This is a genomic window from Flavobacterium sp. (assembly GCF_031537875.1).
Taxonomy (GTDB): domain Bacteria; phylum Bacteroidota; class Bacteroidia; order Flavobacteriales; family Flavobacteriaceae; genus Flavobacterium.
Genome location: NZ_JAVKNB010000010.1, coordinates 57,672 through 173,014 on the forward strand (window position 1 = coordinate 57,672; position 115,343 = coordinate 173,014).

Below are 115,343 nucleotides of genomic sequence, written 5' to 3' on the forward strand. Positions count from 1 at the left end.
ATTCGTTTGTCTATAGCGTCCATTTCAAAATATTTTTATTGTTTTTATTATTTACCAATTCGGTTTTAATAGTATTATTCTGCTAATGTAGTATTATTTAGAATTAAAATATCAATTTTTGTTATTATTTAGAATATTTTTAAAATAAATATAAATTTACCAAAAAAACATAATGGAATCAAATTCAGTTTTCTTGACCGATACAGATGCACAACGTTTAGTAGATTTAGAGCAAATTATTGCTATTTCTAATCACAACTCCATAGGATATCCTATTTCAAAAGATTTTGATTTTTCAGAAGTGATGCCATTTTTAAAATACCCAATTAACAATGTAGGTGATCCATTTGAAAATTCGATAAATAAAGTAAAAACTCATGAACTCGAAAGAGAAGTAGTAGGTTTTTTTGCTAAATTGTTTAGAGCTGATCCGAATGATTATTGGGGGTACGTTACTAATGGTGGTTCCGAAAGTAATTTGTATGGTTTATATCTGGCCAGAGAATTGTATCCTAAAGGAATGGTGTATTATTCTGAATCGACACATTATAGTATTCGAAAAAATATTCATTTGTTAAATATTCCTAGTATTGTCATTCGTTCTCAAGAAAATGGTGAAATTGATTATACTGATTTAGAAAACACCTTGCGAATTAATCGCGATAAGCCCGCTATTATTTTAGCTAATTTTGGTACCACCATGAAAGAAGCTAAAGACGATGTTTCTAAAATCAAAACCATTTTAAGAAGTCTAGCAATTCAAGATAGTTATATTCATTGTGACGGAGCGTTATCGGGTAGTTATGGCCCTTTTATTGAGCCGCGAGTGCCGTTTGACTTTATGGATGGTGCAGATAGTATTTCTATTAGCGGACACAAGTTTATTGGTTCGCCAATTCCTTCAGGAGTTATTATTACCAAGCGTTCGAATAGAGATCGAATTGCCAAAGGAATATCGTATATAGGTTCTTTAGATACTACAATTACAGGTTCTAGAAACGGACACTGTCCTCTTTTTTTATGGTATGCCTTAAAAAAAATGGGAGTAGAAGGATTGAGACAACGATTCCAAAACAGTCTTGAAGTGGCTGCTTATTGCGAAACGAGATTAAATGAAATTGGGATTCCTGCGTGGAGAAATCCCAATGCTATTACAGTAGTGTTTCCAAAAGTTGCTGACACGATTATTGCCAAATGGCAACTAGCTACTCAAGAAACAATTTCACATATCATTTGTATGCCAAGTGTGACTAAAAATCAAATCGATGAATTGATTTCAGATATTCAAAATTGTGTTGAAGTGGTCAAAAATGACTTTGAATTTGCGTTTTAATTATTCGAATTCTGAAGTAAAAAACAACTTCACGTTCGGATATTTACTTTGGGTCATTTGAATGGTAAAATCGGAATCGGCTAAGAAAACCAATTGTCCGTATTTATCATGAGCCAAAAACTTTTGCTTAATACGTTTGAATTCTTTGAATTCCTCACTTTTAGCATCGTCTGGTTTTACCCAACATGCTTTGTGAACAGGAAAATTCTCGTACGTACATTTCGCACCGTATTCGTGTTCCAATCGGTATTGAATTACTTCGTATTGTAAGGCTCCGACGGTTCCAATGATTTTTCTATTGTTCATTTCTAAGGTGAACAACTGCGCTACTCCTTCGTCCATCAATTGATCCACACCTTTGTCCAATTGTTTGGCTTTTAGTGGGTCGGCATTATTGATGTAACGGAAATGTTCTGGCGAAAAACTCGGAATCCCCTTAAAGCTCATTACTTCGCCTTCGGTTAAAGTGTCTCCAATTTTGAAGTTCCCCGTATCGTGCAATCCTACAATGTCACCAGGGTAGGAGATGTCTACAATTTCTTTTTTCTCAGCAAAAAAGGCGTTCGGACTTGAGAATTTTAAATTCTTCTTTTGGCGAACGTGAAAATAAGGTTTATTTCTTTCAAAAGTTCCCGAAACGATTTTGATAAATGCCAAACGATCTCGGTGTTTGGGGTCCATATTCGCATGAATCTTGAAAACAAAACCTGACATTTTTTCTTCTTTTGGATCAACCAAACGCGTTTCAGAATCTTTAGGTCGAGGCGAAGGTGCAATCGCTACAAAGCAATCCAACAATTCTCTAACTCCAAAATTATTCAAAGCCGAACCAAAAAACACGGGTTGTAATTTTCCGTCCAAGTAGTCTTGACGGTCAAATTTTGGATAGACTTCGTCAATCAATTCCAATTCTTCACGGAGTTTATCCGCAGGTTTTTGACCGATAATTTTTTCTAATTCAGGACTTTGAACGTCCGAGAAAGCAATCGTTTCTTCAATATTCTTGCGACTATCGCCACTAAATAAGTTGATGTTTTGTTCCCATAAATTATAAATCCCTTGGAAGTCGTAACCCATCCCAATTGGGAAACTCAACGGAGTCACGGTCAAGCCCAGTTTTTGCTCCACTTCATCCATCAAGTCAAAGGCATCTTTTCCTTCGCGGTCTAATTTATTGATGAAAACAATAATCGGAATGTTTCGCATTCTACATACCGAAACTAATTTTTCAGTTTGTTCCTCGACTCCTTTGGCAACGTCAATCACTACAATTACGCTGTCCACAGCAGTCAAAGTTCGAAACGTATCCTCGGCAAAATCCTTATGCCCAGGCGTATCCAGAATGTTGATTTTTTTCTCTTTGTAATTGAATGCCAAAACCGAAGTCGAAACCGAAATTCCTCTTTGACGCTCAATTTCCATAAAGTCAGACGTAGCGCCTTTCTTGATTTTGTTATTTTTTACCGCACCCGCTTCCTGAATTGCCCCTCCAAAAAGGAGTAATTTCTCGGTTAGTGTCGTCTTTCCTGCATCGGGATGCGAGATAATTCCAAAGGTTCTCCTACGTTGTATTTCTTCTAAAAAACTCATAATTGCTATAATGGATTGCAAAAATACTATTTACTTCATTAATTAACTAATTCCATATGCTTTTCTGGATATGTCTTTAAAGCTTCCAGCCTTTTTAATTATTTGTACAAATTTTTTTATATTTTTGATAAACATATAAAGCTTTATTATTTGAGTAGATTGATAAAATTGTAGAGCAAGTTTCGTTGATAGACTCAATACAAAAAATTATATGAAAATGAAAAGATGAGCAAAGAGGAATATATAAACAGATAATTAACAAAATGTTTGAAGAGATTAAAATAAAAATTTTCGGAATTCAGCCTGCAGCTAAAGTCACAACTAATAAACTTGAGGTTCTTATTGCAAGAGAATTTCCTGAACATATTGAAGAAGTGACCTTAGCTTTATATAAACTTAACGGATATAGTTCAGATGGTATAAATAGGATTTCAGCCGCAATCTTGAAACTCGCAGATAAAGACCTTTCATTATTGAATTTTTATATCGATAAAGCTAATAGTGATAATAGAGATGTTTTATCTCAAGCAGAATATCCTAGGTGTTCACAACTTGGATTTGAAGATTTTAATATAACCAATATAAAAAGTATTTATTTAGATGACTGGAGAGAATACTCAAAATGGTTAAACTACTAAATTATTAGAGTAAAAGAATATCGTTATCACAAAGTTTCCTTTCCTCGAAGTAAAAGTTATTTCAAGAATTCTCAACTCTATTTTCAAAACGTTTCCTTTGTATTTCCTAATAATTTTTTGTTAATAGTACGCATAGTACTTGCTTTCTCTAATTGAATTGTTATTTTTGTTGGCAATAATACATTTTGGCTTCTGTAGTTAGTAATAGAAGTACTAAAAAATAAAAATTAAACAATGATATTTCAATTACCATCCATTACCATTTTTATGAATAAGAAGGTACTTTCTTTTTTCTTGCTTCTTTTTTCTGTAGTGACTTTAACCGCTCAAGAAGTGATTAAAGAGCAACCGGCAAAAGAAACTCCTAAAACCAACTCGACTAAAAAAATGAAAGTTGATGGTGTAATTGCTACCGTTGGAGATTATATTATTTTAGATTCAGATATTGATAAAGCCTATTTGGAAATTTCTAGTCAAGGTGGTTCGGTTAAGGATATTTCAAGATGTCAGATGTTAGGAAAACTAATGGAAGACAAATTGTATGCGCACCAGGCAGTTCAGGATAGTGTTAAAGTAACCGATTCAGAGGTAAAAACCTTAATGGACGAGCGTTTGAACTACATGACTGAACAATTAGGTTCTATGGATAAGGTAGTGAGTTACTACAAAAAAAATAACGAAGAAGAATTCAGAACCTATTTCTTTGACATTCTTAAAGAAAATAAGTTGACATCAGAAATGCAAAAGAAAATTGTGGATGATGTACAAATTACACCCGAAGAGGTTCGTAATTTCTTTAAGAAAATACCAAAAGAGGAATTGCCTGTTTTTGGTGCCGAAATGGAAGTGGCTCAAATTGTAGTCAAACCTAAAATTTCAGATGCTGACAAACAAAAAGTAATTGATCGTTTGAATGGATTTAAAAAAGAAATTCAAGAAGGGTCTAGTTTCGCAACCAAAGCCGTTTTGTATTCACAAGACCCAGGTTCAAGAGCAAGTGGCGGGTATTACAAGATGAATCGTAAAACGCCTTTTGTAAAAGAATTTAAAGACGTTGCCTTCAGTTTAGCCGAAGGAGAAATTTCAGCGCCTTTCGAAACAGATTTTGGGTATCATATTATTTACGTTGAGAAAATAAAAGGACAAGAGATAGAATTGCGTCATATTTTATTGGCTCCTAAAGTTACTGATGAGTCGTTGCAAGAAGCAAAAGAAAAAATTGCCTTGATTCGTAAACGAATTATGGACAAAGAAATCACTTTTGCGGAAGCAGCAAGAACCTTGTCTGATGAGAAAGAAACGAGAACGAATGGAGGGACTTTAATTAATCCTAAAACACAAGATACGCGTTTTGAATTGACTAAAATGGATCCAAGTTTGTATGCTCAAGTTTCTAATCTAAAAGAGAATGAGATTTCGTCACCGGTTTTAGATGAATTACAAGAAGGTAAAAAGCAATACAAATTAATTACGGTTACGAATAGAATCAACGAGCATACGGCAGATTATGCCAAAGATTATACTAAAATTAAAGATTTAGCGTTAAAAGAAAAACAAATCAAAGCGATAGCAAAATGGTTTGACGAAAAAATAAAATCTACTTATATTAAAATTGTAGGTGAATACAGAGATTGTGTGTTTACCAACAATTGGTTGAAAAAATAAATTTTTTAAAAAATCAAAAAAGGGTTAGCTTTATGAAATCAAAATCATATTGCTAACTCTTTTCAATTTAAAATATACCTCAAATGTCTGATGTTGCTGCTATACAAAGTTTAGTTCAAAAAAGAACAGCGCTAAAAAATGAAATTGCCAAAATTATTGTGGGTCAAGATGCTGTGATTGACCAAATTGTATTGGCTATTTTTTCTGGCGGACATGCTTTGTTAGTAGGGGTTCCAGGTTTAGCCAAAACCTTAATGGTAAATACGTTGGCACAGGCTTTGGGATTGGATTTCAAGCGCATTCAGTTTACGCCAGATTTAATGCCTTCGGATATTTTGGGAAGTGAGATTTTAGATGAAAACAGACAGTTTAAATTCATCAAAGGACCAGTTTTTACCAATATAGTTTTAGCGGATGAAATCAATAGGACGCCTCCTAAAACACAAGCGGCTTTGCTTGAAGCGATGCAGGAACGTTCGGTTACTATTGCGGGTAATCAATATCAGTTGAATTTGCCTTATTTTGTTTTAGCAACTCAAAACCCTATTGAGCAAGAAGGAACTTATCCTTTGCCAGAAGCGCAATTAGACCGATTCATGTTTGCTATTAAATTGGAATACCCCACGTTTCAAGAAGAAGTACAAGTGGTAAAACAAACCACTTCGGATACAAAAAGTGACATATACCCCTTATTTACGGCTCAAGAAATTATCGATTTTCAGCATTTAATTCGCCGCATCCCAGTAGCAGATAATGTCATTGAATATGCAGTAACTTTAGTAAGTAAAACACGTCCAGACAGTCCATTGTCAACTGATTTTGTGAAAAATTATTTGGATTGGGGGGCAGGGCCAAGAGCTTCTCAGAATTTAATTTTGGCTGCCAAAGCACATGCTGCGTTCAATGGGAAATTCTCTCCAGATATCGAAGATGTAAAAGCAGTTGCCATTGGGATTCTGCGCCATCGAATCATTAAAAACTACAAAGCTGACGCCGAAGGAATTACGGAAGAAATCATTATTGATACACTATTATAAACACGATAGATAGTCAGGATGAAATTCAGGATTATTTTTTTATCAAAATGACCTGTTTGACTTTGTAAATACACAGTTATTTTGTTAATTATTTAGTATTTATTAGGTTAAATTGTTCTTTTAATAATTAAATTAAATCTCATTTGTTATTTTGTAATAATAATAAGCGATAGAGCTAGTTTTATTAAATTATTTTTAAATCTCGGCTTTAATTTCTAAATTTGCTAAACATATAAAAACAAAAAATACCCAATATATTATGGCTATTGATAATGCAATGAATCTTTATAACGAATACATTAAAGAAATCGAAGAAAGAAAAGGTCAAGGATTGCATCCAAAACCAATTGATAGTGCTGATTTACTAAGTGAAATCATAGCGCAAATCAAAGACGTTAACAACCCAAATAGAGAAGAATGTCTTTCGTTTTTTATTTATAATACATTGCCTGGAACAACCAGTGCAGCGGGTAAAAAGGCTTATTTCTTAAAAGATATTATTCTTGGAAAAGAAGTGGTAAGTGAAATTACCCCAGCTTTTGCATTTGAATTGTTGTCTCACATGAAAGGTGGAACTTCTATTGAAGTGTTACTAGATTTGGCTTTAGGAAATGATGCAGCAATTGCAAAACAAGCTTCAAATGTTCTTAAAACACAAGTATATCTTTACGATGCCGATACTGATCGTTTGAAAGAAGCGTATGTCAATGGCAACACTGTAGCAAAAGATATTTTGGAAAGCTATGCAAAAGCGGAATTTTTTACAAAATTACCGGAGTTGCCAGAAGAAATTAAAGTAGTTACATTCATTGCTGGTGAAGGTGATATTTCAACCGATTTATTATCTCCAGGAAATCAAGCGCACTCACGTTCAGATCGTGAATTGCATGGTAAATGTATGATTACTCCTCAGGCACAACAAGAGATTCAAGCACTTCAAGCACAACACCCAGATAAAAGTGTGATGTTAATCGCTGAAAAAGGAACAATGGGTGTAGGTTCTTCTAGAATGTCAGGAGTGAACAATGTGGCACTTTGGACAGGGAAAAAAGCAAGTCCATACATTCCGTTTGTAAATATTGCACCAATTGTTGGTGGAACTAATGGAATTTCTCCAATTTTCCTTACTACTGTTGACGTAACAGGTGGTATTGGAATTGATTTGAAAAACTGGGTTAAAAAAGTAGATGGAAACGGTACATTGGTTCGTGATGAAAATGGAGATCCGATTTTAGAACAAGTGTATTCAGTTGCTACAGGAACGGTTTTAACAATCAATACTAAAGCTAAGAAATTATATAATGGTGATAAAGAGTTAATAGATTTATCAAAATCTTTTACACCACAAAAAATTGAATTTATTAAAGCAGGTGGATCGTATGCCATTGTTTTTGGTAAAAAAATTCAAACCTTCGCTTGCAAAGTGTTAGGAATTGATATTCCAACCGTTTTTGCTCCTTCTAAAGAAGTTTCACATGAAGGACAAGGTTTAACTGCAGTTGAGAAAATTTTTAACAAAAATGCGGTTGGAACAACACCTGGAAAAGTATTACATGCAGGTTCAGATGTTCGTGTAGAAGTAAATATTGTTGGTTCGCAAGATACAACTGGATTGATGACTGCCCAAGAATTAGAATCGATGGCAGCTAAAGTGATTTCTCCAATTGTTGACGGAGCATACCAATCAGGATGTCATACTGCTTCGGTTTGGGATAAAAAAGCGCAAGCTAATATTCCGAAATTGATGCAATTTATGAATGATTTTGGATTAATCACTGCACGTGATCCGAAAGGAGTGTATCATCCAATGACAGACGTTATTCACAAAGTATTGAATGATATTACTATTGATGAATGGGCTATCATTATTGGTGGAGACTCGCATACTAGAATGTCTAAGGGAGTTGCTTTTGGGGCTGACTCAGGTACGGTTGCATTGGCTTTAGCTACAGGTGAGGCTTCTATGCCAATTCCGGAATCGGTTAAAGTGACTTTCAAAGGAACAATGAAAGAATACATGGATTTCCGTGATGTAGTTCATGCTACCCAAGCACAAATGTTGCATAAATTTGGAGGAGAAAATGTTTTCCAAGGTAGAATTATCGAAGTGCATATTGGGACATTAACGGCTGATCAAGCATTTACTTTTACGGACTGGTCTGCTGAAATGAAAGCAAAAGCATCTATCTGTATTTCTGAAGACGACACGTTGATTAACTCTTTAGAAATTGCTAAAGGAAGAATCCAAATCATGATTGACAAGGGTATGGATAATTCTAAAAAAGTACTTCAAGGCCTTATCAATAAAGCAAACAAGAGAATTGAGGAAATTAAAACAGGTGATAAACCAGCATTACGTCCTGATTCAAATGCTAAATATTACGCAGAGTTAGAAGTTGATTTAGATGTAATCAACGAACCAATGATTGCGGATCCAGATGTAAATAATAAAGACGTTTCTAAACGTTATACCCACGATACTATCCGACCATTGTCTTTCTACGGAGGAACTAAAAAGGTTGATTTAGGTTTCATTGGTTCTTGTATGGTGCATAAAGGTGATATGAAAATATTAGCTCAAATGCTTAAAAATATCGAGAAACATGAAGGGAAAGTAGAGTTTAAAGCGCCTTTAGTGGTTGCTCCTCCTACTTATAATATCGTTGACGAATTGAAAGCAGAAGGAGACTGGGAAGTGTTGAGAAAATATTCTGGTTTTGAATTTGATGATAACGCACCTAAAGGAACAGCTCGTACTGAGTACGAAAACATGTTGTATTTAGAGCGTCCAGGGTGTAACCTATGTATGGGTAATCAAGAAAAAGCATCTAAAGGAGATACAGTTATGGCAACTTCTACTCGTTTATTCCAAGGAAGAGTTGTAGAGGACACTGCAGAGAAAAAAGGAGAATCATTACTTTCTTCGACTCCAGTAGTGGTTTTATCTACTATTCTAGGAAGAACACCTTCAATAGAAGAATACAAAAAAGCAGTGGAAGGAATTAACTTAACCAAGTTTGCACCGCCACACAAATTGTTAGTTAGGTAACAAATAAGTTATATAAATAATTAAAAAGTCTAAGTAATTTTACTTAGACTTTTTTGTTTTTTACCCATTGAAAAGGTTAATTTCAATTGGTTTTCCCAACTTAAGTGGTCAATTTTATAAATGCTTTAACTTTTTTAGAGATAAAAAGGGCTATCTTTGTAATTCTTGAAATATTCCCGTTTTTCAGTAAAGAAATGATAATTATAAGTCATTTTTTAAGTTTCAAAATCATCGTGATGTTTAAATCGGGTTGAAAATTAAAAACAGAATGAAGTATTACAAACTAATTTTAATTTTATCGTTCCTAACTAGTCTATCAGCTTTCTCTCAAGAAAAATTGATTAAGCATACGGTACAAAAAGGGGAAACTATAACTGCAATAGCCCAAAAATATAAAGTAGATCCAAGTGCGATTTACGAACTCAATCCAGATTGTAGCCGAGTACTAAAATTGGAATCTATTATTTTGATTCCGCGTCAGACTTCAAAAGGAGTAAAAGTAAAAACGGAATCGAAGGTTACTTTAGTTGAAAATACTCATGAGGTACAACCGAAAGAAACATTATTTGGTATCGCAAAGCAATATGAAATTTCTCTGGATGAATTGAATAATGCCAATCCTGAGTTAGCAGAAACAGGTTTGAAAGCGGGACAAAAAATCAAGATTCCTACTAAAGTCAATTCAAATGGTAGCTCAATAACTAAGAAAGAAGCTCCTAAATTTGAACCAAAAAGAGAAGTCGTTCAAAAAGAAAAACAAGAAAAGAGTATTCCTGAACCAGTTGTTACACAAACGGAAACAACAACTCACGAGGTATTGCCATCAGAAACCAAATTTGGGATTGCTAGACAATATGGTATTTCCGTGGCTGATTTGGACAAAGCTAATCCAATATTAGAAAAAGAACCTTTGAAGGCAGGTCAAAAAATTGTAATTCCAGTAAAAGAAGGAAGTGTTACAGTTCCTCCGGTAGTCAAACCAGTTGAGGTGATTGTTTCTAATAAGACAGAAACGAAAGAAAAAACTAAGGAAGTAATTACTGTTGTCAATAAAGAAGTTGCTGTTGAGCAAAATCAAAAAACGATAGTACATGAGGTGCTTCCTAAAGAAACCAAATACGGAATTGCAAAAAAATATGGTATCTCGGTAGCAGAATTAGAAATACAAAATCCATCGATACTTAAAAATTTGTATGTAGGTGCTAAATTGACTATTTCTGGTGCAAAAGAAATTCAAGAAGATGTTGCTGATACAAAAGTTGCAACTTCAGAAAGTAGTAATAGCGTTTCAAATCAAGAGAATCTTACTATTGCGAGTAGTGTTGCTCAATGGAATACGAACGAGGAATTAGCCGATGAATTAATTCGTATGGCATCTGATAATTTAGGATCACGATACCGTGCTGGAGGAACCTCAAAAAATGGGTTTGATTGTTCGGGATTGATGTATTCTACTTTTAGTTCTTTGGATATCAAATTGCCAAGATCTTCTATTGAAATGGCAGCAATTGGGACAAAAGTAGATACAAAAGAGGCTAAAAAAGGCGATTTAATTTTCTTTAAGACAAGAGGAGGAAATCAAATTAATCACGTTGGAATGGTTGTGGAGGTTTGTGATGGTGAAATCCGATTTATTCATTCCTCAACACAAAGTGGTGTTATTATTTCTTCTACCAAAGAAAAATATTACGAGAAAAATTTTACCCAGATTAATAGGGTGTTACAACAATAAACTTCTAATTTTCAACTCCTCAATTTGAGGAGTTTTTTGTTTTAAATAGGTATTGAGCTAATTCTTTGATTTGAAAAACTCAATTTTTGAAAAAAAGTATATCTTTAACCAACCAAAAACTAAAACCAAATAGTATGGAAGAAAATCAATCAGGAGATTTTAAGAGAGAATTAGGATTATTAGACGGAACTATGTTAGTAGTTGGTTCTATGATTGGGTCTGGAATATTCATTGTAAGTGCTGATATTGCAAGACAGGTAGGTTCAGCAGGTTGGTTAACTTTAATTTGGTTAATCTCAGGAATAATTACGATGATTGCTGCAGTAAGTTATGGCGAGTTGAGTGCTATGTTTCCTAAAGCAGGTGGGCAATATGTGTATTTAAAAGAGGCTTATAATAAATTGATCGCCTTTTTGTACGGATGGAGTTTCTTTGCGGTTATTCAGACAGGAACTATTGCAGCTGTAGGGGTAGGTTTTTCAAAATTTGCGGCTTATTTGATTCCGTCTCTAAGTGACGAAAATATCCTATACGAATTAGGTTCTTTTAAATTGAATGTAGCACAAATAGTCTCAATTATTACGATTGCCCTACTTACGTATGTGAATAGTAGAGGAGTAAAAAACAGTAAAATTCTGCAAACCGTTTTAACGGTAATTAAGATTCTATCCTTATTTGGGTTGATTATTTTCGGATTCTTACTAGCCGCTAAAGCTGAAATCTGGAATGCCAATTGGTCAGATGCTTGGAATACACGTTCATTTAATACAGATACGGGGTCGTGGTTGCCAATTGGAGGTACTGCTTTGCTAACAGGGATTTCTGCTGCAATGGTAGGGTCGTTGTTTTCTAGTGATGCTTGGGTAGGAGTAACTTTTATTGCAGGGGAGATAAAAAATCCAAAACGCAATGTAGGTTTGAGTTTGTTTCTAGGGACTTTTATTGTCACAGTGATTTATGTGTTGACTAATTTGATGTATTTAGCCGTAATTCCACTAGACGAAATCGCTACTGCCAAATCAGATAGAGTGGCGGTAGTAGCTTCTCAATATACTTTTGGAGATATGGGAACTATCATCATTGCCTTAATGATTATGATTTCTACTTTTGCTTGTAATAACGGATTGATTATGGCGGGAGCAAGAGTCTATTATACCATGGCTAAAGATGGGTTGTTCTTGAAAAAAGCAGCTAATTTGAATTCGGCAAGTGTGCCAGAATGGGCGCTTTGGGTACAGTGCATTTGGGCTTCTCTTTTATGTTTAACTGGTAAATACGGTGATTTATTAGATTTTGTAATTATCATTGTTTTGATATTTTATATTCTTACCATTTACGGCATTTTTATTCTTCGTAAAAAAATGCCTGAAGTAGAAAGACCTTACAAGGCTTTTGGTTATCCAGTTCTTCCATTAGTTTATATTGTAATAGCTTCTGCGGTATGTGTATCGTTATTAATTACAAAATTCTCCACTTGTGGTTGGGGTGTATTAATTATGCTAACAGGAATCCCGATTTATTACGCTACTAAGCCTAAAGAATAATCTAAAATAGAAAAGCCGTCTCGTTTTACACAAGACGGCTTTTTGAATAATGTGGGGGAGTATGTATTATAAAATAGTATTAACTTCTTCAAAAGGTAACCCCCAAGCTTCGGCAACACCTTGGTAAACAACTTTGCCATTGGCAATGTTTAAACCTTTTTTCAATTCTTCATTTTCATTACAGGCTTTTTTCCATCCTTTATTGGCTAATTGTAACGCATAAGGCAAAGTAGCATTTGTTAATGCCAAAGTAGAAGTATAAGGCACAGCTCCAGGCATATTGGCTACACAATAATGAACAATTCCGTCAATAATGAAAGTCGGATTTTCATGAGTGGTTGGTGTACAAGTTTCAATACAACCTCCTTGATCCACAGCTACGTCTACTACAACAGTACCAGGACTCATCAATTTCAACATATCTTTTGTGATTAAGTGAGGTGCTTTGGCTCCTGGGATTAAAACCGCTCCAATTACTAAATCGGCATCAGCGATAGCCTCGCATATATTGTAATGATTTGACATTAGTGTAGTCACATTAGCAGGCATAACATCATCTAAATAACGTAAACGTGCCAAACTCACATCCATAATAGTCACTTTAGCGCCAAATCCAGCTGCCATTTTTGCTGCTTGAGTTCCAACAATTCCTCCACCTAAAACAACTACTTTAGCAGGATTTACCCCCGGAACTCCTCCTAAAAGAATTCCTTTTCCTTGCATTGGTTTTTCTAAATATTTGGCACCTTCTTGAATAGACATTCTTCCTGCTACTTCAGACATTGGCACCAAAAGAGGCAAACTGCGATCTGATTTTTCTACAGTTTCGTAAGCCAAACAAATTGCATCACGTTCTATCATCGCTTTGGTTAATGGTTCAGATGAAGCAAAGTGAAAATAGGTAAAAACCAATTGGTCTTTTTTAATCAAAGGATATTCAGATGCTATAGGTTCTTTTACTTTAATAATCATTTCGGCAATTTCGTAGACCGCTTCAATAGTTGGTAAAATTTGAGCTCCAGCATTGGTGTAAGCGCTATCGCTAAATCCGCTATTTTCTCCTGCCGTTGACTGTATGTAAACGATATGTCCGTATTTTTTGAATTCAGCTACACCTGCGGGTGTTAAGGCTACACGATTTTCGTTGTTTTTGATTTCTTTAGGAACACCTATTATCATGGTTTATAGTTTTAAAAGTTGGATTTTAAATTCATAACAAATGTATTGATATAGAAAAAATTATTGATATTAAGCATTTAAATAGGTAATTATTTCTTTTAAATTGTATTTTTGTATCATTTATTTCTTTTTGTTATTTGTTTGACGCTTGCAAAAAGAAAAATAATCGCTAAATTGAATTTCTAATTTATTTCATTTTGAACGGTATGATGAATATTGATGCTACTGATAAAAAAATTCTTCGTTTACTACAAGAAGATGCTCATTTAACGTTGAAAGACATTTCAAATAAGATTAATTTGTCATTAACTCCAGTTCACGACAGAGTCAAGCGTTTGGAGCGTGAAGGGGTAATAGAAAAATATGTTTCTATTGTGAATAAAAAGAAACTAGGAATGCACCTTACAGTCTATTGTCAGGTGACTTTAGTAAAGCAAACCCATGATGTATCTGAAGGATTTAATAGTTCTATTTTAAATATGCCTGAAGTAGTAGAGTGTAATTTTGTTTCAGGAAATTTTGACTACCTACTGAAAGTAGTATTGCCAGATATGGATAGTTACCATCATTTTCACCAACAAAAATTATCGGTTTTACCTGAGGTTTCGTTGATTAATAGTTTCTTTATTATTTCGGAAGTGAAGATGACTACAGTTGTGCCAATTTAATAAAAAAGCCATCTAGATTTCTAAGATGGCTTTTTCAACTAAAAGTGGTGTGAATTAAATAATTATTCTAAAAATTTCTCCATTTTGGTTGATCATTTCAATTCGAATGCTCTGATTCTCTTCTTTATTATTTAGTAACTTAGAAATGGTTTCAATATCTGTTGCTTTTATATTGTCAATACTTAAAATGATATTGCCTAAAAGTTCAGTTTCGTATTGTTTCAAATTCTCGTTTGTAATTGATTTGATTTTTACGCCATAATTGAGTCGGAAACGTTTCTTATCCGTAGCGTCAATATTTTCCAACTCTAAACCTTTAAATTCAGTGCTAAAGAATTCATTTTTACTTAAAATTACCGGAACAAGTTTTCTATTTCCATCTCTAATAATGGTAACCGCTACTTTATCATTCGGACGTTTGGTATTAATATAACCCGATAAGTCAGCAAAAGTAGCCACCGATTGATTGTCTAATTTTACGATGATATCTCCTTTTTGAAGTCCAGCTTTTTCTGCACCTGAACGTTTAGTTACTTTGCTAACATAAAAACCTTCGGTTTGTGAAACCCCTAATTCTTTAGAAGATTTAGCATTTAATTCCCCTCCTTCAACACCTAGAATTCCTCTTTGTACGTTGCCATACTCCATAATATCTTCGATTATTTTTCGGGTAATATTGGAAGGTACTGCAAAAGAATACCCTGTATAACTTCCTGTAGGGGAGCTAATCATGGTATTAATACCAATTAATTCTCCACGGGTGTTGACTAAAGCACCTCCACTGTTACCAGGATTGACTGCAGCATCTGTTTGAATAAAAGATTGGATTCCGCTAGTGTCTAGATTTCTTGCTTTGGCAGAAACTATTCCAGCTGTTACAGTAGAAGTTAAATTGTACGGATTTCCAACAGCTAATACCCATTCGCCCACTTTTACCGAATCAGAATTGGCAAACGCCGTATACGGTAATTTTTCGTCAGCATTAATTTTTAACAAAGCAATATCCATTTTGGAGTCGGTTCCAATGAGTTTTGCCTTATATGATTTTTTGTTGTTTAATGTAATTTCGATTTCAGTTGCATCTTTTATCACGTGATTATTGGTAACAATATAACCGTCTTCGGAGATGATTACTCCTGATCCGGTACCAATTTGTTCTTGTTGCTGACTGCCTCCATAACCATAAAAGAATTCCATAATAGGATTAGAAACGGTTCTTCTAGAAACGTTTTTCACATGAACTACAGTATGGATGGTTTTCTCGGCAGACTCAGTAAAATCTACATTTTCAGGAGAAAAACCTACGCGTTTTCCATAATAATCGTTTGCAACGGTAACTAATCCATCTTTGTTTTTTGAAAAATAACCATCTTGGTCAAAGAGTAATTTATAAGCACTTAAGGTTACAGCTCCACTTAATAGGGAAACTAAAAATAGATTTGAAAAGCGATTCATAATAGTATTCGTTTTTAAATTATTGAGGTAAATTTAAAAGAGAAATTGTTTTATAAAAAACAGTTTAACGCTCTTTAACAATGATTAACATTTCATTAATAGTTCGTACTTTTGTGTTTTAGAACCAAAGAAAATGCAATTAGATTTTTATAAATACCAAGGTACCGGAAATGATTTTGTAATGATTGATAATCGTTTCAATACTTTTCCTAAAGAGAATACGCAATTAGTAGCGCATTTATGTGATCGCCGTTTTGGGATAGGTGCTGACGGACTTATTTTACTCGATAACGATACGGATACCGATTTTAGAATGGTGTATTACAATTCAGATGGCAATTTGAGTTCAATGTGTGGTAATGGTGGGCGTTGTTTAGTAGCTTTTGCCAAAAAATTAAATGTTATTCAAAACGAAACTACTTTTATTGCAACTGATGGATTGCATTATGCTACAGTGGGAAATGATGGGATTGTTTCATTACAAATGATTGATGTTGAAGCGATAAACAACACTTCGGAATATTCTTTTTTAAATACAGGATCTCCACATCATGTACAACTAGTTGATGATTTGGAACACTTTAATGTGAAAGATAATGGAGCTGCAATTCGTTATGGTGAACTATATGGAAAAGAAGGTAGTAATATCAATTTTGTAAAGAAAATTGACGAGGCTACTTTCTCTTTGAGAACCTATGAAAGAGGGGTTGAAGACGAAACGTTGGCTTGTGGTACTGGAGCTACTGCAGTTGCTATTGCTATGAATGCTACAGGACAAACAGATTTGAATGTCATCAATTTAAATGTTGAAGGAGGAAAATTAGCGGTTTCTTTTGAAAAAATAGATGGGAAATATACCAACGTGTTTTTGAAAGGTCCTGCCGAATTTGTTTTCAAAGGAACAATCGAAATATAATCAGGCTATGATAACCCTAACAGGCGAAAATATTTACCTCAGAGCGCTTGAACCGAATGATTTGGAGTTTGTCTATGCCATGGAGAACGACCAAAGTATTTGGGAAGTGAGCAACACACAAACGCCTTATAGTCGGTTTTTAGTGAAACAATACTTGGAAAATGCGCATCAAGATATTTATGAAGCCAAACAATTGCGATTGGCGATTTGCCAAGACCAAGATTTTCCAGCTTTAGGGTTGATTGATTTATTTGATTTTGATCCTCAAAATAGAAGAGCTGGAATAGGTATTGTAATTCAAGCTGTAGAAAACAGGAAGCAAAATATTGGGTCAGAAGCATTAGAGTTGTTAATCAAATATGCCTTTCATCATTTGAATTTACATCAATTGTTTGCAAATATTGCAACAGAAAATACGGCTAGTCTAGCACTTTTTACTAAATTTGGATTTGAAAAAATAGGCGTTAAAAAAGATTGGACTTTAGTTAATGGCCGTTTTAAAGACGAAGCTCTTTTTCAATTAGTTAATCATTCATTTTAAAAATACAATTTTGAATATAAAAAAAATCATCACTACAGTTAGTATCGTTTTAATTTCAGTCTTAATGATTTACGGACTGATATTAGTACGTCAAATATTTTCAGACAATACTAAATTCGAAGAGAATGAAGTCTATGTTTACGTGCCAACGGGTTCTGATTATGAAGCAGTTAAAAAGATAGTGGAACCATATGTTGTGGATATGGATCGATTTGATGCAGTAGCGAATAAAAAGAAATACCCAAACAATGTAAAGCCAGGAAAATTTTTATTCAAAAAAGGGATGAATAGTAACGAATTGATTAATGCGCTACGTATTAATAATGAGGTGAAACTATCTTTCAATAATCAAGAACGTTTAGAGGATTTTGCAGGGCGAATAGGTTCTGAAATCGAAGCAGATAGTGTCTCGTTATTGGCTGCTATTAAAGATTCTACTTTCTTAAAAGAAAATGGGTTTAACGAAGAAAATGTGTTGACCATGTTCATCCCGAATACGTATGAATTGTATTGGAATACAACAGCTACAAAGTTTCGCGATAAAATGATTAAGGAATACCGTAATTATTGGAATGAAGAACGTGTTGCAAAAGCGAAAGCGCAAGGTTTAACACCAATTGAAGCTACTATTTTGGCTTCAATAGTACATAAGGAATCAGTTAAAAAAGATGAAAGACCTAGAATTGCAGGGGTATATTTGAATCGTTTGCATAAGGGTATTTTGTTGCAGGCAGATCCAACGGTGATATATGCAGTTAAAAAGAAATCAAACGATTTTAATCAGGTAATTAAAAGAGTTTTGAATAAAGATTTACAAGTTGCCTCTCCATATAATACCTATTATAGTGCGGGATTACCTCCAGGGCCAATTGCGATGCCAGATATTACTGCGATTGAGGCAGTATTGAATCCAGAAAAACACAATTATATCTATTTTTGTGCTAGTGTAGAACGTTTTGGATACCATGATTTTGCGGTAACTCAAGCAGAACACGAACAAAATGCTAAAAAATATTACAATTGGATTAATAGTCAAGGAGTGAAAAGATAATTTTTAGGCGAAAAACAGAATGTTTTTCGCCTTTTTTAAAACTATTAACGGCAATAAAATAATTAAAAAGGGCTTTTTAGAGCTCTTTTTTTATGTGTTTTTATGAAATGAAAAATTGTGGCGCTAACGTTTGAGTACTAGGGTTGCCAATGTTTCTAAAAGGGTAAAAAATTGTTTTTAGAAAACTTTAACAGCCTGATTTTAAGCATTGTATTTTTTGTTGTATATTTGCACCGTAGAAATTTCTGAATGGGACAGCGTTTAGAAGAAAAACAATTTATGATAAAGAAATGGCATTTTTATTCCACTTTACTACTAATTATCGCTTTTTTAAGCTCAGGTTTTAAACCTTTTAACTTAGATTCCAACACTTGGTTTCTAACCGATGGAACAGACAAATCCGACTACTTATTTCCATCTCAAAAACAAGAAGATTACGCTAAATTGAATATTCCTTTTACAGCCAATTTCTTTATTGGTTACAAAGAAGCTATTGCTTACAAAGAATCTCAAGGTAAATACAAAAAAATAAACACTTTAGGTTATTTAGGTAAGTATCAATTTGGTCCAGAAACACTACGCACCATTGGTGTTTACAATAATTCCGCTTTTTTGAATAACCCTGATTTGCAAGAAAAGGCTTTTTTGACTCTTTTAGCAAAAAACAAATGGTTGTTGCGTAATGAAATTGAAAAATATGAAGGGAGTGTGATTAATGGTATTCATATTACGGAGTCTGGAATTTTAGCAGCGGCACATCTAGGAGGTGTTCGTTCAGTAAAAAGATATTTCAGAACTAATGGGAAACGTTATTTTAGAGATGCTTATGGAACGTCTATTATTAGTTATATGAAAGCTTTTGGAGGGTATGATACTTCTTTTATAGAGCCAGATAGCAATGCTAATGTTGATGACATATAAGTACAAGCAATCTTATAAAAAAAGCCACTAATTAATTAGTGGCTTTTTTTTGAATAATTTGATTACCTGATTTTGATAATTTCACCATCCGATTTTATTACGATTCGTTTGACTTCTTTGTCTTTTTTGATCTTAATATTGTACTGTTTATTCATAACATCTCCTGATTCTTGAGTGTACAAAAATTTGTCATTTACAATAGTCCATTTAGGATATGTTCTGTAAATAGAATAAATTACTTGGGTTGGAAGTATGACATTTTTGTAATTTTCAACAACACGAGTTAATTTTCCTTTTTCATCATAAGTTGCGGCCAACTGACCGTTTTTTCCTTTCATTACTAAAAGGTATTCTTCATATCCTTCATTTTCTTTTCCAAGATCGTAGGCTATGAATTTTTCTTCGATAGCTCTTACTCTTTGGTCGGGATTATTATCCGGAAGGTAAATAGAAAAGTCTTTGCCTACTCGTTTGATTACTACTCCTGGTAATTCGATTGCTTTGATCTGACCTTTTTCTTGAGCATAAGATGTAGCAGTTAATGCTAAGAACAGTAAAATAATACTACTTGATTTCATAATTTTCATGTTTAAATTAATATTGATTGTGTTTAAATGAATTAAAATAATGGTGTAAGGTTTTTAGTTTTCTTCCCCTTTTGGTTAATTATTTAATGACACATCAATAGGTAATTGAAAATAGTATGATTTGGAGCAGTACATTCTCATTTTAGAGAGAGAATACAAGTAAAAATAAATCTAATAATTGAATTATTGCGTTAATAAAATATTAATATTTTGATATTCAGTGGTTTGAAAATAAAAAAACAGCCTACTGGCTGTTTTTTTATTTTGAATAGTTAGAAGGTTTAATCTATTAAAATTTCTAATATTTTGATCGCGGCTTCACTAATTTTAGTTCCTGGGCCAAATACAGCTACTGCACCTGCATCAAATAAGAATTGGTAATCTTGTGCTGGAATTACGCCTCCTACTACTACCATAATATCTTCTCGTCCGTATTTTTTTAGTTCTTCAATAACTTGTGGGACTAATGTTTTATGACCGGCTGCTAATGAAGATACGCCTAGAATATGAACATCATTTTCAACGGCTTGTTTAGCGGCTTCCGCAGGAGTTTGGAATAATGGACCGATGTCCACATCAAAACCTACATCGGCATAACCTGTTGCTACCACCTTAGCACCACGGTCGTGTCCATCTTGTCCCATTTTTGCAATCATAATTCGAGGTCTTCTACCTTCTTTTTCTGCAAAAATATTGGCTAATTGTTTTGCTTTTTCAAAACTTTCGTCGTTTTTTATTTCTTTACTATACACGCCACTAAAAGATTTAATTTGTGCTTTATATCTTCCGAAAATTGTTTCTAATGCATCGCTAATTTCTCCTAAAGTTGCTCTGTTTCTAGCTGCTTCTACGGCAATTTCTAATAAATTTCCCTTACCAGTTTTGGCACACAGAATTAATTTATCCAATGCAACTTTTACTTTTTCAGAATCTCGAGTTGATTTGATGCGTTCCAATTGTTCTAATTGTTGTCTACGCACCATTTGGTTGTCTACGTCTAAAATTTGAAGCGGATCTTCTTTCTCTAAACGGTATTGATTGACACCAACTATTATGTCTTGTCCACTATCAATTCGGGCTTGTTTTCTTGCTGCAGCTTCTTCAATTCTTAGTTTTGGAATTCCAGATTCAATAGCTTTAGTCATACCGCCTAATTCTTCTACTTCCTCGATTAACTTCCAAGCACTTTGAGCGATTTCATGGGTCAAATTTTCTACATAGTAGCTTCCTGCCCATGGATCCACTGTTTTAGTGATTTTAGTTTCGTCTTGTAGATACAATTGGGTGTTTCTAGCAATTCTAGCTGAGAAATCCGTTGGTAGAGCAATGGCTTCGTCTAGCGCGTTGGTGTGTAGCGATTGGGTTCCTCCAAAAGCCGCCGCTGCTGCCTCAATACAAGTTCGAGCTACATTATTAAAAGGATCTTGTTCGGTTAAACTCCAACCCGATGTTTGGCAATGGGTGCGCAATGCTAATGATTTATCATCTTTAGGTTCAAATTGTTTGACCAATTTTGCCCAAATCATTCGTCCCGCACGCATCTTAGCAATTTCCATGAAATGATTCATTCCAATTGCCCAAAAGAACGAAAGTCTCGGAGCAAATTCGTCAATCTTCATTCCTGCTGCTAAACCAGTTCGGATGTATTCTAAACCATCAGCTAGCGTGTATGCCAACTCAATATCGGCTGTAGCTCCTGCTTCTTGCATGTGATAGCCTGAAATTGAAATCGAATTAAATTTAGGCATGTTTTTGCTGGTGTATTCAAATATATCAGCGATTATTTTCATAGAAGGAGTAGGTGGGTAGATGTACGTATTTCTAACCATGAACTCTTTTAAAATGTCATTTTGTATTGTTCCAGAAAGTTTGTCTGGAGTTACACCTTGTTCTTCGGCTGCTACGATATAAAAAGCCATAATAGGAAGTACGGCTCCATTCATAGTCATCGAAACTGACATTTCGTCTAGTGGTATCTGGTCAAACAAAACCTTCATGTCTTCCACCGAATCGATAGCAACACCAGCTTTTCCAACGTCTCCTACAACACGTTCGTGATCCGAATCGTAGCCACGATGAGTAGGTAAATCAAAAGCAATAGAAAGACCTTTTTGACCAGCGGCTAAATTACGTCGGTAGAAGGCATTACTTTCTTCGGCGGTTGAAAAACCTGCGTATTGGCGTACTGTCCAAGGGCGACGTACATACATTGTAGCATAAGGACCTCTTAAATTAGGGGCAAATCCTGCTCCAAAATCCAAATGCTCTAATGGTTGAAGGTCTTCTGGAGTATAGTTTTGTTTCAAATCAATACCTTCTGCAGTTTGAAAATTAGCGCTTGCTGTATTTTTAACTGGCGAGTTTTTTTCGGATTGAATTTGAATATGTTGAAGGTCTTTTCTTTTCATTTTGGTGACAAATTTCTATTTGACAATGTGTTTTAGGATACTAAACAATTACTCTTTTTCTAATCGTTCTTGTTCTAGTTTTTCAGCTAATCGTCTTTCAATGATCGGGGTGATAAGTGTTTTTCTAGGTTTGATTTTAACGAATGGAAAAAGTTCTAAATCGTGTTTCATACGATCGTCTTTGTTAGCGTGTTTATTGGTTCCCAATAAAATTTCTTTTCCGTTGTCAAATAAGTCTTGTTCTTTATCAGCGCTTTCTTGAATTTTTCTTTTGATGATTCCTTCATTAAGTTGTTTTAAGAATCCGCCATTAGCTTCAATATCCTTGAACAACGTTAAGGCTTTGTCTGTCAATTGCTGGGTCAGGCTTTCGATATAATAACTTCCATCCGAGGGATTGTTAACTTTATCAAAATGACTTTCGTTTTTCAGAATTAACAATTGGTTTCGAGCAATTCGATCTCCAAATTCATTGTCTTTATGATACAAAGCATCATAAGGTAAATTAGCAATTGTGTCAGCACCCCCGATAATTGCACTCATACATTCGGTTGTGGTGCGGAGCATATTGACATTGTAATCGTACAATGTTTTGTTTCTTTTTGTTGGGGTAACCAATAAGTGACACGACCAGTTCGGATTGTAGGCTGCCGCAATTGTATTAAAAAGCAATCGAATAGCTTTTAGTTTAGCAATTTCAAAAAAGTAATTAGTTCCTACAGCGACTTCAATTACGATGGGTTGAGGTATCGCATCCAATCGGTTAAAATATTCATTAGTGTGCGCCAATGTGTACGCAATTTGTTGTACAATGGTAGCTCCTGCATTTTGATATAAAGTACCATTAACACTAATAAGTGAAAGAGATTCAGCTTGTTTTGTAAGTATATTTAAGGTGTCGAAATTGCTTTTTTCAGTAGTGGTGAACCAATTTCCATCTTTGGCTAATTGACCGATTGGGTCAATATTACAAAAAATAGTAGCTTTCTTTGCTTTAGCAATAGCTTCTAATTTTTGAACGAAATCGATTGAAATAAAATTCAAATGAAAGAAAATAGGAGTATTTTCTAAAGGCAACTTTTCTAATAGTTGAGCCACATCAACAGATTCGTCTTCGATAGTAAAACGAATACTTTCTGCACCACGATTCAAACTATCTAAAGCGCGTTCAATAGATTTGTTTAAGTCGTGTACAAAGATATTTTGACAAATTTTAAATTCAGAAGCTTTGGTAGCAACAGAAAGCACTTCTTTAACATCTTCTTGATCATAAAATGGCTTGACCTTAATGTCTTCTGGAGAATTCCAAATCAAGGTGTCATTATAATCAGCTCCTTTGAGTTCGAACTGAATTTTTTGTTTCCATTCTTTGGCAGAAACAGGGGCGAAATCATTAAAAAGATGTTTCATTTGTTTTATTTTTTGTTCTGATTCAAAAAAATCGCAGAATTATTTGCTTTTGATGGCACTATCTCCTTCAAACTCGATGATGTAAATATCTTCGCTGTCTTTTTTCATATAGTACTTTTCACGAGCGTATTTCTCTACGTGTTCAATATTCTTGAGTTCTTTGATATGTCGTTTATCTTTCTTTATTTCTTCTTGATAATAGGTTTTATTATCTTCTAATTCATCTATTTGTTTGTCTAAGAAGCGATGATCGAAATACGAATAATTATCTAAAAATAGCATCCAAGTAGTAAAGAACACTAATACTAAAATGTATTTGTTACTCAATAATTTAAACCAAGATTTGTCTTTAAATGGGTTTGTCATTTTACTTTTTTTTAGCCCCGATTGCAGTGAAAATCCCATTCTTTTTAGAATGGATTGAAACGAAAAGCGGGAAATAGCTCCTAAAAAAATTGTATACCTACAATTGAATCAGGGATTTGTATATTATTTTACAGTATAAATTTATAACTTAATTATTGAATTTTTTGATGTATTACGGCACGTACTACATCAATTGCTACGGTGTTGTACTTGTCATTTGGGATGATAATATCCGCAAATGCTTTTGTGGGTTCAATAAACTGCAAATGCATCGGCTTTAATGTCGTTTGATAGCGATTCAATACTTCATCCATGTCTCTTCCACGATCAGCAATATCTCTTTTTAAACGTCGAATTAGGCGCTCATCGGGATCAGCTTGAACGTATATTTTCACATCAAATAAATCTCTTAATTCAGGATTTGTTAGGATCAAAATACCTTCTACAATCATTACTTTTCTCGGATGTGTAAAAACAGTATCGCTTGTTCTATTGTGCGTCACAAAAGAATACACCGGTTGATTGATATTATTTCCTGCTTTTAATTCTTTGAGATGCTGCACTAATAAATCAAAATCAATGGATCTTGGGTGGTCAAAGTTGATGGCAGCCCTTTCCTCATAAGTCATTCCGATATTTTCTTTATAATAAGAATCTTGCGAAATGATACCAACTTCAGTTTCTGGTAATTCGTTTACAATTTGATTTACTACAGTAGTTTTGCCACTTCCTGTTCCGCCTGCGATTCCAATAATGAGCATATGATTATGTTGTGTTTTTATCTAACAAAAATAGGAATTTAATTCAGAGTGAATTCGTTTTTTGCTAAATGTTTGCTAATTTGGTATATATTTATTAGGTTCATTGACAAAAGAAAGGGAGTTCTTTTTTGAACTCCCTTTCTTACTGGTATTATTTATTTTTCTTGGCTTTAATCATCATTTCTAACATATCCCACATTTCCGCAGGAATATCTTCTAATAGATTAAATTGTCCAGCGCCTTTTAACCATTCGCCTCCGTCAATTACTACTATTTCACCGTTAATGTAAGCTGAAAAATCTGATACTAAATAGGCAGCTAAATTGGCTAATTCTTGGTGATCTCCCACCCGTTTTAGTGGCACTTTTTTAGCCATATCAAATTTTTCGGCTAAATCACCAGGTAATAATCGATCCCAAGCTCCTTTGGTTGGAAAAGGTCCTGGAGCGATGGCATTGGTACGAATCCCATATTTTGCCCATTCTACTGCTAAACTCTTGGTCATAGCTAAAACCCCCGCTTTTGCAGTGGCGCTAGGAACTACATAAGCTGAACCTGTCCAAGCATAAGTAGTCACAATATTTAAAACGGTAGAGGATGTTTGTTTGGTGTCAATCCAATGTTTTCCAAAAGCAAGCGTACAATTTTTGGTTCCTTTTAATACAATGTCTATAATGGTATCAAAAGCATTGGACGACAAACGCTCTGTTGGCGAAATGAAGTTTCCAGCTGCATTGTTTAATAAAATATCTACTTTGCCAAATGCTTTTAGGGTTTCTTGAAGCATGTTTTCCACTTCTTCATAGTGACGAACGTCGCATTGGATAGGCAAACAAGTTCCGCCAGTTTGGGTTTCTAATTCGGCTGCAGTATTTTTTAGTTTGTCTAAATCACGTGAAGTAATGGCTACTTTAGCGCCTAATTCTAGGAAATATTTAGTCATTGCTTTGCCTAAACCGCTTCCACCTCCAGTAACCACAATTACTTTTCCTTTCAACGCGTCGTCGCGTAGCATTTTATCTGTATAACTCATAGTTCATCAATTTTAGAAGTAAATATAACAAATAAATAATATGCATGCATATTATTTATGCAGCTAATAGAAAATGTAAACTTAGAAGAATTACATTTTATGTATGATAAAAATTGTAGGACGGTTGTGTAAGTCTACTTTGGTTTTTTTCCAATCAGCAACTCGTAGTGTTTTGATATACTCGGTTGGTAAGGTGATATCGGTTGCAATACACAAATGCGTTGAGGGTTGAAGTGCTTGCAGAATATCTTCTACTAATTTATTGTTGCGATAAGGTGTTTCAATAAAAATTTGCGATTGATTTTTGTCAAAAGACAATTTTTCAAAATTTTTCAAAGCTGATTTTTTTTCTCCTTTATCAATAGGTAAATAACCGTTAAAAGTGAAACTTTGTCCGTTCATTCCAGAAGCCATCATCGCTAAAAGAATAGAAGAAGGGCCAACGAGAGGAATAACTTGTATTCCTTTTTCATGAGCCAATTTTACAATAACAGCACCTGGATCAGCCACTCCTGGGCAACCTGCTTCGCTCATTAAACCTACATTTTTTCCTTCAAGTAAAGGTTGGATAAAACTAAGGTGTTCTTTTACATCGGTATGTTTATTCAGTGCAAAAAGAACTAATTCGGATTGTTTTTTTTCAGGAAGTACCGCTTTGATAGACTTACGTGCTGTTTTTTCGTTTTCAACAATATAATAGTCAATGAATTCAATGGTTCTTTTTACTGTTTGAGGTAAGACATCCATAGGGTCACATTCTCCCATGGTCACCGGAATTAAATACAGTTTTCCTAAAGAGTTAGTGTTGTTCATATAGATGTTTTTTAGAGTTGAGAAATGTATTTATTGATGTTTTGCTATCAATTTTTGAGCAATTACATCGCAAGCTTCGTCTAGCATGGCGTACACAATGTCAAATCCGTTGTGCATTCCAAAGTAGGGATCAGGGACGTCTTTGTTTTGTGATGGATATAACTCGTTCATTATAAGAATTACCTTTTCTTTTTGTTCTTTGGTCTCTGCCAAAGCGATAACATTGTCATAATTAGAATTATCCATTACATAAATGTAGTCAAAAGTATCAAAGTCGGTACGGCTGAATTGTCTTCCTCTTTGATAGGAAATGTCTAGTCCATTTTTTTGAGCAACTGCCACAGAACGATCATCAGGAGATTGACCAATATGCCAAGAACCAGTACCTGCAGAATCTACAGTAAATTTATCTTTGGGTAATTTAGAGGCTAATATTCCTTCGGCTAAGGGTGACCGACAGATATTTCCCAAACAAACCATTACGATTTTTACGGACATTTGCTGTCTATAAGGTTAATTTTTTGTTGATGTCTTCGACAAACTTTTTGAATTGTTTGTCAGTAGAAACTAAATTGTCAACGGTTTTACAAGCGTGCAATACAGTAGCGTGGTCGCGGTCTCCAATTTGAGATCCGATATTTGCCAAAGAAGCTTTAGTGAATTTTTTGGCAAAAAACATCGCTAATTGTCTTGCTTGTACAACGTGTCTTTTTCTAGTTTTAGATTGTAGTGTTTCTAAATCCAATTGGAAATAGTCGGAAACAATTTTTTGAATGTAGTCGATAGAAATTTCGCGTTTGACATTCTTTACGAATTTCTCTACGATACTTTTTGCTAATTCAATTGTCACTTCTTTTTTATTGAAAGAAGATTGAGCAATCAAAGAAATTATAGCGCCTTCTAATTCTCTAACATTAGTTTTAATGTTGCGAGCTACGTATTCAATAATTTCTTCTGGCATTTCAACACCGTCACGATACAAGATATTCTTTAAGATTGAAACTCTAGTCTCATAATCTGGTTGGTGCAATTCAGCAGATAATCCCCATTTGAAACGAGACAACAAACGTTGTTCAATGTCTTGCATGTCAACAGGTGCCTTGTCAGAAGTCAAGATAACTTGTTTTCCGTTATGGTGTAAATAATTGAAAATATGGAAGAATACATCTTGTGTTCCTGATTTTCCAGAAAGGAATTGAACATCATCAATGATTAATACATCTATCAATTGGTAGAAATGAATAAAATCATTTCGAGTATTTTTCTTAACTGAATCAATATATTGTTGCGTGAAAATTTCAGCAGAAATATATAAAACAGTTTTTTCGGGATATTTGTCTTTAATCTCTACACCAATAGCGTGAGCCAAGTGAGTTTTTCCTAAACCAACTCCACCAAAAATCAATAATGGGTTAAAAGAAGTTCCTCCTGGTTTATTAGCAACAGCCATACCCGCAGAACGTGCTAAACGGTTAGAGTCTCCTTCTAAGAAGTTGTCAAAACTGTAATTAGCATTCAACTGCGATTCGATTTTTAAATTACGAATACCAGGAATTACAAAAGGGTTTTTAAGTTCAGGGTTTAAATTTTTTAATGGGGCATCAACATCTTGCGGTTTCATTTGCGTTCTGTTGGCACTCGGTAATTGCTCTGTATAGGGTTGTTTATTACCGTAAGTGTTCTCCATTTTAATTTTATAGAGTAACTTTGCGTTTTTTCCAAGTTCTTTGGTAAGCGCTACTTTTAATAATTTAACGTAATGTTCTTCTAGCCATTCGTAGAAAAATTTACTTGGTACTTGAATATATAACGCATTATCTGTAAGCTCAACTGACTTGATTGGTTCAAACCAAGTTTTGTAGGCTTGGTCTTGAATATTATCTTTTATGAAAGATAAACAGTTTTCCCATACTGATTGAGCAGTTTTGTTCATATATTCGGTTAAATTATTTAAGTTTGGTTACTTTATTTTTACAAAAAAAGGTGGGGCTATTCTTGTATTTTTCTGGGACAACAAATATGTGAACAAATTTCTTTAAAAAAAAATTATTCGATAGTTTTTTTAGTAAAAATATTGTTGTATAGGACATTTTAGAATCAATAAAAATTAAATAATAAATAATGAAAGATCATCAAATTCAAGTTCGTGTACGTTACTCTGAAACCGATCAGATGGGAGTAGTGTATCACGGGAATTACATCCCTTATTTTGAAATGGGTCGTGTTGAATGGCTTAGAAACAAAGGGGTTTCGTATAAAAGCATGGAAGAGGAAGGAATTGCGCTTCCGATTGTTTCAATGAATATTAATTACAAAAAGTCAGCGCGATATGATGAGTTGTTGACGGTTCATACCGCTTTCAAAAGTCAGTCTTCGGTTAAGATAGAATTCGATTGTAAGATTTATAATGAGCTAAATGAGTTATTAACAACTGCCGAATTTATTTTAGTTTTTGTATCTTTAAAAACAGGTCGTCCAATTGCTCCTCCAGATTATATTTTGGAACTTTTAAAGGATATGGAATAAATCAGTAAATAAATGCTTTTTTAGTTTTTTTAAAGGCGTTTAATTTCGATTTCAAATAAGGTGTCAAAAATGTCGAAAATTATTTCGGCATTTTTTTTTCGGGTTTTGATTTCAATTTTACCTAAAGCGATTCCGGAATCTTCTTCTAATTCCATAGTCTGAGTGACAATGTCTAATTTTTTCTCTTTGATAACTCGCATCACTTTATTCATGTTTTTGTAGTCAAACGAAATCAAAAAATGAATATCAATTGTTTTTTCAATAATTTCAGCTTCTTCTAATACCATTTGTGCGGTAGTTTTGTAAGCTGTAATCAATCCACCTACTCCTAATTTGATACCTCCAAAGATTCGAACAACTACTAAAAGTACATTGGTTAACCCAAAAGATTGAATTTGACCATAAATTGGAGCACCAGCCGTATTGCTAGGTTCGCCATCGTCATTAGCTCTATAACTTATTTTTTCAGTTCCAATTTGATAGGCATAACAATAATGTACTGCATGCGGGTGTTGTTTCCGTAAAATATCAATTATGGGTTTTACTTCATCTTCTGATTGGATAGGATAGGCATAGCCAAAGAATTTACTGCTCTTTTCTTTGAATATAATTTCATCAGTAGCTTGCGCAATTGTAGTATAGGTATCTTTGATTTCCAAAAGGCTAATGGTATTCTAAATTATTTTTTTGTCAAAGAGTTCAACCACATCTTCTTGACCTACTTGAAGATTCCAAACCTGTAATCCTAAAGTTTTAGCCGCATCAGTGTTGTCTTTTTTGTCATCTACAAATAAAGTGCGTTTTGGCGATAGTTCGTGTAAACGAATCAATGCATTATAAATTTCGGCATCTGGTTTTCGCATACCCATTTCATAAGAAAAATACACCTTTTCAAAACATTGGTAAAAGTCACCATAAAATGAGGCGCCTTCTCTTTGTTCAAAATGATCAATATGGATGGCATCGGTGTTACTCAATAAAAAGAGTCGGTACTTTTGAGATAATAGTTGTAAAAATTCCAAGCGGCGCAATGGAAAATCTAGCAAAACGGCATTCCAAGCAGCTAAAATTTCGTCTATTGTCGCATTAGGGATGTGTTTTTGAATCCCTAAAAGAAAATTATCTCTAGAAATTTGACCTTTTTCAAACGAAATATTCAATTGGTCTAAGTCTTCATTCCATGAAGATAAACCTAAACGTTGCAAGCCATCAATTGTGGCTTGTTTGTCCAAATTGATGAAAATATCTCCAAAATCAAAAATAATAGTATCAATCATAATTTCTAATTATTAGTAATTCATCAGTAGCTATTTCTTCCTTTTTATAAGGAATTTGGTTGAGTATTGGTGCTTTGATTCCGTTTCCAAACTCAATATTTCCAGTAAATATTCGGGCTTCATCCCACAAATTTGCCTCAATAAAAGTTTGTAATGTTTGCGCCCCACCTTCAATAATTAGGGATTGAATTTGATGTTCGTACAATTTGTCAATGATTTGTTGGGCTATATTTTGTTGAAAATCAATTACTTCAAAGATACAATTTTCCGAGGAAATTAAAGTTTTGTTTTTAGAAAACAGGATAGTTTTAGTTTGATTGTCAAATACATACGAAGTTCTAGGAATGCGATTGTTTTGGTCAATTATGATTCGGATAGGATTATTACCGTCCCAGTCTCGAGCATTTAATTGAGGATTATCGTCAATTACCGTTTGTGTACCTACTAAAATAGCTTGTTCTTCGGTTCGCCATTTATGCACTAATTGTCTGGAATACAAATTAGTAATCCAAACGGGTTTTTGTTCTTTTTTTTCTAAAGGAGCAATAAATCCGTCTTTGGTTTGCGCCCATTTCAATATAATGAAGGGTCTTTTCTTTTCGTGAAACGTAAAAAAGCGTTGGTTGAGTTCGTAGCATTTGTCCTCCAAAACACCAACAATAACATTGGCTCCAGCTTCTCTAAGCCTCTTGATGCCTTTTCCAGCCACTTTTATATTAGAATCGACTGTGCTAATAACAACATTTGGGATTTTATTTTCAATGATTAAATCGCAACAAGGAGGTGTTTTTCCAAAATGACTACAAGGCTCTAAACTGACGTAAATTGTGGCTTTGTCCAACAATGATCGATCTCTTACTGAACGAATAGCATTCACTTCGGCATGAGGTTCGCCCGCTTTTTTGTGCCAACCTTCGCCAATGATTTGACCATTATACACAATCACACTACCCACCATCGGATTCGGATAGGTAGTTCCAAAACCGTTTTTAGCAAGTTCGATACAACGAGCGATATAGTGTTCGTGATTGTTCATGTTACAAAAGTACTACTTTTTAGCTTTCCGATTTATGGGATAAGTTTCGAAAATTGTAATAAACAAATAGTTATTTTTGCCATTTAAATTAGTTTTTATACAAATGGAAAATTGGCTCATCAGAAAAATAGAGAAAAAAGACAATGCAGCAGTAGCTCAATTAATACGCGCTGTTTTTGATGAATTGAATATTCCTAAAGTGGGGACGGCTTATGAGGATCCTTATCTGGACTTGATGTATGAAGAATACAACAAGCCAAGGTCAGTATATTATGTTGTTGAACAGGATGGAAAAATAAAGGGCGTTGCCGGAATAGCTCCTTTGGAAAATGAAGCGCCAAGTATTTGTGAATTGCAAAAAATGTACTTCTTACCTGAAACTCGTGGGAGAGGAATCGGCAGTGAAATGATGGCAATTTGTTTGCAATCTGCAAGAGAATTTGGTTTTGAAAAATGCTATTTAGAGACGATGCCTTTTATGCATGCGGCACAAAAATTATACAAAAAATCAGGTTTTGAATACATTGATGCACCTATGGGTTGTACGGGGCATACCAGTTGTCCAGTATGGATGTTGCAGGATTTGTAAAACTATAGTAACACCTTAATATGACAATAAAACAGTACCGAGATCAATTTATTCAAGAACTGACTCCCATATATGGTATGGAAGAAGCGGATAGTTTTTTCTATCTTATTTTGGATGCGAAACATCAGCTAAAGCGAGTGGATTTAGCACTACAACCCAATTTAGTTTTTTCGATAACAGAATTGGAAACTTGGAATTTGATTTTGGACCAGCTAAAGAAAGAAATTCCAATACAATATTTATTAGGTACAACTCATTTTTACGGATTGGAATTTGAGGTTAATCCCAATGTTTTGATTCCGAGACCAGAAACAGAAGAGTTGGTGGATTGGATAATCGAAAGTCAGAACTCAGAAGTTAGAACTCAGAAGTTGAAAATTCTCGATATCGGAACGGGAAGTGGCTGTATTGCGATTTCGTTAGCTAAGAATTTGCCTAATTCAGAAGTTTTTGCTTTGGATGTTTCGGAACATGCCTTGGCTACTGCACAAAGAAATGCCGAATCAAATCAAGTTGCTATTCAGTTCATTCATCAAAGTATTTTGGAAACGGAAGATTTAAGACACCAATTTGATATTATTGTTTCCAATCCGCCTTATGTTCGTGATTTGGAAAAACAAGAAATCAAGAAAAATGTGTTAGACAATGAGCCCCATTTGGCACTTTTTGTAACCGATAATGATGCTTTGCTATTTTATAGAAAGATTGTGCAATTGGCACAGAAAAATCTGAGTCTAACAGGTCAATTGTATTTTGAAATCAATCAGTATTTAGGACAAGAAATGGTAGCATTATTGAAAGAAATGAACTTTCAAAATACAGAACTTCGTAAAGATGTTTACGGAAACGATAGAATGACGAAAAGTACGAGGTAAGATATACGATATAAGAAGTACGATTTACGAAATATCCAATATCCAATATCTAATATCCAATATCTAATATCCAATATCGTAAATCTAATATCGTAAATCGTAAATAGACTTATTCGTAGCGCAACGCCTCAATTGGATCCAATACTGCCGCTTTTATTGCTGGATACAATCCTGAAACAATAGCTACAATAAAACTCGTGATGAAGGCTGCCATTATTGCTCCCCAAGGAATAACAAAATCAAAGTGCATTGCAGTGGCAATTCCAAAACCAATCAAGATTCCGAAGATAATACCCACTAATCCGCCTAATTGACCAATCAATAAAGTTTCAATAAAAAACTGAAAAGCAATAGTTGATTTTTTAGCTCCCAAGGCTTTTCGAACGCCAATTTCTCGGGTACGTTCGGTAACCGAAACAATCATAATATTCATTAAAGCAATTGAGGATCCTAAAACGGTAATTACTCCAATGAGCCATGATGCTAGTCCAAGGTATTTGGTAATTCCAAGAATTCTATTAATCAAATCATCAGATCGGACTACTGCAAAATTATTGTCTTTTACAGGACTCAATTTTCGAATACTACGCATGGTACTAGTGGCATTGTCAATGGCCTGATCAAGCAATTCTTTTTTACCGACCATTACACTTACCGTGTAATTTATTTTGGGTGCGGTGAATAAAGAACGAGCCACTTGAATAGGAATTAAAACACGTAGATCTTGACTGTTGCCAAAAGTAGATCCCTTTTCTTTTAATACTCCAATTACTTTGAATTTAGCCCCTCTAATAGAAATTACTTTGTTGATTGGATTTACATCTTTAAGCAATCCTTTTTCAAAATCAGATCCCACTACACACATATAGGTATTGTTGTCAATGTCAAATCCATTAAAGTTTCGTCCTAAATTAGTTTCTAAACCGGAGTTAGGAATAAAATTTTCATCAACTCCTACTACCGTAATCTCAGGGTCGGTTTTGATAGCGCCAAATTTCACTTCAGCTTTAGAAGTTGCAGTAAAAGAAAGCGAAGTTTCGGTAAACGGGTACTTGAATTTATTCTGAAAAGAGACTGCTTCAGGATACGATATAATAGGATTGATGATTTCTCGTTCTTCGTTTCCTCTTCGTCTCGTGGTGTTTTCGTATTGATTGATGTTGAAGGTGTTGGCACCCATCGAAGCAAAATCAGTAGAAATGGTATTTTCTAAGGCGGCTACTACGGTTAAAATCCCCACTAATGCGGTAATACCAATAGCAATAATCAATACCGTTAATATGGTACGCAACAATTGTGTTCGAACAGAACCAATTGCAATCTTCACGTTTTCTTTGAATAAATTTAGCATAGTACCAATTTGTCACGAAAATACAATTTTTGTTACAAGTTTGCTTTAGAATCCGTGATATTTATTTTAAAAATAAGATATTTGTACCGAATTTCAGTATTTAGAATTTCAAAGTATAATAGTACATCGTATATCATATATCGTACATCCTATTTCGTAAATCGTATATTTAAAATGGCATCAAAACCAAGTATTCCAAAAGGAACCCGAGATTTTTCACCTGCTGAGGTGGCAAAACGTCAGTACATTATCCAAGTAATCAAAAGTAATTTTGAGAAATTTGGTTTTCAACCTATTGAAACTCCGTCTTTTGAAAATTCTGAAACCTTGATGGGTAAGTACGGTGAAGAAGGGGATCGTTTGATATTTAAAATATTGAATTCAGGGGATTATTTGGCAAAAGCCAATGCAACTCATTTGGAAGCAAAGGACAGCACTAAATTAACGTCAAGTATTTCAGAAAAAGCGTTGCGTTATGATTTGACAGTGCCTTTTGCACGTTATGTGGTGCAACACCAAAACGAAATTGAATTTCCTTTTAAAAGATACCAAATCCAACCCGTTTGGAGAGCTGATCGTCCTCAAAAAGGGCGTTTCAGAGAATTTTTTCAGTGTGATGCCGATGTAGTAGGTTCTGCCTCTTTGTGGCAAGAAGTGGAATTGGTGCAATTGTACGACGGTGTTTTTACTGCTTTAGGATTGAATGGAGTGACCATCAAAATTAACAATAGAAAAATCCTTTCTGGAATTGCAGAAGTGATTGGCGCTTCAGATAAATTGATTGATTTTACGGTAGCTTTAGATAAGTTGGATAAAATTGGTGAAGACGGCGTTAAAAAGGAAATGATAGAGAAAGGAATTTCGGAAACTACGATTGCTAAGGTGCAACCTTTGTTTAGCTTTACTGGATCTTTTTCAGAGAAAATCAATCAGTTATCGACTTTGTTAGCGGAGTCAGAAGAAGGAATGAAAGGGGTGGAAGAACTGCGTTTTATTTGTGATAAAGTGACCGACTTAGGATTGACAACCGCTATTTTAGATTTGGACGTTACCTTGGCTCGAGGGTTGAATTATTATACAGGAGCTATTTTTGAGGTGGCGGCACCAGCAGGAGTGGCTATGGGTTCCATAGGTGGCGGTGGTCGTTACGATGATTTGACAGGTATTTTTGGTTTGAAAAACATGAGTGGGGTTGGAATCTCTTTCGGTTTAGACCGTATTTATTTGGTCGTAGAAGAATTAGGATTGTTTCCAACAACAGTAACGGCAACTTCGCAAGCATTATTTATTAATTATGGTGAAAAAGAAGCATTTTATGCGATGAAAGCCATCAAAGAATTGCGTCAATCAGGAATAAAAGTAGAGTTGTATCCAGACAACGCTAAGTTGGCCAAACAATTTCAACACGCTGATAAACGAAATATTCCTTTTGCAGTAATGGCGGGTGATCAAGAGATGAATTCGAATACGTATACTTTAAAAAATCTTCTTACCGGCGAACAAAATTCACTAGATTTAGAAGCACTAAAAAAAGTTTTAGCATAAAAAAAAGCTTCGTTTGATGGGAACGAAGCTTTTTCTACTATAAGGTAATACTGAATTAATAATTATTTAAAAACGAACCTTAATTTTAATTTAGGGATTCAATCCAATGTAATGACTGATTCGAGTACAAACTTAATCTAATCGAAAACGAAATAGTCTTAAAATTTTATTAAATTTTATTGGCTATAAAAAAGAGATTAGTAAAAAAACCCCAATGAATTTTTCCAATAAATAACTGCCTTTAAGGTGACAATTTGACATTTTTGAAGATTTGGCAGTACTTTTGCAATCCAAAAGAAATTAAAATGAAGTTTAAGAATATTTTTAAAAATACAAGTAATATGACTACTGAGAAAACAGAAATCGATCAAGAAATTGAAGGAACGCCAACGGAAACACAGGCAAATGAAGAACAAGCAAGTATCGAAGAATTACCAGTTGAAGAGCAATTAGCCTTAGATTTAGCAGCGGAAAAAGACAAATTTCTACGATTATTTGCTGAATTTGAAAATTACAAACGAAGAACTTCAAAAGAACGCGTAGAGTTGTTCAAAACAGCTAATCAAGAAGTGTTGTTAGCAATGCTTCCAATTTTAGATGATTTTGACAGAGCTTTGATCGAAATTAGTAAATCAGGGGACGAATCTTTAGTTAAAGGGGTAGAATTAATTCATGAAAAATTAAAATCGACTCTAGTTGCTAAAGGATTAGAAGAAGTTGAAGTAAAGGCAGGTGATGCATTTGATGCTGATTTTGCTGAAGCAATTACTCAAATTCCAGCTCCTTCTGATAAAATGAAAGGAAAAATCGTTGATATTTTGGAGAAAGGGTACAAATTAGGAGATAAAATTATCCGTTTCCCAAAAGTAGTTATTGGTAACTAAACCAAAATGGTAGTATTATGAAAAAAGATTTTTACGAAATATTAGGCATTTCAAAAAGTGCGGATGCAGCTGAAATTAAGAAAGCCTATAGAAAATCGGCAATTAAATACCACCCTGATAAAAATCCGGGGGATAAAGAAGCGGAAGAAAACTTCAAATTAGCTGCTGAAGCCTACGAAGTTTTGAGCGACCCTCAGAAAAAAGCCAAATACGATCAATACGGACACCAAGCATTTGATGGTGCTGGAGGTTTTGGTGGTGGTCATGGCGGAATGAATATGGATGACATCTTCAGTCAGTTTGGTGATATTTTTGGTGGCGGATTCGGTGGCGGATTTGGTGGTGGTAGAAGTAGCGGTCCTCGTCGTACAAAAGGAAGTAATTTACGTATCAAAGTCAAACTGACCTTGGAAGAAATTGCCAATGGGGTAGAGAAAAAAGTAAAAGTGAAACGTAAGGTTCAGGCGCAAGGCGTAACGTATAAAACATGTTCGACTTGTAATGGTCAAGGACAGGTGATGCGTGTTACGAATACCATTTTAGGAAGAATGCAATCGGCTTCGACTTGTCCAACTTGTGGCGGATCGGGTCAGATTTTAGATAAAAAACCAGCGAATGCAGATTCGCAAGGGATGATTCAAGAAGACGAAACAGTAGCAATCAAGATTCCAGCAGGAGTAGTGGATGGCATGCAATTGAAAGTGTCTAACAAAGGAAACGATGCGCCAGGAAATAGTATTCCAGGGGATTTGATTGTAGCTATCGAAGAAATCGAACACGAGTTCTTGAAACGTGAAGGCGAGAATTTACATTACGATTTATACATCAGTTTTTCTGAAGCGGTTCTAGGTATTTCAAAAGATATTGAAGCGGTAAACGGAAAAGTGAGAATCAAATTAGAAGAAGGAATTCAATCGGGTAAAATTCTTCGTTTGAAAGGCAAAGGAATTCCAAGTTTGAATGGATATGGAAACGGAGACTTGTTAGTTCACGTGAATGTTTGGACACCAAAAACATTGAACAAGGAACAAAAAGAATTCTTCGAGAAAAATTTAAACGATGAGAATTTCGCTCCTAATCCAGAAAAATCAGACAAGTCCTTTTTTGAAAAAGTAAAAGACATGTTTTCTTAGTTTTTTCTACTAGTGAATTCAAAAAATATTTTCCCATCCTTGTTTCTGATAAGGGTGGGTTTTTTTATGTAACAAAACCAAGTATTTAGGGACTAATTCTTTACTTTTACACACCAAAGTCAAAAGGGACTAAAATAGAATCCAGTATGAGTATTTTACTTGAAGTTAATAAAATAGTGAAGCAATACGGCGATTACGTAGCGCTAAATGAAGTTTCTTTGTCAGTTCCAAAAGGGAGTATTTACGGCTTATTGGGACCCAATGGAGCAGGGAAGACCTCCCTTATTCGAATCATCAACCAAATTACATTACCCGATAGCGGAGAAATCATCTTGGATGGTGAAAAATTACAACCCAAACACGTGCAGTACATTGGTTATCTTCCAGAAGAAAGAGGTTTGTACAAAAGTATGAAAGTTGGGGAGCAATGTTTGTATTTGGCACAAATGAAAGGCTTGACCAAAGCCGAAGCCAAAAAACAACTCGATTATTGGTTTGACCGACTGGGAATTCAAGGGTGGTGGAATAAAAAAATCCAAGAGCTATCGAAAGGAATGGCGCAAAAAATCCAATTTGTAGTTTGTGTATTGCACCAGCCAAAACTGTTAATTTTTGATGAGCCTTTCTCTGGTTTTGATCCTGTGAATGCGAATGTCATTAAAGACGAAATCTTAGCATTGAAAGAACAAGGTTCGACCATTATTTTTTCTACGCATCGAATGGAAAGTGTAGAAGAACTGTGTGATGACATCGCTTTGATTCATCAATCCAATAAATTGATTGAAGGAAAATTAGACGACGTTAAAAAACAATTTAGAACGAATAGTTTTGAAGTGGGTATCCTTTCGGACAATGTAGAAGGCCTGATGTATGATATTACTCAAAAATTCACTTTGGCACCAGCCCAATTTAAATCGTTGAATAATGAATTGAAATTAGAGGTGCAGTTGGGGAATGCAAGTCCAAACGAGTTACTACATATTTTAACACAACGCGGACAAGTGACTCATTTTGTAGAAAAAATACCTAGTGTGAATGATATTTTTATTCAAACAGTAACCAATAAATAAAAGCTAAATGAGTATCATTTCGTTAATTATTAAAAGAGAATTCATTGCCAAAGTGCGCAATAAATCCTTTATTGTAATGACTTTTTTAAGTCCCTTACTATTTGTTGGAATCGCTTTATTTGTAGGGTATTTGAGCTCTATGAAAGCGGATACCAAACAGATTGCTATTCATGATGAATCGGGAAAATTTGTCGGTGAATTTTTAGCTCAAAATAAAACGGCTGAGGAATATAATTATCTTGATTTGTCGGCGGTAGATTTACCTACACTCAAGAAAAATATTATTGACGAAACTTACGAAGGGGTCTTGTTCATTCCAAAAGCAAAAAACAATACGACTTTAGAAAATCAAATTCAGTTTATTTCTAACGAAAGTCCGAGTATTTCCTTTGTCGAAAAAACACAAGAAGTTATTTCTAAGAAAATGACTTTGACTAATTTAGAAGAGGCACATTTAGATACTTTAGCAATTCACCAGGCAGAAGCCAAAGTCACTATTAATTTGAAAAAAGCCTCTGGCGAACAAAGTTTGAAAGGCTTGAACGAAATTAAAATTGCTATTGGCGGTGCTTTCGGTTATTTGATTATGATGTTTATCATCATTTATGGCAATATGGTGATGCGTTCTGTGATTGAAGAAAAAACCAACCGAATTATCGAAATTATTATTTCTTCGGTAAAACCATTTCAATTGATGATGGGAAAAATCATAGGAACTTCCTTAGCGGGAATTCTGCAATTCTTTATTTGGGCCATTATCGGTTTGAGTTTGTTGTTTTCGGCTTCTATGTTTTTGGGAGCTAATGTGGGAGCTACTAATCAAATCCCACCTGAAATGATACAATCAGCCCAACAAGAATTGGCTACTACCGCTCAAATGTATATTACTGAAATATGGAATTTACCCATTGCTACCATTTTAATTTGCTTTGTCATTTACTTTATAGGAGGATACTTTTTGTATAGTTCTTTTTACGCTTCAATTGGAGCGGCCGTAGATAACGAAACTGATTCGCAACAATTTTTATTGCCTATTATCATGCCTTTGGTATTGGGTGTTTACATTGGATTTTTTACGGTAGTTAACGATCCGCACGGAACAGTGGCTACAGTCTTTTCGATGGTGCCGCTGACTTCTCCTATTGTGATGCTGATGCGTATACCGTTTGGCGTACCTTTGTGGCAGATTGCGCTTTCTATTACTATATTATTTGCGACCTTCTTTTTAGTGGTTTGGTTTGCTTCCAAAATTTATCGTGTAGGAATTTTAATGTATGGCAAAAAACCAACATGGAAAGAATTGTATCGATGGCTGAAGTATTAATGTGTATGAGTTTAAAAGGTTATAAGTTTAATAGTTTAACCAAATAACCAAATCAACATATAACCTGTTCAAAAATGAGTAAAATATTAATCATAGAAGATGAAGCCGCTATCCGAAGAGTTTTGGTTAAAATTCTTTCGGAAGAGAATACAGCTTATGTTGTTGAGGAAGCTGAGGATGGTGCTGCAGGATATGAAAAGATAAAAAATACCGATTACGATTTGGTTTTGTGCGACATCAAAATGCCTAAAATGGACGGTGTCGAATTGCTCGAAGCGGTAAAAAAAATCAAACCAGAAATTCCGATGGTCATGATTTCGGGTCATGGCGATATGGAAACGGCAATTAATACGATGCGTTTGGGGGCTTTTGATTACATTTCAAAACCACCTGATTTGAATCGGTTGTTGAATACGGTTCGAAATGCTTTGGACAAAAAACAATTGGTAGTCGAAAACAAAATTCTTAAAAAGAAAGTTAGCAAAAACTACGAAATGATTGGCGAAAGCGAAGCAATTAACCACATCAAATTGTTGATTGAAAAAGTGGCGCCAACTGAAGCCCGTGTTTTGATTACAGGCTCCAACGGAACTGGAAAAGAATTGGTAGCCCATCAGTTGCATGAGAAAAGTGAACGTGCTAATTTTCCTTTGGTAGAAGTCAATTGTGCCGCCATTCCGTCAGAATTGATAGAAAGCGAATTGTTTGGTCATGTCAAAGGCGCTTTTACTTCAGCGGTAAAAGACCGTGCAGGTAAGTTTGAAGCGGCCGATAAAGGCACGATTTTCTTAGATGAAATTGGGGATATGAGTCTTTCGGCTCAAGCCAAAGTGTTGCGTGCTTTGCAAGAAAATATGATTACGCGAGTAGGCGCCGACAAAGACATTAAAGTCGATGTGCGTGTGGTAGCGGCTACGAACAAAGATTTGAAAAAAGAAATTGCCGAAGGGCGTTTCCGTGAGGATCTGTACCATCGTTTGGCGGTAATTTTAATTAAAGTGCCTGCGTTGAACGATAGAAGAGAAGATATTCCGATGCTCATTGCTCATTTTGCTGACAAGATTGCTTCGGAACAAGGGACTGCGGTTAAAACTTTTTCGAAGGCAGCCACTCAGTTGTTACAAGAATACGATTGGACAGGAAATATTAGAGAATTACGCAATGTAGTGGAGCGTTTGATTATTTTGGGAGGAAATGAAATCTCGGAGAATGATGTCAAGCTATTTGCTAGTAAATAAATATAAAAGCGAATAAAAATCGCTTCTAAAAAAAGAAGATGAAATTAAAAAAAATAAACGAAGCCCTTCAGAATGCTTTAATCGAAAGTGGTTTAACTGAAGCCAATGAGCTGCAACAAGAAACATTTTCTACCATTAAAAGTGGAGCAGATTGTTTGATTGTAGCGCCAAAGGGCAGTGGTAAAACAACTACGATTGTCTTAAATGTAATTCAGCAATTAGCCGGAAAACAAGAGGAATCTCCCCGTGCTTTAATCATTGTGGAAGACAAAGCGAAGGTGCTGGAAATGGAGGCTTTGTTTGAAGAATACGGTAAATATGATCCACTTGAGGTATATGGAGTTCATGATAAAGGCGACATGGATTATGATAAAAATTATATTTCTACAGGTATTGATGTTTTGATTGGGACACCCAACAAATTGAGTGATATGTTTTCAACGGCTGGCTACAATGTCAACCGTTTGAAAATGTTCATTTTGGATGATGCTGATCCTATTTTAAAATTGCGTCATGATACTAAAATCATGCGTATTTCGAATAGTATTGCCAAAACGCAACGCCTTATTTTTACGGAACAATATACCGAACGAGTGGCTATTTTGGCAGACAAAATGTTGTTGGAGCCGTTTGAATTTGATTTCGAAGAAGAAGAAAACGAAGAAGATGCAGAGGAAGAGTAATTTTAAAACCATTAAGATATTAAGTAAAATTAAGGAATAACTTAATGGGTCTTAATTTCGTAATGCGTACTATTTTTTTGAATTTAAACTATAAATAAAATATGGGATTAATGAAAGTGTTTTCTGGAAGCGAAGTCTTAGCGATGGGCTTGCAGGAAAAATTAGAAGAAGCGGGAGTGACTACAATGAAGAAAGACAATATTCAATCGGCACGATTGGGTGGATTTGGTAATGCAGATTTAGCGGTGGAATTGTTTATACAAGAAACTGATTTTGCAAAAGCCAATCCGGTGATTGAGGAATTCAGAATGAGTATTTAATTTCGAAACCCAAAAGAGATGCAATATAAAATGTTGGTTTTGGATATGGACGATACGCTGTTGACCGATGACCATACCATTTCTGAAGAAAATAAAAGTATGTTGGCTCAAGCCAAAGCATTAGGCGTATATGTGGTTTTAGCTTCGGGAAGACCAACACCTGCCATGACAGCGTATGCTAAAGAATTAGAATTAGACGATTCCTATATGATTTCCTATAACGGAGCGGTGATTACGGATTTATCCAATGATGAAGTGATTTTTGAGCAAACCCTAACTCAAGAACAAATCCACGCTTTGTACGATTATAGTGTACAGCACAAAACGCATATTATTACCTATGTGAACAATCAAATTGTGAGTGAAACCGACTCCCAATATATCGACATTGAAAAAAATATTACTGGTTTAGCTCATAACAAAGTGCTTGATTTTAAAGCCGAAGTACAATCCTCGGCGATAAAATGTATTTTGTTAGAAGATCCTGACTATCTTAAAAATGTGGAAACCCATTTAAAAGAAGCTATGCCGCATTTGAGTGTTTGTATGTCCAAGCCTTTCTTTTTGGAAGTAGCACAAAATGGTATTGACAAGGCAGCGAGCATCCGATTCTTAGCTGAAAAATTGAATATTCATCAAAAAGAAATTATTGCTGTAGGTAATGCAGGCAATGATTTAACTATGGTAGAATATGCTGGTTTAGGCGTTTGGGTAGATAATGTAACTCCTGAATTGCGTGACCGTGCCGATGTGATTGTAGCTTCCAATAACGACCACGGTGTAGCTGAGGTAGTAAGACGGTTTATTTTGTAGTCATTGCGCGCGCAGTGACTAAATAATCCATTGTTTTATATGTTGTTTTTTGTACGTATTTTTGTCCCGCGAAAGGGAGAGCAGCGGCATCCTTTTGTGAAGCGTAAGTGGAACAAAAGATAGAGCGTATAGCCCGACCGCAGGCTGAGAATTACGGGTTTTTATAAACTGAATAATCTGCCTGGGGTTTCGCCCAAAAAATCAAAAGAATGTCAGAAAGAAAAAAAGTAGCTTTTTATACGCTGGGTTGTAAACTGAATTTTTCGGAAACTTCTACTATTGCACGTAATTTACAAGACGAAGGTTTTGATCGTGTGGATTTTGAAGAAGTGGCAGATATGTATGTGATCAATACCTGTTCTGTAACCGAAAATGCCGATAAGCAATTCAAACAAGTGGTGCGAAAAGCAATGAAGTTGAACGACAAGGCTTTTGTGGCAGCGGTGGGTTGCTATGCGCAGTTGAAACCAGAAGAATTAGCAAATGTTGATGGAGTGGATTTGGTTTTGGGTGCGACAGAAAAATTCAAGCTGGCCGATTATGTGAATGATTTATCTAAAAATGATTTTGGTGAAGTGCATTCGTGTGAGATTGCCGAAGCGGATTTTTATGTAGGCAGTTACTCGATAGGCGACCGAACTCGTGCATTCTTAAAAGTACAAGACGGTTGCGATTACAAATGTACCTATTGCACGATTCCTTTGGCAAGAGGTATTTCTCGAAGTGATGCTTTGGAAAATGTATTGCAAAATGCCAAAGAAATCTCAGAGCAAGACATCAAGGAAATTGTATTGACTGGTGTGAATATTGGTGATTACGGCAAAGGCGAATTTGGGAATAAAAAACACGAACATACGTTTTTAGATTTGGTGCAAGCTTTGGATCAAGTGGAAGGTATTGAACGTTTGCGTATTTCGTCTATTGAACCGAATTTACTAAAAAATGAAACCATTGATTTTGTGTCCAAAAGTCAAACTTTTGTGCCTCATTTTCATATTCCGTTGCAATCAGGCAGTAATGCGATTTTGAAATTAATGAAACGTCGTTATTTGCGTGAAGTCTATACCGACAGAGTCAATCAAATTAAGGAAGTGATGCCTCACGCCTGTATAGGTGTGGATGTGATTGTTGGTTTTCCAGGCGAAACAGAAGAGCATTTTTTAGAAACCTATCATTTCTTGAACGAAATGGATATTTCGTATTTGCACGTGTTTACGTATTCGGAGCGAGATAATACCGAAGCAGCTGCAATGGAAGGCGTTGTTCCTGCCAATGTGCGTGCTAAACGCAGTAAAATGCTTCGTGGCTTATCGGTTAAAAAACGTCGTGCTTTCTATGAAAGTCAGTTGGAAACAGAAAGAACCGTTTTATTTGAAACGGAAAATAAAGAAGGCTACATTCACGGATTTACTGAAAACTATGTAAAAGTGAAAGCGCCTTGGAATCCCGAATTGGCCAATACATTACACAAAATTCAGTTGACCCATATTGACGAAGACGGAACTGTTCGCGTTCAATTTGTGGAAGCTTTAGCCTAACCATAATCAAAAGGCAACTGCCTTTCAATATCCTAAACTTATTTTGAAATTAGCTACTTACACCAAAGAGTTTTCGTATAATATTAAACTAGCTTATCCAGTTATTTTGGGTATGTTGGGACATACCTTGATTGGAATCGTGGATAACTTTATGGTGGGAAATTTGGGTTCTACTGAATTGGCTGCGGTTTCTTTAGGGAACAGTTTTATTTTTATTGCGTTGTCATTAGGAATTGGATTTTCGACTGCGATTACACCATTAATTTCGGAGGCTGATGCTGAACAAGATAATAAAAAAATTAGAACTACTTTGCATCACGGTTTATTATTGTGTACGGTTTTAGGAGTGGTATTATTCATCGTAACGGTTTTGTCTAAACAATTGATGTACTTCATGCATCAGCCTAAAATAGTTGCTGATATGGCAGCTCCGTATATTGATTGGGTGGCTTTTTCATTGATTCCAGTGATTATGTACCAAGGCTACAAGCAGTTTGCCGATGGTTTATCTCAAACCAAATATTCGATGTACGCTATTTTTATGGCGAATGTGGTGCATATTTTTTTCAACTATGTTTTGATTTATGGGGTATGGATATTTCCTAAATTGGGGATTTTGGGTGCTGCTTTAGGAACCGTTATTTCTCGAATTATGATGGTAGTTTTTCTTCATTTGTTGTTGCGACATAATGAAAAATTTAGCAACTATTTCAAGCATTTTAGTTTTAGGGAAATTAAAAAATCGATGTTGCGAAAAATTATTGATCTCGGTTTACCTTCAGCAATGCAAATGTTGTTTGAAGTGACTTTGTTTACTGCGGCGATTTGGCTTTCAGGTTCATTGGGAAAAAATAATCAAGCAGCCAATCAAATTGCATTGACCCTAGCTTCCTCTACGTTTATGGTAGCAATGGGATTGAGTGTTACGGCAATGATTCGGGTAAGTCATAGTAAAGGAATGGCTGATTATAAAAACATGATTGTGGTAGCACGTTCTATCTTTTTATTAGCGATAATTTTGGAAACGGTATTCGGGATTATATTTGTAATTTTTCATAATTATTTGCCGCATTTGTTCTTAAATATGGGAGATTCAGCTCAATATGTAGATAATCAGGAAATTATAGGAATTACGGCTCAGTTACTTTTAGTAGCAGCAGTCTTTCAATTGTCAGACGGCATTCAAGTAGTTGTTCTGGGAGCTTTGCGTGGATTACAGGATGTAAAAATTCCAATGTATATTACTTTTGTGGCTTATTGGTTGATTGGTTTTCCAATTTCATTTTATTTAGGACGCTATACCGAATTGAAAGCAGTTGGAATTTGGATAGGACTTTTGGCAGGATTGTCAGCGGCAGCTTTATTTTTGTATATTCGCTTTGCGAGAATCTCGAAGCGATTGGTTTTAGAAAATTAGTAATTAATTGCTAAAACGTGTAACAGTCGTTTTCATTTTTCGTCAAACACTTAGTTTAACCCTCCTAAATCAAAAAAAATGATAGTATTTATTATTCTTGGAATTATTTTGTTGTTGTTGAGTTTTTCATTAAAAAACAACATCACCCCTTTTTCTAAATATTCGAACGTTCTAAAATTAATCGGTTTTGTGGTAATTGCTCTAGGACTTTTTTCGTCGATGTTCAAACAAATTGACGCCGGAAAAGTAGGTGTAAAATCATTGTATGGAAATGTTGATACAGATGTTTTAGAAAGCGGACTGCATATCATCAATCCACTTTTGGATGTTACTGATTTTGATATTCAAACTCAAAATTATACCATGTCAGCCATCCATGGCGAAGGCGCACAAGAAGGAGATGATGCTATTCGAGTACTCTCAAATGATGGATTAGAAGTAGTGATTGATTTGACCGTTTTATACCGAATTTCACCAGAATCAGCTCCTAAAATATTCAAACAAATTGGGGTTAATTACACTGATAAAATTGTTCGCCCTGTAACTAGAACCCGTATTCGTGACAACGCAGTTTATTATGATGCGGTGGCTTTGTATTCGACTAAAAGAAATGAATTTCAACAACGTATTTTCAAAACTATCGAAGCGGACTTTAAAACGAGAGGTTTGATTTTAGAGCAATTGTTGATTAGAAATATCAATTTGCCAAGTTCAGTAAAAGCGTCTATCGAAAGTAAAATTAATGCCGAACAAGATGCTCAAAAAATGACGTTTATCTTGCAAAAAGAAAAACAAGAAGCAGAACGTAAACGAGTAGAAGCACAAGGTATTGCTGATTATCAAAGAATTATTTCAACAGGTTTGTCAGACAAACAATTGCAATACGAACAAATTAAAGCACAAAAAGAATTAGCGGCTTCACCCAATACCAAAATCATTTTTATGAATGGTAAAGGGAATGCACCAGTTATACTTTCAGATAAATAATAGATTAACGTTTAAACACATATAATGGAATTACCAAAATTTTTACTAGGCGACAATACCGACTTTCCTGATGATATTTTTATCATTCACTTAGATTATCCTCGTTTTATCATTAATTTGAAAGACGATGAGGTAGAGTTTATGGAAGAAGCTGAAGATTTAGATGAAGCAGAATTGAATGCCGAAATGGAAGCTTTGATTGTTGAAGCGAATGAATTTTACGATCGCGAAATCGGTCGATACGAGGAATAGATTATTTTTTAAAATACGTTTCCAATAATATAGTAGCGGCTGCAAAGGGTGAAATTTCATCATTTTGCACCGCTTTTTTTGTAGATTCAAGTAATTGTTGAATTGCTGTATTGCTATAAAAATGCGATTTCAATTGATCGTTGATGGTTTCCAGCATCCAAAACTGATTTTGTTCTTTTCGTTTTTGAAAGAAATACGAATTGGTTTGGGTCAAGTTTATAAATTCATTGATAGTGTTCCAAACTTCGGGGATGCCTTCAGAAGTGATGGCGCTGCAAGTAGCTGTTGTAGGTGTCCAACCTGATTTTTTTGCAGGAAATAAATGTAAGGCACGATTGAATTCGACTTTAGCGAATTGTGCTTTTTTAATGTTGTCTCCGTCTGCTTTGTTGATGATGATAGCATCCGCCATTTCCATAATACCGCGTTTGATGCCTTGAAGTTCGTCTCCAGCACCTGCTATTTTTAGTAATAAAAAGAAATCAACCATACTGTGAACAGCGGTTTCGCTTTGACCTACGCCAACAGTTTCAATAATAATGGTATCAAAACCTGCAGCTTCACAAAGTGTAATTGTTTCTCTAGTTTTTCTAGCAACACCACCAAGAGTTTCTCCTGATGCCGAGGGACGAATAAAAGCATTGGGGTCTTTAACTAATTCTTCCATTCGGGTTTTATCCCCTAGAATACTTCCATGGCTAATCGTGCTACTTGGGTCTACAGCCAGAACGGCTACTTTTTTTCCAAGGCTTGTTAAGTGTTTTCCAAAGGCTTCAATAAACGTACTTTTTCCAACGCCAGGAACGCCAGTTATGCCTATTCGAACGGATTGATTGGCATGAGGTAAACATTCGTTAATGATGCTGTTGGCTTTTGCTAAATGAGTAGGATTGGTACTTTCAACAAGAGTAATAGCACGACTTAAAGAAGTGATATTACCTGCTAAAATTCCTTCCACTAATTCTTCTGCGGAAGGTTGTAGCTTTCTAAATTGCTGAATGTGTTCTACGGATAGAGTGCTGATAGTTTCGGGTTGTGAAATACCAGCTTTTTCTTGTAGTGCCGAAGAATGTGTTTTTTTAGATGCCAATGCAATTCATTTGAATAGTAAAAATACTAAAAATAAACGTAGTTGTTTGCTTTACAAAGCCAGATTTATTTTGGCATATTGTAATAGCATAATAGTTTTCGCATCGTTTATCTCTCCAGAAGCAATCATTTGGTAGGCTTCATCAAATGAATATTCGAGTACTTCGATATTCTCGTGTTCTTCTGCAAGTCCGCCACCTTCAGAAACTTTCATTTCGGATTGGTATTCACCAATAAAAAAGTGTAGAATTTCTGTTACAGATCCAGGAGACATATACGATTGAAACACTTTTTTTACAGATGAAAGGCGGTAACCTGTTTCTTCTTCTGTTTCACGAATAATACATTCTTCTGGATTTTCGGTATCCAATAATCCAGCACAAGCTTCTATTACCATACCTGATGTATTGCCATTTAAGTAAGTGGGTAGTCGAAATTGTCTTGTTAATACCACTGTTTTTTTAGCACTGTTATACAACAAAATTACAGCGCCATTACCGCGATCGTATACTTCTCGAACTTGAATTTCGGATTCCTGGTTGTCCATTTGATAGTCAAACGTCACTTTGTTTAAGAGGTACCAATTATCAGAGAGCAATTCGGTTTTTTGTATCGTTATTGTTGGATTTTTCATTACAATTAAGGTTTTGGATTTCTGGTTTTAAGGGCTAGATTTTTAAAAGTAGTTCCCCAATTGTTATTGTTGATGTTATTAGGAAGTCCGTTTTGGGTCATTAATGCATCTTGATCGGATTCGTCTCTTTTCCAAACCCAAGCACAAACAGAAATTCCTTTGTCATAAATCAAGTTTAAAAACGGCTCAGGGTTCATCAAAACACCAGCATTCATTGGTGCTGTTTCTCCAAAAATGATAGGTATATTAGATTGATTTAATGCGTTAAGTCGATTGTTCATATTGGTAGGGGAGTCTAACAACCATTTTTCGTAGGCATGAATATCAAATAGAATATTGGATTTACCCACCAAAAATGCATTTCCTTTATTTAATAATACACTTTCATCTTGCCCTTGTTCGGCACAAGGAATGACCACTATGTTTTTATTTCCAGTGGTACGGATTATTTCAGTTAACTCATTCATGTTTTGTAACCAAATAGCATCAGTATAACCATCGGCACGATCGTAGCGATAAGGTTCATTCCAAACTTCAATCCAAACATCGTTTTGATCTTTAAATTGAATAGCCCACAATCGTAGTTTTGCTTTATAGTCTTCCCACCAAAATGTAGTTGCGGGAGATTTTCCAGTAAAAAGAGTAGCTTGATTTCCATCCCAACCAAAAGCGCAAATCCAACTTATTTTATTTTGTTTTCTATTTTCATTAACAATGTTTTGAATAGAATATAGGTAGGCTGCATGGCTATCTTGAATAGGATTCCCAGTTAGAGGAGTCTCTTTGATGTTGCCAATAAATTCTCTAGCAATATCAAGATTCCAAGAATTCATATCCGCACTTCCGGCACCAAATACATGAAAAGTATTCGCACCAATGAGTTGGATGTTTTTTGAGTTATAGCTAATATTGGAATTAGCGATTTGGTATCCTGAATTGCTATTAATACTACTTTCCTCTTTTTGGCAGGAGCCAAAAAAGAAAAGTAAAAGAAACGATTTGAGAATACAATGTTGATACTTCACTTGAAATCACTTTAAAAAGTAAATGTATGCATTTATAAAAAAAAACGCTCTGAATTTTCAGAGCGTTTTCAATAACTATTTTAATATCGTTTGTTTTCTGTCTGGTCCAACAGAAACAATTTTGATAGGTACTTCCACTTCTTTTTCAATGAACTCGATGTATTCTTTTAATTCTTTTGGTAATTCATCGTAGGTAGTCATTCCAGTTAAGTCAGCTTGCCATCCTTTAAATTCTTTGTAGATTGGTGTTACATTTTCTTCTTCAATGTTATAAGGGAAATGGCTGATGTTTTCTCCTTTGTAGTTGTACTCAGTACATACTTTTAAGGTTTTGAATCCAGAAAGAACATCGCCTTTCATCATCATTAATTGCGTAACACCATTTACTTGGATAGCATATTTTAAAGCGACTAAGTCTAACCATCCACAACGTCTTTGTCTTCCTGTTACAGAACCAAATTCATTTCCAATTTTAGCCATAGTAGCACCATCTTCGTCAAAAAGTTCTGTTGGAAAAGGCCCACTTCCTACACGAGTAACATAGGCTTTAAAAATCCCAAAAACTTCTTTGATTTTGTTAGGTGCAATTCCTAAACCAGTACAAGCTCCCGCCGCAGTAGTATTAGATGAAGTTACAAATGGATAGGTTCCAAAGTCAACATCCAATAACGATCCTTGAGCTCCTTCGCACAAGATAGATTTACCTGCTTTTTGAGCTTGGTGTAAATATTCTTCACTATCAATGAAGTCTAATTTTTTCAATTCTTCGATAGCTTCAAAGAATTCTTTTTCCATTTCGGATAAATTGTATTGAATGGCTACATCGTAGAATTTGATCATTTCTTCGTGTTTGTCAGCCAATGCACGGTATCTTTCTTTAAAATCAGCTAATTCAATATCTCCTACACGAATACCATTTCTACCGGTTTTGTCCATATACGTTGGTCCAATACCTTTCAAAGTAGAGCCAATTTTAGCTTTACCTTTAGCTGTTTCAGAAGCAGCATCTAACAAACGGTGTGTTGGTAAGATTAAGTGTGCTTTTCTAGAAATAATCAATTTGCTTTTGATGTCAATATTGAATTTTTCTAAACCTTCAATTTCTTTTTGAAAAACTACAGGGTCAATAACAACTCCGTTTCCAATGATATTTACTGCTGTTTTGTGGAATATTCCAGAAGGAATCGTTCTAAGAACGTGCTTGATTCCGTCAAATTCTAGAGTATGTCCTGCATTTGGTCCCCCTTGAAAACGCGCGATAATATCGTATTTAGAAGTTAATACATCAACGATTTTTCCTTTTCCTTCATCTCCCCATTGTAATCCTAGTAGTAAATCTATGGTCATTCTGTGTGTTATTTGTGTTGTTTGTATTGGTAGAATTGTGTAATTCTAATTAGTTGTTTGTTTTTTTATTTCCGTATAAATACAAAGAGTGATTGGTGATTTCAATATCAAAAATTTCTTCGATTGTTTTTTTGATGGTTTGAATTCTTGGATCGCAGAATTCAATTACTTCTCCCGTATCGGTCATAATAATATGATCGTGTTGTTTATCAAAATACGATTTTTCGTAATGGGCTTGATTTTGTCCAAATTGGTGTTTGCGCACTAAAGCACAATCCAAAAGCAATTCGATTGTATTGTACAAAGTAGCTCTGCTGACACGGTAGTTTTTATTTTTCATTTTGATGTAGAGGTTTTCTATATCAAAATGTTCTTCACTTTCGTAAATTTCCTGAAGAATAGCATAACGCTCTGGAGTTTTGCGATGCCCTTTCTTTTCAAGATATAGTGTAAAAACGTTTTTTACAATTTCTTGATTTTTATTATTGTCTGTGGAAATAAGTGTCATATCCTGCAAAGATAATTTTTTTTGGTTAAACTCTAAAGTTCAGTTGATAAGTTTGCCTTTTGTTGAAAAATAGTTACGAGGTGTATACGCGGCTTACTTTTTCAATACCTTCTATTTTTTTGATATTGTTAATTAATTTTTTCAAAATCGTATTGTTTTGAACGACTACGGTTACTTGTCCTTCAAATATGCCTGCCTCAGTACTTAAAGAGATACTCTGAATGTTCACATGCATATTATTGGATATTACTTTGGTTAATTGATTGGTCAATCCTAACGAATCCATTCCAGTAATTTTAATAATAGCTTTGAATTCTTCTTGAGTAGAATCAATCCATTTGGCAGTCATTATTCGGTATGCATAGTTAGATTGTAATCCAATAGCGTTAGGGCAATCGCTTTTGTGAATTTTAATTCCGTCATTCACGGTTACAAAACCAAAAACATCATCTCCCGGAATTGGGCTGCAGCAAGAAGAAAATTTATAGTCTAATTTGTCATGCTCTTTCCCAAAAACAAGCATATCATAATTGCTGCTAACAATTGGTTTGTTGATTTCTTCGTCGGGCGTGTTGGCATTACGCTTGATTTTGTTTTTGAAAAAACTAATAAACGTATTGCTTTTTTGAGCAGCATAATCTTTTAATTGTTGATTTTCAATAGCACCAATTCCAACGCGATAAAATAAATCTAAACTTGTTTTTAATTTGAAGAAATTAACTAATTCATTAACTGTTTTTTCATTCAAATTAATTTTTAAGTGTTTCAGTTTACGTGTTAGTAATTCTTTTCCTTCTTCGCCAATTTTCTTAGTATCCTCATTAAGGACATTTTTTATTTTAGTTTTAGCTCTTGCGGTTGTTACAAAATCTAACCAATGTGTGGTTGGTTTTTGATTAGGAGACGTGATTACTTCAATTTGGTCACCACTTTTTAATTCATAATTAAGAGGGACTAATTTTCCATTGACACGAGTTCCACGGGTGCGGATTCCAATTTCAGAGTGGATTCCGAAAGCAAAATCGAGTGAAGTAGCACCTTTTGGTAATGATTTGATGTCGCCTTTTGGTGTAAACACAAAGATTTCTTTGGAATATAGATTCATTTTGAAATCTTCTACAAAATCAACTGCATTCGTTTCAGCATTTTCTAGTGCTTCACGCAATAAGTTGAGCCAAACATCCAATCCACTTTCTTCAGTTGCTCCGTTTTTGTATTTATAATGCGCAGCGTAGCCTTTTTCGGCAATTTCATCCATTCGCTCACTTCGAACCTGAATTTCTACCCAGCGTCCTTTGGGGCCCATGACTGTAATATGTAAGGCTTCGTAACCAGTTGATTTTGGCGACGAAATCCAATCTCGTAAACGACTTGGACTCGGACGATAGTGGTCAGTTACAATGGAGTAAATTTTCCAAGCTAAAAACTTCTCGTCGTGTGGGTTTGATTTATAGACTATTCGTAAAGCAAATTTGTCATAGACTTCGTCAAAACTAACTCCTTGCGCTTTCATTTTTCTACGAATAGAATAGATAGATTTTGGTCGGCCTTTAATAGCGTATTCCACTCCCTCTTCGTCTAAAGATTTTTTTAGAACATCTGAAATGTCTTTGATGTAAGCGTCTTGCTCTTCTTTAGTTTCTTTGATTTTGCTTAAAATATCATTATAAACGGTAGGTTCAGTGTATTTTAGTCCTAAATCTTCGAGTTTAGTTTTGATGTTGTACAAACCTAAACGGTGGGCGAGAGGAGCGTAGATATATAAGGTTTCTGATGCAATCTTGGTTTGCTTGTCTTCTCGCATGGATTCCATAGTTTGCATGTTGTGCAAACGGTCAGCAAGTTTTATAAGAATTACTCGGACATCATCATTCAGCGTAAGAATCATTTTTCTAAAATTCTCGGCTTGAATGGAAGCATTTAAATCTTTTTGAACCAACGAGATTTTCGTCAATCCTTCTACCATTTGAGCTACTTTGGGATTGAAAAGACGTTCAATGTCTTCAACAGTAATAGGTGTGTCTTCGACCACATCGTGCAATAAGGCTGCAGCAATAGAAGTAGCACCCAGCCCAATTTCAGAAGCGACAATTTTTGCCACAGCTATTGGGTGGAAAATATAGGCTTCGCCTGATTTTCTTCTTTGATCTTTGTGTGCGTCAACGGCTACATCAAATGCTTTACGAATCAATTTCTTGTCACTATCGGTTAGTGTTTGGTAACTAATTCGAAGTAACTCCTTGTATTCTTGGGCAATGGCCTTATTTTCTTTCTCGATATCTATTTCTGTCATGGTAGGCGGGGTTCAATTTCTAAAAATAGAAAAAACCGACTAAATACACAAGTGAATAGAGAGAATATTTTTGATTGATAATTTAAAAACCTCTTTGTCTTTTGGCTTCAAAAATCAAAATAGCTGCTGCGACAGACACGTTCATAGAATCAATTTCGCCTTGCATTGGGATAATAATGTTTTGCGTGGCGGCATCTCGCCATTCTTGAGTTAAGCCAGTTGCTTCAGTACCAACAACTAATGCAGTAGGTGTAGTGTAGTTTTCTAGATGATAGCCATTTGAATTCTGCAAGGTTGCGCAATAAAATTGAATATTTTTTTCTTTCAGAAACGCGATAATTTCGGCTGTACTTCCCGTAGCGATTTGGTTGGTGAATAGGCATCCCACACTCGAGCGAACTATATTAGGATTGTATAAATCACTTTTGGGGTTGGCAATAATCACGGCATCTAAATTAGCAGCATCGGCAGTGCGTAATAATGCACCAATATTACCTGGTTTTTCAGGTGCTTCGGCGACTAAAATTAAAGGGTTTTCGGATAATTTTAAATCCGATAAAAGTGTCGATTTAGTTTTGGCTACAGCCAAAATACCTTCGGTAGTATCGCGATAGGCTAATTTTTGATATACCTCTTTATTGATTTCGATTAATTCAGCTTTAGGAGCCAATTGTTGGGCTTCTTTTTCAGAGCAAACTTCTGGTAAAAAAAGTACCGTTTCAAGCTCGTATCCACCTTTGATGGCAATATTGATTTCGCGTTGACCTTCAATTAAAAAAGTGCCAGTTTGTTTACGTGCTTTTGCTTTTTCCTGCAATAACACTAAGGATTTTATAAATGGATTTTGAACTGAACTAATTTGCTTCATTAGGACTAAGCTGTTTTTTGAACTACTTCAAAAATTTTAGCATCCTCACATTTTAAAGTTTTTGAAGGAAATTTAACTAACAAAGCATAATCATGGGTTGACATCAAAACTGTTTTTCCATTGGCATTGATTTTTCGCAACACCTCTAATACTTCAGCACTAGTTTGTGGATCCAAGTTTCCTGTTGGTTCGTCCGCTAAAATTAATTCTGGGTCATTCAACAAGGCTCTTGCTATGGCAACGCGTTGTTGTTCTCCACCTGAAAGTTGGTGAGGCATTTTGTTAGCAAAATCTTTCATGCCTACTTTATCCAATACTTCGTCTATTTTGTTAAGCATTTCGTCGTTGTCAGTCCAGCCTGTTGCTTTTAAAACAAAAAGCATATTGTCTTTAACGGTACGGTCTGGAAGCAATTTAAAATCTTGAAAAACAATTCCTATTTTTCTTCTCAAGAAAGGAATATCATCTTCTTTTAAGGTTGCTAAATCAAAATCTACAATATGTCCAGCTCCTTCTTTAAGCTCTAAATCAGCATATAAAGTCTTCAATAAACTACTTTTTCCTGAACCTGTTTTTCCAATAACATAGATGAATTCGCCTTGATTTACTTCAAGGTTTACGTCAGATAAAATGGTTTTTCCTTCTTGGTATATAGTAGCGTTTCTTAACGATAAAATGGATTGTGACATAATTTGCATTTGTTTATGTTGTAAAAGTAATTATCAATTGGCAATTTACAATTATCAATCGTAATTTTTTTTATTTTTTGTTAAAACAATTGTTCATAATAAATACTACAACCACTACGTTATACACCGTATAATATGATACATTTGAATTTTAAACAAAAATCACAATGCGTAGACTTACTGGGATTTTATTTGTCCTACTTTTTTGGGGAACTTTTTCGGTTTCCGCTCAAAAATCAACTATATATAATTCTAATTCAAAAGATTTCGAAACGGCAGTTTCGTTATATAATGCAGGTCAATATGCTTCTGCAAAATTAGTTTTTGACCGAGTGAAGTTAAGTGCTGTTGCTCAAGAAATACAATCTGATTGTTTGTACTATACCGCTATGTGTGCCATTCGTGAACGCCAACCCAATGCAGGAAACTTATTGGAGCGTTTTATTTCAGAATATCCAACGAGTACTAAAAAAAATCAAGCTTGTGTTGAAATAGGTCATTTCTATTTTCAACAAGAAAATTATGAAAAGGCTTTGTCTTGGTATGAAAAAGTAGACGAAATGTATTTGGGGATAAACGAAAGTGATAAGTATTCTTTTCAAAAAGGATACAGTTTTTTTGTTTCTAAAAACAAAAAAGAAGCTACCACTTATTTGAACAAAGTATTGAAGTCTCCAAATTATGGTTCGCAAGCCAAATATTATTTGGGTTTCATGGCTTATGAAGGAGACGATTATAAAAAAGCTACCCAATATTTTGATGCAGTTTCAACCGAATCGAAATACAAAGAACGCATGTCCTATTACCAATCGGATATGAATTTCAAGTTGGGTAATTTTCAAAAAGCGATCGATTTGGGAGAACAGGCGATGTCAAAATCAACACCTGCAGAACAATCGGAATTGAATAAGATTATTGGCGAAAGTTACTTTAATTTAAAAGAGTATGTCAAAGCAATTCCGTATTTGGAATTGTATAAAGGTAAAAATGGCAAATGGTCGAATACTGATTTTTATCAGTTGGGTTTTGCGTACTACCAACAAAAAGATTTTGAAAATGCCGTTTCGCAATTCAATAAAATTATTGACGGAAAAGATTTTGTTTCACAAAATGGGTATTACCATTTAGGTCAGAGCTATTTGAATTTGAATAAAAAACAAGAAGCGTTGAATGCGTTTAAAAATGCTTCAGAAATGGATTTTGATGCTTCGTTAAAAGAAGAATCAAGTTTGAATTATGCTAAATTAAGTTATGAGATAGGGAATTCGTATGAAAGTGTCCCGGCTATTTTGACGACTTTTTTAGAACACTATCCTCAAAATTCAAATCAATCAGAAATTCAAAAATTATTGATTGACTCGTATATTTCTTCTAAAAATTATAAAGAAGCCTTAGCTATTTTAGAGAAAAATGGAACTCAAGAAAATAAATCAGCCTATCAAAAAGTGCTGTTTTATAGTGGCTTACAATCCTTTACAGATGGAGAATATCAAGAAGCCTTACAACGTTTTGAGAAAGCAATCAGTCAACAAAAAGAGGCTTCTATTACGGCAAGAGCTACGTTTTGGAAAGGAGAAACCCAATTTGTTTTAGATGATTTTAAAAACGCATTAGTGAGCTTTAAACAATTCATTGGCTTTGCTGAAGCAGGAACTACTCCTGAGTTTAAAAATTGTAATTATAACATAGCGTATGTGTATTTCAAAATGAAGGAATACGATCAAGCGGGGAATTATTTCCAAAAGCAAATCGAAAAAGGGACTGATAAAGTGCGTATGAATGATGCGTATTTGCGTTTAGCAGATTGTCGATTTGTAACTTCAAAGTATTGGCCAGCAATGGAAGCGTATGCAAAAGTAATTGAGCAAAAAAGTGTTGATGCTGATTATGCTTTTTATCAAAGAGCCATTTCTTACGGATTTGTGGGTAAAAATGAGAAAAAGATTGAAAATCTGTTATCGTTTTTACAACTCTATCCAAAATCAGAATATCGTGACGATGCGTTGTTTGAGTTAGGTAATACGTATGTTGCTGAAAACAAAGATGAACAAGCTATTAAAACGTATGACCAATTAATTAAAGAATTTGAAAAAGGGTCATTTACTTCTAAAGCTATTTTACGACAAGGTTTAGTATATTATAATGCAGATAAAGACGCACCAGCATTGGTAAAGTTCAAACAAGTTGTAGCGGAATACCCAAAATCATCGGAAGCTTTAGAAGCGGTTGCTACCGCGCGATTAATTTATGTTGAAAATGGTAAAGTAGACGAATATGCTTCCTGGGTTCGTACTTTAGATTTTGTGGCAGTTACAGATGCTGATTTAGATAATGATACCTACGAGTCAGCAGAAAAGCAATACCAACAAAGCAATACAAATCAGGCGATTACTGGATTTGGAGCGTATTTGACGGCTTTTCCAAAAGGAATTCATGCGTTACAAGCTCATTTTTATTTGGCGCAATCACTTTATTCGAGCGGTTCAGAAGAGAAAGCGGCGGCTAATTATGAATATGTAATTGGGGAGCCTAGAAATGAATTCACAGAGTCTTCTTTAATGCGTTTGGGACAAATTTTCTTGAAGGCAAAAGAAGTGGAAAAAGCCATTGTGGTTCTATCTCGAATTGAAACTGAAGCTGATTTGTTGCAAAATAAAACTTTTGCACAAGCCAATTTGATGAAATTGTATTACGAAAAGAAAGATTATGCTAACGCTGTAGTATATGCTGAAAAAGTATTGGACAATCCTAAAACAGAAGCAGATGTAAGAAGTGATGCTCAGATTGTAGTAGCACGCTCTGCCATGGAAACGGGTGATGAGGCCAAAGCCAAAGCGGGGTACGAAAAATTAGCTACTGCTCAAGGCGAATTAGGGGCAGAGGCGTTGTATTTTGATGCGTATTTCAAAAACAAAGAAGGCAAATTTGAAGACTCTAACGCAGTGATACAACAATTAGCTAAGAATTATTCGGATTACAAGTATTTTGGAGCCAAAGGATTGTTGTTGATGGCAGCTAATTTTTATGCTTTAAAAGATAGTTATCAAGCAACATTTATATTAGAAAGTGTTATCAAAAACTTTACTGATTTTCCGGAGATTGTTGCTAAAGCGCAAACCGATTTAGATGCTATCAAAGCAGAGGAATCCAAAACGAATTCGTCAATACTAAAAGAATAAAAAACACTACTGTATTTCAAATACCTTGATTATTATGAGAAAAATTATCCAAAATAGTATTCTATATTCATTCGCTTTATTGTTTGTTCAGTTAGGTTTGGCACAGAAAAAACAAGAAAAAATGCGAACAGAAGAAGTGAATGTGGTAAAATCATATACCCCAACTATTTCTGACGCTTTTAAAATAAAAGAAACTCCTTCGTTGAATGAAGAAGGAACATCTGCAAAAGAAACAGTGAAGTACAGTATTTTTTCTTTTCCAGTTGCCTCTACTTTCACCCCCTCAAAAGGAAGTGCTGAAGATGTGGATAAAGAACAAATAGGTCGATTTTATAAAAGTTATGCCACCTTTGGAGGTGGGAATTATGGTACTTTGAATGCGGAGTTGTTTGCTACTCAAGATTTGAATACAGAAGAATATGTAGCGGGAATGTTTCGTCATCTTTCGTCTCAAGGAGGAATTAAAGGAACGGAATTGAAAGATTCGTTTTATGATACTTCTCTAGATTTGACTTATGGTACAGAAGCAAAAGAATTATCTTGGAACATTAATTTAGGCTATCAAAATCAAATCTACCATTGGTATGGATTGCCAACAACTTTTATGAATTGGTTGTTGCCTTCGACTCATGATATTTTAGTTGCTGGAATTGATCCAAAACAATCCTATAACACGATTACATTGGATTCCAAAATTGAATTTAACGAAAGTATTTTAGAAGCCTCGAGTTTTAAATTTGCACATTTTTCAGATGCTTTTGGTTCGTCGGAAAACCGATTTTATGCTAAGCCGTCTTTTAAATTTGCTGCTTTTGGTAAAGAAATAAAACTAAACGCTATTGTGGATTATTTGAGGGGTAAATTCGACCATAATTTCACACGAACCAATACAGAGCCTATAGAATACGGATATACTAATTTTGGACTTTCTCCTAGCTATGAATTAGAAAAAGACAATTGGACCATGCATTTAGGTTTAGGATTGTACTATAGTTTAGATACTAAAAACAGCAACAATCAATTGTTTCTTTATCCACAGGTTACGGCCTCTCATAAAATAGTGGGTGATTTAATGATTTTTTATGCTGGAGCTGAAGGTGGACTAGATCAAAATTCGTATTTGAATTTTGTAGATGAAAACCCGTTTTTGTCGCCTACTTTATTAATTGCGCCAACCAATAAAAAGTATGATCTTTATGCTGGTTTAAAAGGGAAATTGGCCGACAATATAAGTTATAATGTTAGAGGCTCTTTGGTGGACGAGAACAATAAAGCCTTGTTTAGAAGCAATGATTTTTCGGCTAATTTCAATTATGGACCTTATTCGTATGGCAATTCGTTGCAATTGGTATACGATAATGTAAAAACGTTTCGTTTATTTGGAGAGTTGAAAGCGGATATTACGGAAGCCATCAGTTTCAGTGCTAATGGTACATTGTCTGCTTATACTACTAAAACACAAGCAGAAGCATGGAATTTACCAGCGATTAAGTTGAATGCTACTTTGGATTATACGATTAACCCAAAATGGTATGCAGGAGCCGATGTCTTTTTTGTAGGTTCTCGAAAAGATTCGCAAATCAATAATGACCTGATGACTATAGTAGCTCAAACCTATATTCCAACGACATTGAAATCGTATATTGATTTGAATGCGCACGTAGGTTACAAACACAGTGAACGATTGACTGCCTTTTTGAAAGCGAATAATATCTTGAATCAATCCTATCAAAAATGGATGAATTATCCTGTGCAAGGATTTCAAGTGGTGCTAGGTGCTAATTATAAGTTTGATTTTTAAATAACCCGTTGGGTGAAATTGTTTTTGATTGTAAATTTTCGTCACCCGAGCTGAAAGCGAACAGGCGAAGCAGTTCGAGTGATTTTTGTTAGAAAATCGTATCAAGAACAAGAAAATTTATTATCAAAAACGGTTCTCGATACATTTTTTGCTTCATTTCATTATGCAAAAAACACTCGAACTGACGTTTTTGATAATTTCATACAACGATTTTTAAATACGATTCTACTTTGGCTACTTTCAAACAAAAAATACATACCTATTATCTGCAATTAGTTCAAGATCGAATCGATGTCTTTCGGGATATGATTGTCGCTTTGACTGAAGATTCTAAAAACGATGCCAAAGGTTCGGCAGGTGATAAGCACGAAACGGCATTGTCGATGATGCACATCGAGCAGGAGAAAATCAATCACAAACTGGCAGAAGTACTCCAACAAAAAACGATCTTAGATAAAATAGACGCTTCAAAAGAATTGGATACTATTGCTTTAGGGAGTTTGGTCAAAGCCAATGGCATTTATTTGTATCTCAGTGTCGCATTGCCTAAAATTACTATAGAAGGAATTAACGTCATTGCCTTGTCGCCTCAATCGCCTTTAGGCGCTAAGTTAATGGGAAATCAAATTGGGTTTACTTTTGAAATCAATAGTACGCACTATTGTATTGAAAGTGTTGCGTAAAAACGTTAAGTTCAAAATTACTACCAACGCAGAACCTACACTTGTAAGGAAAAATAATTATATTTGAGAAATATAAAGCGAAACCAACTTGAACTAATCTACCCAATAATGGGTCTATATGCTAAAGTTTGTTACGCATATATACAAGTTATGTGATATATCCTTCCGAAACTGCTAAAAAGGAAAAACCGAAAGTATGAAGCCGAAAATAATGTACATAGAAAATAAATCTGAAGGACATAATGGTTCAGCTTGGATTGGTTACGCTGAATTCTCAAAGTCTGGACAAACAGTTTACTTCAACAATAAAGCGCTAAAGAAACTTAAAACTACTGGAATTAGTGGAAATCATTTTGACATTGAAACCGGCGAAGAATATTGGATTTCAGGGATTAAGAAAAACGGTGAAGATAGACACTGGGCTGGCGGTGGAAAAGTGATGCTCGACAAAGATTGCGTTGTAGAATATTTGAAGTTTATGGAGGCTGAATATGTTGACGAAAGAAAATATATCATAGTTGAAGTTCTGAAAACAGAAAAAAGTAGATTTAACGAAATTGAAAATTCAGAACTCGAAAGTGAAGACATAGAAAGATTAGCCTGGGACAGAAAGAAAAATGTAACTCTAAATAAAGCTACATCACATAACAGCCCCCGCTAACGCCCGATTTTTTGGGTGTATATACGAAAGTTTATTTTGCATATATACTCGTTAACTGTAAGCTTTAAGTACTATCATATGAAAATATTCATTCTTTTGTTGTCATTTCTTTTAGCCCAACAAATGTTAGGACAAAATATTGATTTTAAGAAAATCCAATACAATGGACTGAACTTTTATTCAACTAAAAATCAAATAATACAAAAGCTTGGAAGAGCTAAAAAAATATACAATCCGAACTACGAATGCGGGTTTTTATCAGATGAAGAACAAAACGATAAATATTTGACTTTAGATTATGGAAAAATAAAATTCACTGGTAATTCCAAAGAAAAATATCTTTTAGAGATGATTGATTTCAAAGATGAAACTGTGGTCGTTTTTTATGGAAAAATTAAACTAAATTATCAATCTACAGATGCTCAATTATCAAAAATATTTGGCATGAAAATCAAAGCTAATGGCTCGCGTTTAATTCCAAGTAATAATGGAGATGATGGAGTTAGAATTGAATTGAAAAAGGGAAAATTGACAAAAATAGAATATTGGTCTCCTTGTTGAAATAAAAGTCTGCTGCTAACCCCGCTACCGCACGAAATGAAATTCAGCGAAGCTAATCCCTTCCCCCGCTAACGCGCGAATCCTTTCGCGTGGTCAATAACTAATCCTGCTGCTCAAAGTCCTCCGACTTTGAGCCATTTTTTTACAGTTTTTAACTTTAAGTTTTGATTTTCCTTCTTTTTAATTACATTTTAATTATAAATAGTATTTTTTAGTTTAGTTTTATAACTAAAAATAGATTTTATGTTTTTCAATCGTAACTTTTAATCCATCTTTGCCGTATCAAAATAACAAAAAAGTAAATTGTAAGATTATGTGCGGAATATTAGCCATTATTGGAAAAGGAAAAGATGAGCAATTAGTTAGAGAACTTTCAAAAAGAATGACACACCGTGGTCCAGATGAAAGTGATTTACATATTACAGAGAATGGACATATTTTAAGTCACGAGCGTTTGTCAATTATTGACTTACATTCAGGACGTCAACCTATTCAAGGAACTTCAACTGCTTGGATGGTACATAATGGAGAGGTTTACAATCACCAATCGTTGAGAGATGGTGTTTTGAAAGGGCATACTTTCAGAACCAAATCCGATTCAGAAGTAATTGTTCATTTGTATGAAGAATTCAAATACGATTTCTGTAACATGTTAGATGGGGATTGGGCTTTTGTGGTAGTTGATGGTGATGATTTTATTGCCGGTAGAGATCCAATGGGAGTAAAACCATTGTATTATGGATTGGATGACAGAGGAAGAATCTACTTCGCTTCAGAAATGAAACCTATTGCTGATCAATGCAAAACATTCTCTACTTTTCCTCCAGGACACTATTATACACCAAACACTGGTTTTGTAAAATACTACCAACCAGAATACGAAGATTACACTAAAGCGGACCAAGATTTAGATTTAGATTTGATTAGAGAAACCTTGACTGAGGCTACTCGTAAACGTTTGATGAGTGATGTGCCAATTGGAGTATTGCTTTCAGGAGGTTTGGATTCGTCTTTAACATCTTCAATTGCGTCACGATTATTAAAAGAAAGTGGTAAAAAATTACATTCATTTTCTATTGGTTTAGATGCAGATGCGCCAGACGCTAAAGCGGCTAAAAAAGTAGCTGAATTTTTAGGTACAGAACACCACGAAGTACATTTTACGATTGAGCAAGGTATCGAAATCTTAGATAAATTGATTTGGCATCTAGAAACCTATGATGTGACTTCTATTCGTGCGAGTACACCAATGTATTTCTTGTCAAAAGCAATTACCGATATGGGAATCAAAGTAGTGCTTTCTGGAGAAGGAGCTGATGAAATTTTTGGAGGGTATTTGTATTTTAGAAATGCGCCAACAGTTGAGGATTTCCAAAAAGAAACCATTGAAAGAGTTCAAAAATTATTTACTGCCGACTTGTTAAGAGCGGATAAATCGACTATGGCTCACGGTTTAGAGGCAAGAGTTCCTTTCTTAGACAAAGCGTTCTTAGATATGGCAATTCGTATTAAAGCAGAAGAGAAAATGCCTAAGACTTACGAGGGTAGAGAGAAATATATTTTAAGAAAAGCATTTGATACACCTGACAATCCGTATTTACCAGATGAGGTATTGTGGAGACAAAAAGAGCAATTCTCTGATGGTGTGGGGTACAACTGGATTGATCAATTGATTGAGTACTGTTCTTCGCAAGTTACAGATGAGCAATTAGCGGGAGCAGAGGCTGAGTTTCCTTACAATACGCCAACGACTAAAGAAGCGTATTTCTACAGATCAATTTTCCATAAATACTATCCACAAGTAAGTGCGGCACAAACCGTAAGAAAATGGATTCCGAAATGGCAAGAAAATCAAGATCCAAGTGGACGAGCAAATGCGGCTCACGTTCAAGCGGATGTGCAGATTGCTAAATAATATTTATTAGATTAGTTCAAATTCTATTGATAAAAGACGTTTTTCGTAAGAAGAACGTCTTTTTTTGTTGAAAATATAAACAAATGTTGATAACTTAACATTTATAAAGGGTAATTTCTTTCTCAAATATCCCCTGTTTTTATATATTTGCTTGTTATACAATTTTACATTTTAGATTAAAAATATGAGTGAGGAAATTAACAAGAATAATTATTCAGCGGATAGTATTCAGGCATTAGAAGGAATGGAGCACGTAAGAATGCGTCCATCAATGTATATTGGAGATGTTGGAGTACGAGGATTGCATCATTTAGTGTATGAGGTGGTAGATAACTCCATCGATGAGGCTATGGGTGGTCATTGTGATACTATCAGTGTTTCGATCAATGAAGATGGGTCAATTTCTGTAGAAGATAATGGACGTGGTATTCCTGTAGGGATTCATAAAAAAGAAGGTGTTTCGGCTTTAGAGGTTGTAATGACTAAGATTGGTGCCGGAGGTAAATTTGATAAAGATTCGTATAAAGTTTCTGGAGGTTTGCACGGTGTAGGGGTTTCTTGTGTGAATGCATTGTCATCTCATTTAAGAGCTACAGTTCATAGTAGTGATGGAAAGATCTACGAACAAGAATATGAAAGAGGTAAAGCTTTGTATCCAGTAAAACAAATTGGAGATACTACTAAAAGAGGAACAATCGTTACTTTTTATCCAGATCCAACTATTTTTACGCAAACTACGGAGTATTCATACGAGACTTTGTCGGCGCGTATGCGTGAATTGTCTTTCTTGAACAAAGGAATAAAAATCACTTTCACAGATAAAAGAGAATTAGATAAAGACGGAAACTTCGTTTCAGAAGTGTTTCATTCTACTGAAGGATTGAAAGAGTACATTCGTTATTTAGATGGGAACCGTGAGCCAATTATTGCGCACGTAATTTCAATGGATCACGAAAAAGGAGAAATTCCAGTTGAGGTTGCTTTGATATACAATACAAGTTACTCAGAGAACATCTTTTCTTATGTAAATAACATTAATACACACGAAGGAGGGACGCATTTACAAGGTTTTAGAAGTGGTTTGACAAGAACACTGAAAAAATATGCGGATGCTTCTGGAATGTTAGATAAATTGAAATTCGAAATTGCTGGTGATGACTTCCGTGAAGGATTGACTGCAATTATCTCAGTAAAAGTTTCTGAGCCTCAGTTCGAAGGACAAACAAAAACAAAATTAGGGAATAGAGAAGTAGTTTCTCCTGTTAGTCAAGCGGTAGGAGAAATGTTGGAGAATTATTTGGAAGAAAATCCAAATGATGCTCGTATCATTATTCAGAAAGTTATTTTGGCTGCTCAAGCCCGTCATGCTGCTAAAAAAGCACGTGAAATGGTGCAGCGTAAAACCGTTATGGGTGGCGGTGGATTGCCAGGAAAATTATCCGATTGTTCTGAGCAAGATCCAGAAAAATGTGAAGTATATCTTGTCGAGGGAGATTCGGCAGGTGGTACTGCAAAACAAGGACGTGATCGAAACTTCCAAGCGATTTTGCCATTACGTGGTAAAATTCTGAATGTGGAAAAAGCAATGCATCACAAAGTTTTTGAAAGCGAAGAGATTCGAAATATTTTTACAGCTCTTGGGGTAACTGTTGGTACAGCAGAAGACAGTAAAGCGTTGAATATTGAGAAATTGCGTTACCATAAAGTAATTATTATGTGTGATGCCGATGTCGATGGAAGTCACATTGCTACCTTAATATTAACGTTCTTCTTTCGTTTTATGAGAGAATTAATCGAAAGAGGTCACGTGTATATTGCAGCACCTCCTTTATATTTGGTTAAAAAAGGAAATAAAAAAGAATATGCTTGGACAGAAGATCAACGCGATATTGCGAACGAAAGAATGGGAGGAAGTGCCGCTATTCAACGTTATAAAGGTCTTGGGGAGATGAATGCGGAACAATTGTGGGAAACTACAATGGATCCAAGTTTCAGAACTTTACGTCAAGTAACAATTGATAATATGGTTGAAGCCGACAGAGTTTTCTCTATGTTGATGGGAGATGAAGTTCCACCAAGAAGAGAATTTATCGAGAAAAATGCGGTTTATGCCAATATTGATGCGTAACTTAGGGCTTCATTCTAATTTTAGAAAATAAAATAATTTTTAAAATATAACAATATGAAAGTTACAATTGTAGGAGCAGGAAATGTGGGAGCAACCTGTGCTGATGTGATTTCTTATAGAGGAATTGCAAGCGAAGTAGTTTTATTGGATATCAAGGAAGGTTTTGCCGAAGGTAAAGCAATGGATATTATGCAATGTGCTACCAATACGGGTTTTAATACTAAAGTTGTTGGGGTAACCAATGATTACTCTAGAACAGCGAATAGCGACGTAGTAGTAATTACATCTGGAATTCCAAGAAAACCAGGTATGACTCGCGAGGAATTGATCGGTATTAATGCAGGGATTGTGAAAACAGTTGCTGAAAACGTATTAGCTCATTCTCCCAATACAATTGTAGTAGTAGTGTCAAATCCAATGGATACAATGACGTACTTGGCTTTGAAATCAACAGGTTTACCTAAAAACAGAATCATAGGAATGGGAGGTGCTTTAGATAGTTCTCGTTTCAGATACTATTTATCGCAAGCTTTGGACAAACCGTCTAATGATGTTTCGGCTATGGTTATTGGTGGTCATGGAGATACTACGATGATTCCTTTAACTCGTTTGGCTTCTTATAATGGTATTCCAGTTTCTGAATTTCTTTCGCAAGAAGCATTGGAAAAAGTAGCGGCATCAACTATGGTTGGAGGAGCTACTTTGACAGGTCTTTTAGGGACTTCAGCTTGGTATGCGCCAGGAGCTTCAGTAGCGTATTTGGTGGATAGTATTTTGAATGACCAAAAGAAAATGATAGCTTGTTCTGTTTTGTTAGAAGGAGAATACGGACAAAATGATATCTGTATCGGAGTTCCTTGTATTATTGGTAAAAACGGAGTGGAGCAAATCGTTGATATTACATTGAACGACGCAGAAAAAGCATTATTTGCTAAAAGTGCGGATGCAGTTAGAAATATGAATGCTGATTTAAAATCAGTTTTAGCATAATTTTTAAATATAAATTGAAAAGACTGCTTTTTTGCAGTCTTTTTTTTGATATTAATTGACAAATAAATTGGTTAATCTTAACCTTAAATTATATATTTGCTCGGTTTAAAAAAATAAGTATTGCTTTTCAAGCGGTTGAATGTTTTGAAAAGTAGTTTTAATCGCTGTTTTACAGTGATTTAAGTACAAATAAATATAAGAATAATTAATTTTTAGTAATAATGCAGAATAAAGGCCTCATTAAATTTTTCGCAATTCTATTTGCATTGGTAAGTATTTACCAACTTTCTTTCACTTTCGTAGCTAATAAAGTAGCAAGTGATGCTAAAGCTTTTGCAGGAGGAAATCCTGAAAAAGAGTTAAAATATTTAGATTCAATTGGTAAAGAAAAAGTCTTTAACCTTGGTTTTTCTGATTTTACTTTTAACGAAGTAAAAGACAAACAAATCAACAAAGGTCTTGACTTAGAAGGGGGAATCAACGTAATTCTTCAAGTGTCTGTAAAAGATATCTTGAAAGGATTATCAAACAACTCTAAAAATCCAGTTTTTAATAAGTCTTTAGCAGATGCAACGGCTAATCAAAAAGGAAATCAAACCTATATTGATGCTTTCTTTGAAGCTTTTGAGGCTAACTCAAAAGGGACTGTGAAATTAGCGTCGCCTGATATCTTTGCTAACAGAAATTTACAAGGAGAAGGTGGAGTTGATTTTCAAATGACTGATGCACAAGTTCAAAAGGTAATCAAAAGAAAAGTTGATGAGTCTGTAGAAAGTGCTTTTGGAGTATTGAGAAAACGTATCGATAAATTTGGGGTTACACAACCTAACATACAAAAATTAGGACAAACAGGAAGAATTCTTGTAGAACTTCCAGGTGCTAAGGATGTAGATAGAATTAAAAAATTATTGCAAAGTACCGCTCAATTAGAGTTTTGGGAAACCTATAAAGTTGAAGAAATTGGTAATTTCTTGATGGCTGCAAATGAGTCATTGAAAAAAACGGAAATCAATAAAGTAGCTCCTAAAAAAGTAGTTAAAGACTCATTGAGTTCTTTATTGGCAGATACTAAAGATTCAGCTGTAACTAAAAAAGGGAATAATCCTTTATTGGATAAAATTATTGGTCAAGGTGGTGGTCCAGTTTTGGGTCTTTTTGCACCAAAAGATACTGCTATTGTAGGTGGGTATTTGAGAAGAGCTGATATTAGAGTTTTATTAGCAGGTGATCAACGTTATGCTAAATTTGTTTGGGGTAAACCAACTAAAATTAAAGATGCTAAATCAAAAGAGATTGACGCTGTTGAATTATATGCTTTAAAAGGAAATAGAGATAATATTGCTGCGATGAGTGGTGGTGTAGTAACTGATGCAAGTGATACATTTGATCAATCAGGAAAACCAGCCGTTTCTATGCAAATGAACGGTAAAGGAGCTAAAGCATGGGAAGAATTAACAGGTAAAGCGTATACTCAAAAAAGTAATATTGCCATTGTTTTAGATAATGTAGTGTATTCTGCTCCAGGAGTTTCTAACGGACCAATTGCAGGAGGAAGATCTGAAATTTCAGGAAGTTTTGATTTGACTGAAACTAAAGATTTAGCCAATGTGTTGAAAGCGGGTAAATTACCTGCTTCAGCTGACATTATTCAATCAGAAGTAGTAGGACCATCTTTAGGTCAAGCAGCTATTGATGCAGGTACTATTTCTTCTGTTGTAGGATTCCTATTAGTTTGTTTATGGATGGTGTTCTATTATGGTAGAGCAGGTTGGTACGCTAATTTGGCTTTATTATTGAACTTATTGTTCTTATTCGGAATTATGGCAAGTTTTGGTTTTGTATTAACATTGCCAGGTATTGCAGGTATCGTTTTAACATTAGGTACAGCGGTTGATGCGAATATCATTATTTATGAAAGAGCAAAAGAAGAATTGCGTGATGGTAAATCATTATCAGAATCAGTTATTGCTTCTTACGGATGGAAAGGTGCTATGCGTTCTATTATTGATGCTAACGTAACGCACATTCTTACAGGTGCTATTTTGTTTACTTTCGGTACAGGATTAATTAAAGGTTTTGCCTTGACATTATTGATTGGTATTGTAACTTCATTGTTTACTTCGATCTTTATTGCAAGAATCTTTATCGATAGAAATATTGCTTCTAATAGCAACTTGACATTCTCAACTTCAATTACTAAAAATTGGTTTACTAATTTCCATTTTGACTTTATTAAAATTAAGAAATTCACTTATGTGTTTTCTTCAATAGTAGTTATTGTAAGTTTAGTTTCTATTTTCTTTGTAAATGGATTGGATCAAGGAGTAGATTTTGTTGGAGGTAGAACATTCCAAGTGAAATTTGAAAAACCAATCGATGCGACTAAAGTGGCTGAAGAATTATCAAAAGAATTTGGAACTACAGTAGAAGCTAAAATATTTGGTTCTGATGATCAATTGAAAATCACGACTAAATACAAAATCACTGAAGAAGGTGTTGATGTAGATAAAGAAGTAAACGAAAAATTATACAAAGGTTTACAACACTACTATACTAACAGTTCGTATGAAAAATTCATCAACTCGTATGATGGTAAAACAGTAGGTGTGTTGCAAGCTTCAAAAGTAGGAGCTTCTATCTCTGAAGACATTAAAACTAACTCGTATTGGGCAGTTTTAGGTGCAATGGCAGTAATCTTTTTATACTTAATGATTTCATTCCGTAAATGGCAGTATTCATTAGGAGCGATTGCAGCGGTAGCGCATGACGTAATATTTGTATTAGGAATTTACTCTTTATGTTATAAATTCATGCCTTTCCACATGGAAATGGACCAACACTTTATTGCGGCTATCTTAACAGTTATTGGTTACTCAATGAATGATACCGTAATTGTATTTGATAGAATTAGAGAGTTTATCATGGGTAAACGTAAAGGAAGTTTTGAAGAAATTGTAAATGCGTCTATTAATACTACTTTATCTAGAACATTGAATACTTCATTAATGATGATCTTAGTATTGTTAACTATGTTTGTTTTTGGAGGAGAGTCAATCAGAGGATTTATCTTTGCTATGTTGGTAGGTATTGTAGTAGGAACCTATTCTTCATTATTTATCGCAACTCCAGTATTGGTAGATACCATCTCAAGATCAGATAAAAATCAAATTGAAAAAGAGCACAAAGAAGCTTAATTTTAAATTGTATTGTATATTCAAAAGGATTCAACGAAAGTTGGATCCTTTTTTTATAAAACAAATTTGAATACTTTATTTGTTTATTTTTGATAAATAAATTAGTAGACACATGAAAAAAATAATTGTAACGTTACTTATGTCATCAACAATAGCCTCTTTTGGTCAACAACAAAACAAATATCCTTTAACAAGAAAAGGAGATAAAATCGATGTCTATTTTGAAACCCAAGTAGCCGATCCATACCGTTGGTTAGAAGATGATAGATCACAAGAAACCGCCGACTGGGTCAAAGCTCAAAATCAAGTAACTTTTGATTATTTAGCTAAAATTCCATTTCGAGATGCGATTAAACAACGCATGGAAAAATTATGGAATTACGAAAAGGTATCTGCACCATTCAAAGAGGGTAAATATACCTATTACTACAAAAATAATGGTTTGCAAAATCAATCGGTTTTGTATCGAAAAGATGCTTCTGGAAAGGAAGAATTGTTTTTGGATCCTAACACATTTTCAAAAGACGCTACTACGTCATTAGATGCCGTAAGTTTTTCTAAAGACGGGTCGTTATGTGCGTATTCTATTTCTGAAGCAGGAAGCGATTGGCGAAAAGTCATTTTCATTAATGCTGAAACTAAACAAAATATTGCTGATCAATTGATAGATGTAAAATTCAGCGGATTGTCATGGAAAGGAAATGAAGGAGTCTATTATTCTAGTTATGACAAACCAAAGGGAAGTGAATTGTCAGCCAAGACAGACCAACATAAATTGTATTTCCATCGACTAGGGACTAGTCAATCCGATGATCAATTGATTTTTGGCGACAAAGAAAAGCGCCGCTATGTAGGAGGAAGTGTTTCTGAAGACAATCATTATTTGTTTATCACGGCCGCTAATTCTACTTCTGGAAACGAATTATATGTACAAGACCTAACACAACCCAACTCGGAAATCAAATCCATTCATTCTGGTTTTGAATACGATGTACATGTTTTAGATAACGTGGGGACTCAATTGTATTTGATTACTAATTTAGGTGCGCCAAACAAACGAATTGTAATCGTTGATGTCAATGCTCCTTCGGTATCCAACTGGAAAGATTGTATTGCTGAAACAGAACAGGTACTTTCGCCTTCTACAGGTGCAGGATTTATCTTTGCCAATTACATGAAAGATGCTGTTTCTGTAGTAAAACAATTTGATTACAAAGGTACATTAGTTCGCGAAATTCAATTACCAGGATTAGGAACCGCGACAGGTTTTAGTGGTAAGAATGAAGATGAAGTTTTGTATTTTTCGTTTACCAATAATGTGACGCCAACAACTACCTACCAATTTATACCTACTGAAGGAAAGTCATCTATTTATGTCCAACCTAAAGTTGATTTTATAAGTGATAATTACACGTCAAAGCAAGTGTTTTATACCTCTAAGGATGGGACTAAAGTTCCGATGATTATCACTTATAAAAAAGGAACTCCTTTAAATGGAAAGAATCCAACTATTCTGTATGGTTATGGTGGATTTAATATCAGTTTGACACCTTCTTTTAGTATTGCCAATGCAGTTTGGTTGGAAATGGGTGGAATCTATGCCGTTGCTAATTTAAGAGGTGGTGGCGAATATGGAAAAAAATGGCACGATGCAGGAACCAAAATACAAAAGCAAAACGTTTTTGATGATTTTATCGCTGCTGCAGAATATTTAATTGCTCAAAAATATACTTCATCAGATTTCTTAGCTATAAAAGGTGGCTCTAACGGAGGTTTATTGGTTGGAGCAACCATGACGCAACGACCAGATTTAATGAAAGTAGCGTTGCCTGCAGTGGGCGTCATGGACATGTTACGTTACCATACTTTCACGGCAGGTGCTGGTTGGGCGTACGATTATGGAACTGCGGAAGATTCGAAAACTATGTTTGACTATATCAAAGGCTATTCGCCAGTGCATAATGTGAAAGCCGGTGTAAAATACCCTGCTACATTAGTTACCACAGGAGATCATGACGATAGGGTAGTGCCAGCGCATAGTTTTAAATTTGCGGCGGAGTTGCAAGCCAAACAAGCTGGAGCTAATCCAGTGTTAATCCGAATAGAGACCAATGCGGGTCATGGAGCAGGAAAGCCTGTCTCTAAGACTATTGAAGAAGCGGCTGATTTACAAGCCTTCACTTTGTATAATATGGGAATTCAATCGTTGCCAATAAAATAATTGAACTGTATAAAAAGAGGGACTATATTCTATTAGAATTTAAAATTTTAACCATTAAGAAATTAAGCTAATTAAATCTTAATGGAACTTAATTTCTTAATGGTTTTACTTTTGAAGTTTCTCTTTTTGTGAAAGAATTATGTGAAAATAATTCTCATTTAGTGATGAAGCTAAAAGTAAAAAGGCTATCCAAATTGAGTGGACAGCCTTTTTTATTTATTAAAATCCAGTTTTGTTTACTATTATTCTTTGATTTGTTTGGCTGTTAACACAAAGTAGAAGCCAGTCAAAATAAATGGAATACTTAACCATTGTCCTGTAGATAACAATCCTAAAGCGCTTTCAAATCCGCCTTGACTTTCTTTAACGGATTCTACTACAATTCGAACCGAGAATAATAATACTAAAAACAAACCAAATAAATAACCTGATTTCTTTCTAGCTTCGGTTTTCCAATACAAGAAAAACAAAATGGCAAAAACAAAAATATAGCAGAAGGCTTCGTATAATTGGGTTGGGTGTTTAGCAGGAACTTGCTCTAAAAGGGTAGCAAATTTTGGATCCGTTGCAATGGCTTTATAAGCTTCGTTCGGATCTGGAATTTGAGTAGCGTTCACCGCATCTCTTGGACTGAAATAATCTCTAATGAATTTAATTCCAAAAGAGGATGTAGTTTCTTTTCCTATAATTTCTGAATTAAAAAAATTACCGATTCGGACAAAAATTGCCCCACTTGCTACAGGAATAACAATACGGTCTAAAATCCATAATTGTGGTTTTTGCAAAATATTTTTACTGTAAAAATACATGGCTAATATGATTCCGATAGCTGCACCATGACTCGCTAAACCTTGAAATCCTGTAAAATGAAAACTAGGTTCGAATTTAACGGGCAAAAAGATTTCTAATAAATTATTTCTGAAATACTCCCAATCGTAAAAGAAAACGTGTCCTAAGCGTGCGCCAGCTAAAGTAGCCAGCACCGTCCAAATGAATAATGAATCTAATTTTTCAATGGTTTCGCCTTCGCGAACAAAAATATGTTTCATGATGTACCACCCCAATCCAAAGGCAATTACAAACATTAAACTGTAATAGCGAATCATGAAAAAACCTAAATCAATTCCTTCTGATGGATTCCAAACTAGAGCTGAAGCGTGTGTCATTTGTATTTTTTATTTAGCGTAAAAATAAAGATTTAATTGGGTTTATACTTTGTGTTGGCATTTTTTTGGAGGAACGGGATCATAGCCACTTCTGCCCCAAGGATGGCAGCTCAAAATACGTTTAGTACCTAGAAATAAGCCGTAAACTAATCCATGCGTTTTTAGTGCTTCGAGCATATAGGACGAACACGTAGGTTCAAATCGACAGGCAGCTGGAGTAAATGGTGATATAGCCACTTGGTAAAAGCGCACCAACATCAAAAAAGGAAAAATGAGTATCTTAGAAAACATATCGTATTTTTTGAATGAGTCGCAAAACCAACAGTCGTATTACAAACTGAACGTAGTTCCTTCTTTACCGTCTTTTAATTGAATACCCAAAGCCAATAATTGGTCTCTAATTTGGTCAGACAAAGCAAAATTTTTGTTTTCTCTTGCTTGTTTACGCATTTCGATAAGCAAGTTTACCGTACCTTCTAATTTGTCATTGTTTCCATCGGCCACTTTCTCGTCTTCTAAACCTAAAACATCAAAAACAAATCCATTCATTGCAGTTGCAAAAGTTTTTAAACCTTCGGCAGTCAAGGTCTCTTTCCCTTCTTTTAGCACATTCACAAAGCGAACACCTTCAAACAATTGTGCAATTAAAATAGGCGTGTTGAAATCGTCGTTCATGGCATCATAACACCATTGCTTCCATTCGGCAATATTCAATGTGCTTTGAGGAGCTTTCTGAATAGAGTCTAAACTACTCATCGCTTCCATCAAACGTTTGTATCCTTTTTCAGCTGCTACAATAGCATCATCAGAGAAATCCAAAATACTTCTGTAATGGGCTTGTAACATAAAGAAACGCGTCACCGAAGCTGAAAAAGCCTTACTCAAAATCGTATTTTCACCCGTCAAAATTTCTCTTGGTAAAATATTATTTCCAGTTGATTTTGCCATCTTTTTGCCATTCAGTGTTAACATATTGGCGTGCAGCCAATAATTAACAGGAGTTTGACCTGTACAAGCTTCATTTTGTGCAATCTCACATTCGTGATGCGGAAATTTCAAATCCATTCCGCCACCGTGAATATCAAAATGATTGCCTAAATATTTGGTACTCATAGCAGTACATTCTAAGTGCCAACCTGGAAAACCATCGCTCCAAGGCGAAGGCCAACGCATAATGTGTTGCGGTTCAGCTTTTTTCCACAAAGCAAAATCTTGCGGATTTCGTTTATCAGATTGACCATCTAAATCACGAGTATTGGCTAACATATCTTCTATATTTCGCCCACTCAAACGCCCGTAATGGTTGGTTTCGTTAAATTTTACAACATCAAAATATACTGATCCATTGGCTTCATAACCAATTCCCGTTTCAATAATTTTTTTGATGATTTCGATTTGTTCAATAATATGTCCTGTAGCTGTAGGTTCAATACTGGGCGGTAAAAAATTAAAAGCACCTAAAATTTCATGAAAATCTACCGTGTAGCGTTGCACTACTTCCATCGGTTCCAGTTGTTCCAAACGTGCTTTTTTAGCAATTTTATCTTCGCCTTCATCCACATCGTCCACAATATGGCCTACATCTGTAATGTTTCGCACATAACGCACTTTGTAATCCAAATGTTGGAAATACCTAAAAATCACGTCAAACGACATAAAAGTTCTCAGGTTCCCTAAATGTACATTGCTATACACGGTAGGTCCGCAAACATACATCCCAACATTTCCTTCGTGAATAGGGGTAAAAACTTCTTTTTCTCCCGAAAGAGAATTGTATATTTTTAGTTGTTGACTTTTATATAATGGCATTTTTATATTTTTTAGGAGCTGTGTCCTGCTAATCGCTTTATCTTTCCTGCCAAACTCCGGAAGTAAAGGATGCCGCTTTTATCAGGGCTAGGTTTTTCGGTTACTAAAGTCGTTTATTACTTTAAAATCGAGTTTCGAGTTTGATATAATCTAAAAATTCTCTTTTGGTTTGAGCTTCTTTGAATTTACCACCAAATTCTGAAGTCACAGTGCTACTTTCGATGTCGCCAATCCCTCTCGAATTTACGCATAAATGTTTGGCATCAATCACACAAGCTACGTCTTCAGTGCCCAAAGCCATTTGTAATTCTTGTACAATTTGCATGGTTAAACGCTCTTGAACTTGTGGTCTTTTAGCGTAATATTCTACAATACGGTTCATTTTAGAAAGACCAATTACGGTTCCATTCGAAATGTAGGCTACATGTGCTCTTCCAATGATAGGTAGTAAGTGGTGTTCGCAAGTAGAATAAACGGTAATGTTTTTTTCTACTAGCATTTCGCCGTATTTGTAGTTGTTGTCAAACGTAGAAGCTCTAGGTTTTTTAGCAGGATTCAACCCACCAAAAATCTCTTTGACAAACATTTTAGCCACTCGGTTAGGAGTTCCTTTTAAGCTGTCATCGGTCAAATCCATACCCAAAGTGGTAAGGATATTTTCCACGTCTTTTTTTATTCTTTCAATTTTTTCGTCGTCAGCAATAGCAAAAGCATCATCCCTAAGCGGATTTTTTGCGTTGGTACTAATATGATTGTTTCCTATTTCGTCTTGAAATTCTTCGTTGTTTATCATCAAAGCTATTGTTATAATGGGTATGTCAATTCAAGCGGTAAAGATAATTAATAAAATGCAAAATAGCATAGTTAAAAAGTGGATATGAATTCTTTATGATTCAAGAAGAAAATAGGGAGTGGTCAACCTATTCTGATTAGTTCAGTGGGACCAGTAATTATTGAATGGTGAAATTGATTTTACGTCCAAGTCCTAGTTCAATAAGTTTGAATAAGGTAGAGAGTTGAATATCGCTATGTCCATTTTCAATTCGTGATATAAAACTTTTTTTTGCACCAATTTTTTCTGCAAGTTGCTCTTGAGTTAAATTAGCTAATTTACGTTCTTCTTTTATTAATTCTCCAATGGCTAAAGATTTTGCTTTGATTTCAAAATCAGTTCTTTCTTTGGTGCCTACTTTTCCGTATCTTTTATCAAGATGTTGGGAGAAAGTTCTTGTGTTTTTATCTTTTGGTTCCATTATTCAACTCTTTTTGTTCGTTAAAATAGTCCTCCATTATTTTTTTTGCTTTATTTAATTCTTTTGGAGGCGTTTTTTGTGTTTTTTTCTGAAAACCATTAAATAAGATGATTAGATTTCCTTTGTCAAAACAACAGAATATTCTGTAAATGTTACTCTCGTATTCTACTCGAATTTCAAAAAGTCCTTTACTCCCTTCAATACTTTTAAAAAATTTGGATGGAATACGCTCTAAAACACTTATCATATACAGCACTTCGTCAATTTTAACCTTAGCATTATCGTTTAAGGTTTCAAAAAAATCGTCAAAGTATTCTTTGTAAAAATGAATTTCTCTACTTATTTTTAACGCGCAAAGTTAACTAATTATGGAACAATATCGAGATAAAAAGTATAAATATTTTGTAGTAAACAAGAATTGATTAAAGTTGTTTTTTATTAGAATTGGGTTCCATTCTAAATGCTACAAAATTTAAGATAATTCCAATAGGGAATAAACCACCAGCAATCAGATTCATTCTTCCTGATTCGGGATATTGAACCATTAAAAATACCGAAATTAGAATGATTAGTAAACTTGTGATATAAATAGTGTTTTTCATAATGAGTTGATTTTGTTGACTCTTTTAAATGAGTTGGTAAGTTGTATGTAATATACAATTCCAAAAATTACAACCAAAATAAGTTTTATAATTTCATCATTAGTTTGGTTTTTCTCGATGTTGCCATTTAGAGCAGCCATTATAATTCCAAAAGGAATAGCCACTAAAAAAGCATATACAAATAATCGTATGCCTGCAACAAAAGACAGTGAAGTATACCGTTTTAAATAGTCTTTTTGGCCTCCTTTTGCATTGATTGTATAGGTTGCCTTTATTCCAACTATGGTTATAACTAATGTAATAATAAATTCTAAAAAATGCAACCAATCATTGGTGTGTTCTTTTACTCCGACGTAGGTAAAAAATGTAAATAGTACCGAGGTGTACAACAAATAGTCGAAACTCTCTTTGTCGGTTAGTTCGTCGTTAATTAATTTTCTTTCTACTTCTTTAATGTTAAACCAAGTCATAATAATAGATTTAGGGGGTTAGTTTGTAAATGAATGGGTAATTATTTTAAAGTTTTACAATGGTTTAGGTTGTGTTTTTTGATTTATTAAAATTTTAAACCTGAAGTGTTAAATTCTAAAATTTGATTCCCATTTTGATGCAATGGTATTTGTATCAATACTTTTTTTGACATTTTTAGTTTTTTCAAAAATTTAGTTCTGTTTTCTACAAAAATTGTTTCTGAGGAATTGTCAGATGGTGTTATATAAGAAAAAGTTATTTGTTTGCCATCATCAAATCGAGCTTTAAAATATTCGTTTTCATATCCTCCATATATTTGACCTTTCATTATAGAAATAAGTATATCTATTTCTCCATCCATTCTTCTAACAGTTAACGTTCCGTAATTTACTCCTTCATAAGGAAAACTTAAATCTAAACTTTCATTGCTCTGTACACTACAAAATTTATCTTTTGAGCTAGTCATTTTATTGATCTTGGTTTCATATTTCCATCCATTAATTTCTTCTTTGTATGCTTTTTTTTCAGCTTCTTTCATTATTGAATTTTTTATGCTGTCTATTTGTTGTTGTTCTTCAAATGTGTATTTTTTTTCAGTTTGTTTACAGCTCAACAATGATAACATCAATATTCCTAAAATTGTTTTTTTCATATTTACTTAATTTAATAATTACTGATTCTATTTCTTTTCTTACAAAGCGTTTATTTGTTTTTAACTTTAAGCTAAATTTGTGTTTATACTTTTATTACTTATAATAATGTTTATCAGATTGATTTTAAATTATAATATAATTTGGTAAGTTGTAATTTGTTTTTAACCATATGTAATATTCTTTTTTGAATTCAGGATTTAGGTGCCTTAAAATTTGTTTTCCTGTATTAGATAAACCATAAAATGCGGGTAAATCTATTTTGAAATTAGTTTCATGAGTAGGCTTATATTGAATAATTTTTCCTAAATAATTCAATTCAAAATTCTTTTTTTCAGGATTATCTATACTTATGGACATTTCATTAGGTAAAAAAAGTCCTAAATTCTGTAATGTTTGTAAGCTTCCGAAATCAATACCTAGTAAATGCAAAAAGGGTTTTATACTTTCCGGTAATGAAAATATTATTTTGGGTATTTGATTTGAGTTAATACATAATGAGCACATTGTTTCAAATAGTTCTAATTCATTCTTTCCAAGCATTTTTAATGATTGAAGAGTACTTATGGAATATGTCCCGGGTTGGTTATATTCACCTGCGATAATTTTTGCTATTAATTCTTGCATATCTTCATTAGAAATTGTTTTTGCATGTTCAATAGCATTCCAAAAGAAGTCATTGTTAATTTCTATTTCGTTTTGTTTATTTTGGTCTATGTATTTTGCGCTTTTTTTAGCCGTATCAATTAGATTAGTTGTATGCCTAAGGTTTTCTATGTACTGCATTCCAACAATACCGCTTTCCTTTGCTTTTTGATATTCATCATGTATGAGCTTCTTCCTAACTTCTCCTTCTGCTGCCCAGATGCTAATTCGAAATCCAATTAGTTTGTCAATAATTGTTGTGAAAAATGGAGTGTTAGCAACTTTTGATGCATTGTCAATAGCTGAAGTAAAAGATACTGGGTCCGTCATATTTATGTTAGTTTTTTTAGGTCTATAATTATGTTAGTCCAAAATAAAACGCACAAAAACATTCCATTTATTGGACTATAAATTTTACCTCTTTACTGAAAAAAAACTAATGACGGAAACGCCATTAGGTTGCACTTACTTTGTGGGGTGTATAAGTGTGGGAGTCTATTACAAGACTAAGTCAAATATAACAGAATTATTTTACAAATAAGTCATTAGTGACTATTTTTTACCAAGATTAAAAAAAACTCGTCCCGAAGGGTCGGGAAACGTTTTTAATCTTGGTATAGTATTTTAAATTTGATTTTTGAAATTGCTATTTACCTCGCATTATATGCAGGAATCGCTTCTTTCAATACGGCTACGGCACGAACCAAATCTTCTTTTTTCAATACGTAGGCAATACGTACTTGGTTCAATCCCATTCCTGGAGTAGAGTAAAATCCACCAGCTGGGGCAACCATTACGGTTTCGCCGTTCAAATTGTAACTTTCTAAAAGCCATTGCGCAAAATCATCGGTGTTGTCCACGGGTAATTCAGCGATGCAATAGAAAGCCGCTTTAGGAGTGCTTACTTTTACTCCCTCAATTTTTTGCAATTCGGCAATTAAAGTGTCTCTTCGGTCTCTGTATTCAGAAATCACTTCGTCAAAATAACTTTGAGGAGTGTCAATAGCTGCTTCACAAGCAATTTGCTCAATAGTAGGAGGACAAAGTCGGGCTTGTGCAAATTTCATTGCTGCAGCAATTACTTCTTGGTTTTTAGTAACCATACAGCCAATTCGAGCGCCACACATACTGTAACGTTTCGAAACGGAGTCAATCATGATGACATTTTGTTCTACATCTTTCAAATTCATTACGGAATAATGAATATCGTCTCCATAAATGAATTCACGGTACACTTCATCGGCAATTAAGAATAAATCGTGTTTTTTTACTAATTCACCCAATTGAAGAATTTCCGATTCGGAATACAAATAACCGGTTGGGTTATTTGGGTTACAAATCAAGATTGCTTTGGATTTAGGTGTAATTAATTTTTCAAAATCAGCAATGGAAGGCAATTCAAATCCCGTTTCAAAACCCGAATTAACCGGAACTACTTTAGCAGCAGATTCTGCAGCAAAAGCGCTGTAATTGGCATAAAATGGCTCAGGAATAATCAACTCGTCTTCGGGGTCCATAATACTTCCTAAAGCAAATAATAAGGCTTCAGAACCACCTGTGGTAATTAAAATATCTTCGGTATTGACGTTTACATTTTGGTTGGTATAGAATTGGGCTAACTTTTTTCGGTAGCTTTCATAACCGGCAGAAGGACCGTATTCGATTACGTCTAAATCAATATTTTTGATAGCATTAATAGCTATAGCAGGACTTTTGATGTCGGGTTGTCCAATATTTAAATGGTACACTTTATGTCCTTTTTTCTTTGCCATATCAGCAAAGGGAGCCAACTTTCTAATTGGCGATTCTGGCATGGAGTGTCCTCGGGTGGATAATTTTGGCATGTGTTTAATCTTGAATTGCAAATTTGCAATTTTTTTTCTTAAGTTATTGTAATAAGTCGTTGTATTTGCTCATAAAAACACCTTAAAATGTTATATTTTTAAGTACTTGTGTGGTTAAAATGGAATTTTATTAATGCGAATACCAAAGTAATTTAAAAAGAAAAACGCCTTTTGATTTCAAAAGGCGTTCTCTAATTGGTAGGGTAAAAAGTACTTACTCAGTTACTTCTCCTTTGATTTTTAGAGCAATCCTCCCGCCTTCGTAATTGGCGGCATTTGTTTCTACGGTTATTGTTTTACGAATAGGTCCTATGGCCATATTGTATTTGACTTCGATTTTTCCTTTTTTACCTGGAAGAATTGGCCCTTCAGGTTTTGAAGGAATCAAACAGCCACAAGTTGAAAGAACATTGGTTATTATTAAAGGAGCATCTCCAGTATTGGTAAACTCAAAAACACGAATACCAGAATCACTAGCCTTAGTTACTTTTCCGTAATCAATCGTGTTTTCTTTAGCTGAAAATTCAATTTTGGCAGATTGCGAAAAACTGATGTTGCTAAACAATGTGAATAGGAGGAGGGCGATTATTTTTTGCATTTTCAAAAATGATTTAATTGTTTAGTAAAGTTAGTTTCTTTTATTTACTCTACAAATTTTTATTTCGCTTTTTATAGTGTACTTAATTATTTACTTTTGTTGCTTATTTGGCTCACAAAATGTAGGCCAAATGACAAAGTGTTATTTCTGATTTTGATACTACATTGCATTCAATTTATAAATAACCCAAAATAACGATTAAACGAATTTACTATACAATGACAATTCCTGCACAATTCGAAGCCAAAACGATTGAACAAAAATGGTACGACTACTGGATGAAAAATAATTATTTTCATTCAGAACCCGACCATAGAACGCCTTATACGATTGTAATTCCTCCACCCAATGTAACTGGAGTGTTGCACATGGGACATATGTTGAACAATACTATTCAAGATGTGTTGATTCGTAGAGCGCGTTTGAAAGGTTTGAATGCGTGTTGGGTACCAGGAACGGATCATGCTTCTATTGCTACCGAAGCCAAAGTAGTGGCCAAATTAAAAGCCGAAGGAATCAATAAAAATGATTTGACTCGCGAGGAATTTTTGGCACACGCTTGGGAATGGACGGACAAATATGGCGGAGTGATTTTGGACCAATTGAAAAAACTAGGAGCTTCCTGTGACTGGGAGCGAACTAAGTTCACTATGGATCCAGATATGTCAGCGTCTGTAATTCGTTCGTTTGTGGATTTGTATAACAAAGGATTGATTTATCGCGGGTACCGAATGGTCAACTGGGATCCAGAAGCAAAAACGACTTTGTCTGACGAAGAAGTAATTTACGTAGAGCAACAAGGGAAATTGTATTTCCTTAATTATAAAATCGAAGGAAGCGAAGACTTCTTGACAGTGGCAACCACACGTCCTGAAACTATTTTTGGTGATACTGCCATCTGTATTAACCCGAACGACGAGCGTTTTGCTCATTTGAAAGATAAAAAAGCAATTGTGCCTATTTGTGGTAGAGTAGTACCAATTATTGAAGACGAATATGTAGATGTGGAATTCGGTACGGGTTGTTTGAAAGTGACGCCTGCTCACGATATGAATGACAAAACCTTGGGCGAAAAACACAATTTAGAAATCATCGATATTTTTAATGAAGATGCTACTTTGAATAGTTTTGGTTTGCATTACCAAGGGCAAGATCGTTTTGTGGTTCGTGAGGCAATTGCCAAAGAATTAGAAACGGTTGGTGCATTGGCTAAAACGGAAATTCACTTAAATAAAGTGGGAACTTCGGAGCGTACCAAAGCGGTAATCGAACCTCGTTTGTCTGACCAGTGGTTCTTGAAAATGGAGGATTTGGTAAAACCAGCCATCAAAGCGGTTTTGGAAGATGGCGAAATCAAATTACACCCTAAACGTTTTGATAATACCTATGCGCATTGGTTAAATAACATTCGCGATTGGAATATTTCGCGACAATTGTGGTGGGGACAACAAATTCCAGCCTATTACTATGGAGACGGAAAAGAAGATTTTGTAGTTGCCGAAACGATCGAAGATGCTCTTGAATTAGCAAAACAAAGAACCAACAACCCACAACTGACAGCCGATAAACTTACACAAGATGTTGATGCTTTAGATACTTGGTTTTCTTCTTGGTTGTGGCCAATGGCAGTTTTTGGCGGTATTATGAATCCTGAAAACGAAGATTTTAAGTACTATTATCCAACGAATGATTTGGTTACAGGTCCAGATATTTTGTTTTTCTGGGTAGCGCGAATGATAATTGCAGGTTACGAATACACAGGTAAAAAGCCATTTACAAATGTGTATTTAACGGGTTTAGTTCGTGATAAACAACGACGTAAAATGTCTAAATCATTAGGAAATTCTCCTGATCCTTTGGACTTGATTGATAAATTTGGTGCGGATGGTGTTCGTGTAGGCTTGTTGTTGAGTGCTTCGGCAGGAAACGATATTATGTTTGACGAAGAATTGTGTAACCAAGGAAAAGCGTTTACCAATAAAATTTGGAATGCTTTCAAATTGATTAAAGGTTGGGAAGTTTCGGATGCTATTCCGCAACCCGAATCGTCTAAAGTTGCGATTGAATGGTATGAAGCCAAATTGCAACAAACCCTTTTGGAAATTGAAGATAATTTTGAAAAATATAGAATTTCAGATGCTTTGATGGGTATCTACAAACTCGTTTGGGACGATTTTTGTTCTTGGTTTTTAGAAATGATTAAACCAGGGTACCAACAACCTATTGATAGTGTTACTTTGGCGAAAGCCATTGAAATGTTGGAAAACAACTTGAAATTATTGCATCCATTTATGCCGTTCTTAACCGAAGAAATTTGGCAGTTATTGGCTGAAAGAACCAAAGAAGAAGCGTTGATTGTTTCGACTTGGCCAACAATGAAACCATTTAATGCGAGTTTGATTACTGATTTTGATAACACAATTGAGGTGATTTCGGGCATTAGAACGATTCGTAAAGACAAAAATATTCCATTCAAAGATACGATTGAGTTGAAAGTGGTGAATAACGACAAAGCTTCGACTTATTTTGATACGGTAGTAAGCAAGTTAGGTAATATCAGTGCATTGGATTATGTATCTGATAAAGTGGAGGGTGCGTTGTCTTTCCGTGTAAAATCAAACGAGTATTTTATTCCAATTACCGGAAATATTAATGTAGAAGAAGAAATTGCCAAATTGACTGAAGAGTTGAACTATACCAAAGGATTCTTAAAATCAGTGCAAGGTAAATTATCAAATGAAAAATTTGTGGCTGGTGCGCCAGAAAAAGTAATCGAAATGGAACGCAAGAAAGAAGCGGATGCTTTGGCAAAAATTGCAACGATTGAGCAAAGTTTGGTTGGCTTGAAATAGCTTCTGACTTTTAAATAAAAAAATCCCGTTCTAATATAGAACGGGATTTTTTTTGTGAATTATATTTAAAACTAACTCAATAAAAATAAGAATATCAAAGGGAAAATAATTCCAGCAACAGCTAGTTTCCAACCGCGTTGTTTCCAACTGAATTTACCCGCTTTGATCATAATAGTTCCTGTTAAAGCAATTGTAATTAAGCTTATTGCAAAAATGTCTGAATAGTAAATCCAGAAGTTCGAATTGCTTTTATGTAATTCTACAATATGATTGATAAAAGGTGTTTTAGCAAAACTTGAAATTTCTCCTTTACCGGTTGCTAAGTCAAATTCGACATCATTTTTTTCAAACGATACTTGGAATTTTCCGTCTTTTACTCGAGATCTTCTGAACTCATCTTCAATGCCTAATTTTTTACCTAAGTCTTTAGCAAAATCTTCGGTTAATAAGGCTTCTTCTTTTGGAAGGGCATAGGTTACAGCTTTAGTCGAAACGGTATATTTCTCAGGATGCCAAGTTTTTCTGTGGTTTTGAATAATTCCTGAAAGGGCAAAAGAAACAATTAAGCCGATGTAAAAATAGCCTAAATCACGGTGTAAGTTTCTCCAATTGATTTTTTTCATAGTATATGTTTTTTGGTTTATATATAGACTAAGCGAATATAAAAAGGTTTAATTAGAATTTGTATTTTAAACTGGATAAAATTTGACGAGGTGCAATTGGATTCACGCTGTAATTCTCATGTACCGTATAGCTTAATTCATTTGTGATGTTCGAAAGTTTGCATAAAATACTCCATTTTTTCCAAGTATAACCTGTAGATATATCAATAGTAGTATAGCCATTCAAAGGAATGGTTCGGTCAGGAATAGTTTGTCCAATGGTGTTATTGTATCCTCCAAGTCGCTCGCCTGTATAATTCATCATAGAACCTAATGAAAGGCCTTTTAGTTTGCCAAAAGGGATAGTATAGAAAAAGCTAAAGTTTGCTGTATGTGCTGGTGTTCTTACCAATCGATCTCCTTCGATAAAACTACCTGTTACTCCAGTAGTTTTTGTATAGCGCATATCATTATAACTATATCCCGTCATAATGGTTATCCCTTCAGCCGGTTTGGCTTGGATGTCAATTTCAATTCCTTTGCTAGTGGTTGTACCATTCAAGGTTTTTACATTCGTATCGGTGTTGATTGTTCCATCCGACTTGAATTCGGCAGTTTGGGCTAAATTACTATTGGTTATTTGGTACAAAGTGAGGTTGGTACTTAGGATTCCTTTCCAAAAATCTTTCTTGATTCCTATTTCGTATTGGTCAATTAAAGAGGGTTTCAAAGGCTCATTAGTAATGGTAACTCCGGTATTTGGAATAAATGAGTTAGAATAACTACTGAATAAAGAGGTATTTGGATTGGGTTGGTACACCAAACCTAGCTTAGGCGAAAAAGCCTTATTTTGTATAGCATCTCCTTTGGCGGTACTATTTTGAGGAGAAAAATTGTAGGTGTCGGCAACTGCTTCTTGCCAAGACCAACGAATCCCAGCTAAAACTTTAAACTGTTTGGTTACACTCAATAAATCTTGAGCGTAGGCTCCAAAACGATTGGTGGTAGTTTTGACTATTTTAGTAGTTGTTGCTGTTGGGATATCTGTTCTTGTAAGGAATTTGGAAGCGTCAAAAATATTGATAATGTCATAATTAGCAGGGTTGAAAACAAAAGTATAGGCTTGTGCCAATGCGTTTTCTGAATCGATGCCAGAAAACACTTGGTGTTTAATTTTCCCGGTAGTAAAAGTACCTTGAATGTTAATTTGAGAACCAATGATTTGTTCGGTAGCTTTATTTTGTCCCAAGGGGCGCGTCCAATCTCCATTAGCTAAAGGTAAAATACGTTCTGTTCCAATTGAAATTCTATCGTAATTTTGAAATGACGAATTGAAACTTAGTTTCCAATCTGAATTCAATTGATGTTTGATTAATCCCGAAAGCGAGGCTTGCTTAGTTTGTCCGTTGGACCAAAGCGCCCCTAAATAGGTTGCTCTTGGAACATTGGCTACAATTTGGCCAATTACTCCTGTTCCAAAATCAGGAGTCCAATTGTCTTTTAGGTAATCTCCTTGAATAATGATGTCGGTTTTAGGAGTTACTTTATACAAGAACGAAGGATTCAAGTATACACGGTCTCGGGTAACATTATTTCTAAAACTTCCAGAGTTTTCATAGGTGCCAACAAAACGATAAGCTATCTTTTTTGAAAGGGGACCGTAAAAATCCAAAGTAGGTTTGTAAAATGAATAACTTCCTGCTTGAAAATTGATTTCGCCACCTTTAGTAAAAGAAGGGGTTTTAGTTACCATATTCAGAATTCCTCCAGGAGTTACATTTCCAAATAATAATGCGGCACTTCCTTTGAGTACTTCTACTTTTTCAAGAGTAGCGATTTCGGGCATGGAACCTCCATTTTGACGAAAACCATTTTTTAGCATATTATTAGCGGTCATATCGTAACCTCTTGACCAAAAGGATTCCTGAGCGCCTCCTCTTGCAGAACCTACATAAACACCATTTACGTTTTTAACCACTTCGCTTAAACGAATCGTTTGTTGCTGTGTAATAACAGCCTGACTCACAATTTGAATACTTTGTGGTAAGTCCATCGGTTTGATGTTTAATCCAGATAAAATCGTTTCTTTTTTCTTATTTGGACTTTCTTTAATGACAATTACGATTTCTTTTAAGGTTTGCATTTCTTCTTCCAAAGTGAAACTGACTCTCGTAATTTCGTTAGCGACTACTTTTATTTCTTGACTTTGCCTTTTGAGTCCTTCTGCATCAATGGTTATGGTGTGTATACCAATAGGAAAATTGTCGAAATGAAATAATCCATTAGCATCGGTTTTGGAACTAGTGATTTTTTTGCCTAATTTGATGGTTACTCCTGAAAGAGGAAAGCCGTCTTTAGAAATAATTTTTCCTTCAATAGAGCCTGTTTCTTGAGCGGTGCTTAAAAAGGAAATGAAAAATAATAAAAATAGAACTTTAATTTGTGCGATCATAATAGTTTATTTGGAATAAATAAAAATAATGATGCAAATATAAAAGCGCTGTTTGAATAATCAAAGTTTATTTAGATTAAATCTTAATAATAATATTAAATTTGGTTTTGGTTTGTTGAAAATCAGTTTTTTAGGAAATAAAAAACCTTGCTTTTCTAGGGCAAGGTGTGAATAGTTATTCTAGTAAAGCGATTTATTTAATTCGTTTTGGTCATTTTAAACTGTTCCGAAACTACTTTTTTAGCTAGATTTCCAGAAATTGAAATCGTGATCGCTGTTTTAGAATTGCGGTGGTATTTTATTTTTTGAGGATAGTCGTTTTTAAGGTTTTCAAAAACCAATTCGTTTTCTGTTTCGGATAGCAATGGAAATAGAATAGGTTTGTCATTATTTTGTCCTTTTATAATGGTTTCATAAATGAGTTCGCCCTCTTTTTCTTTTAAAACAATATTTTCAAAATGTAAGGTGTCTTTTTCTTTAATAAAAAATGAACCTGCTACCAAAGTACTGTCGTTGGGTTTGGACCAAGTTTCATTTAAAATTCCTTCTTCAGATTGGTTTTTCCAATCTCCAATTAACCACTCGGAGGCTTTTATTTTGTCGTTTTTATGACTATTAGTACAAGATAATAACAGGAGACTTACTATTGAAAAGAGATATAATTGACGCATTTTGTATAATTTAAAAGTGTTTTGAAACGAATACAATATTAGGAAAAAGATTTGAATTAGCCCAGATGATAGCGGCATCCTGTGGCGGCGGGGTTCGCCGATACAGATATAGCGGACAGCTGGAAGGAGCTTCTAAAAAATCTGAATTTCGGAAATTAATTCTGCAATCTTTTTTGTATTTTTGCCGTCCAAATAAAGGAAAGAAATAAGATGTTAGATAGACTTCAGATAGTTAAGCAGCGTTTCGATGAGATTTCGGATTTGATTATTCAACCCGATGTGATTGCTGATCAGAAACGTTATGTGCAATTGAACCAGGAATATAAAAACCTGAAAGCCTTGGCTGAGAAACGCGATGAATATGTTTTATTGATGGCTAACATTGATGAGGCTAATGAAATTATTGCAGACGGTTCAGATGCTGAAATGGTGGAAATGGCCAAAATGCAATTAGACGAAGCGAAAGAACGTTTGCCAGAATTAGAGGAAGAAATCAAGTTTATGTTGATTCCTAAAGACCCAGAAGATGCTAAGAATGTGATGGTGGAGGTACGTGCTGGAACTGGTGGAGACGAAGCGAGTATTTTTGCTGGTGATTTATTCCGTATGTACACTAAATATTGTGAAGGTAGAGGGTGGAGGACATCGGTAGTAGATATGAATGAAGGAACTTCGGGAGGATTTAAAGAGGTTATCTTTGAAGTTACTGGCGAAGATGTGTATGGTACTTTGAAGTTTGAAGCAGGGGTTCACCGTGTGCAACGTGTGCCACAAACGGAAACGCAAGGTCGTGTTCATACATCGGCAGCGACAGTTATGGTTTTGCCAGAAGCGGAAGAATTTGATGTGCAAATTGATATGAATGATGTTCGTGTGGATTTCTTCTGTTCGTCAGGACCTGGAGGACAATCTGTAAATACCACTAAATCAGCGGTACGTTTGACACACATTCCAACAGGTTTGGTGGCGCAGTGTCAAGATCAGAAATCACAACATAAGAATAAAGATAAGGCGTTAACGGTTTTACGTTCTCGTTTGTACGAAATGGAATTGGCTAAAAAGCAAGAAGAAGATGCTTCAAAACGTACTTCTCAAGTAAGTTCGGGTGACCGTTCGGCTAAAATTCGCACCTATAATTATGCGCAAGGTCGTGTAACTGATCACCGAATTGGGTTGACGTTATATGATTTGGGTAATATTATGAATGGTGATATTCAGAAAATTGTTGACGAATTGCAATTGGTGAACAATACAGAAAAATTGAAAGAAGCTAGCGAAGTTTTTTAATTCAATAGTATGAAAGTATAAAATAAAAAATGCCCTCCTAAAATTATAGCGTGCGGCATTTTTTTTTGAAATAAACACACAACAATGACAACACAGCACTTAATAGACCAAATCCAATTGAAGAAATCATTCTTATGCGTAGGTTTGGACGTGGATTTGAATAAAATTCCGAAGCATTTATTGGCAACCGAAGATCCAATTTTCGAATTCAATAAAGCCATTATTGATGCCACGCATGATTTAGCGGTAGCCTACAAACCTAATACTGCTTTCTATGAGGCTTACGGAATCAAAGGTTGGTTGTCTTTAGAAAAAACGATTGGTTATATCAACGAAAATTATCCTGCTATTTTTACCATTGCTGATGCCAAGAGAGGCGATATTGGCAATACGTCTTCGATGTATGCCAAAGCTTTTTTTGAGGATTTGAATTTTGATTCAGTAACCGTGGCTCCGTATATGGGGAAAGATTCAGTAGAACCTTTTTTAGCTTTTGAAGACAAACATACCATTATGTTAGCTTTGACGTCTAACGAAGGAGCTTTCGATTTTCAAACCTTGAATGTGAATGGAACGGAATTATACAAGCAAGTATTAGAAACGTCTAAAACTTGGAAAAACAGTCATAATTTGATGTATGTGGTTGGGGCTACCAAAGCCGAATATTTTACTGAGATTCGAAAAATTGTTCCGGATAGCTTTTTGTTAGTTCCTGGAGTAGGAGCGCAGGGAGGAAGTTTGTCAGAAGTGTGTAAATACGGTATGAATGCTAATGTAGGGTTGTTAATCAATTCTTCAAGAGCGATTATTTATGCTTCTAATGGGACTGATTTTGCAGAAAAAGCAAGAGCCGAAGCTTTACAAGTACAACAAGAAATGCAGGCTATTTTGAGCTAACAGAGTTTAAATTTCTATATTTACAAAAAAAGACCCCTTGATTAATTATACCATTTACGAAAATAAAGATAGCAACCAATGGGTAACTTTTGTCCATGGGGCTGGAGGTAGTTCGTCTATTTGGTTCAAGCAAATTCGTGATTTTCAAAAAGAGTACAATGTATTGTTATTGGATTTAAGGGGTCATGGAGCTTCTCAAACCAAATTAAAAAAGGCATTCAAACAGAAATATACTTTTTCGGCTTTGGCTAATGATATTTTGGAAGTTTTGGATCACTTAAAGATTGAGAAGTCGCATTTTGTTGGGATTTCGTTAGGGACTATCTTAATTCGCCAGTTGGCTGAAATGTACCCAGAACGCGTGCAAAGTATGATTATGGGTGGCGCTATTTTAAAAATGAATTTCCGTTCTCAAATTTTAATGGTTGTTGGAAATACATTCAAATATGTTTTACCGTATTTGATTTTATACCGCTTTTTTGCCTTTGTTATTATGCCTAATAAAAACCACAAGCAATCTCGAATCCTTTTTATTAACGAAGCGAAGAAGTTGTACCAAAAAGAATTTATCAAATGGTTCAAATTGACTGCTGAAATCAATCCTGTTTTGCGATGGTTTCGTCAAGTGGAATTGAATATTCCGACCTTGTATGTAATGGGTGAGGAAGATTATATGTTTTTGCCTGCCGTTCGAAAAGTAGTGGAGAGTCATTATCGAAGCTCTAAACTGTGTGTGATACAAAACTCAGGTCATGTGGTTAATGTGGAACAACCTGTTGTATTTAATTCGGAGGTACTTTCCTTTATTAAAATAAATCATTAAAAAAATGCCGATAACTTTTTAAGCTATCGGCATTTTCATAACTAACCAAAACCAAAATAATAAATAACCAGTTTATTATCACTGCAAATATCATAAATGATTGATAGTAATTGTGTTAAGGTTTTGTTATTAGTTTGTTGGTGATTCGTTAAGTTTTTAATTCTTATGAGAATACTACCGTCTTGTTATTGTACACAATAGTTTTGCGTTCTGAATGTAATTTGATAGCTCTTGCTAAAACCATTCGCTCCAAATCCCGTCCTTTCATAATGAAATCTTCAATGGAATGGCTGTGAGAAACTCGAGTAATATCTTGTTCGATGATTGGGCCTTCGTCTAATTCTTCAGTTACATAATGGCTTGTTGCTCCAATGATTTTTACGCCACGTTTGAAAGCCGAATGGTAGGGTTTTGCCCCTGGAAATGCGGGTAAAAAGGAATGGTGAATATTAATAATCTTGTTTTTATAAGCTGTAATTAGACTAGGTGTAATAATTTGCATATAACGCGCCAATACAACAAAATCAATTTGGTGCTTAGCTAATAAATCCAATTGTTGCTGTTCTCCTTGTGCTTTAATTTCTTTGGTAAAAGGCACATATTCGAATGGGATTTCAAAACGATCAGCAACTGGTTTTAAATCTTCGTGATTACTAACAATTAAGGGAATTTCTAGATTCAATTCGCCTGCACTATATCTCCCTAAAATATCATACAAACAATGGTCGTATTTAGAAATAAATAATGCCATTCTTGGTTTCTGTTCTTGAGGATATATTTCCCAATTCATATTGAATGGGTTGGCCAAATGAGTTTCGAAATGCGATTTAATCGATTCTAAACTCCAGTCTTTGGCACTAAATTCACATTCCAAACGCATGAAGAATACATTTTCATCGGCATCTACATGTTGGTCTAGATAGGTGATATTTCCATCAATCGAAGCAATATAGTTAGTCACCGTAGCAATAATTGATTTTTGGTCTTCGCAGTGAATAAGTATTGTAATTCGTTGCATATGTTTTGTTTTTTGGAACTAGTTTTTTGTTTGTTAATCTCGTTTCAAAACTAAACTTATTTTTCAATTGAATCACCTCATTTTTAAAACAATATGAAGTGGAATTGTTTAGAAATGGAGTTTAAATTTTGTCAATTTTTAAATAGCCAATGTGAAGTTGGTCCTCTTTTAATGCCACTTCAGAAGGTGTAATTTGGATTGAATAGTTTTCTTTGAAAATTGGTGCTAAAATATCCGCTACATTATAAATATCATCTACATCAATACCATATTTATCATCAATGTGAGATGTAGCTCCTTCAAAACTAAAGTGTTTATAAAAAGTAGTGGCTTTGGCTACTTTAGAGGCTAAACCTAAACTCTCGGCTACTGCCAATGTTTTATAATGGTATTCTTCGAATTCATTTTCTTTATAGCCTCCTAAATTAATGAAGTACAAGTTTTCGTTAGTTGCTGTTGTTGCTTTAGTTCCGATTGTAATCGAAAAATTAGCAACGGTAGTTACTTCGCGCCAAGCGTCAATATGAATTTTCCCTTTGGCTTCAGGCCAAAAAGCATTCATTTGTGGAATTAATTCTTTTAAAGAATTTCCAATTCCAAAAAAAATATCGTGTTGTTCGGTATATCGGCCTTCGGGAGTACATCCCAACATGACCATATATAATTTTAAAGTATCTGTCATAAAGACAAAAATAAGGATTTTAAATAGGATGTAAAAGGCTTTGTGTTTTGATATTTATTCACAAAAAAAGTGCCTTCTTTTGGAAGGCACTCATTTTATATAATTGGAATTAGATTACAAAGCTGATTTTACAGTTTTGATAATTCTAGCAGCAATTTTGTATGGATCTCCATTTGAAGCTGGTCTTCTGTCTTCTAACCAACCTTTCCAACCTTTTTGAACAGTGATTAATGGGATACGGATTGAAGCTCCTCTATCAGATACTCCATAAGAGAAATCGTGGATAGATGCAGTTTCGTGTTTACCTGTCAAACGTTGGTCGTTGTAAGCACCATAAACAGCAATGTGTTCTTTAGTTACAGGACGGAACGCCTCACAGATTCTTTCGTAAGTAGCTTGATCTCCACAAGTTCTTAAAACAGAATTAGAGAAGTTAGCGTGCATACCAGAACCATTCCAGTCAGTATCTCCAAGTGGTTTTGGGTGGTATTCAATATAGTAACCATATTTCTCAGTCAAACGATCTAATAAGTATCTAGCAACCCAGATTTCATCACCTGCTTTTTTAGCTCCTTTAGCAAACAATTGGAATTCCCATTGTCCACAAGCAACTTCTTGGTTAATACCTTCGAAGTTAATTCCAGCAGCAATACATAAATCAGCATGCTCTTCAACTAATTTTCTTCCGTGAGTGTTTTTTCCACCAACTGAACAGTAGTACATACCTTGTGGTGCAGGGTAACCTCCAACAGGGAATCCTAAAGGCAATAAAGTCTTAGTATCCATGATGAAATATTCTTGCTCAAAACCAAACCAGAAATCATCATCCTCGTCGTCGATAGTTGCTCTACCATTAGAAGGGTGTGGAGTTCCGTCAGCATACATAACTTCTGACATTACTAAATAACCATTAACACGAGTTGGATCTGGATAGATTGCAACTGGTACTAATAAACAGTCTGAAGATCCACCTTCAGCTTGTTTTGTTGAAGACCCGTCAAATGACCAGTTTCCAATTTCTGCCAAAGTTCCTTGAAAGTTTTCGTGCTCTTCTACTTTAGTTTTACTTCTAAGATTTTGAGTTGGTTCGTAACCATCTAACCAAAGGTACTCTAATTTAATTTTAGCCATGATAATATAAATTTATTTTGTGATTCAAATTCTGGTACAAATTTAAAATATTTTTTCGGTGCTAAAAAAAAAGGGGGTGTTTTTTATATTGTAATAGGTTACTTTTCACAGAACTGCATTTTATGAGGGGTATATTTAAAAAAAAACAATTTTTTCAACTAATAAAAAATAATTTCGCAATTGTCTCTCTCGATTTTAAATTGTTTTTTATTGTTTATCTTTGTTTCCTTAGTGAAAATGAGTATTTAATAATTTAAAATTGTCAAAATGTCAACATTACGTTTTCAAGCTTTGAGAGAAGCATCTACAAGAAAGCCACTACACTTTGAAGAGGCCGAAAAAAAATCAATAATTTTTGGGTCTAATGTTTTTAATGCCAAAGCCATGAAGCAATACTTGACTTCAGAAGCGTATAAAGCAGTTCAAGGGGCTATTCAACATGGAACTAAAATCGACAGAAAGATTGCGGATTATGTAGCTATGGGGATGAAAGAATGGGCACTTTCAAAAGGAGTAACTCATTACACACACTGGTTTCAGCCTTTGACAGGTACTACAGCTGAGAAACACGATGCTTTCTTTGAAACTTCGTATGATGGAAGTGATCCAGTAGAAAAATTTGGTGGCGCACAATTGGTACAACAAGAACCTGATGCATCAAGTTTTCCTAATGGTGGAATTCGAAATACATTCGAAGCAAGAGGTTATACTGCTTGGGATCCAACTTCTCCAGCGTTTATATTTGGGACAACTCTTTGTATACCAACCGTTTTTATCTCTTACACAGGAGAAGCTCTAGATTACAAAACACCTTTGTTGCGTGCGTTGACTGTAATGGATGATGCAGCTACTGAGGTGTGTAAATATTTTGACAAAAATGTAAAGAAAGTAACTGCTACTTTAGGATGGGAACAAGAATATTTCTTGGTAGATCGTTCTTTGGCAAAGTCGCGTCCTGATTTAATGATGACGGGAAGAACTTTGCTAGGACATACATCGGCAAAAGGGCAACAATTAGACGATCATTATTTTGGTTCAATTCCTACACGAGCATTGACCTATATGAGGGATTTAGAGCAGGAATGTATGTTGTTAGGAATTCCTGTTAAAACACGTCATAACGAAGTGGCACCGAACCAATTTGAGTTGGCACCTATTTTTGAAGAAACCAATTTGGCGGTAGACCACAACTGTTTATTAATGGATGTAATGGAAAAAGTGGCAGAACGTCATGATTTCAAAATTTTATTCCACGAAAAACCTTTTAAAGGAGTAAACGGTTCTGGAAAGCATAACAACTGGTCATTGGCAACAGATACAGGTGTTAACTTGTTGAGTCCAAGTAAAACACCAATGAGCAATTTGCAATTTTTGACTTTCTTTATCAATACAATTAAAGCGGTAAACGATAATGAATCTCTTTTAAGAGCTTCGATTGCAACGGCAAGTAATGATCATAGATTAGGCGCGAATGAAGCACCGCCAGCCATTATTTCGGTATTTATTGGAGAATCGTTAACTAAGGTTTTAGCAGAGTTAGAAGGGGTTACCACTGGAAAATTATCGCCTGAAGAAAAAACCGACTTGAAATTAAATGTAGTAGGTAAAATTCCAGATTTGATGTTGGATAATACGGATCGAAATAGAACGTCTCCATTTGCCTTTACAGGAAATAAATTTGAGTTTAGAGCGGTTGGTTCTTCTGCTAATTGTTCAAATGCTATGACAACTTTGAATGCTATTGTAGCCAAACAATTGCGTGATTTTAAAGTGGAGGTAGACACTTTGATTGACGAAAAAGGCATGAAAAAAGACGATGCTATTTTTAACGTTTTAAGAGAATACATCAAACAATCTAAAAAAATTCTTTTTGAAGGAGATGGTTATAGCGATGCTTGGGAACAAGAAGCGGCTAAGAGAGGGTTGAGTAATTACAAAACTACTCCAGAAGCCTTGAAAGCAAGAGCGTCTAAACAAGCGTTGGATTTGTTTTCTGAATTGGGAATCATGAATCATGTTGAAGTAGAAGCACGTTACGAAATTGAATTAGAAGAATACACTAAAAAAATTCAAATTGAAGGTCGTGTATTAGGTGATATTGCTCGCAATCACGTGATTCCAACGGCGATTCGTTACCAAAATACCTTGATTGAAAACGTTCGTGGATTGAAAGAGATATTTGGAAAAGATTTTGAAAGTGTTTCGAAAGAACAAATCTCAATTATCAAACAAATCTCAGGACATATCGAAGGAATCAATACTAAGGTGGAAGAAATGACTGAAGAAAGAAAAAAAGCCAATGGTTTAACCGATGCTCAAGCAATGGCTGAAGCTTATTGTAATAAGGTAAAACCATATTTTGACATCATCAGAAACCACTGTGATAAATTGGAATTATTAGTAGATAATGAGCTATGGACATTGACTAAATACAGAGAATTATTGTTTACTAAATAATAATTAGTATGTAATTTTTAAAGAAAAGCCGCTTCATTGAAGCGGCTTTTTTATGGAATGAAAAATAGATGAATTAGCTAGGTATTCGGCTTAGGCAAAAGCCAAAAAAATAATTATCTTTGCCCAAAATACAATTTGCCGAAAGGCAGATGACACACAACTAACTACATGAGTTCAGATACTTCAAAAAGATACGCACAACGCGGTGTTTCGGCATCCAAAGAAGATGTGCATAATGCTATTAAAAATATTGATAAAGGATTGTTTCCACAAGCCTTTTGTAAAATCGTTCCTGATTATTTAACCCAAGATGATAATTACTGTTTGATTATGCATGCTGATGGTGCGGGTACCAAATCGTCTTTAGCTTATATGTATTGGAAAGAAACAGGAAATATATCGGTTTGGAAAGGCATTGCGCAAGATGCGTTGATTATGAATATTGACGACTTATTGTGTGTGGGAGCAACTGATAATATTTTACTTTCATCTACAATTGGAAGAAATAAAAATCTAATTCCTGGAGAAGTAATTTCGGCGATTATTAACGGAACAGAAGAATTAATTAAAGAATTGGATTCTTTTGGAGTGACTATTCATTCTACTGGTGGTGAAACCGCTGATGTGGGTGATTTAGTTCGAACTATTATAGTTGATTCAACCGTTACAGCAAGAATGCCTCGTGCTAAAGTAATTGACAATGCCAATATTCAAGCGGGTGATGTAATTGTAGGTTTAGCCTCTTTTGGACAAGCTACTTACGAGAAAAGTTATAATGGCGGTATGGGAAGTAATGGGCTGACTTCGGCGCGTCATGATGTGTTTGGGAAGTATTTGGCACACAAATACCCAGAGAGTTTTGACTCAGCAGTTCCTGAAGAATTGATTTATTCGGGGCAAGTCAACTTAACTGATGCAGTAGAAAATTCGCCAATAGATGCGGGTCAGTTAGTACTTTCTCCGACTAGAACCTATGCTCCAATTATCAAGAAAATTTTAGATACCTATTCTTCAAAAGAAATTCACGGAATGGTGCATTGTAGTGGAGGAGCGCAAACTAAAATTTTACATTTTGTAAACCAACTTCATATTATAAAAGACAATTTGTTCCCAGTTCCGCCTTTGTTTCAATTGATTCAAGAGCAATCTAAAACAGATTGGAAAGAAATGTATCAAGTTTTCAACTGCGGTCACCGTATGGAATTGTATGTTCCAGAAGCAGTAGCTAAAGATATTATTGCGATTTCAAAATCGTTTAATGTAGATGCCCAAATTGTGGGTAGAGTAGAAGCTTCGGATACTAAGAAATTAACAATTTCAAGTGAGTACGGTACTTTTGAGTACTAATCATTAGTTTATTATTTATAAACTAATAAACCTAAACTTTTAAACGATTTAAATGTACGAATTAGTATTTTGGCAGTATCAAGAAGGGATTTATTTGAATCATCAATTGGTTTACGAATCATTAGTAGAACAAGAGATGGTGGAAGGACTAGAAGAATTGCCTGTAACCGTAATTCTAAATCGTATAGCTAGTGTTTTTTCAACTTGGGAAAAAGTAGATGATAACAGTTGGAAAAATCCAAACGGGAAAGGTGCTTTTCAAGTAAAAACAACGTCTCAAAGTATTCAGATTGATTGCTATGGAACCGAAGGTAAAACAATGGAATTATTGGCTACTACTTTAGAAGAATTCAAATGTCCGTGTTACGATCCTCAAGTGCCGGTGCGTTTCGATGAAATGAGTGAATAAGTTAAGGTTACTTTAGATTTCACTCTTTTTTAAAACCGATTAATTTTCGGTATTTAGTTTCACTTTCTTTTAACTCTTCTTCCAGTTTTTTATATTGGCTAATATCTTTAATCGTTACAATTCCTGCGACTACGGTATTATTTTGATCAATTAAAGGTTTTCCACTAATTAAAACTCGTCTTTTTTCTTGGCTATTAGGACTCCAAAGTACCAAGTCAATATCATTTGTTTCTTCTCCAAGTAAAGCCCTTTCCATTGGTAAATTTTGAGAAGGGGAAATGGTTTTTTCATCAGGATAATACAATTCAAAATGGTCAATTAAATTGGGAGATATATCCTCATCTTCTTCGATTCCAAAAATTTCATTTGCCATTGTGTTAGCTAAAATCGTTTTTTTATCTGTATTAGCAACTAGAATCCCTTCATTAATATTTTCGAGAATAATACGTAGTTTTTCTTCATTTTCATACAGTTGGCCAATAGTATTTTTTTGTTCGTTTTCCAATTCAATTAAAGCCGTGATGTCCTTTGCAACAGCATATAATAATCCTGTTGAAGTATCGGGAGAAGTAGCCCATTGTAGCCATTTTATTGAGCCATCTTTGCAGATGTATCGATTTTTGAATTGCAAAGTGATATTTCCACCTTTTAATTTAGTAACTTCTTGACTAGTATTGTTTTTATCTTCTGGATGGACAAAATTAAGGAAGGGTTGGTCTAATAATTCTTTTTCAGTATATCCTAATATTTTAGAAGTTGCCGGGTTAACACGAATGAATTTTTCTAGAGTAGCAATCAGCATCATCTCAGTTGACATATTGAATAGTTTGTCAGAAGACGCTAATGACTCTTCCAGTTTTTTTCGTTCTGTAATATCCGTTGAAATACCTCCTATTGCATATATTCGTCCTTTAGAATCATATAAAGGAAATTTTATAGCTAGGTAAATATGTTTCCCATCTTTTTGTTCTATAGTTTCTTCACTTTTGATTTCTTTCAAGGCTTTAACAACTTCCATATCTGAATTTCGATTAGCAAATACTAAGTCTGAGTTCAAAAAATCAGCATCTGTTTTTCCTATAATGCCAGAAGGGTCAACTTGAAATAATGCTGCATATTGTTTGTTAATCAATATGTATTCACCATTTATTTTTTTAATATAAATAGGACTTGAAGTATTGTCAATTATAGATTGTAATAGTTGTTGGCTTTCAACCAATAGTTGTTGTGAAAGATTTTTTGCTCGAAGTTGTGCTTTAATGATAAAGTTAACAACCGTCAAAAGTGCTATCGAAAGCAAAAACAAGAATAGCATTACCCCGTCTAAAACTTGATTTAAATTAGTCTTGCCTTGACTATGAATTCGTGTAAAAACAACCCAAGCTAAAATAAGTACTACCAATACATTTACGATGAAGCCGAGCGTTATTTTTTTTTCAAAAGTAATTTTCATAATAGAGTAGAGAATAGGTTAGTGTTGTGTGATCTGAACCTGAGGGTTGAGGTATCCGTTCCAACCTTCAGTTTTATTTTTGATACTTTCTAAAATAAAAAATACAGCAATGCTAATTATTGAAGCGAAAAAACACCAAACGGAAATAATATATTCTTCATAGAAAAAAATGGTTAGGATATACGAAGCCATTATACTGATTCCTAAAATCCACATTCGTTTTACATTAGATAGAAAAGGAGGAATTATTGTAGCCAAACCATAAAGAATTTCACCAGATCCCTGGAACGATAATGGAAAATCTTGAGTATAAGCAATGTGATATCCTATTATTTTGGATTGAACGGGATAGCTAATCATGCAGAACCCTAAATAAAAAGCGATTAAGCAGCCTATAACTAGAAATAGAATATGTAATCGTTGTTTTTTTTTGAAATGTTCTAATTTCATTATTGAAAATGGTACCCAAATTGGCCAAACGACTTGTGCAAAGTATAGATAAATGTAAGTTGAAGGTTGCCGAAGATATTCAAAATCTGAATTAGTTAATGAAATCCATACAAAACCTTCAGCAAATTGCTGGATTGAAAAAATAAGAGGAATAGTAGCAAAATAAAATTGAGAGGTTTGTTGGGTCTTTTTGATGGAGGCTACTCCAATAGCTGCTAAAACTATACCTGCCCCAAAACTTGCATTGGCTGAAAAACACATACACATTACCTTTAAAAGTTAAAATAAAAGTTTTACGGGTCACACTTTTTTATTAAGCGTCCCAGTTGGTAGGTTTTTGCAAATAATTAAGAACAAATTTGAGGAAACTGTAATTGATTAGCAATTAAAGTCAATTACTAAGATAAAAAATATTTTCTAATTTAACAACTGTAAACCAGTATTTAATAGTTTTTAATTTTTGGTAATCTTCTGAAGAATCTAATTTTATAAGTTTTGTTGGAAATGATGATTTAAAAATTCAAAAGTAGGGTTGAACTCTCGTATTAAATTTAATTTTTTATCCCTTCTCCAACCTTTAATTTTTTTTTCTCTTGCAATAGCTTGTTGTACCCAAGTGAAATTTTCATAGTAAACTAAAAACTTAACATTGTATTTTGAGGCAAAAGTCTTTATTTGCTTTTCTATGTTTTCATTATGTTGTAACAATCGTTTTTTTAGATTATTGGTCATTCCTATGTAAAATGTAGATCGATATTGATTTGTAATTATGTAGACATAATAGCTATGATAACCTTCGGTATGTTCAAATAGTATATTATTCATTTATATTATTTTTATTTTGTCATGCTGACGTAAGGAAGCATCACATCTGTTTTTTAACTCTCGTTATGTGATTCCTCATACTTCGGAATGACAAAGAATTTGTTTTTTTGTCATGCTGACGTAAGGAAGCATCACATTCGTTTTTCGACTCTCACTATGCGATTCCTCATGCTTCGGAATGACAATAATAAGTACAGATTTCTTTACATACAATATTACAAATCGAAATAAAATTAAAAGTTGTCATTTTGCAAGATTTAAAATGTTATAAATAAAATTTTAGAACAGGCTTTCTTTTATAAAACTTCCCGAACTTTGTCTCAAAATTTATTTTATGAAAATCAATCTAAAAAACGGAATCGATAAATTACTTTTTGGGATGAAACAAAAAGACGTAGAAGCGATTTACGGGAAACCAGACCGCAATTATAAAGACGAAGATGATAACCAAATTTTAGTGTATAACAAACTTAAAGCACGTTTGACATTCTACCAAGAGGAAGAGTTTAAATTAGGGTATATTGTAGCTTCTAGTGCTGATTTGGAATTATTCGGAAATACAATTATTGGAAAAAAGATAAGTGAAGTGAAAAAAGACTTAGCATCTAACAATATTGCCAAATTCACTCAAGAAGAATTTGATACGTTTGAAAACTATTTTAACGAAGAGAACTGGATTATTTTTCAGACCGAATTTGAAGAAGTAGTAAAGTTCGAAATCGGAGCCATTATCAATGCAAAAGATGAATTTGATTGGAAATTTGGTAAATAACAATTGACTCGATATGAATAAAAAACCTCAACATTAACTGTTGAGGTTTTTTATTTGGGTTAAATTGTTTTTATTGTTTTGGAGTAGGAGCTTTGTCTGAAATCTCTAGTTCAAAAACTAAATTAGTATTGGGTGGTATTACACCCCCAGCACCTCTTTCTCCGTAAGCTAATTTAGATGGAAGAAACAACAACATTTTATCACCAATATTCATCAAACTCAATCCTTCTAAAAAGCCAGGAATCATTCCGTCTTTTTTACCTGCTTCAAAAGGGAAAGGTTGGTAGCCATTTTGATCTGCACGGGCTTGATTGAATTGACCGAAAGTTTTAGCAACCTCTGCATAGTTACTATCGAATAAAGTACCGTCTTCAAAATAACCTGCATAATAGAAATAAATAGTGCTTCCAGCAACAGGTTTAACATCAGAACCTTTTTGTAAAAGCGCATATTGTAATCCTGAGGCTGTGGTTAAAGCTGTCGCTTTAGTAGCGGCTAAGTAAGCGGCTTTGTCCTTGATTACACTTCCGTATTTCTCAAGATATGCACGTTTGTTTTCAGCTTGAATAGCGGCTTGTTTAGCTCTGTTTTCTGCATCAATTGCAGCTTGTTTTTTAGCATCCTCTGCTTTGTTAGCATAGTAATCAGAGAAAATTTTAACAGCATCAAATTTAGCGGCTAAAGCCCCTTTTCGAGTAATTGTTACTTTAGTAATAACATCGTTTTGTTCAATTTTATTCACTACATCCATTCCTTGCGTAACCTGACCAAAAACAGTATGTTTTCCATCTAACCAAGGGGTTTCTTTATGAGTGATAAAAAATTGACTTCCGTTAGTAGCCGGACCTGAATTAGCCATAGAAAGTATTCCTCCTTTGCTGTGTTTTAAATCGGTAAATTCATCTTTAAATGAATAGCCAGGACCTCCAGAACCGTTGCCCGCAGGATCACCACCTTGAATCATGAAGTCTTTAATTACTCGGTGGAATTTTAATCCATCATAAAATGGTTTCCCTTTTAATTTTTCATCAGCTACAAAAGTGTTTTTCCCTTCTGCCAAACTGATAAAGTTAGCTACGGTAATTGGTGTTTTTTGAAATTCTAATTGAACTACAATAGTTCCTTTATTGGTTACAATATTGGCAAAAATTCCTTCAGTAGTTTTAGGACTTGCCATTTGTGAAATAGCTGGTTTTTTTGCAGGAAGTCCTTTTTTTAATTTTTGTGCTTGTACACTTACGATTCCTAAAAATAAGAATACTAGAAATTTTGATTTCATTGGGTATGATTTTATTAGGTAGTATTTATTGTGCTTTTAATAATTCAATTTCAAAAATAATATTAGCGTTTGGCGGAATAACTCCTCCAGCACCAGCTTCTCCATATCCTAATTTAGAAGGAATGAAAAGCACGGCTTTGTCTCCAAAAGATAGTTGTTCTATTCCTTCGATAAATCCAGGAATCATGCCGTCTTTTTTACCTGCTTGAAAAGGAATAGGTTGGTAGCCATTTTGAGCTGCTCTATTAGGGTCAAAAGTACCAAATGTCTTGCATACACTTTCAATGCTACTATCAAACAAAGTTCCGTTTTCTAAAAAGCCGGCATAGTGAATGAAAATTCCTGTTCCCGCTTTAGGTTTAGCACCGCCACTTTTTTTAGTAATTACAAATTGTAATCCTGATTTTGTTGTAGTTGCTTTTACTTTTAATGCGGCAAAAGATTTTACTTTAGCATCAATTACAGTTTTGTATTTTTCATTGAAAATACGTTTGTTCTCTGCGTCAATGGCAGCTTGTTTCTTTTGATTTTCCGCCTCAACGGCAAAATAATCATGGAATACTTTTACGGCATCAAATTTTTTAGCAGCATCTCCATTACGAATAATCGTTACTTTACTCATATAATCATCTTGAAGAATTTTGTTTACCGCTTCCATTCCGTTGCCTACTACATGACCAAAAATAGTATGTTTACCATCTAGCCAAGGCGTTTCAACATGAGTAATAAAAAATTGACTACTATTGGTCGCTGGACCATTATTGGCCATCGCCAAAACACCACCTTTGTCAAAACGCAAATCGGTAATTTCATCTTTAAAATGATAACCTGCATCACCAGAACCTGTTCCAAGAGGATCTCCTCCTTGAATCATGAAGTTTTCAATTACTCGGTGAAATTTCAATCCGTCGTAAAAAGGTCTATTTTTGATATTCTCATTGGTTACAAATTCATTTTTACCTTCGGCAAGACTAACAAAGTTAGCTACTGTTATAGGTGCTTTTTCATAATCCAATTGAACGATAATTTCGCCTTTGTTGGTTTCAATTTTGGCATATAAACCATCGGGTAAATTGTTGTTTTCTTCTTTACAAGAGTAAAAAGAAGCAATAATAGCTAAGGCAAATAGAATGCTTTTTTTCATTTCAAAATAGTATTTAGTTTAAAGAATCGTTTTTAGTTTCCAAAACGGGATTTGCATCGGCTTTCATTTTTTGATCGTAATTGGCTTCCGACATAAAATCACGAAGTGTGACAATACAAAATAGCGGTTTGTTAGTGCCAATTTTCTTATTATCGCCGTGATAACCGTATCCTATATGCGAGGTGAAAAGAAAATTCACTTTTTCTTTACGGTGCATTAATTTAATTCCTTCACGTAAACCCGTCATGATATTTTGTTTGTCAACGAAATAGGTTTGAGGACCCAATTCGCTTTTGGAATAAATCACTTTACCTTTCAAGTCTTTTACTTCGTAATCAAACAAAGCGACATCTCCTTTCTTAGGACTTAAAGTATCGATGTGATTGTAAGTAGAATACGAATACCAAAATCCTTTTGTAGAAGCAATAAATTTAGTTTTAGGGTTTTGTCGAATCACTCGTGCAATTTCGGCTTCTTCTCCTGCAATCAATTTTTTATTGCGATCAATTGATTGTCTCATGAAAGTTCCCGAAGCATGCGAAATCGGTTTTCGTGCTTCTTGATTCCGTTGGCAACTGCTAAAAAGAGCAAGTAATAGAATAGCCGCAACTAATGTATTTTTTAATTGTTTCATGATTTAGATGGGTAAGTTTTTAACTAAATCTTCAAATTTTTGAATGGTATCTTCCATCGAATTTTCTGATTTTCCTCCAGCAGCATTGATGTGACCGCCTCCATTGAAATGGTCTCTTGCGAATTGATTCACATCAAAATCACCTTGAGAGCGGAACGATATTTTAATTATTTTTTCGTCTTTGTTTTCGATGAAAATTGCCGTAAAAATGATTCCTTTAATACTCAATCCGTAGTTGACGATTCCTTCGGTATCTCCTTTTACATGGTCAAAAGAATCCAGTTCGTCTTGTGTCAAATACGTATAAGCCGTTTTGTGTTCGGTATATACCTTCATGTTTTGCAATGCACGACCTAAAATTTGCAAGCGTCCAAACGAACTATTGTCAAAAAGCAAAGTAGGAATCACGGTGTTTTTTACTCCTAAATCAATTAATTCGGCAATGATTCGGTGCGTAGTTCCCGTAGTTTTTGGGAAACGAAATGACCCTGAATCGGTTAAAATCCCGGTATAAATACAAGTCCCAATATTTTCGTCAATGTCTGCTTTTTTTCCTAAAAAGGAAATGAAGTTGTATAGCATTTCGCAAGTAGAACCAAAATTCGTATCCGAATAGGTATAGGTAGCATAATCATGCGGGAATTGATGATGATCAATCATGATGAAAGGAACTTTGAGTCTGCTCAAAACAGTTTCCATTTCGCCAGTTCGGTGTAAAGCATTAAAATCTAAAGTAAAAATGATTTCGGCTTCTTCTAGTATTTTGGTGCAATTTGCGGTATCTTTTTCGTATATTTTCACTGTATTTGCTCCCGGAAGCCATTCTAAAAAATGAGGCATTTCGTTAGGCGAAATTACAGTTGGCAGGTGATTATTTTTAAGTAAAAAATGGTATAAACCTAAGGTAGAACCCATGGCATCTCCATCAGGTCCACGATGTGGAATAATTGCAATCTTCTTAGGAGTAGATAATAGCTCCTGAATCGCTTGAATATCTTGTGTTTTCATAGATTGCGAAATTACATTTTTTTAATTTAAACGAAAAATCATTTAAATAATTAACCTAATTTTCACATGTTTAGAAAAGATCCTGTCTAGAAGGATTGAATTTTTGGTACAAAAGGTATTTAGGACCTTTTACAATCTGCGAATGGTAAATCCCAACAGGACCTGAAGCAAAATAGGCTACCAAACAAGCTCCACCAATAAAGACACCACTTTCAATTCCGAAAAGTTCTATCCCCATAACGGTACATGCAATAGGGGTGTGAGTTGCCCCAGAAAAAACAGCTACAAATCCCATTCCTGCTAATAGTGCAATTGGCAACGGAATAACTACTGACAATGCACTTCCTAAAGTAGCTCCCACAAAGAAAAGAGGAGTTACTTCTCCGCCTTTAAAACCCGCACCTAAAGTAAATCCAGTAAAGAGAATTTTCACTAAAAAATCATACGATTCGTTGGGTGTTGAAAAGGATTTTACTATTTCAGGAACCCCAAGACCAATGTATTTAGTGGTACCAATACAATAAATGAGTATTGCTAAGACAGTTCCTCCAATTAGAGGACGAAGTGGAGCATACTGAACGTATTTTGAAAATGAACGACTCCAAAAATGGGCAGTTCTAGAAAATAATAACGCTGCTAATCCAAAAAGAATTCCAACGCCAATAGTCCAAATTAGATTAGTCCAACTCATTTCGGGAATACTAGGAATACTGTAGTGGGTGTGTTGGACTTGCCAAAACTCGACAGTGTAATAAGCTGCATAAGCTACTACAAATGACAAAACCACACTTTTGATATTGATTTTACTGAAATAGACCACTTCCAAAGCAAACAAAGCTCCTGCTAATGGCGTTCCGAAAACGGAAGCAAATCCAGCACTAATTCCTAAAATAAGAATGGTTTTTCGGTCGTTTTTGTCCAATTTGAATAGCTTCGAAAATTGGTCGGCAATAGCACCTCCTATTTGCACTGCCGTGCCTTCGCGCCCTGCAGACCCTCCAAACAGGTGTGTGATTAAAGTACCAATAAGTACCAAAGGCGCCATTTTGAACGGGATGGGTTGTTGTGGATTTTCGTATTCTTCTAAAAGTAAATTATTGCCTTTTACTACCGAAGTACCGTAATAATGGTATAACAAACCTATAATTAAACCTCCAATTGGTAATAGCCAAATGATCCCGTTGTGGTATTCTCTAATTTGAGTAACCCATTCTAAAGCGACTAAAAAGAAAGCGGATGCCGAACCTGAAAAAAGTCCTATCAAAGCACAAATGACCAACCATTGTAGGGTAAGACGAAGTGTTTTTTGTAGGTTCATACTCAAGTATAGCAAATTATAAGTGGGTCAAAAATAGATTAAATTCGTGAATCATTAATTATTAAGGAATAAAAAAAGCCGTAAACAAATTCGTTTGCGGCTTTTTCTAATAAATAATAATTTATAATTTTAACTAACAACTGCTGTAAATTCAATTTCTACCAAATATTCAGGAGCAACAAGTTTACTGATTTCATAAAAACCTGTAGTTGGTTTAATGTCTTTGAAAAAAGTTGCATGTGCTGTTGCAACTGCTTCAAAAGAGTTAATATCAGTAGTGAAGATACGAGTACGAATTACATCTTTCATGCTTACATTCAAATCTTCCAATACTTTTTCTACGCGTTCTAATATGTTTAAGGTTTGAGCGTGCGCATCGTCGGCCTTTACTTTTTCTCCATCTACAATGGCAACAGTTCCAGATACTTCAACGATGTTTCCAATACGAACGGCACGGCAATAGCCCATTTTATCTTCCCATGGTGAGCCTGTCAAGATATTTTCTCTTTTCATTTTGTTATTTTTAAGCTGATTTTTAAGTGGTGCAATTTACGATAATCAACCTAATTAGGAATCGAGTGGGAGCATAAAAGCGGTTATATAATGCTATGTTTTCAAATGATTTGTTAGAATTTTAGAACCGGAATTTGTTAAGAAATTTCTAATACGTGAATCACAAAAGGTATTTATACTATTTTTGTCACCACAAGTTTTATCAGTGTAGGGTATAATGAAACAATTACTAGTATTTATTGCGATTCTTGGTTTGGCATGGCAAGGACAAGCTCAAAGCGAGTTTAGTGCTAAGTTCAAGGCAATTCCAGTAGGAAAGTTTCCGATTGCTCCTAAAAAAGCAGCTGAGCCTAAAAAAGTAGCACCTCTTAATTCGGATATCCCGTCTATTAAAGTACCCAATGTTTTCAATAGCCCCGATGCGATGGTCAATAAACCTACGCCTGCTAAATCCTACCAATTAGGGCAATCGAATACTTTTTCGATGATTCAAAAAAATGAATTTATCAGACCAGGTGCCGAAGTAGAAGCACGCTTGAATAAAAAAGACGAAGATCCTGGTGCTATTGTGTATCGAAGAAATCAAAATTTGGGTGATTTTAAAACCAAAGCCGAAAAAGCACGAGTGATGTACCGCGATGCTGAGTATGTGGATGGTGACGTTATTCGGGTCTATTTAAATGACAAAGTAATTCAAAGTCAAGTAACCCTTGAAGGTGCTTTTAAGGGTTTCGAAATTGTATTAGAAAAAGGATTCAATAAAATTGATTTTGAGGCATTAAACCAAGGAACTTCGGGTCCAAACACTGCCGAATTTAGGGTGTATGACGATAAAGGGGTTTTGATTAATGCGAGTCAATGGAACCTAGGCACAGGCTTCAAAGCAACGATTTTATTGGTCAAAGAATAAAAAAATATTTTTTTCAAAATCCATTTTTCAATTCCGAATTTTAAAAGTATTTTTGCGCATGCAACACAACGTACTTATTTTAGATTTCGGGTCGCAATACACACAGCTTATTGCGCGTAGAGTTCGCGAATTAAATATATTCTGCGAAATTTTTCCTTACAACAATTTTCCAACAGATTTATCACCGTACAAAGCTGTAATTTTAGGTGGAAGTCCATTTTCTGTTCGTTCAGAAGATGCGCCTCATCCTGATTTATCTCAAATTAGAGGTAAATTACCTATGCTAGCGGTCTGCTACGGAGCACAATATTTAGCTCACTTTAGTGGTGGAGAAGTAGCTGCGTCAAACACAAGAGAATACGGAAGAGCTAATTTGTCTTTCATAAAAGAAGACGAAGTTTTCTTCCAAGGAATTTCTCCAAATAGCCAAGTGTGGATGAGCCATAGTGATAGTATTAAAGCATTACCAACTCATGGGGTAAAATTAGCTAGTACACACGATGTTGAATTTGCTGCCTACCGAATTGAAGGTGAGACAACTTATGCTATTCAATACCATCCAGAGGTGTTCCATTCGACAGAAGGAACGAAAATGTTAGAGAACTTCTTGGTTAACATAGCCGAAGTACCTCAAAATTTTACTCCGAATGCATTCGTTACCGATATGGTAGCAGAGTTAAAAGAAAAATTGAAAGACGATAAAGTAGTATTAGGTCTTTCTGGAGGAGTTGATTCAACGGTAGCAGCGGTATTATTGAACCAAGCAATCGGTAAAAACTTATATTGTATTTTTGTTAATAACGGTTTACTTCGTAAAAACGAATTCCAAAATGTATTGAATCAATACAAAGGAATGGGATTGAACGTAAAAGGGGTAGATGCTGGAGATCGTTTCTTGTCTGAATTAGCAGGAGTGAGTGATCCAGAAACCAAACGAAAAATCATCGGACGTGTATTTATTGAAGTGTTTGATGACGAATCACATTTGATTGAAGATGTAAAATGGTTGGCACAAGGAACTATATATCCTGACGTAATCGAATCAGTTTCGGTAAAAGGGCCGTCAGCAACTATCAAATCACACCATAATGTGGGTGGTTTACCAGATTATATGAAATTACAAATTGTAGAACCTTTGCGCATGCTTTTCAAAGATGAGGTGCGTAGAGTAGGAGCTACTTTAGGAATTGATCCAGAACTATTGGGAAGACATCCTTTCCCTGGACCAGGATTGTCTATTCGAATTTTAGGAGATATTACTCCAGAAAAAGTACAAATATTACAAGATGTGGATTCGGTTTTTATCGAAGGATTGAAATCTTGGGGATTGTACGATAAAGTTTGGCAAGCAGGAGCAATTCTATTGCCAGTAAACAGTGTTGGGGTAATGGGCGACGAACGTACCTACGAAAAAGTAGTGGCGCTTCGTGCTGTTGAATCTACTGATGGTATGACCGCTGACTGGGTACATTTACCGTATGATTTCTTGATGAAAATTTCAAACGAAATCATTAATAAAGTAAAAGGAGTGAATCGTGTGGTGTATGACATTAGTTCAAAACCACCTGCCACAATTGAGTGGGAATAATATCGCTTATTTGAAAGTTTTTAATTGAAACGGTATCAGATTTTGTTATAAATTTGATACCGTTCGATTGTTATAAAGGAATTGTTTTAAAACAAAATAAAATGAACTGTTTTTTCAAAATATTAATTGTTTCGCTATTGTTTGCCAATACAATTGGTGCGCAAGAAACTACTACAACTCAGAATCAAAGTAGCACATTGCAGTTAGAAAAGCCTTTGGTAAATCAAACTAAAAAGTTGGCTTTACTATTGCCTTTTAATTTGGCAAAAGTCCAAAACGACACTGTAAATACTATTGCAGACCGCTTGAAGAAAGATAAATTTCTGAATATGACTTTGGATTTTTATTCCGGTGCATTGGTGGCGATTGACTCGGCGAAACAATTAGGAATTTCGGTAGATGTAAGTGTATTTGATTCAGAAGAAACGAAGAATAATTCCAATATTGCGAACCTAATTAAGCAGAATAAGTTGGATGATTTCTCTGCAGTGATAGGGCCTTTTTATCAAACAAATGTGGAAAAAACAGCCGAATTGCTAACCACTAATCAAGTAGCAGTGATTTCGCCTTTGTCAAAGGAAATTGGGAAATCGTATCCTAATTTATTTCAAACCATTACTTCTCCAACTTTAATTCGTTCCGCTATTTTTGATTTTATGCGTTCTAAAAATGGAAATATTCTTGCGGTAGTAGATAAAAAGAAAGTATCGGTTAAAAAATACATTATAGACAATCAAAAAGATGTTCGATTAGTCAGTTTAACAGAAATAGGAGCATTAATTCCTGAAAGTTTGTCGAGTAAATTGCAAAAAGACAGAATAAATTATGTTGTGCTAGAAACAGAAAGTACAGTTTTGATTAAAGCAACGTTAAAACTACTTTTATCCAAACTAAAAGAATGTGCAATCCAACTTGTGATTTTGGAACCCAATGAAACTTTGGATACGGATGAAATTGAGTTTGCCAATTTACTCAAACTAAAATTATTGTATCCTTCAATGACGAGAGAAAATACTAGTCCAGAAGCTACTATTTTTGAAAAGAATTATAAATTGAAAAACAAAGTAACACCTAATGCTTTTGCTATCCGTGGATTTGATGTTACTTTCGATACGTTGATGCGTTTGTCTCAAGCTACTACTTTTGCAGAAAGTGCCTCAACTCAAGCTACGGAACAAGTCGAAAGTAAGTTCGATTATTTCAAAAATGAAATGGGAGGTTTTGCTAATAAAGGATTGTATATTTTGTATTACGATGCCGATTTGACGGTTAAAGTGGCAAAGTAATGATAGTTTGATTCGAATTAATAAATAATATACTTCGTCTAATTTCTATTTTATGAATAAAGCTACCATAAATTTAGTTCTAGTTACTTTACTAATGATATTAGGAGGGTGTTCTTTGGTTAATAATAAATTAATTCCAACTGCAAATAAAGGTGGTTATACAATGGATGTTATTAAATCAAAATCCAAAACTAATTCTGACCAACTTATTATTAAGGGGACTGTTTTTGACGTAAATACAGGTGCTCCAGTAAAACCACCAGTAATTTTAAAAGTTGGTTGTCTTAAGGTTGAAGTTTCTTCTCAAGGCAACTATTCTTTTACAACTAAAAATTTCAAGCAGGATTATTTTTTTATTGAAGTAATATCAATTGGATATAAATCGATTGTTACTAATTTTCTTGATTTGACGAATAAAAATGAGTTAATAATTAATTTTTACTTGGCTGAGGATGATAGACCCTTGTTAGAGTGTCCCTTAAATGTAATTCAGAAAAACTAATCTCAACTGACCAATTGGAAAACGACCAAAAACAATTAATCAAGCTGGCGCATACTAAAATGCCTTTTGGGAAATATGAAGGTTGGCATTTAATAGACTTGCCCGAGTATTATGTGGTTTGGTACAGCAATAAAGGATTTCCTAAAGGCGAATTGGGACAACAATTACAATTGGTTTACGAATTAAAATTGAACGGATTGGAAGACTTAATTCGGAACATCAAAAAGCAGTATCCTAAACCTATTTAAAGGTTTTTTTACTGCCAGAACTTAAATTTTAAATGGAACTTGAGTAATAATTTGAATGTTTGCAAATTTTCCAATTTTCACATTTTCAAATTCGCTTTTTCTCAATTTATAATTGTATTTTTGCGACGTTTTTTACACAACTACAATACAAACTAACACAGAATGAATCAAACGAAATATATTTTTGTTACTGGCGGTGTAACTTCTTCTTTAGGGAAGGGGATTATAGCGGCATCTTTGGCGAAATTATTACAAGCAAGAGGATATAGAACCACCATTCAAAAGTTCGACCCTTATATCAATGTGGACCCAGGGACGCTAAATCCTTATGAACACGGAGAATGTTATGTAACTGATGATGGTGCAGAAACCGATTTGGATTTAGGTCACTATGAGCGTTTCTTGAACGTTCCTACTTCTCAAGCGAATAATGTAACCACTGGTAGAATATATCTTTCGGTAATTGAAAAAGAACGTAGAGGAGAATTTTTAGGAAAAACCGTTCAGGTGGTTCCTCATATTACCAATGAAATTAAAGACAGAATGCAGTTGCTTGGAAAATCAGGTGATTACGATATTGTCATTACTGAAATTGGTGGAACTGTGGGTGATATTGAATCATTGCCTTATATCGAATCGGTTCGTCAATTAGTTTGGGAATTGGGTGAAAATAACGGAATTGTTATTCATTTGACGTTGGTGCCTTATTTGGCTGCAGCCGGAGAATTGAAAACAAAACCTACACAACACTCGGTGAAAACGTTGATGGAAAGCGGAATAAAAGCGGACATCTTGGTGTGTAGAACTGAACATGAGATTTCAGATGAGATTCGCAATAAATTGGCTTTGTTTTGTAATGTAAAAAGAGAAGCAGTGATTCAATCTATTGATGCTTCAACTATTTACGAAGTGCCTAACTTGATGTTAGAAGAAGGATTGGATGTTGTGGCTTTGAAAAAATTAGATTTACCTAAGAAAGCGGCTCCTGATTTGAAAAACTGGAATACGTTTTTGAAGCGTTTGAAAAGCCCAAAACACACCGTAAATATTGGTTTGGTTGGGAAATATGTAGAAATGCAGGATTGTTATAAATCTATTTTAGAAGCCTTTATTCATGCAGGTGCAGCCAATGAAACCAAAGTAAATGTGATTTCAATTCATTCTGAACATATTGACAAGTCAAATGTCAATGAAAAATTAGCGGGATTGGATGCTGTTTTAGTAGCGCCTGGTTTTGGCGAAAGAGGAATTGAAGGAAAAATCGAAACCGTACGTTATGTGCGTGAAAACAAGATCCCATTTTTTGGAATTTGTTTAGGAATGCAAATGTCGGTAATTGAATATTCAAGAAATGTTTTAGGACTTTCGGATGCCAATTCTACTGAGATGAATGAAAAAACTTCCAATCCAGTGGTGAACTTGATGGAAGAGCAAAAAACGATTACAGATAAAGGTGGAACAATGCGTTTGGGAGCTTGGAATTGTGATATTAAACCAGGTACATTAGCTCATAAAATTTACGGAACAACTTCTATTTCAGAACGTCACCGTCACCGTTATGAATACAATAGTGCCTATTTAGACCAATTGCAAAAAGCAGGATTATTGGCTTCAGGTACAAATCCACAAACTGGTTTGGTAGAAATTGTAGAAATTGAAGATCATCCGTTTTTCATTGGAGTACAATACCATCCAGAATACAAAAGTACAGTAGCCAATCCGCATCCTATTTTTGTGAATTTTGTGGCGGCAGCAGTTAAAGCAAAGAAAAAATAATACAAAGAACCCCGTTTCTTAAAACAATAACTATTTTAAAAGTATAATGGAAGAAAAAAAATTAGACCTCAATTCAATCATTGGTTTTGTATTGATTTTCGGAATCTTGATTTGGATTATGTATCAAAATCAACCCGAACCTAAGGTAGTTGCTGCTGAAAAAGCTAAAAAAGAATTGGTTGCCAAAGCAGCTAAAGCGCAAGAATTAGCTCAAAAATCAATTGAAAAAGCAGCTGTAGCTGTTGTGACTTCAGGTGATTCAACTCAATTGGCTCAATTGCAAAAAACATTAGGAAACTTCGCGTATTCAGCTACATTACCTTCTGCAAAAGCGGAATTTACTACACTTGAAAATGATTTGGTACAATTAAAAATCGCAAACAAAGGTGGTTTTATTGTAGAGGCTGTTTTAAAGAAATATGAGAAATTCAAAAAAGGATCAGGTCAGTTGGTTGAGTTGATTAAAGACAACAACACTAATTTAAACATTACCTTACAAACTACTGATAATAGATCATTAAATACAAAGGATTTGTATTTTGAGCCTAGTTTGTCAAAAGTAGGAGAGGATCAAATTCTTTCGATGAAATTAAAATCGGGAGCTAACGAATTTCTGGAGTACAAATACAT

General features: G+C 34.6%; 105 protein-coding genes (2 of these 105 cut by a window edge). 53 read left to right on the forward strand and 52 right to left on the reverse strand.

Features of this window, described 5'->3' with window-relative positions:
* Positions 1-23, reverse strand: the start of a protein-coding gene (locus tag RMR09_RS05450; protein ID WP_310594788.1) for an Lrp/AsnC family transcriptional regulator. The gene continues 433 nt to the left of window position 1, outside the view; 23 of the gene's 456 nt are visible here — the first part of the coding sequence; its start codon is at positions 21-23; its stop codon lies beyond the left edge, outside the window.
* A 149-nt stretch (positions 24-172) separates the two neighbouring features.
* Between RMR09_RS05450 and RMR09_RS05455 the strand changes: the two genes are divergently transcribed.
* Entirely contained in the window at positions 173-1,333 is a 1,161-nt protein-coding gene (locus RMR09_RS05455; protein WP_310594789.1) for a histidine decarboxylase, read from the forward strand.
* On the opposite strand, the gene RMR09_RS05460 is transcribed toward RMR09_RS05455, so the two are convergent.
* Positions 1,334-2,923 (reverse strand): peptide chain release factor 3, encoded by a 1,590-nt coding sequence (locus RMR09_RS05460; protein WP_296685891.1) that lies wholly within the window; start codon positions 2,921-2,923, stop codon positions 1,334-1,336. It lies immediately after the preceding gene.
* Positions 2,924-3,186: 263 nt separating this feature from the next.
* Between RMR09_RS05460 and RMR09_RS05465 the strand changes: the two genes are divergently transcribed.
* The 6 genes from RMR09_RS05465 to RMR09_RS05490 all read left to right on the forward strand — a co-directional run bounded on the left by RMR09_RS05465 (position 3,187) and on the right by RMR09_RS05490 (position 12,588).
* Positions 3,187-3,561, forward strand: a complete 375-nt coding sequence (locus tag RMR09_RS05465; protein ID WP_310594790.1) for a hypothetical protein — start codon at positions 3,187-3,189, stop codon at positions 3,559-3,561.
* A gap of 234 nt (positions 3,562-3,795) precedes the next feature.
* Complete coding sequence (locus RMR09_RS05470; protein ID WP_310594791.1) at positions 3,796-5,226, forward strand: peptidylprolyl isomerase; 1,431 nt, start codon at positions 3,796-3,798, stop codon at positions 5,224-5,226.
* An 83-nt stretch (positions 5,227-5,309) separates the two neighbouring features.
* Positions 5,310-6,263, forward strand: a complete 954-nt coding sequence (locus RMR09_RS05475) for a MoxR family ATPase (protein ID WP_310594792.1) — start codon at positions 5,310-5,312, stop codon at positions 6,261-6,263.
* A 277-nt stretch (positions 6,264-6,540) separates the two neighbouring features.
* Positions 6,541-9,312, forward strand: coding sequence for a bifunctional aconitate hydratase 2/2-methylisocitrate dehydratase (locus RMR09_RS05480; protein WP_310595130.1), 2,772 nt, complete (start codon positions 6,541-6,543; stop codon positions 9,310-9,312).
* A gap of 268 nt (positions 9,313-9,580) precedes the next feature.
* Positions 9,581-11,044 carry a LysM peptidoglycan-binding domain-containing protein gene (locus RMR09_RS05485; RefSeq protein ID WP_310594793.1) on the forward strand — a complete coding sequence of 488 codons (1,464 nt, stop codon included), beginning with the start codon at positions 9,581-9,583 and terminating at the stop codon, positions 11,042-11,044.
* Positions 11,045-11,178: 134 nt separating this feature from the next.
* Entirely contained in the window at positions 11,179-12,588 is a 1,410-nt protein-coding gene (locus RMR09_RS05490; RefSeq protein WP_310594794.1) for an amino acid permease, read from the forward strand.
* 66 nt (positions 12,589-12,654) lie between these two features.
* Here the strand turns inward: RMR09_RS05490 and ald are convergent, their stop codons facing one another.
* Positions 12,655-13,767 (reverse strand): alanine dehydrogenase, encoded by a 1,113-nt coding sequence (gene ald / locus RMR09_RS05495; RefSeq protein ID WP_310594795.1) that lies wholly within the window; start codon positions 13,765-13,767, stop codon positions 12,655-12,657.
* Positions 13,768-13,973: 206 nt separating this feature from the next.
* Between ald and RMR09_RS05500 the strand changes: the two genes are divergently transcribed.
* Positions 13,974-14,435 (forward strand): Lrp/AsnC family transcriptional regulator, encoded by a 462-nt coding sequence (locus RMR09_RS05500; protein WP_310594796.1) that lies wholly within the window; start codon positions 13,974-13,976, stop codon positions 14,433-14,435.
* Positions 14,436-14,489: 54 nt separating this feature from the next.
* Here RMR09_RS05500 and RMR09_RS05505 read toward each other — a convergent pair whose 3' ends face one another.
* On the reverse strand, positions 14,490-15,890 hold the full coding sequence (locus tag RMR09_RS05505) for a trypsin-like peptidase domain-containing protein (protein WP_310594797.1): 1,401 nt from the start codon (positions 15,888-15,890) through the stop codon (positions 14,490-14,492).
* Positions 15,891-16,023: 133 nt separating this feature from the next.
* On the opposite strand from RMR09_RS05505, the gene dapF reads away from it, so the two are divergent.
* From dapF to RMR09_RS05525, 4 genes are all read left to right on the forward strand, one after another.
* Positions 16,024-16,806 (forward strand): diaminopimelate epimerase, encoded by a 783-nt coding sequence (gene dapF, locus RMR09_RS05510; RefSeq protein ID WP_310594798.1) that lies wholly within the window; start codon positions 16,024-16,026, stop codon positions 16,804-16,806.
* A gap of 7 nt (positions 16,807-16,813) precedes the next feature.
* The gene (locus tag RMR09_RS05515) at positions 16,814-17,347 is read left to right on the forward strand and encodes a GNAT family protein (RefSeq protein ID WP_310594799.1); all 534 of its coding nucleotides are present in this window, start codon (positions 16,814-16,816) and stop codon (positions 17,345-17,347) included.
* A 10-nt stretch (positions 17,348-17,357) separates the two neighbouring features.
* On the forward strand, positions 17,358-18,398 hold the full coding sequence (mltG, locus tag RMR09_RS05520) for an endolytic transglycosylase MltG (protein ID WP_310594800.1): 1,041 nt from the start codon (positions 17,358-17,360) through the stop codon (positions 18,396-18,398).
* Positions 18,399-18,647: 249 nt separating this feature from the next.
* Positions 18,648-19,319, forward strand: coding sequence for a peptidoglycan-binding protein LysM (locus RMR09_RS05525; protein ID WP_310594801.1), 672 nt, complete (start codon positions 18,648-18,650; stop codon positions 19,317-19,319).
* Positions 19,320-19,381: 62 nt separating this feature from the next.
* Here the strand turns inward: RMR09_RS05525 and RMR09_RS05530 are convergent, their stop codons facing one another.
* The 9 genes from RMR09_RS05530 to dnaA form a co-directional block, all read right to left on the reverse strand.
* Positions 19,382-19,897 carry a hypothetical protein gene (locus RMR09_RS05530; RefSeq protein WP_310594802.1) on the reverse strand — a complete coding sequence of 172 codons (516 nt, stop codon included), beginning with the start codon at positions 19,895-19,897 and terminating at the stop codon, positions 19,382-19,384.
* Positions 19,898-20,187: 290 nt separating this feature from the next.
* Complete coding sequence (gene scpA / locus RMR09_RS05535; protein ID WP_310594803.1) at positions 20,188-22,314, reverse strand: methylmalonyl-CoA mutase; 2,127 nt, start codon at positions 22,312-22,314, stop codon at positions 20,188-20,190.
* Between the two features lie 48 nt (positions 22,315-22,362).
* Positions 22,363-23,724: a methylmalonyl-CoA mutase subunit beta gene (locus RMR09_RS05540; RefSeq protein ID WP_310594804.1), complete on the reverse strand. Its 1,362-nt coding sequence runs from the start codon at positions 23,722-23,724 to the stop codon at positions 22,363-22,365.
* 39 nt (positions 23,725-23,763) lie between these two features.
* Positions 23,764-24,090: a septum formation initiator family protein gene (locus RMR09_RS05545; protein ID WP_310594805.1), complete on the reverse strand. Its 327-nt coding sequence runs from the start codon at positions 24,088-24,090 to the stop codon at positions 23,764-23,766.
* Positions 24,091-24,242: 152 nt separating this feature from the next.
* Positions 24,243-24,851, reverse strand: a complete 609-nt coding sequence (udk, locus tag RMR09_RS05550; protein ID WP_310594806.1) for a uridine kinase — start codon at positions 24,849-24,851, stop codon at positions 24,243-24,245.
* A gap of 151 nt (positions 24,852-25,002) precedes the next feature.
* On the reverse strand, positions 25,003-25,884 hold the full coding sequence (locus tag RMR09_RS05555; RefSeq protein ID WP_310594807.1) for an SDR family oxidoreductase: 882 nt from the start codon (positions 25,882-25,884) through the stop codon (positions 25,003-25,005).
* Between the two features lie 90 nt (positions 25,885-25,974).
* On the reverse strand, positions 25,975-26,697 hold the full coding sequence (locus tag RMR09_RS05560) for an SAM-dependent methyltransferase (RefSeq protein ID WP_310594808.1): 723 nt from the start codon (positions 26,695-26,697) through the stop codon (positions 25,975-25,977).
* A 30-nt stretch (positions 26,698-26,727) separates the two neighbouring features.
* Positions 26,728-27,195, reverse strand: coding sequence for a low molecular weight protein-tyrosine-phosphatase (locus RMR09_RS05565; protein ID WP_310594809.1), 468 nt, complete (start codon positions 27,193-27,195; stop codon positions 26,728-26,730).
* 7 nt (positions 27,196-27,202) lie between these two features.
* Entirely contained in the window at positions 27,203-28,630 is a 1,428-nt protein-coding gene (gene dnaA / locus RMR09_RS05570) for a chromosomal replication initiator protein DnaA (protein ID WP_310594810.1), read from the reverse strand.
* 188 nt (positions 28,631-28,818) lie between these two features.
* On the opposite strand from dnaA, the gene RMR09_RS05575 reads away from it, so the two are divergent.
* Positions 28,819-29,223, forward strand: a complete 405-nt coding sequence (locus tag RMR09_RS05575) for a thioesterase family protein (protein WP_310594811.1) — start codon at positions 28,819-28,821, stop codon at positions 29,221-29,223.
* Positions 29,224-29,252: 29 nt separating this feature from the next.
* Here the strand turns inward: RMR09_RS05575 and RMR09_RS05580 are convergent, their stop codons facing one another.
* The 3 genes from RMR09_RS05580 to ribD are packed head-to-tail and all read right to left on the reverse strand — an operon-like array spanning position 29,253 to position 31,536.
* Positions 29,253-29,882: a YigZ family protein gene (locus RMR09_RS05580; protein ID WP_310594812.1), complete on the reverse strand. Its 630-nt coding sequence runs from the start codon at positions 29,880-29,882 to the stop codon at positions 29,253-29,255.
* A 15-nt stretch (positions 29,883-29,897) separates the two neighbouring features.
* Positions 29,898-30,500: an HAD-IA family hydrolase gene (locus RMR09_RS05585; protein WP_310594813.1), complete on the reverse strand. Its 603-nt coding sequence runs from the start codon at positions 30,498-30,500 to the stop codon at positions 29,898-29,900.
* Complete coding sequence (gene ribD, locus RMR09_RS05590) at positions 30,493-31,536, reverse strand: bifunctional diaminohydroxyphosphoribosylaminopyrimidine deaminase/5-amino-6-(5-phosphoribosylamino)uracil reductase RibD (protein WP_310594814.1); 1,044 nt, start codon at positions 31,534-31,536, stop codon at positions 30,493-30,495. Before ribD ends, RMR09_RS05585 begins: the two co-directional genes overlap by 8 nt.
* A gap of 103 nt (positions 31,537-31,639) precedes the next feature.
* On the opposite strand from ribD, the gene RMR09_RS05595 reads away from it, so the two are divergent.
* Both RMR09_RS05595 and prmC read left to right on the forward strand, forming a co-directional pair.
* Complete coding sequence (locus tag RMR09_RS05595; protein WP_310594815.1) at positions 31,640-32,125, forward strand: GNAT family N-acetyltransferase; 486 nt, start codon at positions 31,640-31,642, stop codon at positions 32,123-32,125.
* A 20-nt stretch (positions 32,126-32,145) separates the two neighbouring features.
* The gene (gene prmC / locus RMR09_RS05600) at positions 32,146-33,000 is read left to right on the forward strand and encodes a peptide chain release factor N(5)-glutamine methyltransferase (RefSeq protein WP_310594816.1); all 855 of its coding nucleotides are present in this window, start codon (positions 32,146-32,148) and stop codon (positions 32,998-33,000) included.
* A 109-nt stretch (positions 33,001-33,109) separates the two neighbouring features.
* Here the strand turns inward: prmC and RMR09_RS05605 are convergent, their stop codons facing one another.
* Positions 33,110-34,351 (reverse strand): ABC transporter permease, encoded by a 1,242-nt coding sequence (locus RMR09_RS05605; protein WP_310594817.1) that lies wholly within the window; start codon positions 34,349-34,351, stop codon positions 33,110-33,112.
* Between the two features lie 174 nt (positions 34,352-34,525).
* On the opposite strand from RMR09_RS05605, the gene hisS reads away from it, so the two are divergent.
* The 13 genes from hisS (at position 34,526) to RMR09_RS05670 (ending at position 47,555) form a co-directional block, all read left to right on the forward strand.
* Entirely contained in the window at positions 34,526-35,896 is a 1,371-nt protein-coding gene (gene hisS, locus RMR09_RS05610; RefSeq protein WP_310594818.1) for a histidine--tRNA ligase, read from the forward strand.
* A 305-nt stretch (positions 35,897-36,201) separates the two neighbouring features.
* Positions 36,202-36,780 carry a nucleotide exchange factor GrpE gene (locus RMR09_RS05615; protein ID WP_310594819.1) on the forward strand — a complete coding sequence of 193 codons (579 nt, stop codon included), beginning with the start codon at positions 36,202-36,204 and terminating at the stop codon, positions 36,778-36,780.
* Positions 36,781-36,797: 17 nt separating this feature from the next.
* Positions 36,798-37,913 (forward strand): molecular chaperone DnaJ, encoded by a 1,116-nt coding sequence (gene dnaJ / locus RMR09_RS05620; RefSeq protein WP_310594820.1) that lies wholly within the window; start codon positions 36,798-36,800, stop codon positions 37,911-37,913.
* A 146-nt stretch (positions 37,914-38,059) separates the two neighbouring features.
* Positions 38,060-38,983 (forward strand): ATP-binding cassette domain-containing protein, encoded by a 924-nt coding sequence (locus RMR09_RS05625; RefSeq protein ID WP_310594821.1) that lies wholly within the window; start codon positions 38,060-38,062, stop codon positions 38,981-38,983.
* A gap of 7 nt (positions 38,984-38,990) precedes the next feature.
* Positions 38,991-40,307 (forward strand): ABC transporter permease, encoded by a 1,317-nt coding sequence (locus tag RMR09_RS05630; RefSeq protein ID WP_310594822.1) that lies wholly within the window; start codon positions 38,991-38,993, stop codon positions 40,305-40,307.
* A gap of 74 nt (positions 40,308-40,381) precedes the next feature.
* Positions 40,382-41,545 carry a sigma-54 dependent transcriptional regulator gene (locus tag RMR09_RS05635; RefSeq protein ID WP_310594823.1) on the forward strand — a complete coding sequence of 388 codons (1,164 nt, stop codon included), beginning with the start codon at positions 40,382-40,384 and terminating at the stop codon, positions 41,543-41,545.
* A 38-nt stretch (positions 41,546-41,583) separates the two neighbouring features.
* A complete protein-coding gene (locus tag RMR09_RS05640; protein ID WP_310594824.1) occupies positions 41,584-42,228 on the forward strand; it encodes a DEAD/DEAH box helicase in 645 nt (214 codons plus the stop codon).
* A gap of 101 nt (positions 42,229-42,329) precedes the next feature.
* The gene (locus RMR09_RS05645) at positions 42,330-42,548 is read left to right on the forward strand and encodes a putative signal transducing protein (protein WP_229325230.1); all 219 of its coding nucleotides are present in this window, start codon (positions 42,330-42,332) and stop codon (positions 42,546-42,548) included.
* Between the two features lie 18 nt (positions 42,549-42,566).
* Entirely contained in the window at positions 42,567-43,361 is a 795-nt protein-coding gene (locus RMR09_RS05650; protein WP_310594825.1) for a Cof-type HAD-IIB family hydrolase, read from the forward strand.
* Between the two features lie 209 nt (positions 43,362-43,570).
* A complete protein-coding gene (gene mtaB / locus RMR09_RS05655) occupies positions 43,571-44,899 on the forward strand; it encodes a tRNA (N(6)-L-threonylcarbamoyladenosine(37)-C(2))-methylthiotransferase MtaB (RefSeq protein ID WP_310594826.1) in 1,329 nt (442 codons plus the stop codon).
* A 43-nt stretch (positions 44,900-44,942) separates the two neighbouring features.
* Positions 44,943-46,316 carry an MATE family efflux transporter gene (locus RMR09_RS05660; RefSeq protein WP_310594827.1) on the forward strand — a complete coding sequence of 458 codons (1,374 nt, stop codon included), beginning with the start codon at positions 44,943-44,945 and terminating at the stop codon, positions 46,314-46,316.
* 78 nt (positions 46,317-46,394) lie between these two features.
* The gene (locus RMR09_RS05665; RefSeq protein ID WP_310594828.1) at positions 46,395-47,303 is read left to right on the forward strand and encodes a prohibitin family protein; all 909 of its coding nucleotides are present in this window, start codon (positions 46,395-46,397) and stop codon (positions 47,301-47,303) included.
* A 24-nt stretch (positions 47,304-47,327) separates the two neighbouring features.
* On the forward strand, positions 47,328-47,555 hold the full coding sequence (locus tag RMR09_RS05670) for a hypothetical protein (RefSeq protein ID WP_229317172.1): 228 nt from the start codon (positions 47,328-47,330) through the stop codon (positions 47,553-47,555).
* Position 47,556: 1 nt separating this feature from the next.
* Here the strand turns inward: RMR09_RS05670 and meaB are convergent, their stop codons facing one another.
* The 8 genes from meaB to RMR09_RS05710 form a co-directional block, all read right to left on the reverse strand.
* Positions 47,557-48,645 (reverse strand): methylmalonyl Co-A mutase-associated GTPase MeaB, encoded by a 1,089-nt coding sequence (meaB, locus tag RMR09_RS05675; RefSeq protein WP_310594829.1) that lies wholly within the window; start codon positions 48,643-48,645, stop codon positions 47,557-47,559.
* 51 nt (positions 48,646-48,696) lie between these two features.
* Entirely contained in the window at positions 48,697-49,278 is a 582-nt protein-coding gene (nudK, locus tag RMR09_RS05680) for a GDP-mannose pyrophosphatase NudK (protein WP_310594830.1), read from the reverse strand.
* 5 nt (positions 49,279-49,283) lie between these two features.
* The gene (locus RMR09_RS05685; protein ID WP_310594831.1) at positions 49,284-50,303 is read right to left on the reverse strand and encodes a cellulase family glycosylhydrolase; all 1,020 of its coding nucleotides are present in this window, start codon (positions 50,301-50,303) and stop codon (positions 49,284-49,286) included.
* A 75-nt stretch (positions 50,304-50,378) separates the two neighbouring features.
* The gene (locus RMR09_RS05690; protein ID WP_310594832.1) at positions 50,379-51,650 is read right to left on the reverse strand and encodes an adenylosuccinate synthase; all 1,272 of its coding nucleotides are present in this window, start codon (positions 51,648-51,650) and stop codon (positions 50,379-50,381) included.
* Between the two features lie 49 nt (positions 51,651-51,699).
* Positions 51,700-52,158, reverse strand: coding sequence for a transcriptional repressor (locus RMR09_RS05695; RefSeq protein ID WP_310594833.1), 459 nt, complete (start codon positions 52,156-52,158; stop codon positions 51,700-51,702).
* A 73-nt stretch (positions 52,159-52,231) separates the two neighbouring features.
* Complete coding sequence (locus RMR09_RS05700; protein WP_310594834.1) at positions 52,232-54,451, reverse strand: RelA/SpoT family protein; 2,220 nt, start codon at positions 54,449-54,451, stop codon at positions 52,232-52,234.
* An 82-nt stretch (positions 54,452-54,533) separates the two neighbouring features.
* Positions 54,534-55,319 (reverse strand): RNA methyltransferase, encoded by a 786-nt coding sequence (locus RMR09_RS05705; RefSeq protein ID WP_310594835.1) that lies wholly within the window; start codon positions 55,317-55,319, stop codon positions 54,534-54,536.
* 5 nt (positions 55,320-55,324) lie between these two features.
* Positions 55,325-56,008, reverse strand: a complete 684-nt coding sequence (locus RMR09_RS05710) for an ATP-binding cassette domain-containing protein (RefSeq protein WP_310594836.1) — start codon at positions 56,006-56,008, stop codon at positions 55,325-55,327.
* 167 nt (positions 56,009-56,175) lie between these two features.
* Between RMR09_RS05710 and RMR09_RS05715 the strand changes: the two genes are divergently transcribed.
* The 10 genes from RMR09_RS05715 (at position 56,176) to RMR09_RS05760 (ending at position 73,341) form a co-directional block, all read left to right on the forward strand.
* Positions 56,176-59,187: a tetratricopeptide repeat protein gene (locus RMR09_RS05715; protein WP_310594837.1), complete on the forward strand. Its 3,012-nt coding sequence runs from the start codon at positions 56,176-56,178 to the stop codon at positions 59,185-59,187.
* 34 nt (positions 59,188-59,221) lie between these two features.
* Complete coding sequence (locus RMR09_RS05720) at positions 59,222-60,988, forward strand: TonB-dependent receptor (protein ID WP_310594838.1); 1,767 nt, start codon at positions 59,222-59,224, stop codon at positions 60,986-60,988.
* Positions 60,989-61,218: 230 nt separating this feature from the next.
* Complete coding sequence (locus RMR09_RS05725) at positions 61,219-61,671, forward strand: hypothetical protein (protein WP_310594839.1); 453 nt, start codon at positions 61,219-61,221, stop codon at positions 61,669-61,671.
* Positions 61,672-61,867: 196 nt separating this feature from the next.
* Positions 61,868-62,332 (forward strand): hypothetical protein, encoded by a 465-nt coding sequence (locus tag RMR09_RS05730; RefSeq protein ID WP_310594840.1) that lies wholly within the window; start codon positions 61,868-61,870, stop codon positions 62,330-62,332.
* 78 nt (positions 62,333-62,410) lie between these two features.
* Positions 62,411-62,893, forward strand: coding sequence for a hypothetical protein (locus RMR09_RS05735; protein WP_310594841.1), 483 nt, complete (start codon positions 62,411-62,413; stop codon positions 62,891-62,893).
* Between the two features lie 313 nt (positions 62,894-63,206).
* Positions 63,207-64,808 carry an asparagine synthase B gene (gene asnB, locus RMR09_RS05740; protein ID WP_310594842.1) on the forward strand — a complete coding sequence of 534 codons (1,602 nt, stop codon included), beginning with the start codon at positions 63,207-63,209 and terminating at the stop codon, positions 64,806-64,808.
* 184 nt (positions 64,809-64,992) lie between these two features.
* On the forward strand, positions 64,993-66,936 hold the full coding sequence (gyrB, locus tag RMR09_RS05745; RefSeq protein WP_310594843.1) for a DNA topoisomerase (ATP-hydrolyzing) subunit B: 1,944 nt from the start codon (positions 64,993-64,995) through the stop codon (positions 66,934-66,936).
* A gap of 54 nt (positions 66,937-66,990) precedes the next feature.
* Positions 66,991-67,926 carry a malate dehydrogenase gene (gene mdh / locus RMR09_RS05750; RefSeq protein WP_310594844.1) on the forward strand — a complete coding sequence of 312 codons (936 nt, stop codon included), beginning with the start codon at positions 66,991-66,993 and terminating at the stop codon, positions 67,924-67,926.
* A gap of 221 nt (positions 67,927-68,147) precedes the next feature.
* Complete coding sequence (secDF, locus tag RMR09_RS05755) at positions 68,148-71,120, forward strand: protein translocase subunit SecDF (RefSeq protein WP_310594845.1); 2,973 nt, start codon at positions 68,148-68,150, stop codon at positions 71,118-71,120.
* Between the two features lie 112 nt (positions 71,121-71,232).
* Positions 71,233-73,341, forward strand: coding sequence for a prolyl oligopeptidase family serine peptidase (locus RMR09_RS05760; RefSeq protein ID WP_310594846.1), 2,109 nt, complete (start codon positions 71,233-71,235; stop codon positions 73,339-73,341).
* A gap of 242 nt (positions 73,342-73,583) precedes the next feature.
* Here the strand turns inward: RMR09_RS05760 and lgt are convergent, their stop codons facing one another.
* The 12 genes from lgt to RMR09_RS05820 all read right to left on the reverse strand — a co-directional run bounded on the left by lgt (position 73,584) and on the right by RMR09_RS05820 (position 82,379).
* Positions 73,584-74,507 (reverse strand): prolipoprotein diacylglyceryl transferase, encoded by a 924-nt coding sequence (lgt, locus tag RMR09_RS05765; protein ID WP_310594847.1) that lies wholly within the window; start codon positions 74,505-74,507, stop codon positions 73,584-73,586.
* A 42-nt stretch (positions 74,508-74,549) separates the two neighbouring features.
* Entirely contained in the window at positions 74,550-74,798 is a 249-nt protein-coding gene (gene yidD, locus RMR09_RS05770) for a membrane protein insertion efficiency factor YidD (RefSeq protein WP_310594848.1), read from the reverse strand.
* Positions 74,799-74,837: 39 nt separating this feature from the next.
* Positions 74,838-76,316, reverse strand: a complete 1,479-nt coding sequence (gene cysS / locus RMR09_RS05775; RefSeq protein WP_310594849.1) for a cysteine--tRNA ligase — start codon at positions 76,314-76,316, stop codon at positions 74,838-74,840.
* Between the two features lie 121 nt (positions 76,317-76,437).
* Positions 76,438-77,109, reverse strand: a complete 672-nt coding sequence (gene folE, locus RMR09_RS05780) for a GTP cyclohydrolase I FolE (RefSeq protein WP_310594850.1) — start codon at positions 77,107-77,109, stop codon at positions 76,438-76,440.
* A gap of 157 nt (positions 77,110-77,266) precedes the next feature.
* The gene (locus tag RMR09_RS05785) at positions 77,267-77,569 is read right to left on the reverse strand and encodes a helix-turn-helix transcriptional regulator (protein ID WP_310594851.1); all 303 of its coding nucleotides are present in this window, start codon (positions 77,567-77,569) and stop codon (positions 77,267-77,269) included.
* Positions 77,553-77,912 (reverse strand): type II toxin-antitoxin system RelE/ParE family toxin, encoded by a 360-nt coding sequence (locus tag RMR09_RS05790; RefSeq protein WP_310595131.1) that lies wholly within the window; start codon positions 77,910-77,912, stop codon positions 77,553-77,555. The genes RMR09_RS05785 and RMR09_RS05790 overlap by 17 nt, the downstream gene beginning before the upstream one ends.
* Positions 77,913-77,991: 79 nt before the next feature.
* Positions 77,992-78,171 carry a hypothetical protein gene (locus RMR09_RS05795; RefSeq protein ID WP_310594852.1) on the reverse strand — a complete coding sequence of 60 codons (180 nt, stop codon included), beginning with the start codon at positions 78,169-78,171 and terminating at the stop codon, positions 77,992-77,994.
* Entirely contained in the window at positions 78,168-78,641 is a 474-nt protein-coding gene (locus RMR09_RS05800; RefSeq protein ID WP_310594853.1) for a hypothetical protein, read from the reverse strand. The genes RMR09_RS05795 and RMR09_RS05800 overlap by 4 nt, the downstream gene beginning before the upstream one ends.
* A gap of 86 nt (positions 78,642-78,727) precedes the next feature.
* Positions 78,728-79,294: a hypothetical protein gene (locus RMR09_RS05805; RefSeq protein ID WP_310594854.1), complete on the reverse strand. Its 567-nt coding sequence runs from the start codon at positions 79,292-79,294 to the stop codon at positions 78,728-78,730.
* A 124-nt stretch (positions 79,295-79,418) separates the two neighbouring features.
* Positions 79,419-80,267, reverse strand: a complete 849-nt coding sequence (locus RMR09_RS05810; RefSeq protein WP_310594855.1) for a DUF2806 domain-containing protein — start codon at positions 80,265-80,267, stop codon at positions 79,419-79,421.
* Between the two features lie 320 nt (positions 80,268-80,587).
* Complete coding sequence (locus tag RMR09_RS05815) at positions 80,588-81,781, reverse strand: pyridoxal phosphate-dependent aminotransferase (RefSeq protein WP_310594856.1); 1,194 nt, start codon at positions 81,779-81,781, stop codon at positions 80,588-80,590.
* A gap of 214 nt (positions 81,782-81,995) precedes the next feature.
* Positions 81,996-82,379, reverse strand: a complete 384-nt coding sequence (locus tag RMR09_RS05820) for a DUF1573 domain-containing protein (RefSeq protein ID WP_310594857.1) — start codon at positions 82,377-82,379, stop codon at positions 81,996-81,998.
* 218 nt (positions 82,380-82,597) lie between these two features.
* Here RMR09_RS05820 and RMR09_RS05825 point away from each other — a divergent pair, with 218 nt between their 5' ends.
* Positions 82,598-85,231, forward strand: coding sequence for a valine--tRNA ligase (locus tag RMR09_RS05825; RefSeq protein WP_310594858.1), 2,634 nt, complete (start codon positions 82,598-82,600; stop codon positions 85,229-85,231).
* Between the two features lie 71 nt (positions 85,232-85,302).
* On the opposite strand, the gene RMR09_RS05830 is transcribed toward RMR09_RS05825, so the two are convergent.
* The 3 genes from RMR09_RS05830 to RMR09_RS05840 all read right to left on the reverse strand — a co-directional run bounded on the left by RMR09_RS05830 (position 85,303) and on the right by RMR09_RS05840 (position 88,956).
* Positions 85,303-85,854: a PepSY-associated TM helix domain-containing protein gene (locus RMR09_RS05830; protein ID WP_310594859.1), complete on the reverse strand. Its 552-nt coding sequence runs from the start codon at positions 85,852-85,854 to the stop codon at positions 85,303-85,305.
* A 52-nt stretch (positions 85,855-85,906) separates the two neighbouring features.
* Entirely contained in the window at positions 85,907-88,285 is a 2,379-nt protein-coding gene (locus RMR09_RS05835) for a TonB-dependent receptor (RefSeq protein WP_310594860.1), read from the reverse strand.
* Between the two features lie 197 nt (positions 88,286-88,482).
* The gene (locus RMR09_RS05840) at positions 88,483-88,956 is read right to left on the reverse strand and encodes a DUF6265 family protein (protein ID WP_310594861.1); all 474 of its coding nucleotides are present in this window, start codon (positions 88,954-88,956) and stop codon (positions 88,483-88,485) included.
* A 210-nt stretch (positions 88,957-89,166) separates the two neighbouring features.
* Here RMR09_RS05840 and prfA point away from each other — a divergent pair, with 210 nt between their 5' ends.
* The 3 genes from prfA to RMR09_RS05855 all read left to right on the forward strand — a co-directional run bounded on the left by prfA (position 89,167) and on the right by RMR09_RS05855 (position 91,963).
* Entirely contained in the window at positions 89,167-90,243 is a 1,077-nt protein-coding gene (prfA, locus tag RMR09_RS05845) for a peptide chain release factor 1 (RefSeq protein WP_310594862.1), read from the forward strand.
* 84 nt (positions 90,244-90,327) lie between these two features.
* Positions 90,328-91,140 (forward strand): orotidine-5'-phosphate decarboxylase, encoded by an 813-nt coding sequence (pyrF, locus tag RMR09_RS05850; RefSeq protein ID WP_310594863.1) that lies wholly within the window; start codon positions 90,328-90,330, stop codon positions 91,138-91,140.
* Between the two features lie 37 nt (positions 91,141-91,177).
* Entirely contained in the window at positions 91,178-91,963 is a 786-nt protein-coding gene (locus RMR09_RS05855; protein WP_310594864.1) for an alpha/beta hydrolase, read from the forward strand.
* A gap of 163 nt (positions 91,964-92,126) precedes the next feature.
* Here the strand turns inward: RMR09_RS05855 and purU are convergent, their stop codons facing one another.
* From purU to RMR09_RS05870, 3 genes are all read right to left on the reverse strand, one after another.
* Positions 92,127-92,981: a formyltetrahydrofolate deformylase gene (gene purU, locus RMR09_RS05860; RefSeq protein ID WP_310594865.1), complete on the reverse strand. Its 855-nt coding sequence runs from the start codon at positions 92,979-92,981 to the stop codon at positions 92,127-92,129.
* A 121-nt stretch (positions 92,982-93,102) separates the two neighbouring features.
* Positions 93,103-93,663 (reverse strand): DUF1543 domain-containing protein, encoded by a 561-nt coding sequence (locus RMR09_RS05865; RefSeq protein WP_310594866.1) that lies wholly within the window; start codon positions 93,661-93,663, stop codon positions 93,103-93,105.
* Positions 93,664-93,777: 114 nt separating this feature from the next.
* Positions 93,778-94,794: a glutamine synthetase beta-grasp domain-containing protein gene (locus RMR09_RS05870; RefSeq protein ID WP_310594867.1), complete on the reverse strand. Its 1,017-nt coding sequence runs from the start codon at positions 94,792-94,794 to the stop codon at positions 93,778-93,780.
* A gap of 267 nt (positions 94,795-95,061) precedes the next feature.
* Between RMR09_RS05870 and RMR09_RS05875 the strand changes: the two genes are divergently transcribed.
* The 3 genes from RMR09_RS05875 to RMR09_RS05885 all read left to right on the forward strand — a co-directional run bounded on the left by RMR09_RS05875 (position 95,062) and on the right by RMR09_RS05885 (position 99,007).
* Positions 95,062-97,251, forward strand: a complete 2,190-nt coding sequence (locus tag RMR09_RS05875; RefSeq protein ID WP_310594868.1) for a glutamine synthetase III — start codon at positions 95,062-95,064, stop codon at positions 97,249-97,251.
* A 168-nt stretch (positions 97,252-97,419) separates the two neighbouring features.
* Entirely contained in the window at positions 97,420-98,598 is a 1,179-nt protein-coding gene (locus tag RMR09_RS05880) for an AIR synthase related protein (RefSeq protein ID WP_310594869.1), read from the forward strand.
* A gap of 52 nt (positions 98,599-98,650) precedes the next feature.
* Positions 98,651-99,007 carry a hypothetical protein gene (locus RMR09_RS05885; RefSeq protein ID WP_310594870.1) on the forward strand — a complete coding sequence of 119 codons (357 nt, stop codon included), beginning with the start codon at positions 98,651-98,653 and terminating at the stop codon, positions 99,005-99,007.
* A gap of 19 nt (positions 99,008-99,026) precedes the next feature.
* Here the strand turns inward: RMR09_RS05885 and RMR09_RS05890 are convergent, their stop codons facing one another.
* From RMR09_RS05890 to RMR09_RS05900, 3 genes are all read right to left on the reverse strand, one after another.
* Positions 99,027-100,460 (reverse strand): PAS domain S-box protein, encoded by a 1,434-nt coding sequence (locus RMR09_RS05890; protein WP_310594871.1) that lies wholly within the window; start codon positions 100,458-100,460, stop codon positions 99,027-99,029.
* A gap of 18 nt (positions 100,461-100,478) precedes the next feature.
* The gene (locus RMR09_RS05895) at positions 100,479-101,171 is read right to left on the reverse strand and encodes a DUF6629 family protein (protein WP_310594872.1); all 693 of its coding nucleotides are present in this window, start codon (positions 101,169-101,171) and stop codon (positions 100,479-100,481) included.
* Between the two features lie 225 nt (positions 101,172-101,396).
* A complete protein-coding gene (locus RMR09_RS05900) occupies positions 101,397-101,735 on the reverse strand; it encodes a GIY-YIG nuclease family protein (RefSeq protein ID WP_310594873.1) in 339 nt (112 codons plus the stop codon).
* Positions 101,736-102,069: 334 nt separating this feature from the next.
* Between RMR09_RS05900 and RMR09_RS05905 the strand changes: the two genes are divergently transcribed.
* Positions 102,070-102,507: a hypothetical protein gene (locus RMR09_RS05905; RefSeq protein WP_310594874.1), complete on the forward strand. Its 438-nt coding sequence runs from the start codon at positions 102,070-102,072 to the stop codon at positions 102,505-102,507.
* A 70-nt stretch (positions 102,508-102,577) separates the two neighbouring features.
* Here RMR09_RS05905 and RMR09_RS05910 read toward each other — a convergent pair whose 3' ends face one another.
* The 6 genes from RMR09_RS05910 to RMR09_RS05935 form a co-directional block, all read right to left on the reverse strand.
* Positions 102,578-103,786: a peptidylprolyl isomerase gene (locus tag RMR09_RS05910; protein WP_310594875.1), complete on the reverse strand. Its 1,209-nt coding sequence runs from the start codon at positions 103,784-103,786 to the stop codon at positions 102,578-102,580.
* A gap of 25 nt (positions 103,787-103,811) precedes the next feature.
* The gene (locus tag RMR09_RS05915; protein ID WP_310594876.1) at positions 103,812-104,930 is read right to left on the reverse strand and encodes a peptidylprolyl isomerase; all 1,119 of its coding nucleotides are present in this window, start codon (positions 104,928-104,930) and stop codon (positions 103,812-103,814) included.
* A gap of 13 nt (positions 104,931-104,943) precedes the next feature.
* Positions 104,944-105,564 carry a gliding motility-associated peptidyl-prolyl isomerase GldI gene (gene gldI / locus RMR09_RS05920; protein WP_310594877.1) on the reverse strand — a complete coding sequence of 207 codons (621 nt, stop codon included), beginning with the start codon at positions 105,562-105,564 and terminating at the stop codon, positions 104,944-104,946.
* Positions 105,565-105,567: 3 nt separating this feature from the next.
* Positions 105,568-106,572 carry a bifunctional oligoribonuclease/PAP phosphatase NrnA gene (locus RMR09_RS05925; RefSeq protein ID WP_310594878.1) on the reverse strand — a complete coding sequence of 335 codons (1,005 nt, stop codon included), beginning with the start codon at positions 106,570-106,572 and terminating at the stop codon, positions 105,568-105,570.
* A gap of 70 nt (positions 106,573-106,642) precedes the next feature.
* Positions 106,643-107,890, reverse strand: coding sequence for a voltage-gated chloride channel family protein (locus tag RMR09_RS05930; protein WP_310594879.1), 1,248 nt, complete (start codon positions 107,888-107,890; stop codon positions 106,643-106,645).
* Between the two features lie 129 nt (positions 107,891-108,019).
* A complete protein-coding gene (locus tag RMR09_RS05935) occupies positions 108,020-108,403 on the reverse strand; it encodes a RidA family protein (RefSeq protein WP_310594880.1) in 384 nt (127 codons plus the stop codon).
* Positions 108,404-108,620: 217 nt separating this feature from the next.
* Here RMR09_RS05935 and RMR09_RS05940 point away from each other — a divergent pair, with 217 nt between their 5' ends.
* The 7 genes from RMR09_RS05940 to yidC all read left to right on the forward strand — a co-directional run.
* On the forward strand, positions 108,621-109,313 hold the full coding sequence (locus RMR09_RS05940) for a hypothetical protein (protein WP_310594881.1): 693 nt from the start codon (positions 108,621-108,623) through the stop codon (positions 109,311-109,313).
* 58 nt (positions 109,314-109,371) lie between these two features.
* Positions 109,372-110,901, forward strand: a complete 1,530-nt coding sequence (gene guaA, locus RMR09_RS05945) for a glutamine-hydrolyzing GMP synthase (RefSeq protein WP_310594882.1) — start codon at positions 109,372-109,374, stop codon at positions 110,899-110,901.
* A gap of 101 nt (positions 110,902-111,002) precedes the next feature.
* Positions 111,003-112,187, forward strand: coding sequence for a hypothetical protein (locus tag RMR09_RS05950; RefSeq protein ID WP_310594883.1), 1,185 nt, complete (start codon positions 111,003-111,005; stop codon positions 112,185-112,187).
* Positions 112,188-112,239: 52 nt separating this feature from the next.
* Positions 112,240-112,689 carry a hypothetical protein gene (locus RMR09_RS05955; protein WP_310594884.1) on the forward strand — a complete coding sequence of 150 codons (450 nt, stop codon included), beginning with the start codon at positions 112,240-112,242 and terminating at the stop codon, positions 112,687-112,689.
* Positions 112,690-112,703: 14 nt separating this feature from the next.
* A complete protein-coding gene (locus RMR09_RS05960) occupies positions 112,704-112,937 on the forward strand; it encodes a DUF3820 family protein (RefSeq protein ID WP_310594885.1) in 234 nt (77 codons plus the stop codon).
* A 162-nt stretch (positions 112,938-113,099) separates the two neighbouring features.
* The gene (locus tag RMR09_RS05965) at positions 113,100-114,713 is read left to right on the forward strand and encodes a CTP synthase (protein ID WP_310594886.1); all 1,614 of its coding nucleotides are present in this window, start codon (positions 113,100-113,102) and stop codon (positions 114,711-114,713) included.
* A gap of 46 nt (positions 114,714-114,759) precedes the next feature.
* Positions 114,760-115,343, forward strand: the 5' end (the start) of a protein-coding gene (yidC, locus tag RMR09_RS05970) for a membrane protein insertase YidC (RefSeq protein ID WP_310594887.1). The gene runs 1,321 nt beyond the window's last position; 584 of the gene's 1,905 nt are visible here — the first part of the coding sequence; the start codon lies at positions 114,760-114,762; the stop codon falls past the right edge of the window.

What these genes read in the sequence shown, in the direction of transcription:
- RMR09_RS05455 (WP_310594789.1), top strand. Translation starts at nt 173, where the DNA reads ATGGAATCAAATTCAGTTTTCTTGACCGATACAGATGCACAACGTTTA.
- RMR09_RS05460 (WP_296685891.1), bottom strand. Translation starts at nt 2,923, where the DNA reads ATGAGTTTTTTAGAAGAAATACAACGTAGGAGAACCTTTGGAATTATC.
- RMR09_RS05465 (WP_310594790.1), top strand. Translation starts at nt 3,187, where the DNA reads ATGTTTGAAGAGATTAAAATAAAAATTTTCGGAATTCAGCCTGCAGCT.
- RMR09_RS05470 (WP_310594791.1), top strand. Translation starts at nt 3,796, where the DNA reads ATGATATTTCAATTACCATCCATTACCATTTTTATGAATAAGAAGGTA.
- RMR09_RS05475 (WP_310594792.1), top strand. Translation starts at nt 5,310, where the DNA reads ATGTCTGATGTTGCTGCTATACAAAGTTTAGTTCAAAAAAGAACAGCG.
- RMR09_RS05480 (WP_310595130.1), top strand. Translation starts at nt 6,541, where the DNA reads ATGAATCTTTATAACGAATACATTAAAGAAATCGAAGAAAGAAAAGGT.
- RMR09_RS05485 (WP_310594793.1), top strand. Translation starts at nt 9,581, where the DNA reads ATGAAGTATTACAAACTAATTTTAATTTTATCGTTCCTAACTAGTCTA.
- RMR09_RS05490 (WP_310594794.1), top strand. Translation starts at nt 11,179, where the DNA reads ATGGAAGAAAATCAATCAGGAGATTTTAAGAGAGAATTAGGATTATTA.
- ald (WP_310594795.1), bottom strand. Translation starts at nt 13,767, where the DNA reads ATGATAATAGGTGTTCCTAAAGAAATCAAAAACAACGAAAATCGTGTA.
- RMR09_RS05500 (WP_310594796.1), top strand. Translation starts at nt 13,974, where the DNA reads ATGATGAATATTGATGCTACTGATAAAAAAATTCTTCGTTTACTACAA.
- RMR09_RS05505 (WP_310594797.1), bottom strand. Translation starts at nt 15,890, where the DNA reads ATGAATCGCTTTTCAAATCTATTTTTAGTTTCCCTATTAAGTGGAGCT.
- dapF (WP_310594798.1), top strand. Translation starts at nt 16,024, where the DNA reads ATGCAATTAGATTTTTATAAATACCAAGGTACCGGAAATGATTTTGTA.
- RMR09_RS05515 (WP_310594799.1), top strand. Translation starts at nt 16,814, where the DNA reads ATGATAACCCTAACAGGCGAAAATATTTACCTCAGAGCGCTTGAACCG.
- RMR09_RS05525 (WP_310594801.1), top strand. Translation starts at nt 18,648, where the DNA reads ATGGGACAGCGTTTAGAAGAAAAACAATTTATGATAAAGAAATGGCAT.
- RMR09_RS05530 (WP_310594802.1), bottom strand. Translation starts at nt 19,897, where the DNA reads ATGAAATCAAGTAGTATTATTTTACTGTTCTTAGCATTAACTGCTACA.
- scpA (WP_310594803.1), bottom strand. Translation starts at nt 22,314, where the DNA reads ATGAAAAGAAAAGACCTTCAACATATTCAAATTCAATCCGAAAAAAAC.
- RMR09_RS05540 (WP_310594804.1), bottom strand. Translation starts at nt 23,724, where the DNA reads ATGAAACATCTTTTTAATGATTTCGCCCCTGTTTCTGCCAAAGAATGG.
- RMR09_RS05545 (WP_310594805.1), bottom strand. Translation starts at nt 24,090, where the DNA reads ATGACAAACCCATTTAAAGACAAATCTTGGTTTAAATTATTGAGTAAC.
- udk (WP_310594806.1), bottom strand. Translation starts at nt 24,851, where the DNA reads ATGCTCATTATTGGAATCGCAGGCGGAACAGGAAGTGGCAAAACTACT.
- RMR09_RS05555 (WP_310594807.1), bottom strand. Translation starts at nt 25,884, where the DNA reads ATGAGTTATACAGATAAAATGCTACGCGACGACGCGTTGAAAGGAAAA.
- RMR09_RS05560 (WP_310594808.1), bottom strand. Translation starts at nt 26,697, where the DNA reads ATGAACAACACTAACTCTTTAGGAAAACTGTATTTAATTCCGGTGACC.
- RMR09_RS05565 (WP_310594809.1), bottom strand. Translation starts at nt 27,195, where the DNA reads ATGTCCGTAAAAATCGTAATGGTTTGTTTGGGAAATATCTGTCGGTCA.
- dnaA (WP_310594810.1), bottom strand. Translation starts at nt 28,630, where the DNA reads ATGAACAAAACTGCTCAATCAGTATGGGAAAACTGTTTATCTTTCATA.
- RMR09_RS05575 (WP_310594811.1), top strand. Translation starts at nt 28,819, where the DNA reads ATGAAAGATCATCAAATTCAAGTTCGTGTACGTTACTCTGAAACCGAT.
- RMR09_RS05585 (WP_310594813.1), bottom strand. Translation starts at nt 30,500, where the DNA reads ATGATTGATACTATTATTTTTGATTTTGGAGATATTTTCATCAATTTG.
- ribD (WP_310594814.1), bottom strand. Translation starts at nt 31,536, where the DNA reads ATGAACAATCACGAACACTATATCGCTCGTTGTATCGAACTTGCTAAA.
- RMR09_RS05595 (WP_310594815.1), top strand. Translation starts at nt 31,640, where the DNA reads ATGGAAAATTGGCTCATCAGAAAAATAGAGAAAAAAGACAATGCAGCA.
- prmC (WP_310594816.1), top strand. Translation starts at nt 32,146, where the DNA reads ATGACAATAAAACAGTACCGAGATCAATTTATTCAAGAACTGACTCCC.
- RMR09_RS05605 (WP_310594817.1), bottom strand. Translation starts at nt 34,351, where the DNA reads ATGCTAAATTTATTCAAAGAAAACGTGAAGATTGCAATTGGTTCTGTT.
- hisS (WP_310594818.1), top strand. Translation starts at nt 34,526, where the DNA reads ATGGCATCAAAACCAAGTATTCCAAAAGGAACCCGAGATTTTTCACCT.
- RMR09_RS05615 (WP_310594819.1), top strand. Translation starts at nt 36,202, where the DNA reads ATGAAGTTTAAGAATATTTTTAAAAATACAAGTAATATGACTACTGAG.
- dnaJ (WP_310594820.1), top strand. Translation starts at nt 36,798, where the DNA reads ATGAAAAAAGATTTTTACGAAATATTAGGCATTTCAAAAAGTGCGGAT.
- RMR09_RS05625 (WP_310594821.1), top strand. Translation starts at nt 38,060, where the DNA reads ATGAGTATTTTACTTGAAGTTAATAAAATAGTGAAGCAATACGGCGAT.
- RMR09_RS05630 (WP_310594822.1), top strand. Translation starts at nt 38,991, where the DNA reads ATGAGTATCATTTCGTTAATTATTAAAAGAGAATTCATTGCCAAAGTG.
- RMR09_RS05635 (WP_310594823.1), top strand. Translation starts at nt 40,382, where the DNA reads ATGAGTAAAATATTAATCATAGAAGATGAAGCCGCTATCCGAAGAGTT.
- RMR09_RS05640 (WP_310594824.1), top strand. Translation starts at nt 41,584, where the DNA reads ATGAAATTAAAAAAAATAAACGAAGCCCTTCAGAATGCTTTAATCGAA.
- RMR09_RS05645 (WP_229325230.1), top strand. Translation starts at nt 42,330, where the DNA reads ATGGGATTAATGAAAGTGTTTTCTGGAAGCGAAGTCTTAGCGATGGGC.
- RMR09_RS05650 (WP_310594825.1), top strand. Translation starts at nt 42,567, where the DNA reads ATGCAATATAAAATGTTGGTTTTGGATATGGACGATACGCTGTTGACC.
- mtaB (WP_310594826.1), top strand. Translation starts at nt 43,571, where the DNA reads ATGTCAGAAAGAAAAAAAGTAGCTTTTTATACGCTGGGTTGTAAACTG.
- RMR09_RS05665 (WP_310594828.1), top strand. Translation starts at nt 46,395, where the DNA reads ATGATAGTATTTATTATTCTTGGAATTATTTTGTTGTTGTTGAGTTTT.
- RMR09_RS05670 (WP_229317172.1), top strand. Translation starts at nt 47,328, where the DNA reads ATGGAATTACCAAAATTTTTACTAGGCGACAATACCGACTTTCCTGAT.
- nudK (WP_310594830.1), bottom strand. Translation starts at nt 49,278, where the DNA reads ATGAAAAATCCAACAATAACGATACAAAAAACCGAATTGCTCTCTGAT.
- RMR09_RS05690 (WP_310594832.1), bottom strand. Translation starts at nt 51,650, where the DNA reads ATGACCATAGATTTACTACTAGGATTACAATGGGGAGATGAAGGAAAA.
- RMR09_RS05695 (WP_310594833.1), bottom strand. Translation starts at nt 52,158, where the DNA reads ATGACACTTATTTCCACAGACAATAATAAAAATCAAGAAATTGTAAAA.
- RMR09_RS05700 (WP_310594834.1), bottom strand. Translation starts at nt 54,451, where the DNA reads ATGACAGAAATAGATATCGAGAAAGAAAATAAGGCCATTGCCCAAGAA.
- RMR09_RS05705 (WP_310594835.1), bottom strand. Translation starts at nt 55,319, where the DNA reads ATGAAGCAAATTAGTTCAGTTCAAAATCCATTTATAAAATCCTTAGTG.
- RMR09_RS05710 (WP_310594836.1), bottom strand. Translation starts at nt 56,008, where the DNA reads ATGTCACAATCCATTTTATCGTTAAGAAACGCTACTATATACCAAGAA.
- RMR09_RS05715 (WP_310594837.1), top strand. Translation starts at nt 56,176, where the DNA reads ATGCGTAGACTTACTGGGATTTTATTTGTCCTACTTTTTTGGGGAACT.
- RMR09_RS05720 (WP_310594838.1), top strand. Translation starts at nt 59,222, where the DNA reads ATGAGAAAAATTATCCAAAATAGTATTCTATATTCATTCGCTTTATTG.
- RMR09_RS05730 (WP_310594840.1), top strand. Translation starts at nt 61,868, where the DNA reads ATGAAGCCGAAAATAATGTACATAGAAAATAAATCTGAAGGACATAAT.
- RMR09_RS05735 (WP_310594841.1), top strand. Translation starts at nt 62,411, where the DNA reads ATGAAAATATTCATTCTTTTGTTGTCATTTCTTTTAGCCCAACAAATG.
- asnB (WP_310594842.1), top strand. Translation starts at nt 63,207, where the DNA reads ATGTGCGGAATATTAGCCATTATTGGAAAAGGAAAAGATGAGCAATTA.
- gyrB (WP_310594843.1), top strand. Translation starts at nt 64,993, where the DNA reads ATGAGTGAGGAAATTAACAAGAATAATTATTCAGCGGATAGTATTCAG.
- mdh (WP_310594844.1), top strand. Translation starts at nt 66,991, where the DNA reads ATGAAAGTTACAATTGTAGGAGCAGGAAATGTGGGAGCAACCTGTGCT.
- secDF (WP_310594845.1), top strand. Translation starts at nt 68,148, where the DNA reads ATGCAGAATAAAGGCCTCATTAAATTTTTCGCAATTCTATTTGCATTG.
- RMR09_RS05760 (WP_310594846.1), top strand. Translation starts at nt 71,233, where the DNA reads ATGAAAAAAATAATTGTAACGTTACTTATGTCATCAACAATAGCCTCT.
- lgt (WP_310594847.1), bottom strand. Translation starts at nt 74,507, where the DNA reads ATGACACACGCTTCAGCTCTAGTTTGGAATCCATCAGAAGGAATTGAT.
- yidD (WP_310594848.1), bottom strand. Translation starts at nt 74,798, where the DNA reads ATGTTTTCTAAGATACTCATTTTTCCTTTTTTGATGTTGGTGCGCTTT.
- cysS (WP_310594849.1), bottom strand. Translation starts at nt 76,316, where the DNA reads ATGCCATTATATAAAAGTCAACAACTAAAAATATACAATTCTCTTTCG.
- folE (WP_310594850.1), bottom strand. Translation starts at nt 77,109, where the DNA reads ATGATAAACAACGAAGAATTTCAAGACGAAATAGGAAACAATCATATT.
- RMR09_RS05785 (WP_310594851.1), bottom strand. Translation starts at nt 77,569, where the DNA reads ATGGAACCAAAAGATAAAAACACAAGAACTTTCTCCCAACATCTTGAT.
- RMR09_RS05795 (WP_310594852.1), bottom strand. Translation starts at nt 78,171, where the DNA reads ATGAAAAACACTATTTATATCACAAGTTTACTAATCATTCTAATTTCG.
- RMR09_RS05800 (WP_310594853.1), bottom strand. Translation starts at nt 78,641, where the DNA reads ATGACTTGGTTTAACATTAAAGAAGTAGAAAGAAAATTAATTAACGAC.
- RMR09_RS05805 (WP_310594854.1), bottom strand. Translation starts at nt 79,294, where the DNA reads ATGAAAAAAACAATTTTAGGAATATTGATGTTATCATTGTTGAGCTGT.
- RMR09_RS05810 (WP_310594855.1), bottom strand. Translation starts at nt 80,267, where the DNA reads ATGACGGACCCAGTATCTTTTACTTCAGCTATTGACAATGCATCAAAA.
- RMR09_RS05815 (WP_310594856.1), bottom strand. Translation starts at nt 81,781, where the DNA reads ATGCCAAAATTATCCACCCGAGGACACTCCATGCCAGAATCGCCAATT.
- RMR09_RS05820 (WP_310594857.1), bottom strand. Translation starts at nt 82,379, where the DNA reads ATGCAAAAAATAATCGCCCTCCTCCTATTCACATTGTTTAGCAACATC.
- RMR09_RS05825 (WP_310594858.1), top strand. Translation starts at nt 82,598, where the DNA reads ATGACAATTCCTGCACAATTCGAAGCCAAAACGATTGAACAAAAATGG.
- RMR09_RS05830 (WP_310594859.1), bottom strand. Translation starts at nt 85,854, where the DNA reads ATGAAAAAAATCAATTGGAGAAACTTACACCGTGATTTAGGCTATTTT.
- RMR09_RS05835 (WP_310594860.1), bottom strand. Translation starts at nt 88,285, where the DNA reads ATGATCGCACAAATTAAAGTTCTATTTTTATTATTTTTCATTTCCTTT.
- RMR09_RS05840 (WP_310594861.1), bottom strand. Translation starts at nt 88,956, where the DNA reads ATGCGTCAATTATATCTCTTTTCAATAGTAAGTCTCCTGTTATTATCT.
- prfA (WP_310594862.1), top strand. Translation starts at nt 89,167, where the DNA reads ATGTTAGATAGACTTCAGATAGTTAAGCAGCGTTTCGATGAGATTTCG.
- pyrF (WP_310594863.1), top strand. Translation starts at nt 90,328, where the DNA reads ATGACAACACAGCACTTAATAGACCAAATCCAATTGAAGAAATCATTC.
- purU (WP_310594865.1), bottom strand. Translation starts at nt 92,981, where the DNA reads ATGCAACGAATTACAATACTTATTCACTGCGAAGACCAAAAATCAATT.
- RMR09_RS05865 (WP_310594866.1), bottom strand. Translation starts at nt 93,663, where the DNA reads ATGACAGATACTTTAAAATTATATATGGTCATGTTGGGATGTACTCCC.
- RMR09_RS05870 (WP_310594867.1), bottom strand. Translation starts at nt 94,794, where the DNA reads ATGGCTAAAATTAAATTAGAGTACCTTTGGTTAGATGGTTACGAACCA.
- RMR09_RS05875 (WP_310594868.1), top strand. Translation starts at nt 95,062, where the DNA reads ATGTCAACATTACGTTTTCAAGCTTTGAGAGAAGCATCTACAAGAAAG.
- RMR09_RS05880 (WP_310594869.1), top strand. Translation starts at nt 97,420, where the DNA reads ATGAGTTCAGATACTTCAAAAAGATACGCACAACGCGGTGTTTCGGCA.
- RMR09_RS05885 (WP_310594870.1), top strand. Translation starts at nt 98,651, where the DNA reads ATGTACGAATTAGTATTTTGGCAGTATCAAGAAGGGATTTATTTGAAT.
- RMR09_RS05890 (WP_310594871.1), bottom strand. Translation starts at nt 100,460, where the DNA reads ATGAAAATTACTTTTGAAAAAAAAATAACGCTCGGCTTCATCGTAAAT.
- RMR09_RS05895 (WP_310594872.1), bottom strand. Translation starts at nt 101,171, where the DNA reads ATGTGTTTTTCAGCCAATGCAAGTTTTGGGGCAGGTATAGTTTTAGCA.
- RMR09_RS05900 (WP_310594873.1), bottom strand. Translation starts at nt 101,735, where the DNA reads ATGAATAATATACTATTTGAACATACCGAAGGTTATCATAGCTATTAT.
- RMR09_RS05905 (WP_310594874.1), top strand. Translation starts at nt 102,070, where the DNA reads ATGAAAATCAATCTAAAAAACGGAATCGATAAATTACTTTTTGGGATG.
- RMR09_RS05910 (WP_310594875.1), bottom strand. Translation starts at nt 103,786, where the DNA reads ATGAAATCAAAATTTCTAGTATTCTTATTTTTAGGAATCGTAAGTGTA.
- RMR09_RS05915 (WP_310594876.1), bottom strand. Translation starts at nt 104,930, where the DNA reads ATGAAAAAAAGCATTCTATTTGCCTTAGCTATTATTGCTTCTTTTTAC.
- gldI (WP_310594877.1), bottom strand. Translation starts at nt 105,564, where the DNA reads ATGAAACAATTAAAAAATACATTAGTTGCGGCTATTCTATTACTTGCT.
- RMR09_RS05925 (WP_310594878.1), bottom strand. Translation starts at nt 106,572, where the DNA reads ATGAAAACACAAGATATTCAAGCGATTCAGGAGCTATTATCTACTCCT.
- RMR09_RS05930 (WP_310594879.1), bottom strand. Translation starts at nt 107,890, where the DNA reads ATGAACCTACAAAAAACACTTCGTCTTACCCTACAATGGTTGGTCATT.
- RMR09_RS05935 (WP_310594880.1), bottom strand. Translation starts at nt 108,403, where the DNA reads ATGAAAAGAGAAAATATCTTGACAGGCTCACCATGGGAAGATAAAATG.
- RMR09_RS05940 (WP_310594881.1), top strand. Translation starts at nt 108,621, where the DNA reads ATGAAACAATTACTAGTATTTATTGCGATTCTTGGTTTGGCATGGCAA.
- guaA (WP_310594882.1), top strand. Translation starts at nt 109,372, where the DNA reads ATGCAACACAACGTACTTATTTTAGATTTCGGGTCGCAATACACACAG.
- RMR09_RS05950 (WP_310594883.1), top strand. Translation starts at nt 111,003, where the DNA reads ATGAACTGTTTTTTCAAAATATTAATTGTTTCGCTATTGTTTGCCAAT.
- RMR09_RS05955 (WP_310594884.1), top strand. Translation starts at nt 112,240, where the DNA reads ATGAATAAAGCTACCATAAATTTAGTTCTAGTTACTTTACTAATGATA.
- RMR09_RS05965 (WP_310594886.1), top strand. Translation starts at nt 113,100, where the DNA reads ATGAATCAAACGAAATATATTTTTGTTACTGGCGGTGTAACTTCTTCT.